81 protein-coding genes and 5 pseudogenes (1 of these 86 running past the window's edge) are annotated in these 115,343 nt (G+C 72.6%); 52 read left to right on the plus strand and 34 right to left on the minus strand.

The window, feature by feature from the left end; genetic code table 11:
• The 3 genes from CHR28_RS09815 to CHR28_RS09825 all read left to right on the plus strand — a co-directional run.
• A partial coding sequence (locus CHR28_RS09815) for an amino acid adenylation domain-containing protein (protein WP_107473118.1) occupies positions 1-3,495 on the plus strand: 3,495 nt, incomplete at its 5' end.
• The gene (locus CHR28_RS09820) at positions 3,492-4,229 is read left to right on the plus strand and encodes a thioesterase II family protein (protein ID WP_218829468.1); all 738 of its coding nucleotides are present in this window, start codon (positions 3,492-3,494) and stop codon (positions 4,227-4,229) included. The genes CHR28_RS09815 and CHR28_RS09820, both read left to right, overlap by 4 nt.
• A gap of 115 nt (positions 4,230-4,344) precedes the next feature.
• A complete protein-coding gene (locus CHR28_RS09825; RefSeq protein ID WP_094053142.1) occupies positions 4,345-5,577 on the plus strand; it encodes a cytochrome P450 family protein in 1,233 nt (410 codons plus the stop codon).
• Between the two features lie 77 nt (positions 5,578-5,654).
• On the opposite strand, the gene CHR28_RS09830 is transcribed toward CHR28_RS09825, so the two are convergent.
• Positions 5,655-6,983, minus strand: coding sequence for an aminotransferase-like domain-containing protein (locus tag CHR28_RS09830; protein WP_094053143.1), 1,329 nt, complete (start codon positions 6,981-6,983; stop codon positions 5,655-5,657).
• A 790-nt stretch (positions 6,984-7,773) separates the two neighbouring features.
• On the opposite strand from CHR28_RS09830, the gene CHR28_RS09835 reads away from it, so the two are divergent.
• A complete protein-coding gene (locus CHR28_RS09835; RefSeq protein ID WP_094053144.1) occupies positions 7,774-8,700 on the plus strand; it encodes a phytanoyl-CoA dioxygenase family protein in 927 nt (308 codons plus the stop codon).
• Between the two features lie 81 nt (positions 8,701-8,781).
• On the opposite strand, the gene CHR28_RS09840 is transcribed toward CHR28_RS09835, so the two are convergent.
• Entirely contained in the window at positions 8,782-9,618 is an 837-nt protein-coding gene (locus CHR28_RS09840) for a putative nonproteinogenic amino acid hydroxylase (protein ID WP_179272374.1), read from the minus strand.
• A 435-nt stretch (positions 9,619-10,053) separates the two neighbouring features.
• Between CHR28_RS09840 and CHR28_RS09845 the strand changes: the two genes are divergently transcribed.
• From CHR28_RS09845 to CHR28_RS09895, 11 genes and pseudogenes are all read left to right on the plus strand, one after another.
• Positions 10,054-10,365 (plus strand): acyl carrier protein, encoded by a 312-nt coding sequence (locus CHR28_RS09845; protein ID WP_094053146.1) that lies wholly within the window; start codon positions 10,054-10,056, stop codon positions 10,363-10,365.
• Positions 10,362-11,612 (plus strand): cytochrome P450, encoded by a 1,251-nt coding sequence (locus CHR28_RS09850; protein ID WP_094053147.1) that lies wholly within the window; start codon positions 10,362-10,364, stop codon positions 11,610-11,612. Before CHR28_RS09845 ends, CHR28_RS09850 begins: the two co-directional genes overlap by 4 nt.
• 20 nt (positions 11,613-11,632) lie before the next feature.
• Entirely contained in the window at positions 11,633-12,352 is a 720-nt protein-coding gene (locus CHR28_RS09855; RefSeq protein WP_256984200.1) for a thioesterase II family protein, read from the plus strand.
• Positions 12,353-12,403: 51 nt separating this feature from the next.
• A complete protein-coding gene (locus CHR28_RS09860; protein WP_094053149.1) occupies positions 12,404-15,478 on the plus strand; it encodes a type I polyketide synthase in 3,075 nt (1,024 codons plus the stop codon).
• An 80-nt stretch (positions 15,479-15,558) separates the two neighbouring features.
• Positions 15,559-21,084 (plus strand): annotated as a pseudogene (locus CHR28_RS09865) (SDR family NAD(P)-dependent oxidoreductase); the annotation flags it as partial.
• A 120-nt stretch (positions 21,085-21,204) separates the two neighbouring features.
• Entirely contained in the window at positions 21,205-27,786 is a 6,582-nt protein-coding gene (locus CHR28_RS09870) for a type I polyketide synthase (protein ID WP_441351035.1), read from the plus strand.
• Positions 27,787-27,919: 133 nt separating this feature from the next.
• Positions 27,920-30,913 (plus strand): annotated as a pseudogene (locus CHR28_RS09875) (type I polyketide synthase); the annotation flags it as partial.
• 108 nt (positions 30,914-31,021) lie between these two features.
• Entirely contained in the window at positions 31,022-34,228 is a 3,207-nt protein-coding gene (locus CHR28_RS09880; RefSeq protein ID WP_256984201.1) for an AMP-binding protein, read from the plus strand.
• Between the two features lie 257 nt (positions 34,229-34,485).
• The gene (locus CHR28_RS09885; protein WP_094053154.1) at positions 34,486-35,835 is read left to right on the plus strand and encodes a lysine N(6)-hydroxylase/L-ornithine N(5)-oxygenase family protein; all 1,350 of its coding nucleotides are present in this window, start codon (positions 34,486-34,488) and stop codon (positions 35,833-35,835) included.
• A 26-nt stretch (positions 35,836-35,861) separates the two neighbouring features.
• Positions 35,862-36,629 (plus strand): thioesterase II family protein, encoded by a 768-nt coding sequence (locus CHR28_RS09890; protein ID WP_094053155.1) that lies wholly within the window; start codon positions 35,862-35,864, stop codon positions 36,627-36,629.
• A gap of 286 nt (positions 36,630-36,915) precedes the next feature.
• On the plus strand, positions 36,916-39,192 hold the full coding sequence (locus tag CHR28_RS09895; protein ID WP_094053156.1) for an MMPL family transporter: 2,277 nt from the start codon (positions 36,916-36,918) through the stop codon (positions 39,190-39,192).
• 38 nt (positions 39,193-39,230) lie between these two features.
• Here the strand turns inward: CHR28_RS09895 and CHR28_RS09900 are convergent, their stop codons facing one another.
• Positions 39,231-40,424 carry an IS701 family transposase gene (locus CHR28_RS09900; protein ID WP_094053157.1) on the minus strand — a complete coding sequence of 398 codons (1,194 nt, stop codon included), beginning with the start codon at positions 40,422-40,424 and terminating at the stop codon, positions 39,231-39,233.
• Positions 40,425-41,177: 753 nt separating this feature from the next.
• On the opposite strand from CHR28_RS09900, the gene CHR28_RS09905 reads away from it, so the two are divergent.
• Positions 41,178-41,732, plus strand: a complete 555-nt coding sequence (locus CHR28_RS09905) for an LmbU family transcriptional regulator (RefSeq protein WP_256984202.1) — start codon at positions 41,178-41,180, stop codon at positions 41,730-41,732.
• Positions 41,733-42,011: 279 nt separating this feature from the next.
• On the plus strand, positions 42,012-42,857 hold the full coding sequence (gene ddaH, locus CHR28_RS09910) for a dimethylargininase (protein WP_179272375.1): 846 nt from the start codon (positions 42,012-42,014) through the stop codon (positions 42,855-42,857).
• Between the two features lie 90 nt (positions 42,858-42,947).
• On the opposite strand, the gene CHR28_RS09915 is transcribed toward ddaH, so the two are convergent.
• Complete coding sequence (locus CHR28_RS09915) at positions 42,948-43,604, minus strand: FMN-binding negative transcriptional regulator (RefSeq protein ID WP_094053160.1); 657 nt, start codon at positions 43,602-43,604, stop codon at positions 42,948-42,950.
• Positions 43,605-43,805: 201 nt separating this feature from the next.
• Complete coding sequence (locus CHR28_RS09920) at positions 43,806-44,969, minus strand: serine hydrolase domain-containing protein (RefSeq protein ID WP_094053161.1); 1,164 nt, start codon at positions 44,967-44,969, stop codon at positions 43,806-43,808.
• A 642-nt stretch (positions 44,970-45,611) separates the two neighbouring features.
• Here CHR28_RS09920 and CHR28_RS09925 point away from each other — a divergent pair.
• Together CHR28_RS09925 and CHR28_RS09930 are read left to right on the plus strand one after the other, a co-directional pair.
• Complete coding sequence (locus tag CHR28_RS09925; protein WP_256984203.1) at positions 45,612-47,168, plus strand: FAD-dependent monooxygenase; 1,557 nt, start codon at positions 45,612-45,614, stop codon at positions 47,166-47,168.
• Positions 47,169-47,372: 204 nt separating this feature from the next.
• Positions 47,373-48,986 (plus strand): serine/threonine-protein kinase, encoded by a 1,614-nt coding sequence (locus tag CHR28_RS09930; RefSeq protein WP_094053163.1) that lies wholly within the window; start codon positions 47,373-47,375, stop codon positions 48,984-48,986.
• 17 nt (positions 48,987-49,003) lie between these two features.
• Here CHR28_RS09930 and CHR28_RS09935 read toward each other — a convergent pair whose 3' ends face one another.
• A complete protein-coding gene (locus tag CHR28_RS09935) occupies positions 49,004-49,600 on the minus strand; it encodes a hypothetical protein (RefSeq protein ID WP_094053164.1) in 597 nt (198 codons plus the stop codon).
• Positions 49,601-49,823: 223 nt separating this feature from the next.
• Between CHR28_RS09935 and uvrA the strand changes: the two genes are divergently transcribed.
• Positions 49,824-52,292: an excinuclease ABC subunit UvrA gene (uvrA, locus tag CHR28_RS09940; RefSeq protein ID WP_094053165.1), complete on the plus strand. Its 2,469-nt coding sequence runs from the start codon at positions 49,824-49,826 to the stop codon at positions 52,290-52,292.
• 182 nt (positions 52,293-52,474) lie between these two features.
• The gene (locus CHR28_RS09945; protein ID WP_094053166.1) at positions 52,475-53,320 is read left to right on the plus strand and encodes an aldo/keto reductase; all 846 of its coding nucleotides are present in this window, start codon (positions 52,475-52,477) and stop codon (positions 53,318-53,320) included.
• Positions 53,321-53,450: 130 nt separating this feature from the next.
• Here the strand turns inward: CHR28_RS09945 and CHR28_RS09950 are convergent, their stop codons facing one another.
• Positions 53,451-53,828: a DUF2267 domain-containing protein gene (locus tag CHR28_RS09950; protein ID WP_094053167.1), complete on the minus strand. Its 378-nt coding sequence runs from the start codon at positions 53,826-53,828 to the stop codon at positions 53,451-53,453.
• Between the two features lie 369 nt (positions 53,829-54,197).
• On the opposite strand from CHR28_RS09950, the gene CHR28_RS09960 reads away from it, so the two are divergent.
• From CHR28_RS09960 to CHR28_RS09970, 3 genes are all read left to right on the plus strand, one after another.
• A complete protein-coding gene (locus tag CHR28_RS09960; RefSeq protein ID WP_094053169.1) occupies positions 54,198-54,764 on the plus strand; it encodes a type 1 glutamine amidotransferase domain-containing protein in 567 nt (188 codons plus the stop codon).
• A 158-nt stretch (positions 54,765-54,922) separates the two neighbouring features.
• Positions 54,923-55,342, plus strand: a complete 420-nt coding sequence (panD, locus tag CHR28_RS09965; protein WP_031121041.1) for an aspartate 1-decarboxylase — start codon at positions 54,923-54,925, stop codon at positions 55,340-55,342.
• 28 nt (positions 55,343-55,370) lie between these two features.
• The gene (locus tag CHR28_RS09970) at positions 55,371-55,715 is read left to right on the plus strand and encodes a GNAT family N-acetyltransferase (protein WP_094053170.1); all 345 of its coding nucleotides are present in this window, start codon (positions 55,371-55,373) and stop codon (positions 55,713-55,715) included.
• Positions 55,716-56,692: 977 nt separating this feature from the next.
• On the opposite strand, the gene gndA is transcribed toward CHR28_RS09970, so the two are convergent.
• Positions 56,693-58,132: an NADP-dependent phosphogluconate dehydrogenase gene (gene gndA, locus CHR28_RS09975; protein ID WP_094053171.1), complete on the minus strand. Its 1,440-nt coding sequence runs from the start codon at positions 58,130-58,132 to the stop codon at positions 56,693-56,695.
• A gap of 467 nt (positions 58,133-58,599) precedes the next feature.
• Here gndA and CHR28_RS38945 point away from each other — a divergent pair.
• Both CHR28_RS38945 and CHR28_RS38950 read left to right on the plus strand, forming a co-directional pair.
• Positions 58,600-58,791, plus strand: a pseudogene (locus CHR28_RS38945) (transglycosylase family protein); the annotation flags it as partial.
• A 165-nt stretch (positions 58,792-58,956) separates the two neighbouring features.
• A pseudogene (locus CHR28_RS38950) lies at positions 58,957-59,766 on the plus strand (M23 family metallopeptidase); the annotation flags it as partial.
• Here the strand turns inward: CHR28_RS38950 and CHR28_RS09985 are convergent.
• Positions 59,756-60,889, minus strand: a complete 1,134-nt coding sequence (locus CHR28_RS09985; RefSeq protein WP_179272376.1) for a DMT family transporter — start codon at positions 60,887-60,889, stop codon at positions 59,756-59,758. The pseudogene CHR28_RS38950 and the gene CHR28_RS09985 overlap by 11 nt on opposite strands.
• Positions 60,890-61,116: 227 nt before the next feature.
• On the opposite strand from CHR28_RS09985, the gene CHR28_RS09990 reads away from it, so the two are divergent.
• From CHR28_RS09990 to CHR28_RS10015, 6 genes are all read left to right on the plus strand, one after another.
• Positions 61,117-61,854 carry a (2Fe-2S)-binding protein gene (locus CHR28_RS09990; protein WP_094053374.1) on the plus strand — a complete coding sequence of 246 codons (738 nt, stop codon included), beginning with the start codon at positions 61,117-61,119 and terminating at the stop codon, positions 61,852-61,854.
• A 39-nt stretch (positions 61,855-61,893) separates the two neighbouring features.
• Positions 61,894-63,045: a glycogen synthase gene (gene glgA / locus CHR28_RS09995; protein ID WP_094053174.1), complete on the plus strand. Its 1,152-nt coding sequence runs from the start codon at positions 61,894-61,896 to the stop codon at positions 63,043-63,045.
• Between the two features lie 51 nt (positions 63,046-63,096).
• Complete coding sequence (gene glgC / locus CHR28_RS10000) at positions 63,097-64,317, plus strand: glucose-1-phosphate adenylyltransferase (RefSeq protein ID WP_094053175.1); 1,221 nt, start codon at positions 63,097-63,099, stop codon at positions 64,315-64,317.
• 124 nt (positions 64,318-64,441) lie between these two features.
• Positions 64,442-67,060, plus strand: coding sequence for a PA14 domain-containing protein (locus tag CHR28_RS10005; RefSeq protein WP_094053176.1), 2,619 nt, complete (start codon positions 64,442-64,444; stop codon positions 67,058-67,060).
• A 144-nt stretch (positions 67,061-67,204) separates the two neighbouring features.
• A complete protein-coding gene (locus CHR28_RS10010; RefSeq protein ID WP_094053177.1) occupies positions 67,205-68,548 on the plus strand; it encodes a wax ester/triacylglycerol synthase family O-acyltransferase in 1,344 nt (447 codons plus the stop codon).
• 103 nt (positions 68,549-68,651) lie between these two features.
• Positions 68,652-70,154: an SDR family NAD(P)-dependent oxidoreductase gene (locus tag CHR28_RS10015; RefSeq protein ID WP_094053178.1), complete on the plus strand. Its 1,503-nt coding sequence runs from the start codon at positions 68,652-68,654 to the stop codon at positions 70,152-70,154.
• Positions 70,155-70,163: 9 nt separating this feature from the next.
• Here the strand turns inward: CHR28_RS10015 and CHR28_RS10020 are convergent, their stop codons facing one another.
• Positions 70,164-70,613 carry a hypothetical protein gene (locus CHR28_RS10020; protein WP_094053179.1) on the minus strand — a complete coding sequence of 150 codons (450 nt, stop codon included), beginning with the start codon at positions 70,611-70,613 and terminating at the stop codon, positions 70,164-70,166.
• A gap of 457 nt (positions 70,614-71,070) precedes the next feature.
• Between CHR28_RS10020 and CHR28_RS37140 the strand changes: the two genes are divergently transcribed.
• A complete protein-coding gene (locus CHR28_RS37140; RefSeq protein WP_102913158.1) occupies positions 71,071-71,244 on the plus strand; it encodes a hypothetical protein in 174 nt (57 codons plus the stop codon).
• A 55-nt stretch (positions 71,245-71,299) separates the two neighbouring features.
• Positions 71,300-71,782: a GNAT family N-acetyltransferase gene (locus tag CHR28_RS10025; RefSeq protein WP_094053180.1), complete on the plus strand. Its 483-nt coding sequence runs from the start codon at positions 71,300-71,302 to the stop codon at positions 71,780-71,782.
• 71 nt (positions 71,783-71,853) lie between these two features.
• Here CHR28_RS10025 and CHR28_RS10030 read toward each other — a convergent pair whose 3' ends face one another.
• From CHR28_RS10030 to CHR28_RS10045, 4 genes are all read right to left on the minus strand, one after another.
• A complete protein-coding gene (locus CHR28_RS10030; RefSeq protein WP_094053181.1) occupies positions 71,854-72,273 on the minus strand; it encodes a VOC family protein in 420 nt (139 codons plus the stop codon).
• A 204-nt stretch (positions 72,274-72,477) separates the two neighbouring features.
• On the minus strand, positions 72,478-73,821 hold the full coding sequence (locus CHR28_RS10035; protein ID WP_094053182.1) for an amidase: 1,344 nt from the start codon (positions 73,819-73,821) through the stop codon (positions 72,478-72,480).
• A gap of 258 nt (positions 73,822-74,079) precedes the next feature.
• Positions 74,080-75,111, minus strand: a complete 1,032-nt coding sequence (locus CHR28_RS10040; RefSeq protein ID WP_094053183.1) for an alpha/beta hydrolase family protein — start codon at positions 75,109-75,111, stop codon at positions 74,080-74,082.
• 122 nt (positions 75,112-75,233) lie between these two features.
• Complete coding sequence (locus CHR28_RS10045; protein ID WP_094053184.1) at positions 75,234-76,283, minus strand: LacI family DNA-binding transcriptional regulator; 1,050 nt, start codon at positions 76,281-76,283, stop codon at positions 75,234-75,236.
• Between the two features lie 240 nt (positions 76,284-76,523).
• Between CHR28_RS10045 and CHR28_RS10050 the strand changes: the two genes are divergently transcribed.
• The 7 genes from CHR28_RS10050 to CHR28_RS10080 all read left to right on the plus strand — a co-directional run bounded on the left by CHR28_RS10050 (position 76,524) and on the right by CHR28_RS10080 (position 86,515).
• Positions 76,524-77,813 carry an ABC transporter substrate-binding protein gene (locus CHR28_RS10050; RefSeq protein WP_094053185.1) on the plus strand — a complete coding sequence of 430 codons (1,290 nt, stop codon included), beginning with the start codon at positions 76,524-76,526 and terminating at the stop codon, positions 77,811-77,813.
• Positions 77,814-77,819: 6 nt separating this feature from the next.
• Positions 77,820-78,713 (plus strand): carbohydrate ABC transporter permease, encoded by an 894-nt coding sequence (locus tag CHR28_RS10055; protein WP_094053186.1) that lies wholly within the window; start codon positions 77,820-77,822, stop codon positions 78,711-78,713.
• Complete coding sequence (locus CHR28_RS10060; RefSeq protein WP_094053187.1) at positions 78,710-79,618, plus strand: carbohydrate ABC transporter permease; 909 nt, start codon at positions 78,710-78,712, stop codon at positions 79,616-79,618. The genes CHR28_RS10055 and CHR28_RS10060 overlap by 4 nt, the downstream gene beginning before the upstream one ends.
• 36 nt (positions 79,619-79,654) lie before the next feature.
• Positions 79,655-80,902, plus strand: coding sequence for a glycoside hydrolase 5 family protein (locus tag CHR28_RS10065; RefSeq protein WP_094053188.1), 1,248 nt, complete (start codon positions 79,655-79,657; stop codon positions 80,900-80,902).
• Positions 80,899-82,902: an endo-beta-N-acetylglucosaminidase gene (locus tag CHR28_RS10070; protein ID WP_094053189.1), complete on the plus strand. Its 2,004-nt coding sequence runs from the start codon at positions 80,899-80,901 to the stop codon at positions 82,900-82,902. The genes CHR28_RS10065 and CHR28_RS10070 overlap by 4 nt, the downstream gene beginning before the upstream one ends.
• A 25-nt stretch (positions 82,903-82,927) precedes the next feature.
• Positions 82,928-85,942: an alpha-mannosidase gene (locus CHR28_RS10075; RefSeq protein ID WP_094053190.1), complete on the plus strand. Its 3,015-nt coding sequence runs from the start codon at positions 82,928-82,930 to the stop codon at positions 85,940-85,942.
• 99 nt (positions 85,943-86,041) lie between these two features.
• On the plus strand, positions 86,042-86,515 hold the full coding sequence (locus tag CHR28_RS10080; protein ID WP_094053191.1) for a carboxymuconolactone decarboxylase family protein: 474 nt from the start codon (positions 86,042-86,044) through the stop codon (positions 86,513-86,515).
• Here the strand turns inward: CHR28_RS10080 and CHR28_RS10085 are convergent.
• On the minus strand, positions 86,508-87,248 hold the full coding sequence (locus CHR28_RS10085) for a FadR/GntR family transcriptional regulator (RefSeq protein WP_094053192.1): 741 nt from the start codon (positions 87,246-87,248) through the stop codon (positions 86,508-86,510). The genes CHR28_RS10080 and CHR28_RS10085 overlap by 8 nt on opposite strands.
• 240 nt (positions 87,249-87,488) lie before the next feature.
• Between CHR28_RS10085 and CHR28_RS10090 the strand changes: the two genes are divergently transcribed.
• The 5 genes from CHR28_RS10090 to CHR28_RS10110 are packed head-to-tail and all read left to right on the plus strand — an operon-like array spanning position 87,489 to position 91,724.
• Positions 87,489-88,832 (plus strand): L-fuconate dehydratase, encoded by a 1,344-nt coding sequence (locus tag CHR28_RS10090; RefSeq protein WP_094053193.1) that lies wholly within the window; start codon positions 87,489-87,491, stop codon positions 88,830-88,832.
• A complete protein-coding gene (locus tag CHR28_RS10095) occupies positions 88,829-89,584 on the plus strand; it encodes an SDR family NAD(P)-dependent oxidoreductase (protein ID WP_094053194.1) in 756 nt (251 codons plus the stop codon). The genes CHR28_RS10090 and CHR28_RS10095 overlap by 4 nt, the downstream gene beginning before the upstream one ends.
• Complete coding sequence (locus CHR28_RS10100) at positions 89,581-90,567, plus strand: aldo/keto reductase (protein ID WP_094053195.1); 987 nt, start codon at positions 89,581-89,583, stop codon at positions 90,565-90,567. The genes CHR28_RS10095 and CHR28_RS10100 overlap by 4 nt, the downstream gene beginning before the upstream one ends.
• 9 nt (positions 90,568-90,576) lie before the next feature.
• Positions 90,577-90,894: an L-rhamnose mutarotase gene (locus CHR28_RS10105; RefSeq protein ID WP_094053196.1), complete on the plus strand. Its 318-nt coding sequence runs from the start codon at positions 90,577-90,579 to the stop codon at positions 90,892-90,894.
• Entirely contained in the window at positions 90,891-91,724 is an 834-nt protein-coding gene (locus CHR28_RS10110) for an amidohydrolase family protein (protein WP_094053197.1), read from the plus strand. Before CHR28_RS10105 ends, CHR28_RS10110 begins: the two co-directional genes overlap by 4 nt.
• Here CHR28_RS10110 and CHR28_RS10115 read toward each other — a convergent pair.
• Entirely contained in the window at positions 91,712-93,133 is a 1,422-nt protein-coding gene (locus CHR28_RS10115) for a lipase maturation factor family protein (RefSeq protein ID WP_094053198.1), read from the minus strand. The two genes, CHR28_RS10110 and CHR28_RS10115, sit on opposite strands and share 13 nt — an antisense overlap.
• Before the next feature lie 140 nt (positions 93,134-93,273).
• On the opposite strand from CHR28_RS10115, the gene CHR28_RS10120 reads away from it, so the two are divergent.
• From CHR28_RS10120 to CHR28_RS10130, 3 genes are all read left to right on the plus strand, one after another.
• The gene (locus CHR28_RS10120; RefSeq protein WP_094053199.1) at positions 93,274-94,368 is read left to right on the plus strand and encodes a DUF6777 domain-containing protein; all 1,095 of its coding nucleotides are present in this window, start codon (positions 93,274-93,276) and stop codon (positions 94,366-94,368) included.
• A gap of 77 nt (positions 94,369-94,445) precedes the next feature.
• Complete coding sequence (locus CHR28_RS10125; protein ID WP_094053200.1) at positions 94,446-96,536, plus strand: SpoIIE family protein phosphatase; 2,091 nt, start codon at positions 94,446-94,448, stop codon at positions 96,534-96,536.
• Positions 96,537-96,558: 22 nt separating this feature from the next.
• Positions 96,559-97,422 (plus strand): Fpg/Nei family DNA glycosylase, encoded by an 864-nt coding sequence (locus CHR28_RS10130; protein ID WP_094053201.1) that lies wholly within the window; start codon positions 96,559-96,561, stop codon positions 97,420-97,422.
• Between the two features lie 12 nt (positions 97,423-97,434).
• Here CHR28_RS10130 and CHR28_RS10135 read toward each other — a convergent pair whose 3' ends face one another.
• From CHR28_RS10135 to CHR28_RS10150, 4 genes are all read right to left on the minus strand, one after another.
• A complete protein-coding gene (locus tag CHR28_RS10135; protein ID WP_094053202.1) occupies positions 97,435-98,616 on the minus strand; it encodes a PP2C family protein-serine/threonine phosphatase in 1,182 nt (393 codons plus the stop codon).
• A 111-nt stretch (positions 98,617-98,727) separates the two neighbouring features.
• A complete protein-coding gene (locus CHR28_RS10140; RefSeq protein WP_094053203.1) occupies positions 98,728-99,381 on the minus strand; it encodes a zf-HC2 domain-containing protein in 654 nt (217 codons plus the stop codon).
• 151 nt (positions 99,382-99,532) lie between these two features.
• A complete protein-coding gene (locus tag CHR28_RS10145; RefSeq protein ID WP_094053204.1) occupies positions 99,533-100,045 on the minus strand; it encodes a hypothetical protein in 513 nt (170 codons plus the stop codon).
• Between the two features lie 151 nt (positions 100,046-100,196).
• A complete protein-coding gene (locus tag CHR28_RS10150; RefSeq protein ID WP_094053205.1) occupies positions 100,197-100,742 on the minus strand; it encodes a sigma-70 family RNA polymerase sigma factor in 546 nt (181 codons plus the stop codon).
• Between the two features lie 222 nt (positions 100,743-100,964).
• Between CHR28_RS10150 and CHR28_RS10155 the strand changes: the two genes are divergently transcribed.
• Complete coding sequence (locus tag CHR28_RS10155) at positions 100,965-102,119, plus strand: CapA family protein (protein WP_094053206.1); 1,155 nt, start codon at positions 100,965-100,967, stop codon at positions 102,117-102,119.
• Positions 102,120-102,123: 4 nt separating this feature from the next.
• Here CHR28_RS10155 and CHR28_RS10160 read toward each other — a convergent pair.
• Positions 102,124-102,585 (minus strand): annotated as a pseudogene (locus tag CHR28_RS10160) (APC family permease); the annotation flags it as partial.
• Between the two features lie 566 nt (positions 102,586-103,151).
• Here CHR28_RS10160 and CHR28_RS10165 point away from each other — a divergent pair.
• The gene (locus tag CHR28_RS10165; protein WP_094053207.1) at positions 103,152-103,382 is read left to right on the plus strand and encodes a helix-turn-helix transcriptional regulator; all 231 of its coding nucleotides are present in this window, start codon (positions 103,152-103,154) and stop codon (positions 103,380-103,382) included.
• Between the two features lie 294 nt (positions 103,383-103,676).
• On the opposite strand, the gene CHR28_RS10175 is transcribed toward CHR28_RS10165, so the two are convergent.
• Both CHR28_RS10175 and CHR28_RS10180 read right to left on the minus strand, forming a co-directional pair.
• Positions 103,677-104,033 (minus strand): hypothetical protein, encoded by a 357-nt coding sequence (locus CHR28_RS10175; protein ID WP_143655805.1) that lies wholly within the window; start codon positions 104,031-104,033, stop codon positions 103,677-103,679.
• Between the two features lie 57 nt (positions 104,034-104,090).
• Positions 104,091-105,341, minus strand: coding sequence for a helix-turn-helix domain-containing protein (locus tag CHR28_RS10180; protein WP_094053210.1), 1,251 nt, complete (start codon positions 105,339-105,341; stop codon positions 104,091-104,093).
• A gap of 103 nt (positions 105,342-105,444) precedes the next feature.
• Between CHR28_RS10180 and CHR28_RS10185 the strand changes: the two genes are divergently transcribed.
• Entirely contained in the window at positions 105,445-105,636 is a 192-nt protein-coding gene (locus CHR28_RS10185) for a hypothetical protein (RefSeq protein WP_094053211.1), read from the plus strand.
• Position 105,637: 1 nt separating this feature from the next.
• On the opposite strand, the gene CHR28_RS10190 is transcribed toward CHR28_RS10185, so the two are convergent.
• The 11 genes from CHR28_RS10190 to CHR28_RS10240 form a co-directional block, all read right to left on the minus strand.
• Positions 105,638-105,838, minus strand: coding sequence for a hypothetical protein (locus CHR28_RS10190; protein WP_094053212.1), 201 nt, complete (start codon positions 105,836-105,838; stop codon positions 105,638-105,640).
• An 82-nt stretch (positions 105,839-105,920) separates the two neighbouring features.
• Positions 105,921-106,127: a hypothetical protein gene (locus CHR28_RS10195; RefSeq protein ID WP_094053213.1), complete on the minus strand. Its 207-nt coding sequence runs from the start codon at positions 106,125-106,127 to the stop codon at positions 105,921-105,923.
• On the minus strand, positions 106,124-106,444 hold the full coding sequence (locus CHR28_RS10200) for a hypothetical protein (protein WP_094053214.1): 321 nt from the start codon (positions 106,442-106,444) through the stop codon (positions 106,124-106,126). Before CHR28_RS10200 ends, CHR28_RS10195 begins: the two co-directional genes overlap by 4 nt.
• Positions 106,441-106,674: a hypothetical protein gene (locus CHR28_RS10205; protein WP_094053215.1), complete on the minus strand. Its 234-nt coding sequence runs from the start codon at positions 106,672-106,674 to the stop codon at positions 106,441-106,443. The genes CHR28_RS10200 and CHR28_RS10205 overlap by 4 nt, the downstream gene beginning before the upstream one ends.
• A 2-nt stretch (positions 106,675-106,676) precedes the next feature.
• A complete protein-coding gene (locus CHR28_RS10210; RefSeq protein WP_094053216.1) occupies positions 106,677-106,964 on the minus strand; it encodes a WDGH domain-containing protein in 288 nt (95 codons plus the stop codon).
• Positions 106,961-107,800, minus strand: coding sequence for a peptidoglycan recognition protein family protein (locus CHR28_RS10215; RefSeq protein ID WP_094053217.1), 840 nt, complete (start codon positions 107,798-107,800; stop codon positions 106,961-106,963). The genes CHR28_RS10210 and CHR28_RS10215 overlap by 4 nt, the downstream gene beginning before the upstream one ends.
• A gap of 1 nt (position 107,801) precedes the next feature.
• Positions 107,802-108,056, minus strand: a complete 255-nt coding sequence (locus tag CHR28_RS10220; RefSeq protein WP_143655807.1) for a hypothetical protein — start codon at positions 108,054-108,056, stop codon at positions 107,802-107,804.
• An 8-nt stretch (positions 108,057-108,064) separates the two neighbouring features.
• Positions 108,065-108,583: a hypothetical protein gene (locus CHR28_RS10225; RefSeq protein WP_094053219.1), complete on the minus strand. Its 519-nt coding sequence runs from the start codon at positions 108,581-108,583 to the stop codon at positions 108,065-108,067.
• Between the two features lie 10 nt (positions 108,584-108,593).
• A complete protein-coding gene (locus CHR28_RS10230) occupies positions 108,594-111,440 on the minus strand; it encodes a hypothetical protein (protein WP_094053220.1) in 2,847 nt (948 codons plus the stop codon).
• A gap of 3 nt (positions 111,441-111,443) precedes the next feature.
• Positions 111,444-111,953 (minus strand): hypothetical protein, encoded by a 510-nt coding sequence (locus CHR28_RS10235; RefSeq protein ID WP_256984204.1) that lies wholly within the window; start codon positions 111,951-111,953, stop codon positions 111,444-111,446.
• Positions 111,954-111,971: 18 nt separating this feature from the next.
• Positions 111,972-115,343: the 3' portion of a hypothetical protein gene (locus CHR28_RS10240; RefSeq protein ID WP_094053222.1), read on the minus strand. Its footprint extends 387 nt past the window's final position; 3,372 of the gene's 3,759 nt are visible here — the last part of the coding sequence; the start codon falls outside the window, past its right edge; it ends in the stop codon at positions 111,972-111,974.

The raw sequence follows: 115,343 nt of genomic DNA on the forward strand, positions 1-115,343 counted from the left end.
CGGGCGAACCGGTTGGCGCACTGGCTGGTGGAGCGGGGTGCGGGGCCGGAGCGGCTGGTGGCGGTGCGGGTGCCGCGGTCGGTGGATCTGCTGGTTGCGGTGTACGCGGTGGTGAAGTCCGGTGCGGCGTACGTGCCGCTGGACGTCGACCTGCCCGAGGACCGGGTGCGGCATGTGCTGGACAGTGCGCGGCCGTTGCTGGTGCTGGAGGAGGGGCTGCCGGATGTGTCGGGGTATCCGGAGGGCGATCCGGTGCGGGAGCTGGTGCCGGACCACGCGGCGTATGTGATCTACACGTCGGGTTCGACCGGTGGTCCCAAGGGCGTGCCGGTGGCACACCGGTCGATCATGAACCGGATCCGGTGGGGCCTGGACCACTTCGACGTCGGCGTCGAGGACCGCATGATGGTCAGCACCTCGGCCTCCTTCGACGCCTCGGTGCCCGAGATGTTCGCCAACCTGCAGATGGGCGCCTCCGTCGTCGTCGCACGCGCCGACGGGCACCGCGACCCCGCCTACCTGGCCGAGCTGATCCAGCGCGAGCGGGTGACCGGCGCGTTCTTCGTGCCGTCCCTGCTGTCCGCCTTCGTCGCCGAGCCACTGGCCAAGCAGTGCACCACCCTGCGCTGGATCGAGGTCGCCGCCGAGGCGTTCCCGGCCGCCCTCGCCAACCGCTTCACCGAACTGCTCCCCGGGTGCTCCGCCAACAACCTCTACGGACCCACCGAGGCGACCGTCGAGGTCACCGGATGGGAGCACGTCCCCGGCTCCGACCGGGTGCCGATCGGCGCGCCCATCTGGAACACCCAGGTCTACGTTCTGGATGCCGCGCTGCGCCCCGTCCCGCCCGGCGTGGCCGGCGAGCTGTACCTCGCCGGGGTGTGCCTGGCCCGGGGCTACCTCGGGCAGACGCCGCTCACCTCGGAACGGTTCGTGGCCTGCCCGTACGGAGCCCCCGGCACGCGCATGTACCGCACCGGGGACCTGGTGCGGTGGACCAAGGACGGCCAGGTCGACTACATCGGCCGCACCGACTCCCAGGTCAAGGTCCGCGGCTTCCGCATCGAACTGGGCGAGATCGAGCACGTGCTGACCGGGCACCCCGCAGTGGCTCAGGCCGCGGTCGTCGTCCGCGACGACCAGAAGGGCGAACAGCGCCTGGTCGCCTACGTGGCACCCGACCCGGACGCCGCGGTGGCCGACGCCGACGCCCAGGTGGACGAGTGGCGCCAGGTCTACGAGGAGAGCTACGCCGACTCCGCCGAACAGGCCTGGGGCGAGGACTTCCAGGGCTGGAAGTCGGTGTACGACGGCGAGCCGATCCCCGTGGAGCAGATGCGCGAGTGGCGTGACGCGGCGGTGGCGCAGGTCCTGCGCTTCGCCCCGCGCCGGGTGCTGGAGGTCGGGGTCGGCTCCGGCCTGCTCCTGGCCCGGATCGTCGGTGAGGTCGAGGAGTACTGGGGCACCGACATCTCGGCCACGGTCGTGGACCGGCTCCGGGCACAGACCGAGCAGGCCGGTCACGCGGACCGGGTCCGGCTCGCCGCGCAAGCCGCCCACGACGTCTCGGGGCTGCCCCGCGACGCCTTCGACACCATCGTCGTCAATTCGGTGGTGCAGTACTTCCCGAGCGCCGCCTACCTGGACCTCGTGCTGGGCGAGCTGATGGAACTCCTCGCTCCGGGTGGCCGGCTGATCGTCGGTGACGTCCGCAACGCCGCCACGCTGCGGCTGCTGACGACTGCGGAGAAGCGGGCCGCCCAGCCACACGCCTCGCACGAGGAGATACGGGCGCTCGTCGAGCAGGCGCTGCTCGCCGAGCGGGAGCTGGTGGTGGCCCCCCAGTGGTTCACCGAGTGGGCCGCGGACCACGCCGCCGGCGTCGACATCCGGCTGAAGGAAGGGCGCGCCCACAACGAGCTGACCCGGCACCGCTACGAGGTCGTCCTGCACAATCGGCCGGCCGCCGTCCTCGACCTGGCCGAGGTGCCCGCCCTGGTGTGGGGCCGCGACGTGACCGACCCGGCGCAGCTGGCCGGCCGGACGGGCGACGGCCCGGTCCGGGTGACCGGGATACCCAACGCGCGGCTGGTCGAGGAGGCCGCCGCCGCGTCCGCCTCCGGCGTCATGGTCTCGAACGCCCTCCAGGGCACGGCGGTGGATCCGCAGGAGATCGCCGACAGCGCGCGCCGGCAGGGCGGTGAGGCCGTTCTCACCTGGTCCGCCGAGGCCGCGCACTGCTTCGACGTGGTGCTGCTGCCCGAGCCGAAGACCGTCAGCGGAGGGTTCGTCCCCGGCCCTGCCACCGGGCGGATGCGGATCAACGCCCCCGCCCTGGCCAAGTCGATCGGCCCCCTCCTGGCCGAACTGCCCGAGTACCTGCGCGACCGCCTGCCCGACTACATGGTCCCGGCCACCGTGGTGCCACTCGCGGAGATCCCGCTGAACCCGGCCGGCAAGCTCGACCGGCGCGCGCTGCCCGCGGAACACACCACCACCGTGAGCAGCGGCGAGCCGCGCAACTCCCACGAGGAGAAGCTGTGCGCCCTGTTCAGCGAGTTGCTGGGCCTGGAAAGGGTGGGGATCGACGACGACTTCTTCGTGCTCGGCGGGCACTCGCTGCTCGCCACCCGGCTCAGTGCCCGCATCCGCAAGCAGTTCGGCCTCGACGTGCCGCTGCGGACGATCATCCAGTACCCGACCGTGGCCGAGCTGGCGGCGCTGGTGCTGATCGGCGGCATCCCCGACGACCACAACGGCTCCTTCGAGGTCGTGCTGCCGCTCAACAGGGACCCCGGGACGGGCAAGCCGCCGGTGTGGTTCCTGCACGGCGGAGGCGGCCTCGGCTGGGCGTACTTCACCTTCGTCCCCTACGTCCAGGACCGCACGGCCTACGCCCTGCAGTCCCGCGGCTCCAACGGCACGGATCCGCTGGCCGGTTCCGTCCAGGAGATGGTCGACGACTACCTCGCCGAGATCCTCCGCATCCAGCCGGAAGGCCCCTTCCACCTCGTCGGCTGGTCCTACGGCGGCCCGATCGCGCACGCCCTCGCGGTGGAACTGGACCGGCTCGGGCACCGGGTCGACCTCGTCGCCGTACTGGACGCCCAGCCGGCGACCAGCCACCCGGAGAGCGGGTTCAAACAGGTCTCCGGCAGGACGCCGGACCTGTACCGGGCGGACGTCGAGGAGGTCTTCGGCCAGTTCATGAACACCAGCAGCATGGACGACTTCCTGGACACCATGTCGAAGGTGGGCGCCAACAACCTGAACAAGATGGGTGACTTCGAATCGCCGGTCTACCGTGGCGACCTGCTGTACTTCAACGCCAGACTCGACAAGACCGAGGAGGTCTCCTCCTGGGGGCCCGACTGGCGGCCGCACGTCCTCGGCTCCATCGAGGAGCACGCCGTGGACGCCACGCACCACGACCTGCACATGCCCAGGCCCGCGGGACAGATCATGAGCGTCATCGCAGAGCGGCTGGCGCGGTGAGCGGCACCGCAGGGCCCGCACGGGAGCGGGACCGGCCCGTGCTGGTGTGCGCGCCGTTCGCCGGAGCGGGGCCGTCGTTCTTCCACCCGTGGCGGGCGCTGTCCGCCGGCCGGTGGCGCGTGGTCCCGGTCGAACTGCCCGGCCGCGAGCGGCTGATCCTGCAGACGCCGTACCGCAACGTGGTGGAGGCGGCCCGCGACACGGTCGACGGCCTCGTCGCCGAGGCGGGGGAGGGCGCGCGGGTCTCACTGTTCGGACACAGCCTGGGCGCCGTGCTCGCCTATGAGCTGACGCACCTGCTGACCGCGCGCGGCGTGGCCGTCGAGCGGCTGGTCGTGAGCGGCTCGCCCGGTCCCTGGACCCAGCGGGAGAGACGCGCGACCGGCCTGCCCGACGAGGAGTTCCTCACCCGGGTCGAGGAGTTCGCCGGCTTCCGGCACGAGGCCCTCGACCATCCGGAGATGCGCGAACTGATCCTGCCCGTCCTCCAGGCCGACTGCGAGATGCACGAGAACTACGTGCCGAGCACCGGCGAACCGGTCGCGGTGCCCATCTGCTCCCTCCGGGGCGCCCGCGACGGTCTGGTCAGCGCGGACCAGGCACACGAATGGCAGAAGGCGACCACCGGCGCCTTCAGCTACGCGGAGTTCCCCGGCGACCACATGTACCTGGTCGACCACGGCCGCGAGGTACTGGACCTGATCGAGAGCGAGTCCGCCCCGGACACCCCCTGAGGGGTGTCCGCCGGCCGCGGTGCGCGTGGAGTGCACCGCGGCCGGCGGCACACCCGGCGCGACGGTCCGCGCCGGCCTGCCCACCGTTCGACAAGGATGCCGAGGAGAGCACCACATGGACGAGCCCATCGTCAGCCTGACCGACCCCGAGTTCGTGGAGGACCCGGTCTGCGCCTACGCGCGCCTGCGGGAGCGGTCCCCGCTCGTCCGCGTCGGATTCCCCGGCGGGCCGCGCGTCTGGCTGATCACGCGCAACGAGGACATCAAGACGGCGCTGAGCGACCCGCGGCTCGTCGTGGACCACACCAACGTGCCGGGACACCGCGGGCCGAGCCTGGTGGACCAGATGGTCGCCTCCCTGGACCTGCCGGACGAGTTCCGGGACTACGTCGCGGCCAACATGATGCTCAAGGACGGCCGGGACCACGCGCGCCAGCGCCGCCTCGTCACCCCGGCGTTCACCGTCCGCCGCATCAAGGAACTGCGCCCGCGCATCGAGGAGATCTCCGCCCGCCTCCTGGACGACCTGGCGAGCAAGGGGAGCGGCGACCTCATCGAGGACTACTCCTCCCCCCTGACCGGCACCGTCATCTGCGAGCTCATCGGCATCGACGAGGCCGACCAGCCCCAGGTGCGCAAGTGGATGAACGACTACGCCGACGCCGACGCCGACCTCGCCGAGAGCGCCCAGGGCATGGTCGACTACGTGCGCAAGCTCATCGTGCGCCGCAGGGCGGAACCGGCGGACGACATGATCTCCACTCTGGTGCAGACCAGCGACGAGGACGGCGACCGGCTCAGCGAGGCCGAGATCATCTCGATGGTGCTGCTCGTGGTGAACAACGGGCACCACTCCACGTCCCACTTCATCCCGAACGCGGTCCTCGCGCTCCTCGACAACCCCGGCCAGCTGGCTCTGCTGAGGGCCAGGCCGCAGGCCCTGCCGCACGCCGTCCACGAACTGATGCGGGTGGCGAACCCCGTACCGGCCGCCGGCCCCCGCTACGCCACGGAGGACCTGGAGTTCGCCGGGACGCCGATCCGCCGGGGCGACGCCCTCATCGGCTCCCTGGTCTCCGCCAATCACGACCCGGACGTCTTCCCCGAGCCCGGACGGTGCGACGTGGAGCGCGTCCTGCCGCGCGGGCAGAGCCACCTGGCCTTCGGCGCCGGCCCGCACTACTGCACCGGTGCGGCCCTGGCCAACCTGGAGGGCGAGATAGCCATCGACCACCTGATGCTCCGGCGCGACACCCTGGAGGTCACCGTGGACCGCGCCGATCTGACCTACACCGAGGCCACTCCCGGCGGCGCCCGGCTGCTCGACGCGCTGCCGGTCCGGCTGTGAGGAGCTGACCGGCCCCTTGTGCGCCGGGCCCCCGGACGCGGCGGCGTCCGGGGGCCCGGCGCATGAGCAGCGGCGCGTCAGCGCCCCCGCTGGTCCTCCACGAGGTCGCCCAGCCGGTCCACGCCTAGGACGATCTCCTCCGGAGTGAGCACACTGAAGGAGAGCCGTGCCTGGTGGAATCCGGAGGTGCCGGCGTAGAAGTGGTGCATGGGCGTCCACAGCACGCCGAACTTGGAGGCCGAGTACTCGAGCATCTCCTCGTCCGCCACGAACGGCAGGGTGACGACGACGAACATCCCGCCCTGCGGCGCGTTCCACGAGACCTCCCGCGGCCGTCCCGGTACCGGCGGGAAGACCGACGCGAGCCGGTCGAGCACCGCGGCCAGGTTCCGCCGGTAGACCCCGGCCTCCCGCGCGGTGGCGCGCTGGAGGCTGAACCCGTTCTCGATGAGGTATCCGCCGATCACCGCCTGGGCGACGGTCGAGGTGTTGAGCGTCACCATGCTCTTCAGCTTGGCGAGATGGTCGGCCAGGAGCACGGGGCCGGCGGCGCGGTCCCCCGCCGAGGAGACGGGCTGGTCGGCGATGATGTAACCCACCCGGGCACCGGCGAAGGCGGACTTGGCGAAGGACCCGAGGTGGATCACCTGGCGGTGCTCGTCCAGCGACTTGAGCATGGGCAGCCGCGAACCGTCGGCGGAGAAGAACGAGTAGGGATTGTCCTCGAGCACGAGGATCCGCTCCCGCCGTGCCAGCGCCAGCAGGGCGACCCGGTCCGCCGTCGACATGCTGGCGCCGCTCGGATTGGCGAAGTCCGGGACGACGTAACAGGCGCGCGGACGCAGTCCTTCGCGGCGCGCTGCGGCTATCTGCCGTTCGAGGTCGTCCAGGTCGATACCGCCGGTGCCCTCGCGGACGGGACGCAGAGGCGCGCCGGCCACGCGGGCCGCGCCGATGAACCCCACGTAGTTGGGCTCCGCGGCCAGGATGACGTCGCGGCTGTCGCGGACCAGGGCGCGCAGCAGGATCACCATCGCCTCCTGGCAGCCGGTGGTCACCACGATGCTCTCCGGGTCGACGGTCAGACCCTCGTCGACCTCCAGTTGACGGGCTATCAGTTCGTGGATGAAGCCCTTGGTCCGGCCGTACTGGAAGAAGGTGCGCCGCACCTGCTCGGAGGGGAGGCCGACCTCGTCCTCCAAGTGGCGCCGGAACGCCGTCAGATGGCGGGACAGGTCCTCGACGTCGTAGAAACCCTCGAACGGGCGGCCGGCCGAGAAGGAGACCGCGCTCGGGTAGCGTCCGGCGAGTTCGTTGAGCAGGGTCATGGAGGTCAGCGCGGGGTCGTCCACCGACTCGTGCAGGTCCGTGATGCTCAGGAACGGGGGCGCCGGGTGTACGGCCATAGTCACGCCATCCTCATCCGTAGGACACGTTGGACACGCTGGGCACATCGGGTACCTCACGTGGGGCCGGAGCCGAGCTGTCGGGACGGCCCTGGACGGGAGGTGGTCACCGCGCTCGGCCATGCTCCGCACCGGGGAGACGGGAGCCGCCGCGTCGCCTGCGCCCCCGGGGCGCGGCACACGCAGCGCGGGGTGCGAAGCCGCCTCGTCGGGCCCTCATATTAGACGCGTGACATGACGCACCGCAGTGCTTGGAAGCGCACAGCGGGACAGGGGATGAATTTCGCGGTGTGCGCCGATCCGCCCACGCGACAGGCGGGTGCGCCCGTGCCTGTCCCGTCAGCGGGACACACCCGAGAAGCGACAAGGACCGCCCTTTCTCACCGGTGCCTCGCCGGAGCCCCAGGGACGGCGCGAGGAACATTGACACCCTTCCACGCGGCGGACAGAGTGTTGAACCGCCGGGGAACCGGCGAAAGGCGCGGGGGAGTTCCGCTGCGACCGGCCGGCGACAGCCGGCCGAAGGACCGCCGGCGGACCCGAATTCCGTCCCGCACGCCGTGCACGCGACACATGAACCGCGTCCGCCGGTACGACGTCACATGGCCGGGCGGTCGCCCCCGTCGACCCCGCCCGAGCTGCCGGCGACGCCGCGCCGGCACCCCGGCCCGCCACTTTTCCACGTCCGGAGCCGTAAACCGCCGAAGTCCGCCGAGCGGAATTCCGCCACGGCTCCGAGAACGTGTCCCGCACATCGGCATCACCTCACCAACCGAAAAGGAAGTGACGCATGAACACACTGGGCGAGGGCGTACTGGAGAAAGCCGCGGCGGAATACGCCGAACAGGGCTTCTCCATCATCCGCGGCGTCGTGCCGCGGGATCTGCTGGACGAGGTGCGTGCCCACGTCGACTGGCTCACCGGCAAGTACCCGGATCTGCGTCCCGAGCATCTGCACCACCCGCTGATCCGCAATGACGCCTTCTGGGCCCGGCTGGTCTCGGACTCCCGCCTGGTGGACATCGCGGAGTTCTTCCTCGGGCCGGATCTCGCGTGCTTCACCGCCCACTACATCTGCAAGCCCCCGTACGACGGGCAGCCCGTGCTGTGGCACCAGGACGGGGCGTACTGGACGCTGAGCCCGATGGAGGCCCTGACGGTGTGGCTGGCCGTCGACGAGAGCACCACCGAGAACGGCTGCCTGCGGATGATCCCCGGAAGCCACGAACTGCCGCTGCACAAGCCGCAGGCGCGCACCGACCAGCCCAACATGCTCTTCTCCAGCTCCGACGAGACGCTGGTGCAGGAGTGGGTGGACAAGCGCGGAGTCGTGGACATCGAGCTCCAGCCGGGTGACGTGTCGATCCACCACCCCCACCTGCTGCACTACTCGGAGCCGAACACCTCCGCCAAGCGCCGCTGCGGTCTGGACATCGGTTACATCTCGACGGCCACGCGGATCCACAGCGAGGGCATCTACCTCGACCCGCTGCTCGTGCGCGGGACCGACGCCGCCGGCCTCAACCAGTACCGTCCCTTCCCGGCCTACCAGGAGGGCGAGTCGATTCCCTTCGCCGGCCGGGAGGAGTGGAACGAGAAGGTGGCCGTGCGCAACGAAGCGCTGCCGTCGAGCTCCTGGGACCCGGCGCAGGAGAGCCCGATCGAGACGACCCGGCACATGATCGACCGCCTGCGCGAGGGCACCGTCAAGAGCTGACCACGCGTACCGGCCGATGGCCCGCCGCCTCATCCGCGGTGGGCCATCGGCCGGTCGGCTGCTGCGGCGGCGCCGCGTCGTTCACCAGTCGAACGTCTCCCCGTCGCCCCGCTTCTCGGCACAGTACGTACGGAAGGCCTGGGCCTTGGCCACCATGTCGTCGTCGCCGGTCAGGCGCGCGGCCTCCACATACCAGTCGAAGGCCGCCGTGGCGTGTGCGTGCCGCTCGAAGTGCAGTTCGGCGAAGCGGCGGAAGGCCGGCCGCATCGTCTCCGGGGTGAAGTCCCGCCCCGACTCGATGAGTTCGCGGAGCTCGGCGTCGGTCGGCTCGGGCCGCTCGACGATGCGGACCGGCTCGGTCGCGGGTACCTCGTTGCGGATCTCGATCGGCTCCTCGGAGTCCGCGAAATCCAGGCACAGGGAGAGCCGCGCGGTCCGGGATGTGCTGCGTGCGGAGTGCGGGTCGGTCGAATGGATCTTCCAGACCTCGCCGCGGCGGATGTGGTAGACGGACTCGTTCTCGGAGTGCAGGGACTCCTCGCTGGTGCGCAGCGGAACCTGGAGACGGGTGCCCGGCTCGGAGAACTCGAGGAAGTCCACGTGCGGCGAGATCAGCCCGTCCCGGAGACTGAAGACACGCACCCACTGCAACCGGTCCAACGGGAAGTTGTCGGTCACCAGAGCCATGATGTTCGGCAGCCTTTTGCCCAGATCCGTCAGGGTCAGCCGGCCGTCGTGCGGGCGGAACGCGGTGTCGGAGTCGGCGCCCGTGCCGTTCGCGAGCACATGCGACGACCATGAGCCGAACGTGAAGGCGTCATAGTCTCCCCCGTAGTCGTGGCCGTCCACGACGGACAACTCGGATTCCAGGTCGTACGCGTCGATGGGCAGCACCGCAAGCCGTTGCGACTTGAGCAAGAAAATCCCCTCCGGTGAATGGTTGTTTGATGAACACGGAGGTTCGTGGGCGCCCTCCGGGGCGTCACAGTAATTCTTCGAAAATGCGATGGCAATGACGTGGCCGCCGGGGCGGCGGGCAGCCTTCGAAGCCGGTCGCGAGCGTCGATCCGCTCGCCCGGAAGCACGCGGGATGGCACGATGTTAATCCTGAACTTCCCCTGGTGGATGCCGTCCACGAGGCACGTCGCCGCCTTGTCCCGGCGTGCCCACCGTGTCCCGTCGGCGGGACAACCGGGCGCCGCCGAAGGTCTGCGGCACCCGGTCCGTATCTTTCGAAATCCAATTCCGGGCTTTAGTCTCGTCCGGTGGCCGAAATTCAATGAACTTCCCGCGCGGCATGTGAATGCCCCCGAAACGGGCCTTTGTGTCCCTCGGAGAAAGGAAGAGGTGGCGATGGAATCGCGACCGCGGGCTCACCGGCAAGGTGGACACCCCGAGGCGACCGAGGCGCACGCAGCACCCGACGGTGCGCCCGAGGCGCTGGTGCACGAGGTCTGCGCGCTGTGGGCGGAGCACCTCGCCGCCGGCGAGGTCGGGGCGGACGACGACTTCTTCGCACTAGGCGGCAACTCCCTGACCGGGATCGCGATCATCGACCGGGTGAAGCGCGACCACGGTGTCGAGCTGTCGGTGCGCGACTTCTACCTGGCCCAGACCCCCGCCCGGGTCGCCGCACTCATCGAGCGGGGAAAGGCGCTGACATGAGGCTGACGCCCGGCGCCGCACGCGGCATCGACCTCGACCGCGTCGACCTGTTCGACCTGGACCTCTACACCGACGGCGACCCCCACCCCGTCTGGGACGCCATGCGCGCCAAGGCCCCGCTGCACCATCAGGTGCTGGCCGACGGGCGGGAGTTCTGGTCCGTGACGCGCTATGAGGACGTCTGCCGGGTGCTCGGCTCCCACCAGGAGTTCACCTCGGAACGCGGCACGGTCGTCACCCACCTCGGCGTCGACGACGTCGCGGCGGGCAAGCTGATGACCTCCACCGACCCGCCACGGCACACCCAGGTCCGCAGGGCGATCGGCTCCCGGCTCACGGCGCGCGCCGTGGCGCCCTGGGAGGACCGGATCCGGCAGGCGATCGTGCGGTTCCTCGAACCCGCGCTGGACGGCGCGGTCTTCGACCTGGCCGAGCAGGCGCTGCGCCTGCCGGCCATCGTCACCGGGCCGCTGCTCGGCATCCCGGAGCGCGACTGGGACGAGCTCGTGCAGCTGACCGCGATGGTGACGGCCCCCTCGGACCCGCACTTCCGGCAGGGCAGCGAAGCCGCGACGCTCGCCATCTCCCACCATGAACTCGTCGCCTACGTCACCGCGTGGGTCAAGCAGCGCCGCGCGGCCGGAGGCGAGGACACCAGCCTGCTCGACCACCTCATGAGCGTGCGCGTGGGTGAGGCGCCGCTGACCGACGAGGAGATCGCCCTCAACGGCTACAGCATCCTCCTCGGCGCCAACGTGACGACTCCGCACACCGTCTCGGGCACCGTGCTCGCCCTCGTCGAACGGCCCGAGCAGTTCGAGAAGGCCCAGGCCGACCCGTCCCTCGTGCCGAACCTGGTGGAGGAGGGGCTGCGCTGGACCTCGGCCGCCTGCAACTTCATGCGGTACGCCGTCGGCGACACGCTCATCGGTGGCGGCACCGTCCCGGCCGGCGGAGCGGTCGTCGCCTGGATCGGGTCGGCCAACCGGGACGCCGACCAGTTCACCGACCCTCACACGTTCGACATCACCCGGACCGGCGCCAAGCGCCAGGTCGCGTTCGGGTTCGGCTCGCACTTCTGCATCGGCGCGCCGCTGGCCCGGATGACCCTGCGCGTCTTCTTCGAAGAGCTTCTCCAGCGCTGCGGATCGATCGAAGTCGCCGGCGAACCCGAGCACCTGCGGTCGTACTTCATCGCCGGCATGACCCACCTCCCCATCGTCGTCCAGAGACGCGGGACGCCATGACCTCCGGATCCTCCGCCACCGTGACCTCACCATGGTTCGTCCGGCCGCCGTCCGGCACCGGCCACCCCGCAAGGCTCTTCTGCTTCCCCTTCTCCGGAGCCGGCGCCTCGGTGTTCGGCGCCTGGCCGGCCGTGATCGACGGGGCCGAGGTCTGCCCGGTGCAGTTCCCCGGCCGGGAGAGCAGGATGGCCGAGCCGCACTACGGCACCTACGAGGAACTCGCCGACGCGCTCGCCGAGGCGCTGGTGCCGCTGCTCGACCGCCCGTTCGCGTTCTTCGGGCACTGCGCGGGGGCCCTGCCCGCCTTCGAGACCGTGCTCCGCCTCGCCGACCGGGGCCTTCCGCTGCCCGAGCGCCTGTTCGTGTCGGGCCAGCCCGCGCCGCACCACGCCTCGCGCGACCGGATGCTCGCCATGGACGAGGCCCAACTCCGCGCCGAACTGGAGTCCTTCCTGCGCGACCGGGGCATCGAGCCGAGGCCGGACATGGTGGACATGGGCCTGGCGGTGCTGCTCCGCGACCACGCGGCCGCGGGCGCCTACCGGCGCACGGAGCCGGTGACGCTCCCGTGTCCGGTCGTCGTCCTGCACTGGCGGGACGACCCCGACGTGAACCCGGTCGACCTGGAGGCCTGGCGTTCCTACGCGGAGCGGGTCGACGTCCGGGTCGTCGACGGCGGTCACTACGACTTCATGCACGCGCCCGACGCACTTCTGACGTCACTGGGCTCCTGGCGCTGAACGCGGCACCGCCCGTGCGCGCCACGGGCCCGGAAACCGGAAAGGATTCGTATGAGTGGCCCAGCCACCGGTATCGCCGTCATCGGGATGTCGTGCCGCTTCCCCGCAGTGAGCGGCCCGGCGGAGTTCTGGCGCCTGCTGGTCGAGGGCCGGTCGACCGTCGGCACGTTCCCCGCGCAGCGGGCGGCCGGCGCCCCGGCCCCCGTCCATCCGGACGCCGGCACCCTGCGCGCCGGTTCGTTCTTCGACGCCATCGACGGGTTCGACGCCGAGTTCTTCGGCCTCGACGCGGCGGAGGCCGCCGCCATGGACCCCGTACAGCGGCTGGGGCTGGAACTGGCCTGGGAGGCCGTCGAGGACGCCCGTGTCCCGGCGGGCGCGCTCGCGGGCCGCGAGATCGATGTGGTGGTCGGCAGCGCGTCCTCCGGATACGACCTGCTGCGCAGGGAGTCCGGCAGCGACCGGGACGACCACCACGCCGCGCTCGGCTCCGCCGGTGCGCTGATCGCCAACCGGATCTCCAGCCTGTTCGACGTACGCGGCATGAGCTACTGCGCCGACTCCGGCCAGTCCTCCTCCCTGGTGGCGCTGGCGCTCGGCTGCGACCGGATCCGAAGCGGAGCGGTCGACACGGTACTGGCCGGCGGCGTCGGGCTGATCGCCGATCCGGAGTCGGGACTGGGCCTGGCGAACATGGGCGCCTTGTCGCCCGACGGCCGCTGCTTCTCCTTCGACGCCCGGGCCAGCGGTTTCGTCCGAGGCGAGGGCGGAGCGTTCGTGCTGCTCAAACGGCTCGACCACGCCGTCGCCGACGGCAACCACATCTACGCGGTGGTGCGGGGCTGGAGCGTCGGCAGCGGGGGTGCCACCGCCCGGATGCCGGATCCCAGCCCCGGCGCCCAGGCGGCGGCCGTGCTGTCCGCCCTGGCACGCGCGGACGTCCCCTTCGACAGCGTCGACTACGTGGAGGCCCACGGCACGGGCACGCGCCTGGGCGACCCGGCCGAGGCGTCCGGCCTGCGCGAGGTGTTCCGGGCGACCGGCCGCAGCCGGCCCCTGACGATCGGCTCGGTGAAGACGAACATCGGGCACCTGGAGCCCGCTGCGGGCATCGCCGGTTTCGTGAAGGCGGTCCTCTGCGTGGACCGCGGCCTGCTCGTGCCGAGTCTGAACTTCTCGTCGCCCAACCCCGGCATCGCCGACTTCCACCGCGACTTCGAGGTCCCGGTCACGGCCCGGCCCTGGCCGGGCCCGCCCGGACGGCCGCGGCGGGCCGGCGTGTCGTCGTTCGGCATGGGCGGGACCAACGCCCACGTCGTCCTCGAACAGGCCCCCCCGGCGCCGACGGCCCGCGCCGCGGACACCGAGCCGGGCCCGTGCGCCTCGGAGCTGCTGCCGTGGGTGCTGTCGGCCCGGTCCGAGGCGGCCCTGCGCGAACAAGCGGTCCGGCTCCGCGACCTCGTCGCGGCCGACGCCTCCCTGACCCTCGCCGACGTGGGCCACGCGCTGCTGACGACCCGGACCACGTTCGAGCACCGGGCGGTGCTGCTCGGCGGCGACCGCGAGGAGGCGCTGGCCGGTCTCGACCGGCTGGCGGCCGGCTCCGGCACGGAACGGACGGTGCGGGGCACGGCCCCGGGCCCGCCCGGACCGGTCGTGTTCGTCTTCCCCGGGCAGGGCTCCCAGTGGCTCGGCATGGGCCGCCGGCTGTACGCGGAGTCGGCGGAGTTCGCCCACGGGATCGACGCCTGTGCCCGGGCACTTCAGCCGTGGGTGGACTGGTCGCTGGTGGACGTGGTGACCGCCGCCGAACCGGCCGCGGCACTGGACCGGGTCGACGTCATCCAGCCCGCGCTGTTCGCGATGATGGTGTCGCTGGCCCGGGTCTGGCGGTCGTACGGTGTGGTGCCCGACGCGGTCGTGGGGCACTCGCAGGGCGAGATCGCCGCCGCCTGCGTCGCCGGCGCGCTCTCCCTCGACGACGCGGCGCGGCTCGTCGCCCTGCGCAGCCGCGAACTGACCGCACTGGCCGGCACCGGCGGGATGAGCGCGGTGTCCGCCTCCCCGGCGTGGGTGCGCGAACGGTTGCGGCAGTGGCCGGGGCGGCTGTCCACGGCCGCGGTCAACGGACCGGCCTCGGTGGTGGTCTCCGGGGACGACGAGGCGCTGGAGCTGTTCGCCGCGCGGGCCGCCGAGGAGGACGTGCGGGTGCGGCGCGTCAAGGTGGACTACGCCTCGCACTCCCACCACGTCGAACGCATCCGGGAGCGGCTCCTCACGGCCGCCTCGGACCTCGCACCGCGACCACCCGAGGTGGAGTTCTGGTCCACCGTCACCGGTGGGCCGCTCGGCACGCGGCCCCTCGACGGCGCGTACTGGTACGACAACCTGCGCTCGACCGTGCGGTTCGGCGAGGTCGTCGAACACCTGATGCGGGCGGGCGCCGGGGTGTTCGTGGAGGTCAGCCCCCATCCGGTCCTCGAAGTGGCGATGGCGGAGACGGCCGACGCGCTCGCCGTGGCCTCGACGACGGTGGGCAGCCTGCACAAGGAGGACGGGAGCCAGGCGGACCTGCTGGCCTCGCTCGCCGAAGCGCACGTACGGGGAGTGCCGGTGGACTTCACGGGGCTGTTCACCCCGCACCGGCCGCGCCGGGTCGCCCTGCCCGCCTACGCGTTCCAGCGGCGGCGGTACTGGCTCACCCCGCCCGACGAGCCGGGCCCTGACCCCCGCGCGGACGGCGCCACGGGCGCGGCGACGGACCTGCCGGACTCGGAACCGGCCGCCCTCGGCCTCGTGTGCGCCGAGGCGTCGGCCGCCTGGGGTGCCAAGGGCCCGCGCCCGACGGCGGGCGACCTCGCGGCCCGCCCCGACAGCACCTTCAAGGACCTGGGCCTCGAATCCTCGACGGCGGTGCGGCTGCGCAACCGGCTCACCGCGGCGACCGGCGTACGGCTTCCGGCCACCGTCGCGTTCAGCCACCCCACGCCGCGGCGGCTGGCCCGCCACCTCCTCTCCCTCCTCACCCCGCCGGCGGCCGCGGGGCCCGCCGAGCCGGAGGGGACGAGCCAGGAGGACCGCAGCGACGACGAGCTGTACGCGCTCATCGAGCGCGGCTACGTGTAGCACCGCCCCGTTCGCCCGTCCTCGGTGAAGGAGACCCAGTGGAGGAAGTCGACAAGCTCCGGTCCTACCTGCGGCGCGCCGTCGGTGACGCGCAACAACTGCGCGAGCGGGTGGCCGCGTTGGAGGAGTCGGCTCGCGAGCCCGTCGCCGTCGTGGGCGCGGGGTGCCGCTTCCCGGGCGGGGTCACGTCCCCCGAGCAGCTGTGGGACGTGGTGGCCGCCGGTGTGGACGCGACGGGGGAGTTCCCCCGGGACCGCGGCTGGGACGTGGAGGCGCTGTACGACCCGGACCCCGGGGCGTCCGGCAGGACGTACACCCGCCGGGGCGGGTTCCTCGCCTCGCTCGCGGAGTTCGACGCGCCGTTCTTCGGCATCAGCCCGCGCGAGGCGCTGGCGATGGACCCGCAGCAGCGCCTGATGCTGGAGACCTCCTGGGAGGCCCTGGAGCGCGCGGGGATCGACCCCGCGACCCTGCGGGGATCGGACACGGGCGTGTTCACCGGCATCTACGGGGTCGACTACGGTCCCCGGCTGGGCGGGGGGACGGCGGCCGAGGTGGAGGGCTTCGGGATCGCCGGGACGTACACCAGCGTGGCCTCGGGCCGGGTGGCGTACGTGCTGGGCCTTCAGGGCCCGGCGGTGTCCACCGACACGGCCTGCTCGTCCTCGCTGGTCGCCGTCCACCAGGCCGTGCGCTCCCTGCGGTCCGGCGAATGCGCGCTGGCGCTGGCCGGCGGGGTGTCGGCGCTGCCGAGCCCGGGCCTGTTCGTGGAGGTCTCCCGGCAGCGGGGCCTGTCCGCCGACGGGCGGTGCAAGTCGTTCGCGGAGGCGGCCGACGGGACCGCCTGGGGCGAGGGCGCGGGTGTGCTGGTCCTGGAGCGGCTGTCGGACGCGCTGCGCAACGGGCGGCGGATCTGGGCGCTGATCCGGGGCTCGGCCGTCAACCAGGACGGCGCGTCCAACGGTCTCACCGCGCCGAACGGGCTCGCGCAGCAGCGGGTCGTGCGAGCGGCCCTGGCCGACGCGGGCCTCGCCCCCCGGGAGGTGGACGCGGTGGAGGCCCACGGCACCGGCACCCGGCTGGGCGACCCCATCGAGGCGGAGGCGCTGCTGGCCACCTACGGGCAGGACCGGGAGCCCGGCGAACCGCTCCGGCTGGGTTCGCTCAAGTCGAACATCGGTCATACCCAGGCCGCGGCCGGGGTCGGCGGCATCATCAAAATGATCATGGCGATGCGGCACGGTGTGCTGCCGCGGACGCTGCACGTGGACCGTCCCACCCCGCACGTGGACTGGACGGCCGGAGCGGTGGAGCTGCTGACCGGGCCCGAGCCCTGGCCCGCCCGGCCGGGACGGCCCCGCCGTGCGGGCGTGTCGTCCTTCGGGGTCAGTGGCACCAATGCGCACCTCGTCCTCGAAGAGGCGCCCGGGGCTGAGGACGGCGCGGCCCGCCGGCCCGCGGCCGCCGCCTCCGGACGGGTGTCCACCGAGGCGGCGGCGGTGCCCTGGGTGCTCTCCGCGCGGTCCGCGGAGGCCTTGCGGGAACAGGCGGTGCGCCTGCGGGACCGCGTCGCCGCGGACGCCGGCCCCACCGCGGCGGCCGTGGGACACGCGCTGGTGGCGACCCGCTCGCTGTTCGAGCACCGCCAGGTGCTGATCGGCGCCGGCCGCGACGAGCTGCTCGCCGGGCTGACGGCGGTCGCCGCGGGGGACCGGCACCCCCGGGGCGTGGTCTCCGGCGTCGCCCGGCCCCTGGGCGGTACGGTCTTCGTCTTCCCCGGCCAGGGATGCCAGTGGCCGGGCATGGGACGCGAACTGTGGGAGACCAGCCCGGTCTTCGCCGAGCAGCTGCGCGCCTGCGCCCGGGCGCTCGAACCGTGGATCTCCTGGTCTCTCGTCGACACCGTGTGCGGTGGCCCCGAGGCCGCTGACCTGGACCGGATCGACGTCGTACAGCCCGTCCTGTTCGCGATGATGGTGTCGCTGGCGCGGGTCTGGCGGGCGCTGGGCGTCGAGCCGGACGCCGTGATCGGCCACTCCCAGGGCGAGATCGCCGCCGCCTGCGTGGCGGGCGCCCTGTCCCTGCCGGACGCGGCCAGGATCGTCGCCGTGCGGTCCCGGCTCCTGGCCACCGCCACCGAGGACGGCGGCATGGCCGGGATCGTGGCGACCGAGGACCGCGTCCTGCGGCTGATCGAGCCGTGGGGACCCCGCATCGCGATCGCGGCGATCAACGGGCCCTACTCGACGACCGTGTCGGGCGAGGCCGACGCGGTCGCGGAACTGGTCGCGGCCTGCGAGGCCCAAGGGGTGCGCGCCCGCCCGATCCCGGCCGGCGTCCCCGGCCACTCGCCGCTGATGGACCGCTTCGAGCCGGCGCTCCTCGACGAGCTGGCTCCGATCCGGCCCGTGTCCTCACCGGTGGCGTTCCACTCGACCGTCACCGGTGCTCCCCTCGACGGCGCGGAACTCGACGCGGCCTACTGGTTCCGCAACATGCGGGAGCCGGTCCGCTTCGACGCCGCCATGAGGAGCCTGCTCGCAGCGGACCACGGAGCCTTCATCGAGGCCAGCCCGCACCCGCTGCTCATGGTGAACATCCAGCAGATGCTCGACGACACGCCCGGGGCACCCCGGGTCGCGACCGGCTCGCTGCGCCGCGGCCAGGGCGGGTTCGCGCGGCTGTACCGGTCGGCGGCCGAGGCCTTCGTGGCGGGCGTCCCCGTGTCCTGGCCCACGGCCCTGCCCGAACCGGACGGCGCCTGGGCGGAGTTGCCCACCTACCCGTTCCAGCGGCAGCGCTACTGGCTGGACACACCGCGCGAGACCACCACCACTTCCCCGTCGGGCCACCCGTTCCTCGACACCGTGATCGACCTGCCGGACGACGCGGCAAGCGGCGGCGTGGTGGCCCGCGGGTTCCTGTCGCCCGAGCGCCACCCGTGGCTCGCCGGGCACCTCGGCCACGGCACCGCCACGGTGCTGCTGGAGATGGCGGTGTGGGCCGCGCACCGGGCGGGCCGCGACGTCGTGGACGAACTCGTCCTGGAGGAACCACTGCTGCTGTCCGGCCCGGCCGGACGCGAGGTCCGCGTGGTCGTCGACGGCAACGGCGTGATCGGCGTGCACTCGCGCGGCGACGGCGAAGCCGGGTGGACCCGGAACGCCTTGGGCTTCGCCGGCTCCGACACCGGCGGGAGCCCGCCGGCGGACGGCCTCGCAGCCTGGCCCCCCGCGGACGCGGTCGGCGTGTCCCACGAGGCGGCGTACGCCCGGCTGTCCGCCCTCGGCTTCGCGCCGGGGCCCCTGTACCGGGGGCTGCAGGAGGCGTGGCAGGCCGACGGCGCACTCTTCGCCCGGGTGGAGCTGCCGGCGGTCGGCGGCGCGGAACAGGCGAGCGGCTTCCGCATCCATCCGGCGCTGCTCGACTCCGCGCTGCTGGCCACCGGCCTGGTGCCGGCAGCCGACGGCTGCGCAGAGGGCCGGCTGCCCTACCGGTTCCGAGGCGTCCGCCTGACGTCCGCGCACTCCGGCGCGCTGCGCGTCCGTCTCACCTCCACCGGGCCGGACACGGTGTCCGTGACCCTCGCGGACCGGACCGGGGCACCGGCCGGCGGGATCGAGTCGCTGACCCTGAGGCCCGCGGACACCGCGAAGCCGGCGGAGTCCGGCCGGCACGACGCCCTGTACCGGGTGGACTGGGTCCCCGCCCCGTCCTCGCCGCACGGGGCCGGGCGCCACGCCGTGCTGGGCGAGCCGGACGAGCTCACCGCGTCCCTGGCACGGGGCGGGCCGGTCCTGGCCGGACCGGCCGAACTCGCCGCCTCCGGCGCCGGCATACCCCCGGTCGTGTTCGCCGTGCCGAACGGCGCGGGCACCGACGGCGACTCCCCGCCCGCGGCCGCCCGGCACCGACTCCACCAGGTGCTGCGGTGGACGCGCGAGTGGCTCCTGGACGACCGGTTCTCCGCGTCGCGCCTGGTGGTCGTCACCCGTGAGGCGATCCAGGACGGCCTGGGGTCCCCCACCGACCCGGCCGCGACAGCGGTCTGGGGTTTCCTGCGCAGCGCGCAGACGGAACACCCCGGCCGGTTCACACTCCTCGACACCGACGCCCGCGCGGACTCCTGGGCCCGTGTACCGGCCGCGGCCGGCACGGGTGAGGAACAGCTGCGGATCCGGTCGGGCACCGTGACCGTTCCCCGGCTCACCCGCCCGGCCGCCGCACCGCGTTCCCCCGGAGCAGACCGGGACGGTCCCGCCCTCGGGTCCGGGACGGTGCTGATCACCGGCGGCACCAGCGGCCTCGGAGCGATGCTGGCCCGCCACCTCGTGGAGCGGCACGGGGTGCGCCGTCTGCTGCTCACCAGCAGACGGGGGACGACGGCCCCGGCGGTGGACGGACTGCGTACCACGCTGACCGGGGCGGGCGCCCACGTCGAGGTGGCGGCCTGCGACGTCACGGACCGCGCGGCGGTGACCGCGTTGATCGACGCCGTCCCGGACGAGCACCCGCTGACCGCGGTGATCCACTGCGCCGCCGTCCTGGACGACGGCGTCGTCGAGTCGTTGACGGGTGACCGCGTCGACGCGGTGCTCGCTCCGAAGGCGCACGGCGCCTGGCACCTGCACGAGGCCACCCGGCACCTGGACCTGTCCGCGTTCGTGCTGTTCTCCTCGGTCGCGAGCCTGCTGGGGACGGCCGGACAGGCCGGCTACGCGGCGGCGAACGCCTTCCTCAACGGCCTCGCCGAGACCCGCCGGGCCCGGGGACTGCCCGCCACCGCCCTGTGCTGGGGCTACTGGGCCGAGCGCAGCGAACTGGGCGCCGGCCTGATGGAGGCGGACCTCGTGCGCCTGCAACGCCAGGGCGTGTCGCCCATGCCGTCGCACGAGGGCCTCGCGCTCTTCGACGCGGCGATCGCACGGGACGACGCGGTCCTGGTGCCCGCCCGGCTGCACCTGCCCGCACCCGGCGCTGTGCACACCGGCCGCACGGTCTCACCACTGCTGCGCGCCCTGCTCACGCCCTCGGCCGGCACGGACCGTCCGGACCGGGAGGAGACTCACGCCGTCGAACTCGCGCAGCTGGTGCTGTCGAAGCCGGCGGCCGAGGCGGAGGCGGTGGTGCGCGACCTCGTGCGGGCGCAGACCGCACTCGTCCTCGGTCACGAGGACGGTGAACAGGTCGGCCCCACCGTCGCGTTCCGGGACCTCGGCCTCGACTCGCTCACCGCGCTGGAACTGCGCAACAAGCTGTCGGCGGTGACCGGTCTGAAGCTGCCCGCCACGCTCGCGTTCGACCACCCGAACCCCGAGTCCCTCGCGCGGTTCCTGATCGACAGCGTCACGCCCGCCCCCGCCGGTCCGGAGCGGACGCCGGCCGACCGGCTGGCCGAGGAGATCGAGCGGCTGGGCGCCCGGCTGGAGGAGGAGTTCCCCGCCCTCGCGGACGAGGAGAGGGCCACCCTGTCCACCTTGGTGGGCCAGGTGCAGGGCCGAGTCCGCGCGCTGGCGGGCGAAGGACCGGTGATCGGCATCACCGACCGGATCAGTACGGCGTCAGCCGGCGAGCTTCTCTCGCTGCTGGACCAAGAGCTCGGCTAGGGGAGAGCGATGAGTGACGACAACAACGCCGAGGTTCTCGACTACCTCAAGCGGACCTCGATCGAGCTGATCGAGACCCGCCGACGGCTGGAGGAGCTGACGGAGGCCGCCGCCGAGCCCATCGCGGTCGTCGGCGCCGCCTGCCGCTTCCCGGGCGGGGCGGCGTCCCCGGAGGAGCTGTGGGAGCTGGTGCGTTCGGGCCGCGACGCGGTGGCCGGCCTCCCCGAGGACCGCGGCTGGGACCTGGGCGCCCTGTACGACCCCGATCCGGACCGGCCCGACACGAGTTACGCGCGCTCCGGCGGCTTCCTGCCCGACGCGGGCGACTTCGACGCGGAGTTCTTCGGCATCAACCCCCGCGAGGCGCTGGCCGCCGACCCGCAGCAGCGGCTGCTGCTGGAGACCTCCTGGGAGTCCCTGGAACGCTCCGGCATCGACCCGCGGACCCTGCGCGGCAGCGCCACCGGCGTGTTCGCGGGACTGGCCTACTTCGGCTACGGCGACCACCACAGCACCCCCGAGGTCATCTCCGGCTACGGCCAGACCGGCTCCCTGCTGAGCGTGGCGTCCGGACGCGTCGCCTACGTCCTCGGACTGGAGGGACCGGCGGTGTCGACCGACACCGCGTGCTCCTCGTCCCTGGTGGCGATCCACCAGGCGGTGCAGTCGCTGCGGCAGGGCGAATGCGGGCTCGCCCTCGCCGGGGGAGTCACCGTCATGGCGACGACGCAGGTCCTGCGCGAGATGTCCCGGCAGCGGGGCCTGGCGCCCGACGGCCGGTGCAAGGCGTTCTCCGACACGGCGGACGGCGCCGGGTTCTCCGAGGGCGCCGGAGTCCTGGTCCTGGAGCGGCTGTCGGACGCGCGGCGCAACGGACGCCGCGTCTGGGCCCTGATCCGGGGCTCGGCGATCAACCAGGACGGCGCGTCCAACGGCCTGACCGCGCCGAACGGCCCGGCGCAGCAGCGGGTGATCCGGGCCGCGCTGGCCAACGCCCGGGTCCGGGCGAGTGACGTCGACGTGGTGGAGGCGCACGGCACCGGTACGAAGCTGGGCGACCCGATCGAGGCCCAGGCACTGCTCGCCACCTACGGGCAGGACCGGGACCGTGACCGGCCGCTGTGGCTGGGGTCGCTGAAGTCCAACATCGGCCACGCCCAGGCGGCGGCCGGTGTCGGCGGGGTCATCAAGATGATCATGGCGATGCGGCACCGGACGATGCCCAAGACCCTGCACGTGGACCGCCCGAACACGCACGTGGACTGGTCGGCCGGGGCGGTGGAACTGCTGACCGGGGCCATGCAGTGGCCCAGTGCCCCGGGCCGGCCCCGGCGGGCGGGGGTGTCCGCCTTCGGCGCGAGCGGCACCAACGCGCACCTGATCCTGGAGGAGGCCCCCGCCGAGGTGACGCCCGCTGCGGACAGGCCTGCCGGCAGCGGGCCGGCCGGGGCAGCACCCCGCGGTGACGCGTCCGCCGCTGCCGGCCGCCCGGCCGGGCATCCCACGACGGTGGTGCCGTGGATCGTCTCCGCGCGCTCCGCCGAGGCGCTGCGGGCACAGGCGCACAGGCTGCACGGCTTCGCCGTCGCGGACCCGCGGGCCGACGTCGCCGCCGTCGGACGCTCGCTGGCGTCGACCCGGGCCCGGTTCGAGCACCGCGCGGTGGTGCTCGGTCACGAGCGGGACGACCTGCTGCGCGGGCTCGCGGCACTGAGCGAGGGCGCCGAGTCCGCCGACGTGGTGCGCGGGATCGCCGGGGAGCCCGGCGGCACCGTCTTCCTGTTCCCCGGGCAGGGCTCCCGCTGGGCCGGCGCGGCGGCAGGGTTGTACGACGCCTTCCCGGTCTTCGCCGAGAGCCTGGACGAGGTGTGTGCCCGCTTCGACGCGCACCTGCCCTTCGCCCTCAAGCCCCTGCTGCTCTCCGGCCGGCCCGCGGACGACCTCGCCGACCGCACCGACATCGCCCAGCCGGCGCTGTTCGCCCTCCAGGTCGCCTTGTACCGCCTGATCACGCGCCACTGCCCGCCCCCGAGCCGGCTGATCGGTCACTCGGTCGGCGAGATCGCCGCCGCCCACGTCTGCGGCGCCCTCGACCTGGACGGTGCCACCCGGCTCGTGGCCGCCCGCGGCAGGATCATGCAGACCGTCGAGGAGCCCGGCGCGATGCTGGCCGTACGCGCACCGCAGGACGAGGTGCGGGCCCTGCTCGCCGCGTACGACCGGGTGGGCGTCGCCGCCGTCAACGGTCCCGCGTCGGTCGTCGTATCCGGTGTCCGCGACCAGGTCCACGCCCTGCGTGACCGGCTGGTCGCCGACGGGACCTCCGCGAAGCTGCTCGCCGTCGGTCACGCGTTCCACTCCCCGCTCATGGACCCCGTCCTGGACGCCTTCGCGGCCTCCCTCGGCGAACTCCGCGGCGGCGCCGCGCAGATCCCCGTCGTCTCGTCCCTGCTGGGCCACGAGGCCACCGCCGCGGAGCTGACGTCGGTCACGCACTGGGTGCGCCACGTACGCGAACCCGTCCGCTTCCACGACGCGGTGCGGCGCGCCCGCGAGTCCGGCGCGGACGTCTTCCTCGACGTGGGCCCCGGCTCCGCCCTCGCGGGCATCACCAAGGAGGCCTTCGCCCACGAGGGCGCGGACGACGCGCTGGTCGTGCCGGTGTCGCGGCGGGACCGCGAGCCCGCGGAGGCGTTCGTCGCCGCGCTGGCCCGGCTGCACGTGCGGGGCGTGGACGTGGACCTGAGCGCACTGCTCCCGGCGGGCGCGCCGGTGGACCTGCCGACGTACGCCTTCCAGCGGCAGCGCTACTGGCTGGACTTCCGGGCCGCCTCGGGCCGGTCGGGCCTGTCCGGAGCCGGACTCACCGCCGCTGATCACCCGCTGCTCGGTGCCGAGGTCGACCTCCCCGGCACCGGCGAGGTCGTCCTCACCGGCCAGTGGTCCCTGCGGACCCACGCCTGGCTGGCCGACCACACGGTGTTCGGCGCGGTCGTGGTACCGGCGACGGCCCACCTGGACCTCGCCCTGTCGGCGGGCCGCCGCGTCGGCGCACCCGCCGTCGAGGAACTCTCCCTCGAAGTGCCCCTGGTCGTCCCGGCCACCGGTGAGGTGAGGGTGCGGATCGTCGCCGGTGCCGCCGACGACACGGGAGGCCGCTCCCTGGAGGTGTTCTCGCACTCCGGCGAGGACGGTCCGGCACCCGGTGGCTGGACCCGGCACGTGACGGGCCGTCTGGCGCCCGGCGCGGCGCCCGCGTCCGGGGCGCCCGAGGACACGGCCCCGCTCGGCGTGTGGCCCCCGGCCGGTGCGCAGCCGGTCGACATCACGGAGCTGTACGACTCCTTCGCGGACGCCGGCTTCGACTACGGCCCCGCGTTCCGCGGTCTGCGCGAGGTGTGGCGCCGGGGCGAGGACCTCTTCGCGACGGCCACGTTGCCGCCGGCGGACGGCACCTCGGCCGACGACGGCTTCGCCCTGCACCCCGCGCTGCTGGACTCCGTGCTGCACGCGGTGGTGGCCGGCGACATCATCGCGGTGGACGGTGCGCGGGGATTCATGCCCTTCTCGTGGAGCGGGGTCGACACGGCCGGGGAATGCGGCCCGGCCGTGCGGGTGCGGATCTCCCCGGCAGGCGACGGTGTCGTGTCCGTGGTGGTCGCCGACGAACAGGGCCGGGCGGTCGCCCGCATCGGTGCGCTGACCTTCCGGCCGGCCGGCCCCGAGCAGGTCCGCGCGGTGCGCGGCGCGCACGGGTCCGCGCTGTTCGAAGTGGAGTGGAAGCCGCTCCCGCTCGGTGAGGGCACGGCCCCCGGCGGGACGCGGATCGTCATCGGAGCGCGGGAGGGCCTGGCGGCCCGGGCCGCCGACGCGGCCGGCCCGTCCGTCGTGCGGTGCGCGTCCCTGGAGGACGCCGTGTCGGGAGGGGCCCTCACGGGCGCGGACCCCGCACAGATCGTCCTCTGCCTGGACGACGATGCCGTGCACGGCCTCCAAGCCGCCCCCGGCCGCACCGACGCAGCCGAGAGCGCCGGTCCGCTCGCCGCAGTCCGGCACACGGGTTCGCGCGTTCTCGACTCGGTCCAGCGGCTCCTCGCCGACGAACGCTGTGCCGGGGCCACCCTGGTCCTGCTCACGCGTCTGGCCCAGGACACCGGTGGCGGACAGGGCGGCGTGAGCCTCCAGGGCGCCTCCGCGTGGGGCCTGCTGCGCTCCGCCCAGACCGAACACCCCGGCCGGTTCCGGCTGGTGGACATCGACGACGAGGCGAGCTCGTGGGAGCGCCTGCCGGACGCGCTCGCCCTCGACGCGGACCAGCTGGCCCTGCGCGACGGGCGGTGCCTCGCTCCCCGCCTGGCACCGTCCTCTCCGGCACACCGGCAGATCGAGCCTCCCCCGGCCGGACCCCACCGGCTCGGCATCCCGGACAAGGGCACACTGGAGAACCTGGCCTGGGTCCCCTGCCCCGAGGTCGAAGCGCCCCTCACCAGCGGGCAGGTACGGGTCGCCGTGCACACCGCGGGGCTCAACTTCCGCGATGTCACGATCGCCCTCGGCCTGGTGGAACGGACCGCCATCGACGCGGGACTCGGCAGCGAGGGCTCCGGGACCGTCCTGGAGGTGGCGGACGACGTGCCGGGCCTGGCCCCGGGGGACCGGGTGACCGGCATCTTCACCGGCGCCTTCGGGCACGTGGCCGTGGCCGATCACCGCCTGCTCGTGCGCGTCCCCGACGGGTGGAGCCACGCGGAGGCGGCATCCGTGCCGGGCGCCTTCCTCACCGCCTATTACGCGCTCGTGCACCTCGCCGGGCTGGAGAAGGGGCAACGGATCCTCGTCCACGCCGCGGCCAGCGGTGTCGGGATGGCCGCCGTCCAGCTGGCGCGGCACCTCGGCGCCGAGACGTACGCCACCGCGAGCCCCGCCAAATGGCCCGCCCTGCGGGCCATGGGACTGGACGACGACCACCTCGCCTCCTCACGGGACCTGGAGTTCGCGGCCGTCTTCCGGCACGCCACCGGCGGCCGTGGCGTGGACGTCGTCCTGAACTCCCTCGCGCACGCCCACGTCGACGCCTCACTGACCCTGCTCCCCGCCGGCGGCAGCTTCATCGAGATGGGCAAGACCGACATCCGCGACCCCGCCCGGGTCGCCGCCGACCACCCGGGCGTCGCCTACCAGGCCTTCGACCTGTACGAGGCGGGCCCCGACCGGATCCACGAGATGTTCCGGGCGGTCATGGACCTGTTCGCCGAGGAGCGGCTGCACTTCAACCCGGTCTCCGTCCGGCACGTCCGCGACGCGCCCACCGCCTTCCGCGAGATGAGCCAGGGACGGCACATCGGCAAGCTCGTCCTCGACCTGGCCGACGACTTCGGCGGCGGGACCGTCCTGGTCACCGGCGGGACCGGTGGCGTGGGATCGCTGGTGGCGCGCCACCTCGTCACGGCGCGCGGGGTCCGCAGCCTGGTGCTGGCGAGCCGCCGCGGCATGGCCGCCGAGGGAGCCGCCGCGCTGGTGTCGGAGCTCGTGGAGGCGGGCGCGGCGGTGAAGGTCGTGGAGTGCGACGTCGCGGACCGGACCGCGGTGGCGGACCTGCTGGCCGGCCTGCCCGGACCCGCTCCGCTGACGGCGGTCGTGCACGCGGCGGGGGAGCTGGCCGACGGCACCGCCGCCGCCCTCACCACGGACGCGCTCGACCAGGCGCTGCGCGCCAAGGCCGGCGGCGCCGCCCACCTCGACGAACTGACCCGCGGGCGCCCCCTGAGCGCGTTCGTGCTGTTCTCCGCCCTCGCCGGAACGCTCGGCGCCGCGGGACAGGCCGCCTACGCAGCGGCCAACGGCTTCCTGGACGCCTTGGCGGTGCGCCGCAGGGCGTCCGGCCTGACCGGCACGTCGCTGTGCTGGGGCTGGTGGGAGCAGCGCAGCGGCATGACCGGGCATCTGGACCGCGCCGACCTGTCCCGGGTGCGGCGGATGGGCGTGGCCGCCATGCCGACCCCCGACGCGCTGGACCTGTTCGACGCGGCGTGCGCGCAGGGCAAGCCGGTGCTCGTCCCGGCCCGGCTGGACCTCGCCGCACTGCGCGCCGTGCCGCGCGACGAACGGCCCGGTCTGCTGCGCGACCTGGCCGACGGAGGCCGGGCCCGCCGTACCCGGACGGCCGCCCCCGAGCGGGCCTCCTCGCCCGGGTTGCCCGCCGCCGTGGCCGCGCTCCCGGATCAGGAGGCGCAGACCGCCGTCCTCGACTTCGTCCGGGAGCAGGTGGCCCTCGTGCTGGGACACCCCACCGGCACGGCCGTCGACGCGGACCAGGCGTTCACGCCCATGGGATTCGACTCGCTGACCTCGGTCGAACTGTGCAACCGTCTGGGCGCCGCGACCGGACTGCGCCTGCCGACCACGCTGGTCTTCAGCTACCCCACGCCGCGCGAACTGGGCCTGCACCTGACCGGCCTGATGCGCCCGGCGGCCCGGACCGAACCGGACGAGGACGCCGCGATCCGGGAAGTGCTGCGGACCGTCCCGATCGACAGGCTGCGCGACGCGGGGCTGCTCGAACCGGTGCTGGCCTGCGCCGGCCCCTCCCGGCCCGACCCCGTGGCCCGGCACGCCCCGCAGGACGGCCACGACGCGCCGGCACTGACGGGCCTCGGCATCGACGCACTGGTCGACCTGGCCCTGGACGAGAGGGGGAAGTGACATGACCGACTCCGCAGACCGCACCGCGGACGGCGCGAACGACGCGGAGCGGGTGCAGCGCGCACTGCGCACCCTGCTGCAGGAACGCGACCGCCTCCGGCAGGAGAACGAGGCACTGAAGGCCCGGCACGCCGAGCCGATCGCCGTGGTCGCGATGGCGTGCCGCTACCCGGGAGGCGTCTCCTCGCCCGAGGACCTCTGGACGCTGGTGCGCGACGGCGTCGACGCCGTGGACGAGTTCCCGCAGGACCGCGGCTGGCGCGACGTCTACGACCCGGACCCCGCCGCCGTGGGTCGTTCCACCACCCGCCAGGGAGGCTTCCTGGACGGCGTGGCGGACTTCGACGCGGGGTTCTTCGGCATCAGCCCGCGCGAGGCGCTGACGGTCGACCCGCACCACCGGCTGCTGCTGCAGACGTCCTGGGAGGCCTTCGAACGGGCCGGCATCGTCCCCGCCGACGTGCGCGGCACCGACGTCGGCGTCTTCACCGGCGTCAGTTCCTCCGAGTACGGCTGGCGCTTCCTGGAGGCGAACCACAGCGAGCTGGAGGGCCACCTGCTGTACGGCAGCGCCCTCAGCGTCGCGTCCGGCCGGGTGGCCTACCAACTGGGTCTGACCGGACCGGCGGTGTCCCTGGACACGGCGTGCTCGTCGTCGCTGGTCGCCCTGCACGTGGCGGCGCAGTCGCTGCGGTCGGGGGAGTGCTCGCTCGCGCTGGCGGGCGGGGTCTCGATGATGCCCACCCCCGCCGTCTTCGTGGAATTCTCCCGGCAGCGTGCGCTGTCCCCCACCGGGCGGTGCAGGGCCTTCGCGGACGGGGCCGACGGCACCGGCTGGGCGGAGGGCGTCGGTGTGCTCCTCCTCGAACGACTGTCCGACGCCCGGCGCAACGGCCGCACGGTACTGGCCGTGCTGCGCGGCAGCGCGGTGAACCAGGACGGGGCCAGCAACGGGCTGACCGCCCCCAACGGCCGGGCGCAGGAGCAGGTGATCCGCACGGCCCTGGCCAACGCGCGGGTCTCCGCCGCACAGGTCGACCTGGTCGAAGCACACGGCACCGGGACCGTCCTGGGCGACCCCATCGAGGCGGGCGCCCTGCTGGCGACCTACGGGCAGGACCGGGAAAGCGACAGACCGCTGTGGCTCGGATCGCTGAAGTCCAACATCGGCCACGCCCAGGCCGCCGCCGGGGTCGGCGGTGTCATCAAGGCCGTGCTGGCCATGCGTCACGGCTGGCTGCCGCAGACGCTGCACGTGGACACGCCATCCCGGCACGTCGACTGGTCGTCCGGGGCGGTCCGGCTGCTGCAGGAGGGGCGCGCGTGGCCCCGGCCGGACGGTCCCCGGCGGGCCGGTGTGTCGTCGTTCGGCGTCAGCGGCACCAACGCCCACGTGATCCTGGAGGAGCCCCCACCGGAGCCGACGGGGCCGGGCGGCCCCGGCCCGGCCGTGGCCGGTGGCCTCGTGCCGTGGGTCGTCTCGGGCAAGGACGCGGCGGCCCTGGCACGGCAGGCGGGCCGGCTGCACGACTTCGCCGCCGCCCGCACCGGCACGGACCTCGCCGACACCGGCTGGTCGCTGGCCTCCGGCCGCTCGCGCTTCGCGCACCGCGCGGTCGTCCTCGGCCGCGACCTGCCGGAACTGCTGAGCGGCCTGGCGTCGCTGCGCGACGGAACGGACTCCGGCGGGGTGGTGCGCGCTGTCGCCGCCGATCTCGGCGGGGTCGCCTTCATGTTCCCCGGCCAGGGCTCGCAGTGGGCCGGCATGGGACGGCAGCTGTACGCCACCTTCCCGGCGTTCGCGCGCTCCCTCGACGCGTGCGCGGACGCCCTCGCCGAGTGGACCGACTGGTCGCTGCTCGACGTGGTGCACGGCACCGCGGGGGCACCCACGCTGGACCGGGTCGACGTGGTGCAGCCGGCCCTGTTCTCGGTCATGGTCTCCCTGGCCGCCCTGTGGCGGTCCTGGGGCGTCGAACCGGCCGCGGTGGTCGGGCACAGCCAGGGCGAGATCGCCGCCGCCCACGTGTGCGGCGCGCTGTCCCTGCGCGACGCCGCGAGGATCGTGGCGCTGCGCAGCCGTGCCCTGACCGATCTCATCGGCCACGGGGGCATGGCATCCGTCACGGAGTCCGCGGACCGGGTCCAGGCGCGCCTGGCACCCTGGGGCGACCGGGTGAGCGTCGCCGTCGTCAACGGCCCCCGCTCGGTGGTGGTGTCCGGAGAACCGGAGGCCCTCGACGAGTTCGTCGAGAAGATGAACGCCGAGGGGATCCAGGCCCGGCGGATAGCGGTGGACTACGCCTCCCACTCGCCGCAGGTGAGCCGGGTGCGCGACCAGGTACTCAGCCGGCTCGCCGGCGTGAGCCCGAAGACGTCCGTCCTGCCCTTCTACTCCACCCTGCACGGCCGGAAGACGGACACCGCGGAGCTCGACGCCGGTTACTGGTACGCCAATCTGCGCGAACCCGTCCGCTTCGAGACCTCCGTGCGGCACCTGGTCGACGACGGGTTCCGGGTGTTCGTGGAGATGAGCCCCCATCCCGTACTGACGTACCCGGTGCAGGAGATGGTGGAGGACCTGGACGACGCCCTGGTCCTGTCCTCCACCCGACGGGACCGGGCGGAGGCCGACGCCGTGCTGGACTCGCTGGCCCGGCTGCACGTCCGCGGCGGGGCCGTGGGCTGGGAGTCCCTGTTCGGCGGGCGGCAGCGCGTGGAACTGCCGACCTATGCCTTCGACCGTCAGCGCTACTGGCTGAGCTCCTCGCACACGGCCGTGACGGTGGAGCTGCCCTCGACGGATCAGGGCCCCGGCGGCGAGGCCCCGGTCTCCCTGCCGGAGCTGCTCGCCGGCCGGTCCGGCGCCGAGGCGGAGGCGATCGTCCTCGGCCACGTCCTCGACCGGGCCGCAGCCGTCCTCGGACACGCCTCGGCCGACGCCCTGGACCCCGACGGGGAGTTCCGGCAGTTCGGGTTCGACTCCCTGCTCTCGGTCGAACTGAGCAAACGCCTCGCCGCCAGCACGGGACTCAGGCTCCGGGCGAACCTGGTGCTGCGCCACCCGTCACCGAGACTGATCGCCCGGCACATCCTGTCCACGATGGCCGAAGGCGGCCCCGCGTGAACGCCCCGGGCGGCGGGCGCGTCGCCCGCCCGCGGGACACCGCGAGCCCGGCCGCGTCCGCCTCCCTGTTCCATCCGTTCCATGGCCTTTGCCGAGGGGTTGATTCGAGTGCGTTCGTTCAGCGCGTCGTCCGCGCACAAGGGAATGTGGCTGGCGCAGAAGATGGCGCCCGACATGCTCAATCACGCGCTGGCCATGTGGGAGGTGGACGGTGAGCTGGACACCCCGGTCATGGACGCGGCCATGCTGCGGGTGCTGCAAGAGGCGGAGGTCCTGCGCGTCGGCTTCGTCGACGACGGCGGCGGCCTGCGCATGGTCCCCCGGGAACTCGGCGACTGGCGGCCGTTCCACCTGGACCTGAGCGGTGAGACCGACCCCGAGCAGGCCGCGCGCGAGGCGCTGGCCCGCATGGTGGCGCAGCCCTACGACCTGGAGCGGGACCTGCTCTTCCGGCTCGGCGTGGTCACCCTCACCCCGGCGCGCTCTCTCGTGGTGATCTCCTACCACCATCTCGTCTCGGACGGCTACGGCGCCGGCGGTCTGCTGTCGCGCCGCATCGCCGAGGTGTACACCGCGCTGGTGAGAGGCTCGCAGGTGCCCGAGCCCGGGCACCCGTGGGACGTCGCGTCCTACGCGGCCCTGGCCGAGGAGTACACCGCCTCGGGGAAGGCCGACGACGACGCCGCCTTCTGGCGCGAGCACCTGGCGGACGCGCCCCCGCCGGCGCAGGTGCCGGGCGTGCCCCTGTCCGACGCGCGGCGCGCCCGGCTCTCCGAGCCGCTGAGCGGCGCCGACCGCTGGTCGGAGGTGGCCGGGGCGATCGGCATGGTGAGCCGGACGCTGACCGTCCCACGCGCCGAGGCGGATGCCTGGACCGAGACCGCCAAGTCCCTCGGCGTGTGGATGTCCTCGCTGCTCACCGCGGCCGCGGCGGTCTTCCTGCGCCACCGCTGCGACCGCCCCGAGTTCCTCCTCTCGCTGGCCGTGGGGAACCGGGCGGGGGCGGCGGGCCGGACACCCGGTCTCGCGGTCAACGTGGTGCCGCTGCGGATGAGCGTCCCGCTCGGGGCGTCGTTCGCGCGGATCGCCGACGCGGTGGTCGACGAGACGTACGAGGTCTTCGGGCAGACCGGCTGCCACTACTCCGACATCCAGCGCGCGTGCGGCACCGTCCTCAGCGGCCGGGGCAGCTTCGGGGCGGTGCTGAACGTCGTGGACTTCGTGGAGCAGCTTCGCTTCGGCGGCCTTCCGGCGCGCTACTTCTCCGCGACCACCGGCACCTTCGACGAACTGTCGATCGGCTTCTGCACCGACGGCACCCCCGACAGCGACCTGTTCCTGCGGCTCGACGCCCCCGCGGACCTGTACTCCCGCGCCGAGCTGCGCGCCGTCGGGGAGGATCTGCTCGACCACGTCCGGGCCGTGCTCGCCGCCCCCGCGCAGACCCCGGTCGGTGCCCTGGCCATGCTGCGCGGCCCCGAGCGGCACCGGCCGCAGGCGGCGGCGAACGAGGCCGGCACGCCGCTTCCGGGCCTGACGGTTCCCGAACTGTTCGACCACCAGGCGGCGCGCGCCCCCGGCGCCGTCGCGATGGTGTCCGGGGACACGACGGTGACGTACGGCGAACTCGCCGAGCGCTCCGGCCACCTGGCCAGGGCGCTGCGCGGCCGGCACGTCGGACCCGAGACGGTCGTTGCGGTGGCGGTGCCCCGGTCGGTGGACCTGGCCGTCGCCCTGCTGGGGGTGGCACGGGCGGGCGGCGCCTACCTGCCGGTCGACCCGGCGGCCCCCGCACAGGGCGGCATCGCGGGCGCGCCCGGCGTCCTGCTCACCGACGCCGCGACCGCCGCGGCACTCCCGGCCGATCCGGACCTGACGGTCCTGCTCCTGGACGAACTGTGCGCCGAGGCCGGCGACGACGGGACCGGCACCGCCCTGCCGCCGCCGTACCCCGACCAGTTGCTGGCCGTGCTTCCCGGCCCGGGGCCGGACGGTTCGGCCACCGAAGCCGCCGTGACGCACCGCACCATGGAGCGGTTCGTCCTGGACCGCAACTGGCGTGAGGGTGCCGGCGGGACCGTGCTGTGGCACGCCCCGCCCACTGCCGGCGCGGCCGCCCTCGACATCTGGGCGCCGCTGCTCCACGGCGGCCGGATCGTGCTGGCCCCGCCGGGGGAGCTGGACGCCGACGCCCTGCCCGGGCTGTGCGAGACGCACGGGATCACCACCGTACGGCTGACGGCGGACGCGTTCTCGGCGCTCGCGGCCCACCGCCCCGAACGTCTCGCCGGACTGCGCGAGGTGTGGACCGGCGGGGACCGCGTCCCGCCGGCCGCGGTGCGGCGCGTGAGGGAGGCCTGCCCGGACCTGACCGTCGTCGACGTCCACGGTCCGGTGGAGGCGGCCTCGTTCGCCCTGCGGCATCCCCCGGCCGCCGAAGCGCCCGGCGACCCGGCACACGCGTACGGCAGCCCCCTGGACCACACGGCACTGCACGTCCTGGGCCCGGGGCTGGTGCCGGTCCCGCCCGGGGTGGCGGGGGAGCTGTACCTGGCCGGGCCCGGCGTGGCGCGCGGTCGTCCGGGACGGCCCGGGCAGACGGCCGCGCAGTTCGTGCCCTGCCCGTTCGGCCCGCCCGGCGCGCGGATGTACCGGACCGGGCACCGGGTGCGCCGGGACGAGGAGGGCCGCTTCGCGTACGTGGGACGGGCCGGTGCCCAGGCGGACGTGCGCGGTTTCCGCATCGAGCCGGCCGAGGTCGAGGAGGTCCTGTCCGAGCATCCCGGGCTCGCCCGGGTGCTCGCCGAGGTCACACCGGACGGGGCCGGGCAGCGGAGGCTGGTGGCCTACGTCGTTCCGGGCGGTGCGGCCGCCCCGACGGTCGAGGAACTCCGCGCGTTCGCCGCGGGGCGGCTGCCGGAGGCGATGGTCCCCTCGGTGTTCGTCGTGCTGGACCGTCTGCCGGTCACGGCGGACGGCCGGACGGACCGCGCGGCCCTGCCCGAGCCGCCGTCCGACGGCGACTCCTACCGGGCACCGCGCAACCACACCGAGCGGGTCCTGGCCGGGGCGTTCGCCGACGTGCTGGAAGTGGAACGGGTCGGTATCGACGACGACTTCTTCGACATCGGCGGCAACTCGCTGCGGGCGATCCGCCTCGTCGGCCTGATCCGCGCCGAACTGAACCAGGAGGTGTCCATCCGCAAACTGTTCGCGGCGCGCACCATCGCCGGTCTTTCGGACCTCTGGGGAGACGTGGCCCCGTCGAGCCGGCCCGCTCTGCGCAGGAGGACCAAGGACGGCCGGATGCTGTGAGGCCGCGGGCGGACCGCCGCCCATTCCCCCTCGTGCTCCGGCCCGGGACAATGGGAGGAGACGACTTCGCTGTCCCGCCGACGGGACACACGCCGGCCGAGTCCGGCGCACGTGAAGGCCCCTCGCGCCGCATCGGGCCGGCGGCGCGACCGAGGGACGTCACAGCCCGCCCCACGTCGGTTCTTCTGGGCGCGGAAGATCACCGGTCGACGATGCGGACGGCGCATCGCGCAGCCATGCCAGCGGGAGAATCCTCTATGACTCAGCGTGAACACCCCATCTACGACGTGGTCGGCATCGGGTTCGGTCCGTCCAACCTGTCGCTCGCCATCGCCCTGCGGGAACACTGGACGAGCGGCCAGGAGGGGGAGGTCAGCGCTCTGTTCCTGGAGCGGCAGTCCTCCTTCGGCTGGCACCGCAACATGCTGCTGCCGTCGGCGACCATGCAGATCTCCTTCCTCAAGGACCTGGTCACTTTCCGTAATCCGACGTCGAGTTACAGCTTCGTCGCGTTCCTGCACGCGTCGGGGCGGCTCCCGCAGTTCGTCAACAACCAGGACTTCTTCCCCACACGCGAGGAGTTCCACCAGTACCTGGAGTGGGCACAGGACCGTGTCGCCGACCGGGTCCGGTACGGCTCGGAGGTGACGTCGATCCGGCTCGTCCCGGGCGACACCCCGGAGGCGGACCGCCTGCGGCTGGAGATCGCGGACGGGGGGCACCGGGCCGGGCGCGTGATCGACACGCGGAACGTGGTGGTCTCCACGGGCCTGGTCCCGAGCATGCCCGAGGGGGCCGAACGGGACGAACGCGTATGGCACAGTTCCGAGTTCCTGGACAAGTACCGCCGGATGGATCCGTCGGCGCTGCGGCGGGTGGCGGTGGTCGGTGCGGGCCAGAGCGCAGCCGAGATCACACGGTTCCTCCACGACGAGCTTCCGCACGCCGAGGTGTACTCGGTCATCCCCTCCTACGGGTACTCCGTCGCGGACGACACCCCCTTCGCGAACCAGATCTTCGACCCCGGCGCCGTCGACGACTACTACTTCGGCACCGACCAGACCCGTGAGGCGTTCTGGCGCTACCACCGCAACACCAACTACTCGGTCGTCGACGACGAGGTGATCCGCGACCTGTACCGCAGGGCGTACGACGGCGAGGTACGCGGAAGCAAGCGGCTGCAGTTCCTGAACCTGACGCGGGTCACCGGCGTCAAGCGTGTGGGCGCCGAGACGCGCGTCTCCCTCCAGGTGGGACCCGACGCCGAGGTGCGTGAACTCGACTGCGACGCGCTCGTCTGCGCGACGGGGTACAAGGGGATGGAGCCCACCGGCCTGCTCGGCGAGCTCGACCGCTACTGCGTGCGCGACGGTGACGGCCGCTACCGGGTCGAGCGGGACTACCGTGTCGTCACCGACCCGGAGTTGCGGTGCGGCATCTATCTGCAGGGCGGCACCGAGCACAGTCACGGCCTGACGTCCTCGCTGCTGTCGAACATCGCCGTCCGCAGCGGCGAGATCGCTGATTCGATCGTCGCCCGGCGTGCCGGGCGGATCGCCGGAAGTCCGGTCACCGTTCCCGCCGAGGTCGGTGGCGACTTCCTCTGAACGCCCGACCGACGAGGGGAACGCCGATGAGCAGCCTGGCCGAAGAACGGTGGATACGCCGCTTCCACGACGACGACGGGTGTGCGACGAAGCTCGTCTGCTTCCCGCACGCCGGCGGGTGGGCGAGCGCTTACGGTGGCTGGGCCGCGCGGCTGCCGTCCGATGTCGGCGTGTTCGCCGTGCGGTATCCGGGCCGCGAGGACCGGCTCGGCGATCCGTTCCCTCCCGGGCTGGAAGCCCTGGCGGACGAGGTGGTGGAGGCACTCGACGAGCTGTCGCGGCATCGGCTGGTGCTGTTCGGCCACAGCATGGGTGCCTCGGTGGCCCACGAGGTGGCAGTGCGCCTCCACGAGCTGGGACGCCCCCCGGCCGCGCTGTGCGTGTCCGGCAGGCGCCCGCCGCAGCTGCTGGACGGCCGGCGCCGCCTGTTCGGCACGGACGAGGAGATCGTCGCGGGGCTCCTGCGCTTCGACGAGAGCAGGGCCGCCGTCTTCGCGGAGCCGGAACTGCGCGAGGTCCTGATGCCGGCGATCCGCGCCGACTACCGGATGGTGGACGAGTACGCCGGAGGCGACCGTCCTCCGCTGGACTGCCCGGTGTACGGCTACACGGGCGAGGACGACTCCGAGGTGAGCCCGGAGCAGATGCACGGCTGGGCCGGTGTGACCAAGGGCGCGTTCCGGCTCCTGGTCCTGCCCGGCGGGCACTTCTATCTCCGGGCCGAGGAGGCCGCCGTGCTGGCGGGTCTGAGGGACGCGCTCCGGCCTGTGAGGAATCTCGTGGAGAAGGCCTAGACGCGGGCCCCGGAGACCGGGGGATTTTTCTCTCCGGGGCCCGCGCGTTACGGCACCGGGCCATGGTGGCGCGGTGGTGTCAGCATGGCACCTGTTTGGCTCCATGGCAAGCCCCGTCGTCGGGGGGTCGGGTGCGGGGTGCCCCTTCCGAGGTCGAAGACTCTCGCTTGAGCGGACCGGTAGCCGCGCCGCGACCAGGTCATTGGGCTGGAGTCGACGTCCTGGCGTCGATGTTGCGCCAGGGTGGCGCAATCCGGCGCTAGACGTGGCGCCAGATGATGTCATCATGGCGCTGGTTCGGCGTGCCGCCGACCGTCCGCACTCACCGGAGTTGAATCCCTTGGCCACCTTGCTCTACCGCATCGGCCGCTTCGCCTTCCGGCGGCGAGGCCTCACCGTCCTGCTGTGGTTCCTCGTCCTCGGCGGTGTCGGCGCCGCCGCGTCGACCGCCCCGCCCCCGCCCGCCGACACCTTCTCCATGCCGGGCACGGAGTCGCAGAAGGCCGTCGACCTGCTGAACGAGAAGTTCCCGGCCGCCGGTGCCGACGGAGCGTCGGCCCGGGTCGCGATCCGCGCGCCGGGCGGTGGGAAGGTCACCGATCCCGGTGTCAGGAAGAGCGTTGCCGCGCTCGTCGCCGACCTGGCCAAGGCCCCACAGGTGGCCGCCGCCACCGACCCGTTCACGTCGGACGCCGTCAGCGAGGACGCCACCACCGCCTACACGGTCGTCACCTACGAGGTGAGCGCCCTGGAGGTGTCCGACAAGGCACACGACGCCCTGCTCGAAGCCGCCGACGACGGCCGCGCGCGCGGGCTCACGGTCGAGATGGGCGGCGACGCCGTCCCCGTGGAGCAGGCGGCAGGCGGCACCGCCGAGAGCATCGGCGTCGCCGTCGCCGCCCTCATCCTGCTGGTGACCTTCGGTTCACTGGTCGCGGCGGGCATGCCCCTGCTCACCGCCGTCATGGGGGTCGGCATCGGCGTCAGTGCCATCGGCGCCCTCGGCAGCACGCTCGGCCTCTCCTCGACCAGCACCACCCTGGCCCTGATGATCGGGCTGGCCGTCGGCATCGACTACGCCCTGTTCATCGTCTCCCGCTACCGCACCGAGCTGCTCGAGGGCCTGGACCGGGAGGAGGCCGCAGGGCGGGCGGTCGGTACGGCGGGCTCGGCCGTGGTCTTCGCCGGCCTCACCGTCATCGTCGCCCTGGCCGGCCTCGCCGTCGTCGACGTCCCGATGCTCACGAAGATGGGCCTCGCGGCGGCCGGCACCGTCCTGATCGCCGTGCTGGTCGCGGTGACCTTCGTCCCCGCGCTGCTCGGCTTCGCCCCGGTCCGGGTGCTGCGCCGCGCCGATCGTCACCTGATCACGGGCAAGCCGCTGTCCGAGCGCCGTCAGCGCAAGGCTGCCCGGGCAGCGGCCCGGCAGCGGCCGAACCTCGGTTCCCGCTGGGCGGGTTTCGTCCTGCGCCGCCCTCTCGTCGTCCTGCTGGTCGGCGTGGTCGGCCTCGGCGTCGTCGCCGTGCCCGCGACCCGCCTCGAACTCGGGCTGCCCGGTGAGGGCACGATGGCCCCCGACACCACCCAGCGCAAGGCCTACGACATGCTGTCGGAGTCCTTCGGCCCCGGTTTCAACGGCCCCCTGCTGGTCACCGTCGCGGCGGACGAGGCCCGCGGCGTCGGGAAGGACCTCGCCGCCGAGCTGTCCGGTGAACCCGGAGTGGCCGAGGTGGGCCCGGTCGTGCCGAACACTGCGGGCGACACCGCGATCATCAGCGTCGTGCCGGAGGGGGGTCCCACGGACGACCGCACCCGGCGTCTGGTCGAGAAGTTGCGTGACGACCTGTCGGGCTTCGCGCGCACCCACGACGCCGAGATCCTGGTCGGCGGACAGACGGCCATGTTCCTGGACTTCTCCCGGACCCTCGACGACGCGCTGCTTCCGTACCTCGCGCTCGTGGTGGGACTCGCCTTCCTGCTGCTGGTCCTCGTCTTCCGCTCGTTCACCGTGCCGCTGAAGGCCGCTCTCGGTTTCCTGCTGTCGGTGTCCGCGGCGCTGGGTGCCGTCGTGGCGATCTTCCAGTGGGGTTGGTTCGCCGACATCGTCGGCGTGGACCAACCGGGCCCGATCATGAGCACGATGCCGATCATCATGATCGGAGTGGTGTTCGGACTCGCCATGGACTACGAGGTCTTCCTGGTGACCCGGATGCGCGAGGCCTTCGTCCATGGGGAGCCGACCCCGCAGGCAGTCGTCACCGGCTTCCGGCACGGCGGCCGGGTGGTCGCCGCGGCAGCGCTCATCATGACCAGCGTCTTCTCCGGGTTCATCATGGAGGACAACGTCTTCGTGCGGATGATCGGCCTGGGGCTGGCGCTCGCGGTGCTCTTCGACGCCTTCGTCGTCCGCATGGCCATCGTCCCCGCCCTCTTCGCTCTCCTCGGCGACCGCGCCTGGTGGCTGCCGCGGTGGCTCGACCGCGCCCTGCCCGACATGGATGTGGAAGGGGAGAAGCTGTCGCATCGGCCCCCGGCCGCGCGGCGGGAGGTGCCGATCCCGTGACCGGCTCGCGCGGCGGCCGGACGCCGGCCGCCGCGCCGCTAGGGCAGCCGCAGCGCCGGCCTGCGATGCGGCGGCGTGGTGGCACCGTGCAGGCTGCGGAAGGTGTACGCGGCGGAGATCAGCGCCATGTGGTGGTACCAGCCCGGAAACGAACGCCCCGCGAAATCCAGCAGTCCGAAGTCCTGTCTCAGGGCATCCAGCACGGCCGTGGTCCCACCGGTCAGCGCGGCGGTCTCCGCGACCGTGCCGGGGGAGTGATGGACCAGACTCGTCAGCCACAGGCGGCCCGTCGTGCCGGTGTCACCTCCGCCGGCGAAGAGCCGGTAGGGAGGGCCGGGCGAGTGCCCCGAGGAACTGCCCGGCAGGTGAACCAGCACCGAGGGCGGGCCACTCGTCCGCTGGGGCCCGTCGGGTGGGGCGAGGGTGTCTCCCTCAGGTCCCTGCCCGCGGAACAGACTCCGCGCACTGACCCGTTTCGGGGAGGCCTCGCCGGTGGGGACCACGGCCAGTTGCGGCGGCACCGCGACGATGACGTCCCGGCGCCGCATGGCGAGCCCGCGCACCAGGTACCCCACGTCGGGCTCGTTGCTCATGTCGGCGAGGACCACGGCGGACGGCGAGTCCAGACGGGCCGACAGCCGGTCGACGAGCCGCAGCGCGTGTGCCCATACCGGCAGGTACTGCTCGGAGTCCGGAATGCGCGCGTCGTGGCGCCGCTCGGAGTTCTGTGTCCATGCCTGCGGCAGGTACAGGGACCAGTCGACGGGAATCTGCGCCGTGCCCACGTGGAGGAAGGAGCCCAGTCCCAGCTGGCAGTTGAGCGTACGGCCCGAGTGCAGATCGAACCGGCGGTGGACGCCCACCGACTTGTCACCCCTTTTGGGCAGGACGGTTCGGCCGATGGACCACACTGCCCCGGGACACCGGCGCGCCGCCCAGAGAGTGATCTCCTCCATCACGTCGTCGAAGTTCCACGGGCTGAGGCTGACGAACTGACGCAACGACTGGACGACGGACGGATCGCGGGATATTCCGGCGGCGATCCTGCGTACCGTCTTCTTGCCCGGTGTGGTGAGTAAGCCGCTCAGATAGGCGTGGGCGCACTTGCGTTGATCGATCCGGCGTAAGCTCTTGAAGATCGTCTTGCTGAAGTGTTCCAGCGTTGCATCTGAATCGTCGGTTTCCGCCGCATGACGTATTGGCGACGAAGGGTGCGATGGGGCCGTTTCCATTCGGCGACAACTCCCCCGAGTTTTCAGGCCATGTGAAGGTTGAGTGTAGGACGCGCTGCACAGTGGCGCCACTGTTGAGTCAGATGGCTTGATCTGGCACCTCGCATGGCGCGGAACCCGGGCATCGAGGGGTGCCGGACCGTTGGAGCCCTGCACCGCGTCACCGCCGTGGTGTCGGCGCACGCGCCCCCGACCCCTTGGCCATTGGGGTGGGGTCGCGGCCGTCGGCGGACCTCGACGCGACCTCGAAGTGCGTGTGACGGTGCATCAGATGCAGGTCGGAGGCGATGTGTTGGCCGAAGTGCGCCTCGTGCCTACCCCACATCACGCCATCCGTGGCCGCTGGGCGGAGTCAATAGAACGTTCGAACTCCGCAAAGTAGTACTCGATGGTGCCAAGATCCTTGAACTGGTGCCGCGGCTGGGATCTACTCAGGGCCGCAGCACGTCCCGCCTCCACCGAGAACCGGTCATCGTCGGCTTTTCTCGAGTCGACACCATTCAGTGGCGGAACGTGGCCGACGTTTGTTGTACGCGTGCCATGAACGACGCGAATGCTTCCACTGTCGAGGGACGCAATCGCGCGAAAACAGTCGGGGTAACAGCACGTCGATACGGGGGCATGATGGCGAATCAGGTCGAAGAATGCTCGGAACCCAAGACCGTCATATTCGGTAGAGCCGCGGGCGCTGCCTCGCACAGCCGCAGAGGCAGGGAGGCGGAGCAGCGGCGCGAGCAGGTGCTCACGACGAAGGTGGGGTTGCACATACCCGCCGGACTCGCCTTCGCGGAGTGGGAAAACGCCGGACGTCAGCTCTCCGGGCTGCTCAACTCCTCGTCCTGGTGGCTGGGAGACTGGCTCGTATACGGCAAGGCCCACTATGCCGACCGCTACGAGCGAGGCATCCGGGCCGCCGGCCTCCAGTACCAGACGCTGCGCAACTACGCCTGGGTCTCCCGGCGGTTCGACCTGGAGCGGCGGCGGTCCGCCCTCAGCTTCCAGCATCACGCGGAGCTGGCCTCGCTGCCCGTCGACGAGCAGGAGACCTGGCTGGACCGCGCCGAACGAATGCAGTGGAGCACCAAGCAGCTGCGCAACGCCATCCGCAGCGAACGCCAGGGCTCCTCGCCGCAGCCGGACGTCGCGGCGACGACCCGCCGGCTCGCCGTGCCCGACAACCGGCTCCAGTGGTGGCACAAGGCGGCGGTGCAGGCGGGCACCGAGCTGGAGGACTGGGTGATGGCCACGCTCGACGCGGCCGCCAGCCGGCTGCTTGAGGACCCCGGCCGGCGGCTGTCCCTGGAGTAGCGATGTGCCCCGAGCTGCGCCCCCCGCGGACCCGCTGTCTCGCGCTGTCCCGCCGACGGGACAGCGCGATCCGCTCACGACGTGCCGTCCCGTCCTCCCCGTGTGGACGGGGCGCAGGCGTTTTCCCAGATAATCCGAGACGCGCTGAGAAGGAAAGTGCGTCCCCCGTCGAAAACGGATGGCCCGAGTGTCGCCGTATTCGAGGGCAATCACGCTCCCCAGGTCCTTCCGGTGCTGCTTCAATATGTCAGCCATTGCTGCAGGAAAGACGGGAGCGAAATGACGCACACGTATTCGGGGAATGCCGCGGGCAGTGTCCGTGCCGCATCGCCGCGCCGTTATCTGATGTGCCGCCCCACGCACTTCGACGTCACGTACTCGATCAATCCCTGGATGGACCCCGGCAGACCCACGTCGGCCGGGACGGGCCTCGGCCAGTGGAAACGGCTGCACGACGTGTTCGTCGGCCTGGGGCACGAGGTGGAACTCATCGACCCGGTGCCCGGACTGCCGGACATGGTGTTCGCGGCGAACGGTGCCACGGTCATCGACGGCAAGGTCCTCGTCGCCCGGTTCCGGCACCCCCAGCGCACCGACGAGGCACAGGCGTACCTGGACTGGTTCGGCCGCGGCGACTGGTCCGAGGTCCGGCAGGCCGAGTACGTCAACGAGGGCGAGGGCGACTTCCTGTTCGCGGGCGGAGAGATCCTCGCGGGGACCGGCTTCCGGTCCGACCCCCGGGCACACGACGAGGCGCGCGAGTTCTTCGGCCGCCCCGTGGTGAGCCTGACGCTCGTCGACCCGCGCTGGTACCACCTGGACACCGCGCTCGCCGTGCTGGGCGACGGGCACGTCATGTACTACCCGGCGGCGTTCTCCGCGGAGAGCCGCGCGCTGCTGTCCGAGCGCTTCCCCGACGCCGTCCTGGCCGGCGAGGCCGACGCCGCCGTCTTCGGCCTCAACGCGCTGTCGGACGGCCGCAACGTCGTCCTGCCGCGCCAGGCCGTGGGGCTGGCGGGGCAGCTGCGCGAGCACGGCTACACGCCCGTGGGGGCCGACCTGAGCGAGATGCTGAAGGCGGGCGGCAGCGTCAAGTGCTGCACGCTCGAACTGCGTACCCGCTAGGCGGAAACGTCCGAGGGGCCCGGCTCCCAGCGGGAGGCGGGCCCCTCGGCAGGGCCGGACGGCCGGGTGCCGCGCCCCGGCCGGCCGGTCTCAGGGCCCCGAGCGGGGCAGCCGGCCCATCAGTTCCGCCGTTTCCCGGTGCCGGCCGCACTCCCGCCCGCTGAAGGACTTCTGCACGCGCTCGCGCACGTCGGCGGGCTGCTCCTGGCTGAGCTTGAACATGCCCTGGGCGCCCGTCACCGAGATCCGGAAGGCGCCGACGCCGGCCACGATGCTGCGGAAGTACTCGACCGACTCCGACTGGTCCCAGCCGTCGCCGAACCGGTCCTCGAAGGACAGTGCCGTGGCCCGCACGACATCGAGCGTCTCCTCCAGCGAGTCGATCTTCTCGACCACGCCGCGCACATGGGCCGAGGTGAAGTTCCACGTCGGCGCGGCCGGTGAGGTCTCGTACACCGTGGGGGAGACATAGGCGTGCGGACCGGTGAAGGCGAGCAGGACGACGTCGCCCGTGCTCAGCGCCCGCCAGTGGGGGTTGGCCCTGTTCATGTGCCCCAGCAGCGTGGCGCCCACCAGGTCGTCGGGCCAGTCGCGGGTCGTCCCCGGGTCGGGAATCACGGGAAGGTGCGTGGCGAAGGGACCCTCGTCGGCACTTCCGTTGATCACCGCCAGCGCCAGGGGATTCCGGCGGATCAGGTCGGCTATCCAGGAACCGTCCGGTTCGCGATAGTGACTGGGAACGAACACCCGGACATCACACTCCTCCGTGGTCGGTTTCCGAAAACAGTTCGGTCGCTTCCGGATCTGGGTGCACAGTACGTCGACGACGCATTTCCGAGGCCTTTTCGAGGACCTTTCGCGATGCCGTACGCGGACGGAAGACCGGAATTCCGGGGCCGTCCACCGGGCGTGGGAAAGGGGACGCACGGGCCGCGGCGGCTGTGCCCTCTAGCAGTACTCGGCCTCCAGGATGGGGAGCACGGTCTCCGCCCCCCAGCTGCTGTTGTAGTTGACGGTGATTTGGTGGCCGCCGTCCTCGGTGGTGGCGGCCAGGGTGATCCACCCCGGCATGCCCCCGTCGTGGTACCAGAACGGCACGCCGCAGCTCGTCGTGAACCGTTCGATGCCGAGCCCGTAGGCCGACCCGGGGAAGTCGGGGTTGTCGACTGTGGTCCGCATCGCCTTCAGCTGACGGGGCGGCAACAGCCTGCCGCTCATCAGGGCCCGGTAGAACCGGTTCAGGTCGCCGGCACTGGAGATGATGTCACCGTCGCCCCAGCCCTGGGATCCGTTCATCTCGGTGACGTCGTCGACCCGGTCGGGCGCCGAGGGGAAGAGCCGGGCGTAGCCGCGGCTGCTCGGCCGGGGCAGGCCGGAGTTCTCGCCCGGGTGGGACGTCGCCTTGAGCCCCAGCGGCCGGATGATCCGCTCGCGCACCTCGTCCTCGTAGGGCCTGCCCGCGACCTTCTCGACGATCAGCGCGGCCAGGATGTCGTTGGTGTGCGAGAACCAGTGCCGCGCGCCGGGCTGGAACGGCGGCTCGTGGGAGAGCGCCACCCGCACCCGTTGCCCGGGCGTCACGGTGTCGTAGCGGTGCCGCAGGAATCCCTCACCCGTCATGTACGTCGCGACGTACTCCTCGTCGGCGAGGTAGTCGAACAGGCCGCTGGTGTGGTTGAGGAGCTGCCGCACGGTGATGCGCCGGCCGTCGTTGCCGTTGCCCCGCACCAGCCCGGGCAGGTGGTGCTCGACGGTGTCGTCGAGCCGGAGCCGTTGCTCCGCCTCCATCTGCAGCAGGACGGTCGCCACGAACGTGTCGGTGATGGTGCCCACCCGGAACCGGTCGTTCTTGCCGCGCGGTGTGCCCGTTCTCAGGTCTCCGACTCCGGCTGTCGAGGACCACACGCCGTCGGCGTCCCGCGCCTGGGCGGTGATGCCGGGGACACCGGCTGCCACGGCCGCGTTCAGCGCCCGCTGCGTTGCCTCGTGACCGGCCGCCGCGGCACGGGCGTCCTGCGATGCCCGGGCGGGAGCCGTGAAGGCGGTGGCCACCAGCACGGTGGTCGCCGCCACAGCGACCGTGCCGGCCTTGAGGCGCTTGCGAATCGTCATGCGTGCTCCTGGAGTCGTTCGTCATCGGCTGTGCGGTCCGTAGCCGGACGGCGCCCGCGGGAGGGCGGGTGGGTGCCGCGGGTGCGGGTGGACCGGGCGGCGCGCTCGGACGCCGGGCGGCTTGGCAGGCACCGGATCCCGGTGTCTGCCCGGCACCGCCCGGCTCCGCGTCCGCCGTCCCGCCGGGTACGCGGCAGGACCTCAACGGTCCGTGCGTTCGGAAGACGGCGGGGCCCTGGGCGGCACGGACGGATGCCCGCCGACCGCCGGCGCCGGCCCTGCGGGTCCGGCCGTCGGCTCGGGCCCGGGTACGTCCGGTTGCCGGGACCGCCGGCAGCGGAGGGGAGACACCGGGTTCGGCCGGCCGTCGTGTCCGCCCCGGTGAGCGGCACCAAGAGACCACACCCCGCCCCGCCCCGGCAACGGAATCGGGCCTCTGCGTCCGCCGCGGACTCGTCCCGCCGACGGGACACCGGACGAGGCGGCACCGGGCCGGGGAGCGAGCGGCGACAGACGGCGCAAACGTCCGGCAGCGGCGCGTCCCGTGCGTCCTGGCGTCGTCTTGACCACCTGATCCGCCTCCGTGACCGTGGTGGTGCTCCGCGGACATCGCAGGGAGCGCGAGCGGCAGGGGGAGACGGCGTGGGACACGAGGGCTGGGACACCGACGTGGTGATCGCGGGCGCCGGGCCGACAGGCCTGATGCTCGCCTGCGAACTGCGCCTGGCCGGCGTCGACGTGACGGTGGTCGACCGGCTCGCACGGCGCACGGGGGAGTCCCGGGCCGGCGGGATGCACTGCCGCACGCTGGAAGTACTGGACCAGCGAGGGGTCCTGGACCGCTTCCTGGCAGCCGGTGAACTGACGCCGGTCGGCCACTTCTCGGGACTCATGCTGGACTTCGACGGGCTGGAATCCCGCCATCCGCTTCCGCTGATGATCCTTCAGTCGGCGGTCGAGCACCTGCTGGAGGAGTGGGCCGGCGAACTCGGCGCACGGGTGCGCTGGTCGGCCGAGGTGGTCGGGGCGCACCAGGACGAGGACGGAGTGACCGTCGCGCTGCGCTCCTCCGACGCGGACTCCACGCCGCTGCGCGCCCGCTACCTGGTGGGCTGCGACGGCGGCCGCAGCGCCGTGCGCAAACTCGCGGACATCGCCTTCCCCGGCACTCCGGCGACGATGACCGCGATGATCGGCGACGTCGAACTCCCCGACCTGCCCGAGGAGTACGTCTGGGCGAGGCGCTGCGCGAGCGGCGAGTACTCGGCGATCTCCTTCGAGTCCGGCTGGTACCGGGTGATCACGTCCGACTACGACCGGGTCGCCGACCGCGACGAACCCGCCACGTTCGAGCAGCTCCGGCAGTCCCTGATCAAACTGGCGGGCACCGACTACGGCATGCGCAACCCGCGGTGGATCTCCCGGTTCGGGGACGCCGCGCGGCAGGCCGCCCGCTACCGGGCGGGCCGGGTCCTGCTCGCGGGCGACGCGGCGCACATCCACTTCCCGGCCGGCGGGCAGGGCCTGAACACCGGAGTGCAGGACGCGGTCAACCTGGGCTGGAAACTCGCCTCGGTGGTCCACGGCCACGCACCGGAGAGCCTGCTCGACACCTACCACGCCGAGCGCCATCCCGTGGGGGAGCGGGTCCTGCAGAACACCCGGGCGCAGGCGGCCCTGACCCGCCCGGGCGCGCAGACCGACGCACTGCGCGAGGTGTTCGCCTCACTGCTGGTGTACGACGACGTCAACCGGCGGCTGCGGGACATGCTCACCGCGCTGGACATCCGGTACCCGGTCGGGGGCCGTCACCCGCTGGCGGGCCGCCGGGTGCCGGACGCCCCCCTGAAGACCCCCGACGGCACCACGCGCGTGTACGAGCTGCTGCACGCCGCCCGCCCGGTCCTGCTCGACCTGCGCGGCAACGCCGGCCTGGGCACGGCCGCCCGGGACTGGACCGACCGCGTCGACGTCGTCGAGGCCCGGAGCGAGGACGCGTACTGGGCCGTCCCGTCCCATGACGAGATCGTGGCTCCCGAAGCCCTGCTCATCCGCCCCGACGGTCACGTCGCCTGGGCGGCCGGGGCGGACGGCGTCCCCGGCACCGCAGAGCTCCGGACCGCTCTCACCACCTGGTTCGGCCCACCCCGGCCCGGACTCCGAGGGCCGGCGGCGATCCCCGGCCCGGGGGACGGCTGACGCGCCCACGCATCGTCGTCCGCCCCGGACACCGCCCCCGACCCGAACCGCCGAGTAACACCCGCGCCCGTAAGCGGTGATGCTGTAATGAGCGCGGGCCGCAGCGGCACGCTGAGCCCGGCACCGCGCGCAGCAGGCCGCGGCGTTCCGGGGCGGGGCGGGTACGGGCACGCGGGCGAAGCAACACAGGGGGACTGAGCGGTCATGGAGCACTTGCGGCCCGGCGATCCGACGCAGGTGGGGGACTACCGGCTGCTCCGGCGGCTCGGGGCCGGCGGCATGGGACAGGTGTACCTCGGCCGGTCCCCACGGGGGCGCACGGTCGCCGTGAAGCTGGTCCACGCGCAGCTGGCGTACGACGCGGAGTTCCGCCGCCGGTTCCGCGCCGAGGTCGCCGCGGCCCGGCGGGTGGGCGGGCAGTGGACGGCTCCGGTCCTGGACGCCGACACCGAGGCGGACACGCCCTGGGTGGCCACCGGATACGTCGCCGGACCCACGTTGCACGAGGCGGTGACCGGGATCTGCGGGCCGCTGCCGGAGCAGTCGGTGTGGCACCTGGCCGCCGGCCTGGCGCGTGCGCTGCAGAGCATCCACGCCTGCGGGCTGGTGCACCGGGACCTCAAGCCGTCGAACGTCATGCTGACGGTCAACGGCCCCCGGGTGATCGACTTCGGTGTCGCCCGCGCCGCCGACGCCAGCGTGCTGACCCGCACCGGTGCCATGGTCGGCTCCCCGGGGTTCATGTCGCCCGAGCAGATCCTGGGCGCTGAGATCACCGGGCTGAGCGACGTGTTCAGCCTCGGTCTGGTGCTGGTGTTCGCCGCCACGGGCCGGCAGGCGTTCGGAGGCCCGGACAGCGGCGCCCACGCGGTCATGCTGCGGGTGACCGAGAACGACCCGGACCTGACGGGCCTGCCCGAGCCGCTGGCCGCGTTCGTGACGCGGTGCCTCGCCAAGCGGCCCGAGGACCGCATCCCCCTGGCCGACATCGTGGCCATGGCGGAGGTGGCCACGGCGGACGCCGACTCGGCCGCGTGGCTTCCGGGCGCCCTGATGGCGGAGCTCGGCCGGCACGCCGCCGGCCTCCTCGACCTGGAGGAGCCGCCACCGCCGACCCGGGTCGACACCCCGCCCGCGGGCCGGGCCGGTGACCCCGTGCACGCCCTGCCCACCGCGCACGGCAGACCCGTCCCGCCCCCGCCGCCGGGCACTCCCACGCCGGTCCCGATGCCTCCGGTGCCCACACCGGCCCCGACACCCGTACCGACACCGCGGATGACGGTGGCCACGCCGCCGATGCCACCGGTACCGGGCGGCTACCCGCCGGGCGGCCGTCGCCCGCGCCGGATCAGCCCCGCCCTGCTGGTCACCGCGGCCGTGGCCGCCGTGCTCGCCGTCGTCCTGGCCGTGAAGCTCCCCGGCCTCGGAGCAAACGACGACCGGACCGGCTCCGGGGCGTCGGGGGCGGCTCCCTCCACGCGGTCACCGAAGGTCTCCGCCGCCGACTATGAGGGGAAGTGGACCGGCAACGTGCGCGAGGCGGACAACGACCTCTACTCGATCCAAGTCGACTACAAGGGCGGCGAGATCGGCGACCAGGTGGCCACCGTCGAGTACCCGTCACTGGCGTGCGGCGGGCGCTGGATCCTCACCATGGACACCGGGCATTCGGTCCAGGTCCGCGAGGAGATCACCGAGGAGAGCAGCCCGCTCAACTGCGTCGACGAGGTCGACATCGTCCTGACCCCGCTGGGCGGCGACAGCCTGCGCTACGAGGTGACGAGCGTGCAGGACACCGGAACGCTGCGGCGGGACTGACCCGTCGGGGCCGGACCTCAGTCCGGCAACGGCAGCGGAGGGAGCTGCTGGTACTCGGAACGGCCCCGGTTGAGCACCGAGATCGTCGCGGCCGTCAGCCAGGGCACGGTCGGCCCGGCCAGCCGCATCGGCTCCCACTGCTGGTAGTCGGTGAACAGGGCCCACTGGTCGATCACCGGCAGGAAACTGACGATCTCGTGGTGCCGCAGCGACACCCACCGGTTCTCGGCCGCGACGTGCAGCAGCATGCGGCGGTCGGTGAGGATCGCCCGGCAGGGGGAGAAGTCGCGCCACTGCGGCTGCGCCATCGCCTGGGCCCGGCTGCGGGCGCTGCTGTTGGCGACCGCGTCCCCGACCAGCCCGGCGGCGACGAACAGCGGCGACCCGAAGTAGAAGCCGGAACGCTGGTTGTAGGTCACGTTCATGCCGTAGAAGCGCGCGTACTGCGCCGCCACGTCGCCGTACGCGACCTCACCGACCTCGAGCAGCACGCCCGGCGTGGCGACCGGGGCCAACTCCCCTCCGCCGCGCAGATGCCGGTGCAGCGAACACGCGGCCTCCCAGCCCTGCTGGTGCAGCGCCCGCAGATGATCGTCCGCCGAGTCCCGACGCACCACCGCTCCTCGCCCCCCTCACGACACCGAACGGCCGGATCTCCGTTCGCCCTTATGGTGCCAGGCGGGAGACGCACCGGGACCCGCCCCCGCGTACCGGGATCCCCGCGACGGCGCGCTGCAGGGCGGTCGCCTCGCGGCGAGGGCTCCACATGGCTCAGCCGAACGATCGTCCTCAGGCGCCCGTCGCGCGGTTCGCGGCGCGATCAGGTAATCAGGAACGGTGAACAAGGACGCGACCGACCCCTTCGTCCATGTCCGGGGCGCCAGTGAGAACAACCTGCGGAACGTCGACGTCGACGTTCCGCGGGACGCGATGGTCGCCTTCACCGGCGTCTCGGGTTCGGGCAAGTCCTCCCTCGCGTTCGGCACGCTCTACGCGGAGGCCCAGCGGCGCTACTTCGAGTCCGTGGCACCGTACGCCCGAAGGCTGCTGCAGCAGGTGGGCGCACCGCACGTGCAGGACATCACCGGACTGCCACCCGCCGTGGCCCTGCAGCAGCGGCGCGGGGCGGCCGGCTCGCGCTCGACGGTCGGCACCATCACCACGCTGTCCAATCTGCTGCGCATGCTGTACTCCCGCGCCGGCACCTATCCGCCCGGGGCCGAACGGCTGGAGGCCGAGTCGTTCTCACCCAACACCGCGGCCGGCGCCTGCCCGCAGTGCCACGGACTGGGCGTCGTGCACGACGTCGCCGAGGACCTGCTCGTCCCGGACCCCTCGCTGAGCATCCGCGGGGGAGCGATCGCCGCCTGGCCCGGCGCCTGGCAGGGGGCCAACCTGCGCAGTGTCGTGCACAACCTGGGCATCGACATCGACCGCCCGTGGCGCAGGCTCAGGAAGAAGGACCGGGACTGGCTGCTGTACACCGACGAGCAGCCCTCCGTGTACATCGAGCCGGAGGAGGACCGCGTCGACTACGGCTACCAGGGCAAGTTCTGGAGCGCCCGCAAGCACGTCATGCACGTCCTCGCCGACTCCAAGAGCGAGAAGATGCGCGAACGGGCGCTCCGGTTCGTCAGAAGCGTGCCCTGCCCCGAGTGTCACGGCAGCGGACTGCGGCCCGAGGCGCTCGCCGTGACCTTCGCCGGACGTTCCATCGCCGAGATCAACGCGATGCCGCTCACCGAGGTCCTGGCGCTGCTGCGGCCCGTCGCCGGGCGGTCCGAGGCCGACGCCACCACCTCGACCGCCCGGTCCGGGGAGACGACCGAGGCCGCGGTCCGGATCTGCGGCGACCTGGTCGCACGGATCGAGGTACTGCTCGACCTGGGCCTCGGATATCTCAGCCTCGGCCGCCGCTCGACGACCCTGTCGCCCGGCGAGGCGCAGCGCCTGCGGATCGCCACCCAGCTGCGCTCGGGGCTGTTCGGCGTCGTCTACGTCCTCGACGAACCCTCCGCGGGCCTGCACCCGGCCGATGCGGAACCGCTGCTGGACGTGCTGGACCGCCTCAAGGCGGCGGGCAACTCGCTCTTCGTCGTGGAGCACGACATGGACGTCGTACGGCGGGCGGACTGGGTGGTCGACATCGGCCCCGGCGCGGGCGAGGGCGGCGGTCGCGTGCTGTACAGCGGCCCGGTCGCCGGTCTCGAACGGGTCGGGGAGTCGGCCACGGGCCAGTACCTGTTCGGGCGCGCCCGGCCGCTCGATCACCGCCCGCGCGCACCGCACGGCTGGCTGCACCTGAGCGGCGTCTCCCGCCACAATCTGCACGACGTGTCCGTCGACGTACCGCTCTGCGTGCTGACGGCGGTGACGGGCGTGTCCGGTTCCGGGAAGTCGACGCTGGTGACGCAGGTGCTCGCCGAGGTCGTCCGCGGCCACCTCGGACTCGTACCCGAGGAGCCCGACGACGCGCACCTGGAGGTCGACGTCCAGGACGCGTCGGGGGTCGAGTCGTTCGACCGGCTGGTCCTGGTCGACCAGCGGCCCATCGGCCGGACTCCCCGGTCCAACCTGGCCACGTACACCGGGATGTTCGACGCGGTGCGCAAGCTGTACGCGGCGACGGACGAGGCCACGGCGCGGGGCTACTCCGCCGGGCGGTTCTCCTTCAACGTGCCCGAAGGGCGGTGCGAGACCTGCCAGGGCGAAGGGTTCGTCGCGGTGGAACTGCTGTTCCTGCCCGGCACCTACGCGCCGTGCCCGACCTGCCGGGGCGCCCGGTACAACGCCGAGACGCTGGAAGTCACCTACCAGGGCAAGAACATCGCGGAAGTGCTGGCGCTGTCCGTCGACGCCGCCGCCGAGTTCCTGTCCTCCGTCCCGGCCGCCTCCCGCAGTCTGGAGACGTTGCGCGAGGTGGGCCTGGGATACCTGCGGCTGGGCCAGCCCGCGACGGAACTCAGCGGGGGTGAGGCACAACGCATCAAACTGGCCACCGAACTGCAGCGGGCCCGCCGCGGACACGCGCTCTACCTGCTCGACGAGCCGACGGCGGGGCTGCACCCCTCGGACATCGCGCTGCTGCTGCGACAGTTGCACCGGCTCGTCGACGCCGGCAACACGGTCGTCCTCGTCGAGCACGACCTGGACACGGTCGCCACCGCCGACTGGGTCATCGATCTCGGGCCGGGCGGCGGTGACGCGGGCGGGCGAGTGGTCGCGTCGGGCCGTCCGGCCAAGGTGGCGAAGGCCCGCCGCAGCGCGACCGCACCCTATCTCGCGGCCCGGCTCGCGCGATCCTGACGACAGGCACACGGTGATGCGGGCGGACACGCAAAGTCGCGCGCCGGCTCACCCGGCCGACCCGGCTGCTCACGGCACGCGGTCCCGAGGGCCTCGCGGAGGCGGTGCTGTCTGGGAGACGCGGACCTGGGCACCCGGTGCGGTACGCGTGACACGGATCCGCGGCAGGCGGGAGGCCCGAGATGTCTGCGGAATCGGCCGGAACGATTGCCCTCCCCGACGGTGAGGAGATCGCGGCGCTCGGGCAGGGCACCTGGTACCTGGGCGAGGACCCGGCCCGGCGTCAACAGGAGATCGCCGCGCTGCGGCTGGGCGTGGACCTGGGCATGACCGTCGTCGACACGGCGGAGATGTACGGCGACGGGGCGGCCGAGGAGCTCGTCGGGGAGGCCCTGCGGGGGCGGCGGGACGACGTCTTCCTCGTCAGCAAGGTGCTGCCCGGCCACGCCGACCGGAAGGGCACCGTCGCCGCCTGCGAGGGCAGCCTGCGGCGGCTCGGTACGGAACGGCTGGACCTGTACCTGCTGCACTGGCGGGGACGGTGGCCACTCGAGGAGACCCTTGCGGGATTCACCGACCTGATGGAGGCGGGGAAGATCCGTCACTGGGGTGTGAGCAACCTGGACGTCGCCGGCATGGTCGAGCTGGCCACCCTCCCCGGAGGCGACGCCGCGGCCGTCGACCAGGTGCTGTACAACCTCTCCCGGCGCGGCATCGAGTGGGACCTGCTCCCCTGGTGCCGCGAGGCCGAGGTGACGGTCATGGCCTATTCCCCGATCGAGCAGGGGCGGATCCTGAACGTCGGGGCACTGGATGCGGTGGCCCGGGCCCTCGGGGCGACACCGGCCCAGGTGGCGCTCGCCTGGGTGCTGCGACAGGGGGTGGCGGCGATCCCGCGTTCCGGATCACCCGGCCACGTCCGGGAGAACCGCGGCGCGGTGGACCTCCACCTTCCCACCGAGGCGCTCGACGCCCTGGACGAGGCGTTCCCGCCGCCCGGCGGGCCCACGCCCCTGGAGATGCTCTGAAGGAATGACTCCAGCGACTGACGGAACCTCTCGCTCGGCCCGGCCGGCCGGACTCTGACCGAAGGCCGGGAACTCCACGGGCCGGACCCAGGTGGCCACCTGCCCCAGGTGGACCCACGGGTCGGAGAGTCTAGCCCGGGGCGGCGACGAGAGCCTCGAAGTCCCGGGGCAACTGGGACATGACCTGGCGGAACTCGCCGTCACTGACCGCGTCCTTCAGGGTGCTCAGCTCGGCCCGTACGCCCTCCCGGGCCTCCTCCGGGCTCACCCCCGCTCGCTCGCTCACCCGGTGGACGAACTCGTCGAGTCCGAAGGCCTCGGCCTCCGGAGTGGGGGAGACCAGCCGTTCCTGCAGCGGCTTGGGCAGTTCGGACGCGAGGTCCTGCGCCTCGCCCCTGGTGAGGCGCTCGGCCAGTGTTTCCAGGGTGGCCCGGGTGAGGGGCTCCGCCTTCTCCGGGGAGACAGGGGCGCGCCGGGTGACGGTGTCGATGAACGTGTCGTAGTCCATGAGTGATCCCTTTTGTCATGCGCCTCGGCAGAGGCCGGGTGGCGTCGGACCTCTCCATGCTCCGGACGCGAGACGCACTGTGCCTGCTCCCGGCGGGCGGAAAGGCAGCGGCTCGATACACCTCCGAGCACCAGTGCAGTCGGCCGGACGACACTCGGACCGTCGTACTGCCGTTCGAGGGGCCTGCGCATTTCAAGCTGCTCTGCCAGGGCAGGAGGAAGCATTCCTTTTCGGTCCCGGGTGCGGAGGCGCTCAGCGGGGGGCTCTGCGAATCTCGACCGGGTGACAGCCGACGGCGGGCCCCTCGCCGAGACGTTCAAGATCATGGCCCGCCTCGTACCACCAGTGACTCGTGAAGGGAGCCTTACCGTGACACAGGAACTCCGAGGAGTGCGGGTGGGGATCCTGGCCACCGACGGCGTCGAACGCGTGGAACTCGACCAGCCGCGCGGTGCGTTGCAGGGCGCAGGGGCGAAGACCGAGATCCTCTCGCTCCATCACGGCGAGATCCAGGCCCGCCAGTTCGACCTCAACCCGGCGGGGACCTTCCCCGTGGACCGGCTGGTCGCCGACGCCTCCGTCGACGACTACCACGCTCTGCTCCTGCCCGGCGGCACCATGAACCCTGACCAGCTGCGCATGGACCGTGACGCGGTGCGGTTCGTCAAGGACTTCATGGCCAGTGGGAAACCGGTCGCGTCGATCTGCCACGGCCCGTGGACCCTGGTGGAAGCCGACGCCGTGCGCGGCCGCCGCCTGACGTCCTGGCCCAGCATCCGCACCGACCTGCGCAACGCCGGCGCGGAGGTCGTCGCCGACGAGGAGGTGGTCGTCGACGGGCAGCTGATCACCAGCCGCGGCCCGGCCGACCTGCCCGCCTTCTGCGCCGCCGTCGTGGAGCAGTTCGCCCGGGCGCACCACTCCGTGGCCGGCTGAACCAGGGGCCGCGGACGCCTGGGCCGGGCAGGGAGCTCCGCCCCCCGACGAGACGTGATGTTCCTCGCACCCATCGACTCGGACGTGTGCGCGTGTACAGTGAAGACCGCCCTTGACCTGCACAAAGCAGGCAGGGAGCCGTCTTCCGGGAGTTGAAAATGCTGCGCACCATGTTCAAGTCCAAGATCCATCGCGCCACCGTCACCCAGGCCGACCTGCACTACGTGGGATCCGTGACGATCGACGCCGATCTGCTCGACGCCGCCGACCTGCTGCCCGGTGAGCTCGTGCACATCGTGGACATCACCAACGGGGCCCGCCTGGAGACGTACGTCATCGAGGGCGAGCGCGGCTCCGGCGTGATCGGGATCAACGGGGCAGCGGCCCATCTCGTCCACCCCGGCGACCTCGTGATCATCATCAGCTACGCCCAGGTGACGGACGCCGAGGCGCGGGCACTCGCGCCGCGGGTCGTGCACGTCGACGGCGACAACCGGATCGTGGCCTTGGGCGCGGATCCGTCCGAGCCGGTGCCGGGCTCGGACCAGCAGCGCAGCCCGCAGGCCGTCGGGGCCTGACCGGGACGACGAGAGCAGGAGCGTGCCCATGAGCGAGCCGGAGATCCGTGACGACCGGGAGGCGGGGCGTCTGGAGGCCGTGGCCGACGGTGAAGTCCTCGGCCACATCGAGTACTTCGTGCTCGACAGCCCCGAACGCGCCCTCGTGCCCGTCCACACGATCGTCGAGCCGGCCCACGAGGGCAAGGGCATCGCGGGCTCGCTGGCGCGCGAGCTGTACGCCATCGCCGCCCGCGAGCGCAGCGCCGTCGCGCCGCTGTGCCCCTACGTCGCCAAGTGGTCCGAGCGCCACCCCGACGAGGCCCCTCCGGCGCCGGAGCCCCTGCTGACAGCAGCCAAGAACTGGCTGAAGTCCCACCCCGACCGCTTCTGACCACCTAGAGCCACCCTGTCCGGCCCGGGCCGCCCCGACCACCGCTGGCGGGAGTGCCCCGGGCCGACAAGAGGGCGTGCGCGCACGTCCCCGGCCGGTGGGGACACGTCCCCGGCCGGTGGGGACACGTCCCCGCGCGAGGCACTCCTGCCGCGCACCCGGCCCCGACCTCCACCGGCCCACGCTCGCCGGGGAAGGACCGCCCGCCTCGCGTACGCGGCTGCCTGCGGCTGCGCGGTGCTGAGCCGGGTGAGCGGGGGCTGCCCGTACAACCCGGCCGGGAAGCGGCGCCCCGCACCCCGCACCAGCACGAGCCCCGCACCCCGCACCAGCACGAGCCCCGCACCCCGCGCACACGACCGCCCGCGACCGGGCGATGGTGCGCCGTCAGGCGGGGCAGGCGGGGCAGGCGGGCCAAGCAGGCCAGGCAGGCCAGGCGGCGTATGCTCGCGCGTCCCCCAGCTGGCCCCCTCCCCGTCCCGCCCCGGAGTGACTGCCGAGGCGGGTGTCGGGTAGGCGGGGGAGTAGTCCAGAGCCGGAGTCGTCCCACTGGCTGGAGGACCTGATGACGAACCCGTATCCCGACCCCGTGCCGCCGGCACCGACACCGGGCCCGGATCCCCGGCCGCCGGAGCCGCCCGGCCCCGACCCGGTGCCGAACCCGACACCCCCGCCCGGCCCCGACCCCGTGCCGAACCCGACACCCCCGCCGGGGCCCGAGCCGACGCCACCGCCGCCCTCGCCCACGCCGCCACCGGGCCCGACCCCGCCCCCGCCGCCGGGGCCGGACCCCGTGCCGAACCCCCAACCCCCGCCGGGCCCGGACCCCTCCCCGATCCCCCCGGGGCCGGAACCCGTGCCCCATCCCGAGCCCGGGCCGCCGCTGTCCTGACATGCACGGCGGCATGAGAACGGGGCCGGTGACAGTCCCGCGAGACTGTCACCGGCCCCGGCCCGTGCCCGTTCGGCGCCGGGCGCTACGCCGTGACCTCCGACCGGTCCCCGCCCCACAGCGTGTGGAACGACCCGTCCCGGTCCACCCTCCGGTAGGTGTGCGCACCGAAGAAGTCCCTCTGACCCTGCGTCAGCGCCGCCGGCAGCCGCTCCGCCCGCAGGGCGTCGTAGTACGCGAGGGCCGCGGCGAAGCCGGGCGTCGGCACGCCCTGCCGGGTCGCGGCGACCAGCACCTCGCGCCAGTCGTCCTGCGCGTCCGCGATCTCCTGCGCGAACGTGTCGTCCGACAGCAGGCTCGGCAGGTCCGGCCGCGCGTCGTAGGCCGCGCGGATCCGGTCCAGGAACGCCGCCCGGATGATGCAGCCGCCGCGCCACAGCGCGGACACCGCGCCGAGGTCGATGTCCCAGCCGTACTCACCGCGCGCCGCGTCGATCTCGTGGAAGCCCTGCGTGTACGACACGATCTTCGACGCGTACAGCGCCTGCTCCACCCGGTCGGCGAAGGCCCGGGCCTCCGCCTCGCCGAGCGGCTTCGCCTTCGGGCCGGCCAGCCCGCGCGAGGCCTCCCGCAGCGCGGCGTGCCCGGAGAGGGAGCGGGCGAAGACGGCCTCCGCGATACCGGACACCGGCACACCCAGGTCCAGCGCGATCTGCACGGTCCAGCGGCCCGTGCCCTTCTGCTCGGCCTGGTCCACCACCACGTCCACGAACGGCTTGCCCGTCCCCGCGTCCACGTGGGACAGCACCTCGGCCGTGATCTCGATCAGGTAGGAGTCGAGACGCCCCTGGTTCCAGGTGCGGAAGATGTCGGCGATCTCGGCGGGGGAGTACCCGGCGACGTCCCGCAGCAGCTGGTACGCCTCGCCGATGAGCTGCATGTCCGCGTACTCGATGCCGTTGTGCACCATCTTCACGAAGTGCCCGGCACCGTCCGGACCGACGTGGGAGACGCACGGCGTGCCGTCGGCCGCCTTGGCCGAGATCTTCTCCAGCATCGGGCCGAGCGAGTCGTAGGACTCCTTCGGGCCGCCCGGCATGATGCTCGGGCCGTTGAGCGCGCCCTCCTCACCGCCGGAGACGCCCATGCCGACGAAGTGGATGCCCTGCTCGCGCAGCTCCCGCTCCCGGCGCCGGGTGTCCGCGAAGTGCGCGTTGCCACCGTCGATGATCATGTCGCCCGGCTCCAGCAGCGGCGCGAACTCCCGGATCACCGCGTCCGTCGGGTCACCGGCCTTCACCATCACGACCAGCCGCCGCGGCCGCTCCAGCGCCGCGACGAAGTCCTTGGCGCTCTCGCACGCGATGAACTCCCCCTCGCCGCCGAACTCCTCGACCAGCGCGTGCGTGCGCGAAGGCGTCCGGTTGTGCACCGCCACCGTGTAGCCGTTGCGGGCGAAGTTGCGGGCGAGGTTGCGGCCCATGACCGCAAGACCCGTGACGCCGATCTGCGCTGTACTGCTCATTCGGTTCGCTCCTAAAGACCTCGGTATCGGTGCCGCCGGCGGGTACCCGCCGGCGTGACCCCCGCCGACCATCCTGACGTGCCGCCACCTCGTCCGCACGCGCGGGTCGTACGACACGCGCGGGTCGTACGACGTCGCGCAGGACGATACGCACGAGAGCCCCCTCGCACTCAGCCGAGGTACGCGTCCCCGCGCACGCCGCACCCGCGCACCGCGTGGCGTACGCGATGCACCGCCGGGGCGCACGTCGCGCAACAGGGGCCTCATACCGGCCATCCGAACCTCCGGGCGGCCGATAGGCGTCTTGTTCTGGCCGGTTCGCAGCGCTTACTTTTGCCCCTCCTGACGCATGTCTAGGGGGGCAATCGATGGCCGTACGCGGCCGGCACCGCCGGTATCAGCCGAACAGGATCAACCGCGCCTCACTCACCGTCACCGCGGGCGGCGCGGGCATGGCGCTCCCGTTCATGGGCGCCGGCGCCGCCCAGGCGGCGGACGTGGACACGTGGAACAAGGTCGCCGCCTGCGAGTCGAGCAACGACTGGAACATCAACACCGGCAACGGCTTCTACGGCGGCCTGCAGTTCACCCAGTCCACCTGGGAGGCCTACGGCGGCCGGGCCTACGCGTCCCGCGCCGACCTGGCCACGAAAGACCAGCAGATCGCGGTCGCCGAGAAGGTGCTCGACGGGCAGGGCCCGGGCGCCTGGCCGGTCTGCTCGGTACGGGCCGGACTGACCCGGGGCGGCGGCGAGCCGGACATCCGCCCGGCGGCCGAGCGCACGCAGCAGCGGGAGACGAAGAAGAAGACCTCCATCGAGGAGGTGCGGCCGCAGTCCACGCCGCAGTCCCGCGCGGGCAGCGCCGAGATGTACACCGTGGTCCACGGCGACACCCTCTCCGGCATCGCGGCCGACCGCGAGGTCCGGGGCGGCTGGCGCGGCCTGTACGCCGCCAACCGCTCGACGATAGGGGGCGATCCCGACCTCATCGTGCCGGGCCAGCGGCTCGCCCTGCGCGGCGAAGGCGCCACGAAGACGCGCCCCGCGTACCGGCCGGCCCCGTCGGCGAAGCCGAAGAAGCCGGCGGCGGACCGTACCGAGAGCCGTACCAAGAACCGCAGCGAGGGCCGTACCAAGGAGCGGAGCGGGGACCGTACGAAGGAACGTGCCAAGGACCGGCCGCAGGAGGCCGGCAAGGAGCGGGCCGCCCGGTCCACGGCCACCCGGCAGGGTCTCGTCGCCCCGGTCGGCGCCTCCCTGGGCACGCCCTACCGCAAGGCGGGCTCCGCCTGGTCGAAGGGCTACCACACGGGCATCGACTTCCCCGTACCGACCGGCACGTCCGTGAAGTCGGTCGCCGCGGGCAGCGTCGTCAGCGCCGGGTGGGGCGGCTCGTTCGGCTACCAGGTCGTGATCCGGCACGGCGACGGCCGGTACAGCCAGTACGCCCACCTGTCGGCGATCTCCGTACGGGACGGGCAGACGGTGACCGCGGGCCAGCGCATCGGCCGCTCCGGCTCGACCGGCAACAGCTCGGGCCCGCATCTGCACTTCGAGGTGCGGACGGGGCCCGGTTTCGGTTCGGACGTCGACCCGGTGGCGTACCTGAGGGCCGGCGGCGTCAGGATTTGATCCGCACCCGATGCCGGTCCACGGTCGGCATCGGCACGTAGGGAACGCCGTAGAAGGGCTCGTAGGAGAGCGGGCGTTCGTCGCCGGCGGGCACCGGCGGCACCCCGCTCTCGTACGGCCCGTCCGCGACGCCGGGCGCCCCCGGCCCCGGCACGAGCACGTCCGGCACGAGCACGTCGTCGACAAGCACGTCCTCCACCAGGACGTCCTTCACGAGCACGTCCTCGACCAGCACGTCCTCGACCAGCACGTCGTCGACCGGCACGGGCACGGCCCGCTCGCCCTCGGAGTGGTCCTGCGCGAGCCGCTCGGTCGTCAGCAGGATCAGTCCGCCGGCCGCCACCACACCACAGCCCAGGGCGAGCACGGTGCCCGCGGTGCCGTAGCGGAACGTCTCTCCGAACATCGTGATGCCGACGGCGGCCGCCACGACCGGGTTCACCACCGTCAGCGTCGCCAGCGGGGCCGTCAGCCCGGCGCCCCGGTAGGAGGCCTGCGACAGCAGCATGCCGGCCGTGGCCAGGACGCCGATCACGGCGAGGGAGGGCAGGTCCGCCGCCGACACACCGCCGGTCCAGTCGACCGCGACCGTCTTGGTGAACACCGAGGACATGCCGAACGCGATACCGGACGCGGTGGCCAGCAGCATGCTGCGCACCGCCGGGTGCCGGTGCGCAGCCCGCGCGGCGATCATCAGCGCGACGACGACGCCCGCGGTGACCAGGGCGACGGCCACCCGCTCGGCCGCGTTCAGCGACTGCGCGTCGGACGCGGCGACCAGGGACAGCAGACCGGCCAGACCGACCGTCGCCATGATCGCGCCCCGCCAGGCCGTGGCACCGGCCCTGCGGCCGACGAACAGCGCGGCCATCGGCAGGGCCACCACGATGGTGAGCGCGCCCAGCGGCTGCACCAGGCTCAGCGGGCCGTAGGCGAGCGCCACCACGTGCAGCAGACCGCCCAGGCCGTTCAGCGCGACCGCCGCCCACCAGCCGGGCCGGCGCAGCGGAGCGTACTGCTCGCCCGGCGAGGACTCCGCCACCCGCTCCTGCACGATCGCCCCGCCCGCGTAGGCGACCGCGGAGACGAGGGAGAGCACGACGGACAACGCGAGGGCGCTCATCGGCTGCTCCTCTGCGTCAGGCGGGGGCGCTCGGCCCGGCGCGGCGAATGGTCGGCTTTCATGACCAACACCCTGCCGTGTCCGGGTGTTCCCGTCGTCGTCCCTGAGCACTCATTGGGTCCTACTGCCGATGGAGTACGAGGGGAGCCCCGTCATCCCCAGGGTGGGCGACGAAAGTCAGGGGCCCCGGGACGTGTCCCTTAGGGGCCTTGGTACTACTGCTCTTCGTGGACTTCGACCCCGGCCTCGCCGCGCTCCGCCCGCTCGGCGGTTTCTTCGTGCTGCGCACGGACGCGGGGGCGGCCGGGCCTCTTCCCACTCTCGCACAGGCCTACGCCGCCGGGGCAGCGGACGAGGCCGGAAATCCGCTGAGTTTCCGCGTCCGCAAGGTCGCGCACGCCCTGGGCGCCCCCGAGTTGCGTGTGGCCGCCTCCGTGGCCCACCAGGGACTCGCGGCCCGGCTCTGGTCGATCGCCCTGGGCTGCGCGGTCGTGTACGGCGGCGTGCCCGACCTGGACGCCCGGCACCTGCGCTGGGACCCCGACGGCAGCGCGCCGGACGACCTGTGGCTGACCGGCGTACGGCCGCTTCCCGCGGAGCCGGAGCGCCTCGCCGAGGTCGTCCTGGACGGCCACCTCGCCCCGCTGGCGACGGCCCTGCGCGTCCACCACCGCCTCGCCCCGGGGCTGCTGCGGGGCAACGCCGCCTCGGCGCTGGCGGGCGCCGCGCGGGAACTGGACCGCTGGGCCCGGCGCCACGGCCGTCCCGACAGCGCCGCCCTGGCCCGCTCCCTGGCCGCGCGCCTCCTGGCCCACCCGCAGCTCACCGGCGCCGGAACCCTCACCGGCACGGCGTTCCGGCGGCGCAGCTGCTGCCTGTACTACCGGGTGCCCGGCGGGGGCGTCTGCGGCGACTGTTGTTTCCCGCGGCCGCCCCGCTCTTCCCCACGCGCCCCATCTGGGTGACCATGAAAGGGAACGGCCGCTGAGAGCAGGGAGTTGCGGGTGCGCGTCGGACTGCTGACCCGGGAGTACCCGCCGGACGTGTACGGCGGTGCCGGCGTCCACGTGGAGTTCCTGGCCCGGGAGCTCAGACCCCTGGTCGACCTGGACGTGCACTGCTGGGGCGAGGGCCGCGCCGACGGTGTGCTGCGCCACCGCCCGTGGCCCGCGCTCGACGGCGCCAACGACGCGCTGCGCACGTTCTCCGTCGACCTGGCGATGGCCGCCGCCCTGGAGGGCCGCGAGCTGGTGCACTCCCACACCTGGTACGCCAACCTCGGCGGCCACCTCGCCAAGCTGCTGTACGGCATCCCGCACGTGATGACCGCGCACTCCCTGGAGCCCCTGCGCCCCTGGAAGGCCGAGCAGCTCGGCGGCGGCTACGAGCTGTCCAGCTGGGCCGAGCGCACCGCGATCGAGTCCGCCGACGCGGTGATCGCCGTCTCCGGGGCGATGCGCGAGGACATTCTCGGCTGCTACCCGGCGCTGGACCCGGACAAGGTCCACGTCGTGCACAACGGCATCGACACGAGCCTGTACCGGCCCGACCACGGCACGGACGCGCTGGACCGGATCGGCCTGGACCGCTCGCGCCCGTACGTGCTGTTCGTCGGCCGCATCACCCGGCAGAAGGGCGTGCCCCATCTGCTGCGCGCGGTGCGGGACATCGACCCGGCCGCCCAGGTCGTGCTGTGCGCCGGCGCACCCGACACGCCGGAGATCGACCGGGAGTTCCGGGAGCTGTTCGCGGAGCTGAGCGAGGTCCGCGACGGGGTGCACTGGATCCCGAGGATGCTGCCGCGCCCCGAGGTCATCCAGCTCCTGACGCATGCCGCGCTGTTCGTCTGCCCCTCGGTGTACGAGCCGCTGGGCATCGTGAACCTGGAGGCGATGGCCTGCGGCACGCCCGTGGTGGCCTCGGCGGTCGGCGGCATCCCCGAGGTCGTGGACGACGGCAGGACCGGCCTGCTCGTCCCGGCCGGCGACGGCTTCGAGGCGGGGCTGGCCCGGGCCATGGACACCGTCCTCGGCGATCCGCCGGCCGCGCGGCGGATGGGCGAGGCCGGGCGGGAGCGCGCGGTCGGCGAGTTCGGCTGGGACGCGGTGGCCCGCCGCACGGTCCGGCTCTACGAGGAGATCGTCAAACAGGCTTAGTGGGTACCCCCTAGGGGCAGGCATCGGGAAAGAGGCGTGAGGGGAGCGGCCATGCGTGGTGGTGGTCCTTCGGTCCTGGGGATCGTGCTGGCGGGCGGCGAGGGCAAGCGGCTGATGCCCCTGACCGCGGACCGTGCCAAACCGGCGGTGACCTTCGGCGGCACGTACCGCCTGGTCGACTTCGTCCTGTCCAACCTGGTCAACGCCGATGTGCTGCGCATCTGCGTCCTGACGCAGTACAAGTCGCACTCGCTGGACCGGCACATCACCACCACCTGGCGGATGTCCAACCTGCTCGGCAACTACGTCACGCCCGTCCCCGCCCAGCAGCGCCTCGGCCCCCGCTGGTACCTGGGCAGCGCCGACGCGATCCTGCAGTCCCTCAACCTGATCTACGACGAGCGCCCCGAGTACGTCGCCGTCTTCGGCGCCGACCACGTCTACCGCATGGACCCGCGCCAGATGCTCGCCCAGCACATCGAGAGCGGTGCGGGCGTGACGGTCGCCGGGATCCGGGTGCCGCGCACGGAGTCCTCGGCGTTCGGCGTGATCACGCCCGGCTCGGACGGGCAGACGGTGGAGCGCTTCCTGGAGAAGCCGTCCGCCCCGCCCGGTCTCCCGGACGACCCCAACTGCGTCTTCGCCTCGATGGGCAACTACATCTTCACCACCAAGGCCCTCATCGAGGCGCTCAAGCGGGACGCCGAGGACGAGTCCTCCGTGCACGACATGGGCGGTTCGATCCTGCCCCAGCTCACCGACCGGGGCGAGGCCGCGCTGTACGACTTCAGCGCCAACCACGTGCCCGGCGAGACCAGCCGCGACCAGGGCTACTGGCGGGACGTCGGGACGCTGGACGCCTACTACGAGGCGCACATGGACCTGATCGCCGAGCGCCCCGCGTTCAACCTGTACAACCGCAGCTGGCCGATCTACACGCACTCGTACCAGCTCTCGCCGGCCCGCTTCAACGCGGGCGGCATCGCCAGCGAGTCCATCATCAGCGCGGGCTGCCTGGTCCGCGGCCAGGTCACCCGGTCCGTGCTGTCGCCGGGCGTGGTGGTCGACCCGGGCGCCGTGGTGCAGGGTTCGGTGCTGCACGACAACGTGCACATCGGCCGGGGCGCGGTGGTGCGCGGCGCCGTCCTCGACAAGAACGTCGAGGTCCCGCCGGGCGCGACGGTCGGCGTCAACCCGGAGCGCGACGCCGAGCTGTACACGGTCTCCAAGGGCGGCGTCATCGCGCTCGGCAAGGGCCAGCTGGTCACCTGACGAGACCCCGCCGGGGGTTGCGGTGAGACGTCTCCGGCGGACTTTGTCCTGCCTCTGGACGAAGCCCGGGATCCGTGTTGTCATGCCAACGTCTTGTACATGACAACGTTGGCATGGAGGTTCCGTGCGTCCCCGACGTCTCAGAAACCGCCTCGCGTTACTGCTCGCCGCGCTGCTCGCCCTCACGGGCCTGAGCGCAGTCCCCGCACTCGCGGACGACCCCGCCGAGATCCACGGCCTCAAGGGCGAGTACTACACCCACTCCGCCCCGGGCGCCTTCGACTTCCACACCCTCAAGGCGACGACCTTCGACCAGGACCTCGACTTCGACAACCTGGAGCCGCGCCTGAACTTCACCACCGGCCGCTCCGACGACGTCAGCGTCCGCTGGACCGGGAAGATCGTCCCGGAGAAGACCGGGCCGCACACCTTCTCGGTCAGCGCCGACAACGGCTTCCGCCTCTGGATCGACGGCACCCTCGCCATCGACCACTGGGTCGACGACTGGGACCGCGAGCAGACCGCCGAGCCCGTCGACCTCACCGCCGGCCGCGCCTACGACATCAAGGTCGAGTACTTCGAGCACTACGGCGGCTCCAACTTCCACCTGCGCTGGACCCCGCCCGGCGCCGCCAAGGCCCCCGTCCCGCAGTCGGCCTTCCGCCTCCCCGAGGGCTTCGACTACGACGGCGCCCTCGCGGCCACCGTCCAGTCCACCGGCCGCACCCTCAGGCTCGACTTCGCCCAGGAGCTCACCGCACCCCCGGCGGGCTTCACCGACCACCTCGACGCCGTGATCGGCGGCGCCGCGTGGCCCCTGGGCGAGGCCCGCCCGGACCCGTCCGACCCCACCGCCCTCCTGGTCGCCCTGGACGAACCGGTGGTGGGCGACAAGACGGGCACGGCCCGCGGCACGGCCGACATCCGCTACGACGGGCAGGGCGGCCTCACCGACACCGACGGCAACGTTGTCAAGGAGTTCTGGACGTCCGGCCCGAACCACTCGACCCACCAGCTGCGCACCCGCTGGGCCGACGAGGTCGGACCGGACAACGCCCTCCCGGAGTACCCGCGCCCGCAGCTGACCCGGGACGCCTGGAAGAACCTCAACGGCCGCTGGCAGTTCGCCGCCGCCGAGCCCGGCGAGCAGCCGCCCGTCGGCCGGACGCTGAAGGAGCGCATCCTCGTCCCGTACCCGGTGGAGTCGCAGCTCTCCGGCATCGAGCGGCACGAGGACCGCATGTGGTACCGCCGCACCTTCACCGTCCCGCGCGACTGGAACATCGGCTCGGGTCAGCGGCTCCGGCTCAACTTCGGCGCCGTCGACTGGCGCTCCGAGGTCTACGTCAACGGCACGAAGGTCGCCACGCACGAGGGCGGCTACGACAAGTTCAGCGCCGACGTCACCGACGCGCTCGAGCCCGGCCGCACCCAGGAGCTGATCGTCGGCGTCTACGACCCGACCGACGCGGCCTCCGGCGAGAACCCGCCGCTCGGCAAGCAGCGCCTGGACCCCAGCGGCATCTGGTACACCCCGTCCTCCGGCATCTGGCAGACGGTGTGGATGGAGCCGGTCGCCCGCGACCACGCCGACTCCCTCAAGATCATTCCCGATGTGGCGGGCGAGAAGGTGACCGTCGAGGTCCGGGGCGTCCGGGACGGCGTACCGGTCACGGCGACGGCGTACGACGGCCGGCGGAAGGTGGCCACGGCGAGCGGCCGCACCGGCGGCCCGCTGACGCTGACCGTCCGCGACCCGCACCTGTGGTCGCCGGACGACCCGTTCCTCTACGGCCTGAAGGTCACGGTCGGCGCCGACCGGGTCGGCAGCTACTTCGGCATGCGCTCCATCGCCGTCGAGAAGGTGAACGGCGTCCCGCGCACGGTCCTCAACGGTGAGCCCGTCTTCCTGATGGCCACCCTCGACCAGGGCTTCTGGCCCGACGGCCTGCACACCGCGCCCACCGACGAGGCCCTGGCCTACGACCTGAAGGCGCACAAGCGGCTCGGCTTCAACTCGGTGCGCAAGCACATCAAGGTCGAGCCGGACCGCTGGTTCCACTGGGCCGACCGGCTCGGACTGCTGGTCTGGCAGGACATGCCCGCGATGACGGCCGGGGTGAACCCGAGCGCCACCTCCCGCGCCCGCTACGAGCGCGAACTGAAGGAGATGATCGACGAGCACATCAGCAGTCCCTCGGTCGTCATGTGGGTGACCTTCAACGAGGGCTGGGGCCAGTACGACGTGGGCCGGATCGCCGAGCAGGCCAAGGCCTGGGACCCGACCCGCCTGGTCAACGGCCAGTCCGGGCTGAACCTCGGCGCCGACGGCGGCACCGGCGACATCATGGACGAGCACGGCTACCCGAGCCCGGCCCTGCCGCCCCGCCCCGACGGGCAGCGTGCCCTGGTCAGCGGTGAGTACGGCGGCCTGGGACTCGCGGTGCCCGGCCATGCCTGGTCGGTGCAGCAGTCGTACGTCGACGTGGACCCGGCCACCTACACCGAGGACTACCTGGAGAAGCTGGACGAGGTCCGGGCGCTGGTCTGCAAGGGGAGCAACGGGGCCGTGTACACCCAGATCGCGGACGTCGAGGGCGAGCTGAACGGCTTCCTCACCTACGACCGCGCGGTGCTCAAGCCCGACACGGCCCGGCTGAAGGCCGCGCACGAGGCGCTGATCCGTGACGCCTCCCGGGTGACTCCCACGGGGTGCCCGGCGCCGCAACCTGTGCTGGACTGACGGCACATGCACCATAAGTCCCGCCCCGCTCAGCGGGGCGGGACTTAATCCGGTGTTAACTGTACGTAGCCTGATCGTGCTTGACCGTAATCGGCTGGGGGCGATTGACTGCTGACCCACCCGTCGTCCACGCGAGGCAAGCCCTTGACTGCTGATCTGCTCGCTCCTCTCGACCTGGCGTTCTGGAACATCGAGTCCGCCGACCACCCGATGCACCTCGGCGCGCTCGGGATCTTCTCCGCGCACTCGCCGGCCGCGGGCGCCCACGCGGCGGACCTCCTCGCGGCCCGCGCCGCCGGCGTCCCGGGACTGCGGATGCGGATCCGCGACGTGTGGCAGCCGCTGCCCTCCGCCCTGCGCCGCCCGCTCGCCTTCGGCGGGGCGGCGCGCGAGCCGGACCCCGACTTCGACCCCCAGCACCACGTGCGGCTGCACGCACCGGCCGCCGACTTCCACGCGGAGGCCGGACGGCTCATGGGACGCCCGCTGGAGCGCGGCCGGCCGCCCTGGGAGGCCCATGTGCTGCCCGGTGAGGACGGGGTCTGCTTCGCGGTGCTGTTCAAGTTCCACCACGCCCTGGCCGACGGCCTGCGGGCGCTGACCCTCGCCGCGGGCGTCATGGACCCGATGGACCTGCCCGCGCCCCGGCCCCGCCCGGCCGTCCCCCCGCGCGGCCCGCTGCCCGACGTGCGCGACCTGCCCGGCCTCATGCGCGGCGCCCTCTCCGACGCCGCCCGCGCCCTGGACATCGGCGCCTCGGTCGCCCGCTCCTCGCTCGACGTGCGCTCCACCCCCGCGCTCACCTGCGAGCCGAGCGGCACACGCCGCACCGCCGGCGTGGTCCTCGACCTCGACGACGTGCACCGCATCCGCAAGACCGTGGGCGGCACGGTCAACGACGTCCTCATCGCGGTCGTCGCCGGCGCCCTGCGCCGCTGGCTCGACGAGCGCGGCGACGGCAGCGAGGGCGTCGCGCCCCGGGCCCTCATCCCGGTCTCCAAGCGCCGCCCGCGCACCGCCTACCCGCAGGGCAACCGGCTCTCCGGGTACCTGATACGGCTCCCGGTGGACGATCCGGACCCGCTGGCCCGCCTGGCCTCGGTCCGCACCGCCATGGACCGCAACAAGGACGCCGGCCCCAACCGGGGCGCAGGCGCCGTCGCCCTGCTCGCCGACCACGTCCCCGCCCTCGTCCACCGGCTGGGCGGACCCATGGTCGGCCAGGCGGCCCGGCTCTGGTTCGACATCCTCGTGACCAGCGTGCCCCTGCCCAGCCTCGGCCTGAAGCTCGGCGGCCACCCCCTCACCGCCGTCTTCCCGCTCGCCCCGCTGGCCCCCGGCCACTCCCTCGCGGTCGCCGTCTCCACCTACCGGGGCGCCGTCCACTACGGCCTGGTCGCCGACGCCGAGGCGGTCCCCGACCTGGACACGTTCGCGACCGCCGTCTCCAAGGAGGTGGCGACGCTGATCAAGGCCTGCCGGCCGTGATCACGCGCGTTTGGCGGTGCGGCCCCGCGCTGAAGTAAAATCCGCCGTTCGAAAGCAGGCGCGACCGGCGCGCCGCGACGGCAGAGCAGGGAACGCAGCGGCGATGACGGTGACAGAGGACGGCCCGCGGGCCATGGACGAGGCGAGCGGGCTCTCGTACGGACCCGGCATCGACCCCGAGCGCCTGGCCGTCTGCCTCAGCGTGCTCGAGGAGCTCGACAAGCTGGAGGTGGACCACCCGGACGCCATCGCCGTGCGCCGGGCCACCGCGGGCGTCTACCGCACGGTCAAGCAGCGCCGCCGCCAGGAGCGCCGGGCCGCCAAGACCGCCCACGACAAGGCGGTCACGGAGGCCACGGCGACCGGCTCCGCACAGCGCATCGACGACGAGACCGAGGGCCTGCTGCCCTCCTCGCGCACCGAGGAGGGCCGGATCGCGGGGATACTCCAGCGCCCGCGCTCCTGCTACACCTGCAAGACCCGGTACGTGGAAGTCGACTACTTCTACCACCAGCTCTGTCCGGACTGCGCCCGCGTGAACCGCGAGAAGCGCGACGTCCGCGCCGACCTCGCCGGCAAGCGCGCGCTGCTCACCGGCGGCCGCGCCAAGATCGGCATGTACATCGCGCTCCGGCTGCTGCGCGACGGCGCCCACACCACCATCACCACGCGGTTCCCGAAGGACGCCATCCGCCGTTTCAAGGCCATGGACGACTCCGCGGACTGGCTGCACCGCCTGGAGGTCGTCGGCATCGACCTGCGCGACCCGGCGCAGGCCGTGGCCCTCGCCGACCAGGTCGCCGAGGCCGGGCCGCTCGACATCCTCGTCAACAACGCGACCCAGACCGTGCGCCGCCTGCCCTCCGCCTACGCCGCCCTGGTCGAGGGCGAGAGCGCGCCGCTGCCCGCCGGTGAACTGCCCGCCCACCACGTCATCGGCGCCTTCAACTCCGGCGCGGTCGACGGCCTCGCCGCGCTGCCGCTCGGCACCAGCGGCCTGGACGCGCAGCAGGTCGCCGACCTCGCCCTGGTCGCGGGCAACGCGAGCGTGGAGCGGCACCTGGACGGCACGGCGATCGACGCGGGCGGCCTGGTCCCCGACGTCGTCGACACCAACACCTGGGTGCAGACCATCGAGCAGATCTCCCCGGTGGAACTGCTGGAGACCCAGCTGTGCAACTACACGGCCCCCTTCATCCTCATCAGCAAGCTGCGGCCGGCGATGGCCGAGGCGGCGAGGAAGGCGCGGAGCAAGCGCGCGTACGTCGTCAACGTGTCGGCGATGGAAGGGGTCTTCGGCCGCGGGTACAAGGGCGCGGGGCACCCCAACACCAACGCCGCCAAGGCCGCGATGAACATGGTCACGCGCACCAGCGCGCAGGAGATGTTCCAGACCGACGGCATCCTGATGACCTCGGTCGACACGGGGTGGATCACGGACGAGCGGCCCCACTACGACAAGTTGCGGCTCGCCGAGGCGGGCTTCCACGCACCGCTCGACCTCGTCGACGGCGCGGCCCGGGTCTACGACCCGATCGTCCGCGGCGAGGCGGGGGAGGACCTGTACGGGGTCTTCCTGAAGGACTACGCGCCGGGGAAGTGGTAGGGCCCGGCGTCAGTCGACGGCCCCCAGGCGGGAGTTGCGCGCCGCCAGCAGTTCCAGCACGGTGCGCCAGTCCTCCAGCACCCCGGCGTCGAACCCGGCCGTGCGGCCCTCCTCGGTCGCCTGGCGCAGGGCGAGCACGTCGTCGTCGGCCGGGACTCCCCGGCCGGGACGGTCGCGCAGGAGCCGGGAGACCCGCTCGCCGAGCAGGGCGCGTACCGCGCCGGCGGTCTGACCGGCCCGCCCGGCCGGGTCACCTGGCCACAACAGCCCGCCGACCGGCTGCACCAGACCCGCCACTTGGAGCTCCTTGTCGGCCGGGCGGCCCCGGCGGAGCAGGGCGGCGGTCCGCAGCGCGTGGTCGTGCAGGTCGACCGGCGGCCTGCCGCGCTCCGGGAGGTCCCGGGTGCCCCGGCAGGCATACAGCAGGTCCATCAGCTCCTCGACGCTGCGCAGCTCCATGCGTCAGTCCTCCCGCGCGTCAGCCGTTGCCGTACGGCAGCAGACCATGACGAGCTTGCGACTCAGCCAACGGCACTTGAACTGCGCCACCGGCCGGAAAGGGCCGTCGCGTCCGTACGCCGAACGAGTGATACGCAGAGCGTCCCTTTTGTGAACGAATCGGTGCGTAAACCCCAGTTGAACGCCAGATGACGCGCGATCGTTACCGGCTGTTTTCAGCCCCATAGAGCGGGGCCCCGCTCATTTGGTTAATCTGATGCGGACGGACAGCACCACGGGGTCCTACCCACACCCACGGTCCGTCATGGGACCAGCCGGTACACCACGGCCTGCTCTCCCGTGAGTCGACCGGCGCCACCGCGTCCGAACTGCACATGACACATAGCCCGCGCGGGCGTCAGGCGCAGCAGGACCGGCGCGTACGTCCCGAGGGTGACCGACACATAAGGAGTGCGCGGTGACACCGGAGAAGACGAATCGCGATCAGCGCCCCAAGGAACGCGGCGAGCGCGCCGGCCGACGGGTCGACGAGCTCGGCAGCCTCGACGTGTGGGCCCGGTCGGCCCCGATCCGCCTCGCGGGCTACGAGGAAGACCTCGCGGAGCCCCACATCCTGCCCAGCGTCGACTGAACCGGACGCGGACCCCTCAGCGACCACCGAGCATGGGCGTGCCACACTCGCACCCATGCTGATCAGGCAAGCAACGGCCGACGACTGGCCTCGCATCTGGCCCTTCTGGCACCGCATCGTCGCCGCGGGCGAGACCTACGCCTGGGACCCGGGAACCTCCGAGGAGGAGGCCCGGGTCCTCTGGATGAACCCCGCGAAGCGCGTCTACGTCGTCGAGGACGACCGCGGCTCGGTCGTCGCCTCCGCCTACCTCACCCCCAACTACGGCGGCCCGGCGGCCGCCATCGCCAACGCCGGCTTCATGGTCGACCCCGCCCGGGGCGGCCGGGGCTACGGCAGGGCTCTCGCCGAGCACCTGCTGAGCGAGGCCCACGCCGCCGGTTACCGGGGCATGGTGTTCAACGCCGTCGTCGAGACCAACCCCGCCGTGCAGCTGTGGACCTCTCTCGGGTTCACGATCCTCGGCACCGTGCCCGAGGCGTTCGACCACCCCCGGCACGGCCGGGTGGGCCTGCACATCATGTACCGGGCCCTGTAGAGCGGAGCGGAACCGCTCAAGAGAGCCGAACTGCCTCGGCAGGCATCACCGGGTGAGGTCCCGGACGGTCGTCAGGGACGGGCGTAGGGCCGGGTCATGATCTCCATGTTGTGGCCGTCCGGGTCGTCGAAGTAGGCGCCGCGACCGCCGAAGAGGTCGTTGACCCGCCCGGGCTCGGTGTGGCGCGGATCGGCGTAGTACGTCACGCCGAGCGCCTCCAGGCGGGCGATCATCGCGTCGAACTGCTCGTCCGGCACGAGGAAGGCGTAGTGCTGGGGCTGGATAGGCTCGTCGCGCTTCTCGTAGTAGTCGAGGGTCACGCCGTTGCCCAGGTCGACCGGGAGGAACGGGCCGAAGGGGGCGGCGACCTTCAGGCCCAGCACCGTCGCCAGGAACTCGGCCGACAACTGACGGTCGGAGGCGTAGACGACGGTGTGGTCGAGGCGGGCGACGGCCGTCGGCAGGTCGGGGGTGTGTTCTGCGAGGGACATGAGGGATGTGTCTCCGGTTCACTGGTGGTCAGGACGCGCCAGAAGAGGCGCGGGACGGGGGAACGCGAAGACGGAAGGCGGGGCTCGCGCCCGCTCCGGCTCTCGGCCGGGGCCGGGCGGGGTCACCCCCGCCGCCCTCATACCGAGGCCGGGCGCCTCACTCGTGCATGGCCTACGGCCGACCCGGCAGTCACGCGGCCGACCCTAGCCGACGGGCGCCGTGCGCCGCCATGGATTTCCGGCCTCCAACTGCCCCGCCACGGCCAGGAGCAGGTCCTCCGTGCCGGGGCGTCCCACCAGCTGCACGGCGCAGGGGGCGCCGGAGGGCAGGGTGCCGCAGGGGACGGCCATGGCGGGCCAGCCGGTGAGGTTCCATGGGGGCGTCAGCGGCGAGTAGTTGGTGTTGACCAGCAGGTTGCTCAGCCAGCCCCGCTCGTGCCAGGGCCCGGCCTTCGGGGAGCGGCGGGCGAGGGCGGGGGTGAGCAGCACGTCGTACTCGGCGAAGAACGGCTCCAGCCGGTGGCGCAGCTGCTCCCGGGCCGTCCCCGCGCCGGCCGCGCTCACGAAGGGCCGGCCGAGGCGCGCGTGCACGCGGGTGCGTCGCGTGAGCAGTCGCGGGTCGAGGGGCCGGGCGTCGGCCGCGGTGCCCGCCGTCCAGTGCATGAGGGAGGTGGCCGCGAGGGAGAGCGGGTAGGGCGGATCGGCGCGCCGGACCTGGTGGCCCGCCCGCATGAGCAGCCCCGCCGCGTCCCGCGTGGCGGCCGCGTACGGGCGGCCGATGGTGACGCCGGCCAGCGGACTGCGCAGGGACAGCGCGACCTTGAGGGCGCCGGGGGCGGACGGGGGCGCGGGCTCGGTGCCGGCGAGGACCGCGAGCATCAGGCGGGCGTCCTCGACGGTCGTGGCGAGCGGCCCGTTCTCCGACATGCCGAACCAGTCGCTGTCCCCGGCCCCGGTCGGCACCACCCCGCGGCCCGGCTTGATCGTGACCAGGCCGCAGTTGGCCGCCGGTATGCGCAGGGAGCCCATACCGTCGTTGCCGAGGGCGATCGGCACCATGCCGGCCGCGACGGCGGTGGCGCTGCCGCCGGAGGAACCGCCCGCCGAACGGGCCGGGTCCCACGGGTTGCGGGCGGTGCCCAGCACGCCGTCGGTCGTGCCGAAGACGCACAGTTCGGGCACGTTCGTCAGGCCCACGACGACGGCGCCCGCGGCCCGCAGCCGGGCCACCGTCACATGGTCCCGCGCGGCCGGTGTGTCGGGTGTGGCGGCCGAGCCGACGCGGCGGGACTCGCCGCGCACGGCGAGGTTGTCCTTGACGGCCACGGGCACCCCGGCCAGGGGCAGTTCGGCCAGGTCGCCGCGCGCGGCCACCTCGTCGGCCTCGGCCAGGGCCCGCTCGGCCCGCACCAGCCGGAACGCGCCCAGCCGGCCGTCGAGCCGCCGGATCCGTTCGAGGTGCTCGGCGACCACCTCCCGGGGCGTGACCCGCTTCTCGCGGACGGCGGCGGATATCTCGGCGGCGGTGCGGCCGGCCCAGCTGGTCACAGAGGCTCCTCGGGAGAACGGGGGAGACGGGCTACCGGTCAGTACGTCAGGGAGAACTGTGCACCGGCCGGGGGCGCACGTCGAGATCGCCAGCCGTTCCGCACGCCGGCGCACGCGGTCAGGGATGCCTTGGGAGGGGGCCCGCGGTGCTCGGCGCGAGGCCTGTGATGACCGGGGGCGAGGCCTGTGATGACCGGCGGCGAGGCCTGCGGGGACCGGGGGCGGGGCCCGCAGGGCCCCGGCGCGGGGGCTGCGGGCTCAGCGCAGATGGCGCTCGAAGAAGGCCTCGGTGACGTCCATTTCGGCCGCCCACCGCGGCCCGAAGGTGTGGCCCTCACCGGCGACGGCCCGCAACTCGACGTCCTTGCCCGCCTTCTGGAACGTCCGGGCGGCCTCCCGTGACCAGGCCAGGGGACAGGTGTCGTCGGCGGTGCCGTGCTGGATCAGCAGGGGCTCGGTCAGGCGGTCGGCGTAGGTGAGGGGCGAGACGCCACGCCAGAACTCCGGGTCCTCCTCGGGCGTGCCGTGCTTCTCCTCGATCTCCGTCACGATCGGGTCGCCGTCGGGCCGCTGGAAGTGGTCGATGTTCTCCTGCGGGCGGGCACTCACCGGCGCGTAGGCGACGGCCGCGTCGAACAGACCGGGCGCCACGACCAGCGTGTTGTACACGACCCCGCCTCCCATGGACCGGCCGAACAGGCCGATCCGGTCGCCGTCGATCTCCGGCCGCCCGGAGTCGCGCAGGGCCAGGGCGGCGCCGATGACGTCCTCGGTGTAGCCGAGGCGCAGGTTCACGTCGTTGTCGGGATCGTCGTCGGAACGGGCGTGGTTGCGGTAGTCGGTGTGCAGGACGACGTAACCGCTGCGGGCCAGGCGGTCCTGCTCGCGCGGCATGCCCTGGCCGCTGAAGTAGACGTCCGGGTCGATGTAGCCGTGCGCCAGCACCAGGGCGGGGAACGGGCCCTTGCCCACGGGGATGTTCATGATCCCCGAGACGGTCAGGCCGTTCGCCTCGTACGTGACGGCGTAGCGGGTGTAGGCGGAGGTGCGGTCGAGCACGTCGCCCAGGCGCAGGCCGGAGCCCGTGTGCTCGCGCCGCATCAGGGCCGGGAGGGAGACGGGGTCGACCGGGGCGGGGGAGGGGGAACTGCTGCGCGGGCTCGGTGCCTCGGCCGCCCTCGTCGTCGCCGGGCCGGTCTCGGGCGTGCTGCCGCCGTCGCCGCCGGTGCAGGCGGTGGCGACCGCCAGCAGCAGTCCGGCGGCGGCACAGGCCGTGCCCCGTAGACGCATACCCCCCCATTGTGACTCCGCCGGGTCCCACCGGGCAGGGCTCGTCCGGGCACCCGCACAGGTCCGGCCGGCCCGGCGCCGAGCCAGACGGAAGACGGACACCCAGTGGGACCTGCCCCGCCCTAGGACCTGCCCCGCACCGGCCCCGTGCTGTCCCTCTCGATCAGCGCCGGCACCGGCACCCGCACCGTGCGCGCCGGGCCGCCGTCCAGCAGGGCGGTCAGTTCCCGGGCGGCCGTGCGGCCGAACTCGACGCTGTCCCGGGAGAGCGCGGACAGCCACGGCTTGACCAGGCGGCACAGGGCGGAATCCTCCCAGGCCACCACCGACACGTCGGCCGGCACCGAGAAGCCCAGCTCCGCCGCCGCGGCCACCCCGGCGACGGCCATCACGTCGTTGTCGTAGATCAGGGCCGTCGGGGCGCCGGGCCCGTCCAGCACCCGGCGGGTGACGGCCGCGCCCGCCGCGTCCGAGTAGTCGGTCGGCACCGACTGCACCTCGGACAGGCCCCGCCGCTCCGCCTCCGCGCGCAGGGTGCGGATCCGGCGCTCGGTGTGGGCCAGCCCGGGCAGCCCGGCGATGTGCGCGATCCGGCGGTGGCCGAGCGTGTACAGCCCGTCCACCAGGGCCGCCATCGCGCCCGCGTCGTCCGCCCACACCGTCGACAGCCGGGGGTGCCGTCCGTCCGGGGCGCCTCCGATCACCACGGCGGGCAGCCCCAGTTCGTCCAGGAGGCCGGGCCGGGGGTCGTCGGTGCGCGGGTCGACCACCAGCACGCCGTCCACCCGGTGTTCGGCCCACCACCGCCGGTACACCGCGCACTCGTCGTCGATGTCCTCGGCGATCTGGAACAGCAGGCCGAGGTGCCGCTCGGCCAGCACCTCCTGGATGCCGGAGACGAGTTGCAGGAAGAACGAGTCCACGCCCAGCGTCCCCGCCGGGCGGGCCAGCACGAAGCCGACCGTCGCCGCGCCCTCCCCGGACAGGGCGCGCGCGGCCGTACTGGGCCGCCAGCCCAGTTGCTCGGCGACCCGGCGCACCCGGTCCCGGGTGACCTCGGAGACCCCGGGCCGGCCGTTGAGCGCGAACGACACCGCGCTCTCGGAGACACCGGCCCGCCGGGCGATGTCCTTCATCGTCGGCCGCCGCGCCGGCGAACGCTTTTCCGGCACGCCTGCCCTCCCCGTCGTCAGTCGATGCACACTAATGCGCTTGAGTGACCCGACTCTAAAGCGCATTAGTGATCGGGTGCAAGAAGATGGAGCAAACCAATCTGACCTGCGGTGATGTGCAGCTAAAGACTTTAGCTGAGCGGAATCCATTGACTTTCACGAAGAGAACGATGCAAGGTCTGGCCCGGCGTCATTCCCGCCGCCCTCCCGCCCCCCCCGTTTCCCAAGGAGCCGGTCACCGTGCGCATCTCCCGCAGAGCCTTCGCCGCCGCTGCCGTCGCTGTCCTTCTGCCCCTCAGTGCCTGTGGTTCCGGGGGCGAGCAAGGTGGCTCCGGTGACGCCTCCGGCAAGGTCGAAGGCGACATCACGTTCCAGACCTGGAACCTGCGCGCCAACTTCAAGCCGTACTTCGAGGGCCTGATCGCCGAGTTCGAGAAGAAGTACCCGGGCACCGACGTGAAGTGGGTCGACCAGCCCGCCGAGGGCTACGCCGACAAGATCAGCGCCGACGCCGCCGGCGGCACCCTGCCCGACGTCGTCAACGTCTCCCCGGACCTGGTCGCCCCGCTCGCCAAGGCCGGTCTCGCCCTGGACCTGGACAAGGCCGCCCCGCAGTACCGCAAGGAGTACCTGCCCGGCGCCTGGGACGGCCACCGGATACCGGGCATGACCGGCACCTACGCCTTCCCCTGGTACCTCAACACCGGCCCTCTCTTCTACAACAAGACGCTGTTCCGGCAGGCCGGGCTCGACCCGGAGAAGCCCCCGAGGACGTACGGCGAACTCTTCTCGGCGGCCCTGCAGCTCGCGGAGAAGAGCGACGGCAAGGTCGCCACCCTCGCCAACGTGCCCACCATCGAGGACTTCGGGCGCTACGGCGTCCCGCTGATGAACAAGGAGGGCACCGCCTTCACCTTCGACGACGCCAAGGGCGTCGAACTCCTCACCGAGTACAAGAAGCTGTACGACGCGAAGGCCCTGGACCCGCAGGCGCTCACCGCCACCCCCGAGTCCTCCGGCAAGAAGTTCCTCACCGGGGCCGTCGCCATGAACCCCGGCAGCGCCCTCGACCTAGGCAACTTCAAGAAGCAGGCGCCGAGCCTGTACAAGAACATCGGCATCACCGACCAGATCACCAGCACCGGCCACGTCAACATGTACGTGATGGGCGTGATGGTGAACTCCCAGTCGAAGCGCAAGCCCGCCGCGGTCGCCTTCGCGCACTTCGTCACGGACGCGGCGCACCAGATGTCCTTCGCCAAGAAGGTCGCCATCTTCCCCAGCACCGCCGGCTCCCTCGACGACCCGTACTTCACCAAGGAGGACGGCACCGACGAGACCCGGGTCCGGGTCGCCGCCGCCAAGTCCCTGAAGACGGCCGTCAATTACACGCCGGTGCTGTTCAGCGAGCAGATGAAGATCGCGCTGCGCAACGAGGTCGCCAAGGCGCTGCAGGGCAAGCAGAGCCCGAAGGAAGCTCTCGACAACGCTGTCAAGGAGTGCGACCGGCTTCTGAAGCAGCAGGGCTGACGCACCATGGCTCTCTCCGGCACCTCCCGGGTGCGGCGCCAACTGCCGACCAGCCCCTGGCTGTTCGCCGCCCCCGGCCTGCTCGTCATCAGCGCGTTCGTGCTGTACCCGTTCGTCTCCACGGTGGTGAACTCCTTCACCGACCGCCGCACCCTGATCCCCGGGCGGTTCGTGGGGCTCGCCAACTTCCGCGAGCTGCTGCACGACGACATGTTCTGGACCGGCCTGCGCAACAGCACGCTCTACGTCCTCGGAGTCGTCCCGCTCCTCGTCGTCCTGCCGCTGCTGCTCGCCCTGCTGGTGCAGAAGAACATCCCCGGCATCGCCTTCTTCCGGTCCGCCTTCTACACCCCGGTCGTCGCCTCGATCGTCGTGGTCGGACTGATCTGGGTGTGGCTGCTCGACGAGCGCGGGCTGGTCAACTCCCTGCTGGAGACGGTCGGGGTGGGCCGCGTCGGCTTCCTCAGCGACCAATGGCTGCTCCTGCTCAGCGCCATGGCCGTGACGGTGTGGAAGGGCCTCGGCTACTACATGATCATCTATCTCGCGGCGCTCGGGAACGTGCCGCGCGAACTGCACGAGGCCGCCGCCGTCGACGGAGCGGGCGCGGTGCGCCGCTTCCTCACCGTCACCGTGCCCGCCGTCCGCTCCACCATGGTCCTGGTCGGCGCGCTCTCCTCGGTCGCCGCGTTCAAGGTGTTCTCCGAGGTGTACCTGCTGGCGGGCCCGAGCGGCGGACCGGCCGGCGAGGACACCACCCTGGTCATGCTCGTGCAGCGCACGGGCACCGGCCTGAGCGGCCGCGTCGGCTACGCCTCCGCCCTCTCCGTCGTCGTCTTCGTCGTCACCGTCGCCCTGATGCTGCTCGTGCTGCGCGCGGACCGGAAGGAGGACGCGTGAGCGTTCTGGAGAAGACCCGGGCTCCCGAGCAGCCGCCGCGCGCGGCGCGCGAGCCGCGGATCACCGACGAGCACGGCCGCCGCGTCCGGGTGTGGGAACTCGCCCTGCGCTACGTCCTGCTGCTCGCCGTCCTCGCCCTCACCATCGGCCCGTTCCTGTGGCAGCTGTCCACCTCCCTCAAGGGCCCCACCGAGGACATCTACAGCTCCCCGCCGACGTTCCTGCCGGGCGATCCGACCCTGCACAACTACGCGCGGGTCGCCGACACCATCCCCGTGTGGGACTACGCCCTCAACTCCCTGAAGGTCGCCACCGCCAACGTCGTCACCAACTGCGTCGGCGCGGCCCTCGCCGGCTACGCCCTGGCCCGGCTGCGCTACCGGGGCCGCCGCGCCGCCACCCTGGCCTTCATCCTCGCCATGCTCGTGCCGGTCGAGGGCATCATCATCGCCCAGTTCACCACCATGCGGGACCTCGGCCTGAACAACACCCTGATCGGCGTGGTCCTGCCCGGCTGCATCGGCGCCATGAACGTGCTGCTGATGCGCAACGCCTTCCTCAACCTGCCCTACGAGATCGAGGAAGCGGCCTTCGTCGACGGCGCCAACGTCTGGCAGCGGTTCCTGCGCATCGCCCTGCCGTCGGTGAAGGGCACCCTCGCGGTCGTGGCGATCTTCGCCTTCATGGGCGCCTGGGACGACTTCCTGTGGCCGCTGATCGTGCTGAGCGACCCCTCCAAGTTCACCCTCACCATCGGCCTCAACTACCTGCACGGCACCTTCGCCAACGACGAACGGCTCGTCGCCGCCGGCACGATCATCGCCGTCGCGCCGCTGATCGCCCTCTTCGCCTGCCTCCAGCGGTACTTCTTCCGCGGTGTCGGCGAGGGCGCCGTCAAGGGCTGACCCCGCCGACCCCGTACCTCCGTCACAAGGACCCGCATGCCTCCTGCCGTGCGCTTCGGCGTCAACTACACCCCCAGCGAAGGGTGGTTCCACCACTGGCTCGACTTCGACCTGGACTCCGTGCGCGCCGACCTCGACTCGATCGCCGCGCTCGGCCTGGACCACGTCCGGGTCTTCCCGCTGTGGCCCTACTTCCAGCCCAACCGCACCCTGATCCGGCCCCGGGCCGTCGAGCAGCTCGTCGCGCTGGCCGACGCCGCCGCCGAGCGGGGCCTCGACGTCAACGTGGACGGTCTGCAAGGGCACTTGAGCAGCTTCGACTTCCTGCCCGCCTGGACCCGCACCTGGCACCGGCGCAACCTGTTCACCGACTCTGACGTGCTCGACGGCCAGGCGAACCTGCTGCGCACCCTGGCCGCCGCCCTCGCCGACCGGCCCAACTTCATCGGCATGACCCTCGGCAACGAGGTCAACCAGTTCTCCGCCGGGCCCCACCCCGACCCCGACCGCGCCACACCCGACGAGATCGAGGCCTGGCTCTCCCGGATGCTCGCCGCCTGCGAGGAGGGCGCCCCAGGCCGGCTGCACCTGCACGCCGAGTACGACGCGACCTGGTACCAGGACGACCAGCCGTTCACCCCGGGCCAGGCCGCCCGGCACGGCGCCGTCACCGCCGTGCACTCCTGGGTCTTCAACGGCACCGCCCAGCGCTACGGCCGCGCCTCCGTGCCCAGCGAGCACCACGCGGCCTGGCTGGTGGAGCTGAGCAAGGCCTGGGCCGGTGACCCGCACCGGCCGGTCTGGCTCCAGGAGGTCGGCGCCCCGGCACCCCTGGTACCGCCCGAGCACGCCGCCGCCTTCACCGAGGCGACCGTCGCGAACGCCCTGGACTGCCCGGACCTGTGGGGCATCACCTGGTGGTGCTCCCACGACGTGTCGCGCAGCCTGGCCGACTTCCCCGAGCTGGAGTACGGGCTCGGCCTGCTGACCAACGACCGCAAGCCCAAGGACACCGCCCTGGTGCTGGAACGGGCGGCGCGCGGTCCCTCGTCCACCCCGGCGGCGCGCAGGACCGCGCTCGTCGTGCCCGCCGACCCGGCGGCCCGTTCGCGGTGCGCCCCGGGCGGGCCCGTCTTCGAGGCCTTCTTCCGGCTGGTCGCCGACGGGGCCCGGCCCACCGCCGTCCTCGACAGCCGGGCCGCCGACCGGGAGCACCTGGCCGCGCGCGGCATCACCGAGACCGTCACCGCCGACCAGGTCCTCGAAGGAGGCACCCGCTCGTGAAACCGACCCGACGCACCGTCCTGCTCGCCGGCGCCGCGGCCGCCCTCGTCCCCTCCCCGCCCGCGACGGCGGCCCCGAGGGCCGCGGCGGCGACCCGGCCGTACGCGTCCTACTGGTACCCGGACTCCCTTCCCTCGGGCAGCCCCGGCCCCGGCATCACCTGGCGCAGCCTGAAGTCCTGGCGTGCCGAGACCGACCCGGACCTCGCCTTCAACGCCTCGTCCGTGCCGCTGACCGCCCGCTTCACCCCGGCCCCCGCCAACGCCACCGCCCGCGCCGGGCAGGCCCGCATCCAGTCGCTGGTCTCCTTCGGCCCCACCGCGGGCAACCCCTCCCAGGGATCGGCCACCGCCGACTACTACGCGCTCACCCACTGGGCCTACATCGACGAACTGGTCTTCTGGGGCGGCTCGTCGGGCGAGGGGCTGATCCTCGCGCCGAACGCGCCGATCGTGGACGCCGCCCACCGGCACGGCGTGCCCGTCCTCGGCAATGTCTTCCTGCCGCCCGTCGCCTACGGGGGCCAACTGCGCTGGACCCGCGACCTGGTGCAGAGGGACGCCGCCGGCCGTCACCCGCTCGCCGAACGGCTGGTCGCGGTCGCCGAGGCCCACGGCTTCGACGGCTGGTTCGTCAACGCCGAGACCGGGGGAGGCGACACCGCCCTCGGCGCCGACATGCTGAGCTTCCTGCGGGAGCTGAAGTCCCGCGCGGCGGCCAAGGGACAGCGCGTCACCTGGTACGACGCCATGACCGTGAACGGCACGGTCAGCTGGCAGGGCGCGCTCAACGGCCAGAACGAGCCGTTCTTCCGGACCTCCGACGACATGTTCGTCGACTTCCGCTGGTCCGCGAACAGCCTGGTCTCCTCGGCGAGCCGGGCCGAACAACTGGGCCGCAGCCGCTATGAGTTGTGGGCCGGCGTCGACGTCGAGGCAGCCGGCTGGAACTCCACCGTGCGCTGGGACGCCATCGTGCCGGCGGACCGGGCGCACATCGCCTCGATCGGCCTCTACCGGCCCGAGTGGACCCGCAACCACCTGCCCGCCGACCAGCGGGGACCGGCCGCCTTCCACGCCGCCGACGACCGGTTCTGGACCGGCCGCTCCCTCGACCCGTCCCGGCCGGACGGCACGGACCCCTGGCGCGCGCCCGCCGTGTCGGTCGCCGACCGCTCGACGGTCACCTCGGTGCCGTTCGCCAGCACGTTCAACACCGGGCACGGGCTGCGCTGGTACGAGGACGGCAAGGTCACCTCCGACGCGCCCTGGAACCACCTCGGGCTGCAGGACCGGCTGCCGTCCCGGCGCTGGGCCGTGCACACCGAGGGCAGCCGCCCGGCCGTGACCTTCGACTTCGAGGACGCGTGGCGGGGCGGGAGCAGTGTCCTGGTCGACGGCGTGCTGTCCGCACCGGCCCTCGTCGAGCTGTACGCGACCCGGCTGCCGCTCACCGCGGACACGGTCGTCGAACTGACCCACCGGACCGACTCCGGCCCGGTCCGGGTCGAGCTGGCCGTCGCCACCGCCGAACCGGGCACGCCCGGCGGGACACCGCCGTACACGTACTACCCCGTGACCTCGGGCGGCACCTGGAGGACCACGGCCGTCCGGCTCACCGGCCTGACCGGGACCGTCCGGGCGATCGGCGTCCGGCTGACCGCGGCCGACGGCACGCCCGTGCGCTGGCGGCTCGGCGGCCTGGCCGTCCGCACGGCGACCCGGACCCCGGCCGCTCCGTCCGGCCTGCGGGTGAGCGCCGCGTCCGGCGGCGATCTGCGCCTCGTCTGGAACCCGGCCCCGGGCGAGGTGCGGCAGTACACCCTGCACCGGGTCCTGCCCGACGGCACCCGCCGCTTCCTCGGCGGCACCTGCCAGCGGGCGTACTTCGCCTCCGGCCTGAAGCCCGAACAGGGCGAGCGAGCCGCGCGGTTCGAACTACGCGCCGTGGGGGAGCTCTACACCTCGTCGGCACCCGTGACCCTGACCCACCCCTGGTAACCACCCCCTCTAGGGAGCACCCCGCATGCATGACGACCGCAGCCTGGTCGAAGCCCGCCTCAAGCGCGTCCTCGACGAGCGTGTCCGCCCCGCCGTGTACCCCGAGTCCGTGCCGCTGGAGGTGGCCGTCTGGCACGCTCCCGGCGAGCCCGTCCCGGTCGCCGAGGGCCTCGCGGCCGAGCCCGCGCCGATCGAGGTGGGCGCCCGGTGGGGTGCTCCCTGGGGCACCAGCTGGTTCCGCGTGTCCGGCACCGTTCCCGAGGCCTGGGCGGGCCGGACCGTCGAGGCGATCCTGGACCTCGGCTTCGACGAGAACATGCCCGGCTTCCAGTGCGAGGGCCTGGTCTACCGGCCCGACGGCACCCCGGTGAAGGGCCTCAACCCGCGCAACCAGTGGGTCCGCGTCGCCGCCCCCGCCGAGGGCGGCGAGCAGGTGCGGCTGCACATCGAGGCCGCCTCCAATCCCGTCATCCTCGACTACCACCCCTTCCTGCCCACACAGCTCGGCGACAAGGAGACCGCGGGCAGCGATCCGCAGTACACCCTGACCCGCATGGACCTCGCCGTCTTCGACCAGACGGTGTGGCAGCTCGTGATCGACCTGGAGGTGCTCGGCGAGCTGATGGCCGAGCTGCCGGTGGAGTCGGCGCGCCGCTGGGACATCCTGCGGGCGGTCGACAAGGCGCTCGACGCGCTGGACCTCCAGGACGTCAACGGAACGGCGGACCGGGCCCGTTCACGCCTCACCGAGGTCCTGGCCACGCCCGCCGCGCCCTCCGCCCACCGCATCAGCGCCGTCGGGCACGCGCACATCGACTCGGCGTGGCTGTGGCCGCTGCGCGAGACCGTGCGCAAGGTGGCGCGGACGACCTCCAACATGACCGCGCTGCTCGACGACGAGCCGGAGTTCGTCTTCGCCATGTCGCAGGCCCAGCAGTGGGCGTGGGTGCGCGACCACCGGCCCGAGGTGTGGGCCCGGGTGAAGAAGGCCGTGGCCGACGGGCGGTTCGTGCCGGCCGGCGGCATGTGGGTGGAGTCGGACACCAACATGCCCGGCTCGGAGGCGATGGCCCGGCAGTTCGTGCACGGCAAGCGGTTCTTCCTCGACGAGTTCGGCATCGAGAACGACGAGGCCTGGCTGCCCGACACCTTCGGTTTCGCCGCCGGCCTGCCGCAGATCATCAAGGCCGCCGGCTCCAAGTACCTGCTGACACAGAAGATCTCCTGGAGCCAGACGAACAAGTTCCCGCACCACACCTTCCAGTGGGAGGGCATCGACGGCACGCGGATCTTCACCCACTTCCCGCCCGTCGACACCTACAACTGCTCCATGAAGGGCAGCGAGATCGCCCACGCGGCCCGCAACTTCAAGGACAAGGGCGTCGCCCGGCACTCCCTGGCCCCCACCGGCTGGGGCGACGGAGGCGGCGGCACCACCCGCGAGATGGTCGCCAAGGCGGCCCGGCTGCGCGACCTGGAGGGGTCGGCGACGGTGACGTGGGAGACGCCGCGGGAGTTCTTCGAGAAGGCCGCGGCCGAGTATCCCGAACCGCCGGTGTGGGTCGGCGAGCTGTACCTCGAACTGCACCGCGCCACCCTCACCAGCCAGGCCAAGACCAAGCAGGGCAACCGCCGCAGCGAGCACCTGCTGCGGGAGGCCGAACTGTGGGCCGCCACGGCGGCGGTGCGCACCGGGTTCCCCTACCCGTACGAGGACCTGGACCGCATCTGGAAGACGGTGCTGCTGCACCAGTTCCACGACATCCTGCCCGGCTCGTCCATCGCCTGGGTGCACCGCGAGGCCCGCCGCACCTACGAGCGCGTCGCCGAGGAGCTGACCGGGATCGTCGAGGCCGCGCAGCGCGCCCTGGCCGGCGAGGGCGACACCCCGCTCGTCTTCAACGCCGCCCCGCACGCCCGCGCCGGGATCCCGGCCGGTGGCGCGCGCACCCCGGCCGAGCCGGACCGCCCCGCCCGGTCGGACCGGTCCGGCGGGGGGTACGTCCTGGACAACGGCCTGCTCCGGGTGGAGATCGACGCCCGCGGGCTGGTCGTGTCCGCGTACGACATCGAGGCCGACCGCGAGACCGTCGCCCCCGGCCGGGCCGCGAACCTGCTCCAGCTGCACCCCGACTTCCCGAACATGTGGGACGCCTGGGACGTCGACGCGTTCTACCGCAACACGGTCACCGACCTGACCGACGCCGACGAGGTCGTCCCGGACGGCGACGGGGTGCGGATCGTGCGGTCCTTCGGCTCCTCCCGCGTCACCCAGCTGCTCTCGCTCGCGCCGGGGGAGCGGCGGCTGACCCTCGATACGGAGGTCGACTGGCACGAGACGGAGAAGTTCCTCAAGCTCGCCTTCCCGCTCGACGTGCACGCCGAACGGTACGCGTCCGAAACCCAGTTCGGCCACTTCCACCGGCCCACCCACACCAACACCTCCTGGGAGGCGGCCAAGTTCGAGGCGTGCAACCACCGCTTCGTGCACCTGGCCGAACCCGGCTGGGGCGTCGCGGTCGTCAACGACTCGACCTACGGCCACGACGTGACGCGCACGGTCCGCACCGACGGCGACGGCGGCACGACCACCACCGTGCGCGTCTCCCTGCTGCGCGCCCCGCGCTTCCCCGACCCGGAGACCGACCAGGGCGTCCACCGCTTCCGGCACGCGCTGGTGCCCGGCGCCGGCATCGAGGACGCCGTGCGCGAGGGCTGGCGGATCAACCTGCCGGAACGGCGGCTGACCGGAGGCGGCGCGGTGGCGCCGCTGGTGACGTGCGACCAGGACGCGGTGGTGGTCACGGCCGTCAAGCTGGCCGACGACGGCAGCGGGGACGTGGTCGTCCGGTTCCACGAGGCGTTCGGCGGGCGGGCGCGTGCCACGCTCACCGCCGGCTTCGAGGTGGCGGACGTCGCGGTCACGGACCTGCTGGAACGCCCGCTGGCCGACGCGCCGGCACCGCGCGCGGAGGGCGGCCGGATCGCGCTGCGGCTCCGCCCGTTCGAGCTCATGACGCTCCGGCTGCGGCGCGCCTGAGCGAGGGTGGGAGACGCAGGTCACATCCGTGCATGTCACATCGGGACGGGCCGCCGGCTCATAAGGGCGTAAGCACCGACAACGACGAAGGAGCTCACCATGAGCGCGCGTCTGGACGTCTTCGCCACCCCGGGCGGCAGCAGGCTCGTCAAGCAGTTCACCTCCGTGGGGCGGCTGGTCGTGGAGTCACCGCTGCCGGCCGCCACGCGGGAACTGGTCTCGCTGCGCGTGAGCCAGATCAACGGCTGCGCGGTCTGCATCGACATGCACACCAAGGAGGCCGCGGCGGCGGGCGAGTCCGCCGTGCGCCTCCACCTGGTCGCGGGCTGGCGGGAGGCCACGGTCTTCACCGACGCCGAGCGTGCCGCGCTGGAACTGGCCGAGCAGGGCACCCGGATCGCGGACGGCGCCGGCGGCGTCCCGGACGAGGTGTGGGAGCGGGCCGTCAAGCACTACGACGAGGAGCAGCTCGTCGCGCTGGTCACGCTGATCGCCTTCATGAACACCGCGAACCGGCTGAACGTGATCCTGCAGCAGCCGGCCGGTGACTACAAGCCGGGTCAGTTCACGTAGCCACGGCACCACGGGCCCCGGGCATGTCCTGGGGCCCGAGCTGCGCCCACAGCCACTGTTCCACCTCGCCCACGTGCGCGGCCGCCGCCGCGCGGGCCGCCTCGGGATCGTGGGCGGCCAGGGCGCGGTGGATCGCCGCGTGCTCGCGGCGGGTGCGGGCGAAGGCGCCCTCCTCCTGGTAGCCCCGCCAGACCCGGGCGCGGAACGTGCGCGACGACAGGCCCTCCAGGATCGCGGCCATCGTCTCGTTGCCCGCCGCCACCGCGATCACCCGGTGGAACGCCAGGTCGTGGGCGATGATCTCCTCCGGATCCTCCGTGGCGTTCATCGCCGCCAGGTGCTTCTCCACCTCGGCCAGCTCGTCCCCGGAGATCCGCGCGGCGGCCAGCGCCGTCGCCGTCGACTCCAGGATCCGCCGGATCTCCAGCAGCTCCACCAGCCGCGGGCCGCGCGACAGATCCGCCACGACCCCGAAGGTCTCCAGCAGGTCGCCGGCCTCCAGCCGCGTGACGTAGATGCCCGAGCCGTGCCGGGCCTCCAGCACCCCCAGCACCGTCAGCGCGCGGATCGCCTCCCGCATCGAGCTGCGGCTGATGCCCAGTTGCGCGGCGAGGTCACGCTCGGTCGGCAGCCGTTGGCCGGGCTCCAGCCGGCCCTCGGCGATCATCGCCTTGATCCGCTCGATGGCGCGCTGCGTCACGGTGCCCTTCTGCGGGGCTGTCTCGTCGTCCACGCCACTCCTCCGATCACGCGCTTCGGCGCAGTCTAGCCACCTGAGTGGTCCGACCACTACGAGTAATAGGCGCTGAATGTGCGGCTGAAGGGTGTTCTCCCGCTCAATTGGTCTGATAAGTATGCGGGTAGCTGCTCGAACCCGGTCGATGGGAGCGCCACTCATGCCCGGAAGGCACAACGGCCCTGGCCCCGGCCGCGCCCAGGACTGAACCCGCCCCCGACCGACGAAAGGCCCTCCGTGTCTCCGACGCCCGCCCGCATCATCGCGGTCGACACCCACGACATCCGCTTCCCCACCTCGCGCGAGCTCGACGGCTCCGACGCGATGAACCCCGACCCGGACTACTCGGCGGCCTACGTCGTCCTGCGCACCGACGCGGCCGACGGGCACGAGGGCCACGGGTTCGCCTTCACCATCGGGCGGGGCAACGAGGTCCAGGTCGCCGCGATCGACGCGCTGCGCGGACACCTCCTCGGCCGCGACCTGGACGGGCTGTGCGCCGACCCCGCCACCCTCAACCGCGACCTGATCGGCGACAGCCAGCTGCGCTGGCTCGGACCCGAGAAGGGCGTGATGCACATGGCGATCGGCGCCGTCGTCAACGCCGTGTGGGACCTCGCCGCCAAGCGCGCCGGACTGCCGCTGTGGCGGCTGCTCGCCGAGGCGGAGCCGGAATGGCTGGTCGGCCAGATCGACTTCCGCTATCTCACCGACGCCCTCACGCCCGAGGAGGCCCTGGCGCTGCTCCGCCGGGGCCGGGAGGGCGCCGGGGAGCGCACCGCCCGGCTGCTGGAGCGCGGCTACCCGGCCTACACCACCTCGCCCGGCTGGCTCGGCTACGACGACGACAAGCTGTCCCGCCTCGCGGCCCGGGCCGTCGCCGACGGCTTCACCCAGATCAAGCTCAAGGTCGGCGCCGACCTCGACGACGACATCCGCCGCTGCCGCGTGGCCCGTTCGGTCATCGGCCCGCACGTGCGGATGGCCGTGGACGCCAACCAGCGCTGGGACGTCGGTGAGGCGATCCGCTGGACGAAGGCCCTCGCCGCCTTCGACCCGTACTGGATCGAGGAACCCACGAGCCCCGACGACATCCTCGGCCACGCGGCGATCCGCCGGGCCGTCGCCCCGGTGAAGGTCGCCACCGGCGAGCACGTGCACAACCGCGTCGTCTTCAAGCAGCTCCTCCAGGCGGGCGCGCTCGACGTCGTCCAGATCGACGCGGCCCGGGTCGGCGGCGTCCCGGAGAACCTCGCGATCCTGCTGCTGGCGGCCAAGTTCGGCGTGCCGGTGTGCCCGCACGCGGGCGGGGTCGGCCTGTGCGAACTCGTCCAGCACCTGTCGATGTTCGACTACGTCGCCGTCACCGGCACGACCGAGGACCGGGTCATCGAATACGTCGACCATCTGCACGACCACTTCCTCGACCCGGTGGTGATCCGGCAGGGTCACTACACGGCACCCACCGCGCCGGGCTTCTCGGCCGCCCTGCGGCCCGAGACGCTGGCGCGCTACACGTACCCCGGCGGCGCGTTCTGGGCCGCCGACCTCGACGCGACGAAGAAGGGGCACGCCGCATGAGCGACTTCGAGGGCCTGCGGGCCCTGGTGACGGGAGGCGCCTTTGGCATCGGCCGGGCCACCGCCGGGCTCCTGGCCGAGCGCGGCGCACAGGTCGCCGTCCTCGACCTGGACCCGTCCCCGGTCGGCAAGCCACTCCTCGCCCACCGCGCGGACGTCACCGACGACACCTCCGTGCGCGCGGCCGTCACGGCGGCGGTCGCGGAACTCGGCGGCCTGGACGTCCTGGTCAACAACGCGGGCATCGGCGCCCGGGGCACCGTCGAGGACAACCCCGACGACGAGTGGCACCGCGTCTACGACGTCAACGTCGTCGGCATGGTCCGCACCACCCGCGCCTGCCTGCCCCACCTGCGGGCCTCCGCGCACGCGGCGATCGTCAACACCTGCTCCGTCGCCGCCACCGCGGGCCTGCCGCAGCGCGCCCTGTACAGCGCCACCAAGGGCGCCGTGCACTCCCTCACCCTCGCCATGGCCGCCGACCACGTCCATGAGGGCATCCGCGTCAACTGCGTCAACCCCGGGACGGTGGACACCCCGTGGGTCGGCCGGCTCCTGGACGCCGCCCCGGACCCGGCCGCCGAACGCGCCGCCCTGGAAGCCCGCCAGCCCACCGGCCGTCTGGTCTCCGCGGCCGAGGTCGCGGGCGCCATCGCCTACCTGGCGAGCCCGCTGTCCGGCGCCACCACGGGCACCGCGCTCGCCGTCGACGGCGGCATGCAGGGCCTGCGGCCGCGGCCGGTGGCCCGGTGAACCGGCTCGGCGGCAGCGGCGTCGAGGTCAGCGCCCTGTCCTTCGGCGCCGCCGCCATCGCCAACCTGTACAGCGAGGTCGGTGAGGAGCAGGCCCACGAGGCCGTGGAGGCCGCCTGGCAGCGGGGCATCCGCTACTTCGACACCGCCCCGCACTACGGACTCGGCCTCTCCGAACGCCGGCTCGGCGCGGCCCTGCGCGGCCATCCGCGCGAGGAGTACACGCTGTCCACCAAGGTGGGCCGCCGCCTCGAACCCGCCGACGGCACCGGCGACGACCTCGCCCACGGCTTCGCGGTGTCCGCCACCCACCGGCGCGTGTGGGACTTCAGCGCCGACGGCATCCGCCGCACCCTGGAGTCCAGTCTGGAACGCCTCGGCCTCGACCGCGTCGACGTCGTCTACCTCCACGACCCCGACGAGCACGCCGAAGCCGCCTTCCGCGAGGGCTATCCGGCCCTGGAGAAGCTGCGCGCGGAAGGCATGGTGGGCGCGATCGGCGCCGGGATGAACCAGTCGGCGATGCTCACCCGCTTCGTCCACGACACCGACGTGGACGTGGTGCTCTGCGCCGGCCGCTACACCCTCCTCGACCAGAGCGCCCTCGCCGACCTGCTGCCGGCGGCCCTGGAACGCGGCACGTCCGTGGTCATCGGCGGCGCCTTCAACTCCGGCCTGCTGGCCAACCCCGAGCCGGGCGCCCGCTACAACTACACCGCCGCCCCGTCCGAACTGGTCGAGCGCGCCCTGCGCCTGAAGTCCGTCGCCGACCGGCACGGCACCACGCTGCGGGCCGTCGCGCTGGCCTTCTGCGCCGCCCACCCGGCCGTCGCGAGCGTCCTCGTCGGAGCCCGCTCGGCGCACGAAGTCCGCGACTGCGCCCACCAGTTCGCCGCCCGCGTACCGGCCGCGCTGTGGCAGGACCTGCGCGCCGAGGGCCTGCTGCCCGCCGACGCCCCCGTCCCCGGCGAGGCATCCCGGTAAGGAGCCGTCATGAGAGTCGCCCTGCACACCAAGGTCCGCGCCGGCCGGGCCGCCGCCTACGAGGCCGCCCACCGCGAGGTCCCCGAGGAGCTCACCGACGCCATCCGCGCCGCGGGCGCCACGTCCTGGACCATCTGGCGCAGCGGCACGGACCTGTTCCACGTCCTGGAGTGCGCGGACTACGCCCGTCTCCACGCCGAACTGGAGCAGCTGCCGGCCAACGTCGCCTGGCAGGCCCGCATGGCCGAGCTGCTCGACGTCGTCCACGACTACTCCGGCGAGGGCGCCGGTGCCGGCCTGCCCGTCGTCCGGGAACTGCCGGCATGACGGTGACCGACGCCCACCACCACGTCTGGGACCTGTCCGTCCGCGACCAGGACTGGATCACCGGACCCCGACTGACGCCGCTGCGGCGCGACTTCACCATGGAGGACCTCGAGCCCGGGGCGAGGGCCGCCGGAGTGGGCCGCACCGTCCTCGTCCAGACGGTCACCGTGCCCGAGGAGACCCCGGAGTTCCTGGCCCTGGCCGAGGAGCACGACCTGGTCGCGGGCGTCGTCGGCTGGACCGACCTCACCCGCCCCGACGTGGCCGCCGAACTCGCCCGGCTGCGCGAGCTCCCGGGCGGCCGGTACCTCAAGGGCATCCGCCACCAGGTCCAGGGCGAGCCCGACCCCGAGTGGCTGCTGCGCCCGGACGTCCTGCGCGGACTGGCCGCCGTCGCCGCCGCCGGACTGGTCTACGACCTCGTCGTCCTGCCCCACCAGCTCCCGGCCTGCGTACGCGCGGCCGCGGCCCTGCCCGGGCTCACGTTCGTCCTCGACCACCTCGGCAAACCACCCGTCGCCACCGGCGCCCTCGAACCCTGGGCGTCCGGCCTGCGGGCCCTGGCCGCCCTGCCCAACACCGTCGCCAAGCTCTCCGGCCTGGCCACCGAGGCCGACCCCGCCTCCTGGACCGTCCGGGACCTGCGCCCGTACGCCGACGTCGCGCTGGAGGCCTTCGGTCCCGGCCGGCTGATGTACGGCTCGGACTGGCCCGTCTGCACCCTGGCGGGGACCTACGGCGGCATGCTCGACGCCGCACGCCGGCTGACCGGCCCGCGCGACCACGCGCGGATCCTCGACACCACCGCCGCCCGGGTCTACGGCCTGTGAACCGGTCCCGCCAGCCGCGTCGGCGGCAGGTACTCCCGCACGTACGTCCGCTCCCAGCAGGCGCCGGTCTCGCGCAGCTCGCGCCGGGTCGTGTAGCGGTAGCGGAACAGCCGGGCGCGCACGAAGCGGGGCGGCCGGTCCGGCGGGAACGGTGAGCGGCGCAGCAGCTTCAGCGTGTCCCGGTCGTTCTCCAGCAGCCGCTCCACCAGCCGCCCGAACCAGGGGTCGGCGTAGGCGGGGGAGAGGGCGGCGAACCACATCATCCAGTCCAGGCGCAGATGGTAGGGCGCGAACTGGCGCGGCCACCGCCGGGGATCGCCGGGCTTGCCCTTGAACTCGTACTCCCGCCAGTCCGAGTCCTCCCGCGGCACCTCGTCCGCTGTCCCCTCGACGACGACCTCGTACCGCACCCGGCTCACGCTGCCGAACGCGCCGTAGGTGTTGACCAGGTGCAGCGGGTCGAAGGAGCGGTTCATCACCTGGCGGCGGGAGAGCATGTTGCGCACCGGCCGGTAGCTGAGGCCCACGAGCAGCGCGGACACCGCGAGCACCAGCACGACGTACCACAGCGGCGCGTCCGGCACGTCGGGGGCGTCGGCCGGGAAGCGCACCGCGGACAGCGCCAGCACGATCGTGATCCAGTTCAGCCAGGAGAAGTTGCCCGACAGCACCAGCCACAGCTGGGTGACGATCATCAGCGCGGCGGCCGCCGTCGCCACCGGCTGGGGGGTGAACAGCGCGAACGGCACCACCAGTTGCGTGACGTGGTTCGCGGCCACCTCGACCCGGTGCAGGGGCCGGGGCAGGTGGTGGAAGAACCAGCTCAGCGGGCCCGGCATCGGCTGGGTCTCGTGATGGTGGTCCAGGCAGGTGAGCCTGCGCCAGCACTCGTCGCCGCGCATCTTGATCAGCCCCGCGCCGAACTCCACCCGGAACAGGATCCACCGCAGCAGGAACAGCACCACGAGCGGCGGCGCCACCTCGTCGTTGCCGAGGAACACCGCGAGGAACCCGACCTCCAGCAGCAGCGACTCCCAGCCGAACGAGTACCAGGTCTGCCCGACGTTGACGATCGACAGGTACAGCACCCACGGCACCAGCCAGAGCAGCATCGCGCCCCACAGCGGCAGCAGCGCGTCCAGCCCGGCCAGCAGCGCCGCCGACAGCGCGCAGCCCGCCCAGGCGCACAGCGCGAAGTAGCGGTCCGAGTAGTGCAGCTGGAACAGGCTCGGCGCCCGCTTGAACGGCACCCGCTCGACGAACCGCGGCACCGGCAGCATCCCGCGCCGCCCGATCAGCGCCCGGAACTGCAGCGCCGCCGTCAGGAACGCCACCAGGTACACGGCGGCCAGCGCCCGCTGGAAGACCAGCCGGGTCAGCCAGTAGTCGGATGCGGTGAACCACTCCACGGACGTGCGCTCCTCCCGGTTTCGCGCCCGACTTCGCTGTCACGCTCCGCGTACCACCGCTCCGGTTGCGTAACCCGAGTGAGCCCCGCAAACAATAGTGACGAACTGCCCGAAACGGGCTCAGGTGAGCGGAGGACGAGGTGCGCACACCCACCGGGGCCTTCACCACGGCCTGCGCGCTCGTCGCCGCGCTCCTGCTCACCGCGTGCGGCGCCGGCCGCGCCGGAGACGGCGCGGACGAGGGCCCGGCGGCCGGAGCGCTCGTCCTCCAGGCGGCCGACGACCCGGGCCCGGACCCCTTCACGGACTCCACGGCCGTCCCTGCGCCCACCCCGTCCCCCGCCGGACCCGCGCCGCGGACGGCGGGCGGCACCGTCCGGGTCTCCACCGGCCCGCGCTCCCTCTCCGGCGCCACCCCCGGCCTGTACGGCGGCACCGAGCGGACCGGCAGCTGCGACATCGGGCGGCAGATCGGCCACCTCACCCGCGACCGCGCCGCGGGCCGTGCCTTCGCCCGGGTCGCGGGCGTCCCCCCGGAGGCGGTCCCGGACTACGTACGGGCCCTCACCCCGGTCGTGCTGCGGGCCGACACCCGTGTCACCGGCCACGGCCACCGCGCCGGCCGGGTCACCGGCTACCAGGCCGTCCTCCAGGCGGGCACCGCCGTCCTGGTCGACGACCGGGGCGTGCCCCGCCTGCGCTGCGCCTGCGGCAACCCCCTGCGCCCGCCGCTCGCCCCGCGCGGCACGCCCGGCACCCGGGGCACGCCCTGGCCCGGCTACCGGCCCGGCGCGGTCGTCTTCGTGACCCCCGCCCCGCGTCCCGTCACCGACTTCACGATCATCGACCTGGCCGACCGGACCTGGATCGAACGGCGGCCCGGGCACGACGTGCGCCACGACCGGGTCCTGCCGCCGCCGGTATGGGTGCCCCGGCCCCCGGCGCCGGCCACGCCCGTGCCCTCGCGCCCGTCCCGCCCGTCCCCCGAGGCGGACCCGGCCGGCGGCGTCGTCCCGCCCCCGCCCCAGGACGCCGCGCCGCCCCCCGGCGAACCGGCGCCCCGGGACGCCGTGGACGCCGCGGAACACGAGCCGGAAGACCCCGGCGCGCCGGACGAGGTCGGACCCGAAGCCGTGCCCGACGGACCCGACCTGCCCGACGGGGCCGGACTGATTCCCGACGAACCGGCCGACGACAGCATCTTCGGCAGCCCCACGGACGTCTTCAGCAACTGAGGGCCGGTCGCGCGGAGCGGCCCGTAGACTCGGCACATCCGGTCGAAGAACCGGACGAACCCTGGCAAGGTGGGCCCATGGCTGATCGGGGAGCGAGCGCCGCCCTGTCCCTCCCGGACGACTGGCCCGCCCACCCGGATCCGATCCTCGCGCTCAACCGGATGGGCAGCTTCGACTGGGACCTGGACACCGGCCTGATGCAGATGGACGCGCAGGCCCACGAGGTGTTCGACGTGCGCCCCGACGAGTACGACGACCACCCCGAAAGCCTGTCCAAGCGCGTCCCGCCGGGTGAGGCACGGCGCCTGGACACGGCGGTCTCCCAGGCCCTGAAGGACGGCAGCGAGAACTACGGCGCCTACTTCCGCATCCGCCGCCGCGACGGCAGCCTGCGCTGGACGCACACCCAGGGCTACATCCGGCGCGACGAGACCGGCCGGCCCCGCCGCATCATCGGCATCGTCCGGGACGCCACCCGCGAACTCGGCGAGAGCGACGCCCGCCGCGACCAGGCCGACCGGGACGAGGCCCGCCGGGAGCAGACCAGCGTCGTCGAACTCACCACGGCCGCCCTCGCCCACGCCCGCACCGTCCAGGACGTCATCGACGTCCTCAAGGACACCCACGGCCTCATCCACCTGGGCGCCACCAGCCTCGTCATGGGCCTGGTCGAGGCCGGCCGCATCCGCCTGGTCGCCGAGGGACCCGAGGACGCCTTCGTGCCGGGCACCCGCGTCACCCGCATCGACGAGCCGTACCCGATGAGCGAGGCCGTGCGGACCCTCGGCCCGTGCTTCATCGAGTCGCCCGAGGAGTTCGCCGAGCGCTACCCGATCCTGTGGCCCCACATCACCGGTCTGAACATCACCTCGGCCGCCTATCTGCCGCTCATCGTCCAGGCCCGCCCGATCGGCGCGATGGGCCTGCTCTACAGCGACCGGCGCGGCTTCACCACCGAGGAGCGCAACATCCTCGTCGCCCTCGGCAGCAGCATCGCCCAGAGCCTGCAGCGGGCCATGTTCTACGAACAGGAGATGGACCTCGCCCAGGGGCTGCAGCAGGCGATGCTGCCCCGGACCATCCCCGGCGTGCCCGGCGCCGACGTCGCCGTGCGCTACCGGGCCGCCGCCATCGGCGGCCCGGTCGGGCGGGACATCGGCGGCGACTGGTACGACCTGATCCCGCTGCCCGGCGGCCGGGTCGGTGCCGTCATCGGCGACGTCCAGGGCCACGACACGCACGCCGCCGCCGTCATGGGCCAGTTGCGCATCGTGCTGCGCGCCTACGCCGCGGAAGGCCACCCGCCGGCCACCGTGATGGCCCGCGCCTCGCTCTTCCTGCACGAACTCGACACGGACCGCTCCGCCACCTGCCTGTACGCGGAGGCCGACCTGTCCACCGGCGTGCTCCAGGTGGTCCGCGCCGGGCACATCGACCCGCTCGTCCGGCTGACCGACGGCTCCTGCCACCGGATCGGCGTCCCGGGCGGCCTGCCGCTCGGCCTGTCCGCCGAGTTCGGCCGCCTCGACTACCCGGTGGGCACGCTGGAACTCGACCCGGGCGACACCCTGCTGCTGTGCACCGACGGCCTGGTCGAGCAGCCCGGCGCCGACCTCGACGACGGCATGCGCACCCTCACCGCCCTGGTGACCACCGGCCCCGAGGACGTGCGGGACCTCGCCGACCGGCTCATCGACGTGGCCGCCGAACGCGGCGGCGACGACGACGTGGCCCTGCTCCTGCTGCGCCGGCGCGGCCCCGAGGGCCCGCACGCCGGCCGCCGCCTGCAGCGCCAGGTGGCCCCCGGCGACCCGGCCGCCCTCTCCGAGGCCCGGCACATGATCCGCACCGCGGTCGCCGCCTGGGGCGCCGGGGACCGCGCCGACGAGATCGAGCTGGTCGCCGACGAGCTGATCACCAACGCCCTCATGCACACCGAGGGCTCGGCGACCCTCTCCCTGCGGGTCCTCACCGGCTCCGACCGCCGGCTGCGCGTCGAGGTCGAGGACTCCTCCAGCGCCCTGCCCCGCCGCCGCGAGGCGGGCGACTCCGGCGTCTCCGGGCGGGGTCTGCTGCTGGTCGAGTTGTTCACCGACGTGTGGGGCGTGGAGGCCCGGGGCGGGGGCAAGGCCGTCTGGTGCGAGTTCGTGGTGCCGGACCAGGACTGACCCCACGTGGCACTCTGGAGCTATGCCGGAACTCCCCGAGGTCGAGGCGCTCAAGGACTTCCTGACCGAGCACCTGGTCGGCCACGAGATCGTGCGGGTGCTGCCCGTCGCGATCAGCGTCCTGAAGACGTACGACCCGCCGCTGTCCGCGCTGGAGGGCCACGAGGTCACCGCCGTGCGCCGGCACGGCAAGTTCCTCGACCTGGCCACCGCGGACGGCCCGCACCTGGTGACGCACCTGGCCCGCGCGGGCTGGCTGCACTGGAAGGACCGCCTCCCGGACGGTCCGCCCCGCCCCGGCAAGGGCCCCCTCGCCCTGCGCGTGGCCCTGGAGACCGGCGCGGGCTTCGACCTGACCGAGGCCGGCACGCAGAAGCGCCTCGCGGTGTACGTCGTGGAGGATCCGCAGCAGGTGCCGGGCGTGGCCCGGCTCGGCCCGGACCCGCTCGCCGACGACTTCGACGAGCGGCGCCTGGCGGAGCTCCTGGCCGGTGAACGGCGCCGGCTCAAGGGCGCCTTGCGCGACCAGGGCCTGATCGCGGGCGTCGGCAACGCCTACAGCGACGAGATCCTGCACGCGGCGAGGATGTCGCCCTTCAAGCTGGCCGCGTCGCTGAGCGAGGAGGAGACCGGGCGGCTGTACGCGGCCCTGCGCGAGACGCTCACCGAGGCGGTCGAGCGCTCCCGGGGCGTGGCCGCCGGGCGGCTGAAGGCCGAGAAGAAGAGCGGCCTGCGCGTGCACGGCCGTACCGGTGAGCCCTGCCCGGTGTGCGGGGACACCATCCGCGAGGTGTCCTTCAGCGACTCCTCGCTGCAGTACTGCCCGACGTGCCAGACGGGCGGCAAGCCGCTGGCCGACCGCAGGATGTCCCGCCTGCTGAAGTGACCGGCCCGGCCGTCACCGGGAGGGCGGGTTCCACTCGAACATCAGCAGGGTCGCGTCGTCCCGCAGCCGGCTCGTGGGCGAGTCCAGGATGGAGTGGATGAGGCGCCGCAGCGTCTCGGCCGCCAGCTCGCCCGCGGCCGTCGCCCGGATGATGTAGTCGGCGAACTGTTCGAGGCCGAACTCCCCGCCGTCACTGCCCCGGGCCTCGGTCACCCCGTCGGTGTACATCAGCACCCGGTCGCCGGGCTTCAGCGCCATCTCGTGCGTCTGCCGCTTCCGCCCGGCGAGCAGCGACGGCAGCCCCATCGGCGGATCCGCCTCGCGCCGCATGGCGTCCACGTGCAGCCGATCCTCGCGGATGAGCAGCGGGGTGGGATGCCCGCAGTTGCACCACCGCAGCATCCCAGAGGCCAGGTCGAGCTCGGCCAGGACCCCCGTGCAGAACTGGTCCGGCAGCCAGGTCGCCAACGCGTCGTCGACGCACTCCACCAGCTCCGGCAGGTCGGCCCCGGTGCGCCGGGCGTTGCGGCACGCGGCCAGCGACACGGCCGTGGTGAGCCCGGAGGCCAGGTCGTGTCCCATGGCGTCGAGGACGCAGGCGTGCAGGGTCGTCTCGGTCAGGGCGTGGTCGAAGGCGTCGCCGCCGATCTCGTAGGCCGGTTCCAGCACGGCCGTGGAGACCACGTGGGCGGTGCCGATCGTACGGGGCGGCAGGAAGGCCCGCAGCATCTCGGCCGGCAGCCGCATCGCTTCCGTACGGGTGCGCCGGACGAAGGTCTCCTTGTACGCGCGCTTCGACGTGATCGTCATGGCGAGCAGGGTGGACAGGGCCCGGGCGCGGCGCAGCACGGCGGGGGTCAGTGAGGGGGAGAACACGGCCAGCACCCCGAGCCGCTCCGCGCCGTCCACGAGGGGGAGCCACGCCGTCATGCCGCCCGACTCGGACTCCGCCACGCGCAGGGACTGGGTGCGGTAGGTCCAGCCGGCGAGCGAGTCGTCCACGGGCAGGGGCGGGGTGACGTCGGTGAGGGGCACCAGGCGGCGCTGCTGGATGTCGGCGAGGTACACCACGGAGTGCTGCAGCCCCAGGGCCCTGGTGCAGCGGGCGACGGTGGTGGTCAGATCCAGCGCGGCGTTCGCCGGGTCGGCGAGGAACTCCTCCAGACGGTCCTCGCCGCTCGCTGCCGTCGTCACCTCGACTCCCCTCGCCGGGACCTCGGGCGCCCCGGGCGGGCTCCGGAGCGCGTCGTCAGCAGTCTCACACCGGGACGCCCGGGCCGCCCGGTGGCCGGGGCGGACGGATGGTCAGCGCGCTTCGAGGCGCGCCAGGACCTCCCCGGTCGCGGAGCGGATCTCGAAGCGGGCGATGTCGTCGGGGTGCAGGGAGGAGCTGGCCATCATCGTGTGCGGTTCGGTGTCGTGGCCGGGTCCGTGCCAGCTGGTGGCGATCTCCTCATGGCCGTCCCGGCCGACGATGACCAGATGGCAGGCGCGCGAGTCGGAGGCGTCCTTCACGCGCAGCTCGACCTGGCTGCCGGAGGCCTCGTCCGCCGTGGTGACCTGCGCCCACACGCCCGTGTGCACATCGGTCGCGGTGACCGTCCGGGTGTTCTCGTCGCCGTCCCCGGCCATCACGGAGACGGCGGGCACCGACACCGCGATCACGACGGAGGCGGCCAGCGCGAACACCATGCGCCGGCGGCCGGCCCGGCGGCGGGTCGCCACCTCGGCCAGCAGCCGGTCCAGCATGCGCGGCCCGGGCTGCGCCATCGGGTTCACCAGCCGTGGCGTCGCCCTGCGGTACAGCATCAACTGCCGTGTCGTCGGGCCGAACTCCGTCACCTCTGCAGCGCACTTGGGGCACTCCATGAGGTGGTCCTCGAAGCGGAAGGCCTCCGCCTCGTCCAGCACGCCGAGCGCGTAGGCGCCGACGTCGCGATGCCTTTCCAGGGACCTCATGCCGAATCCTCGTGCCGTTGGGTGCGGGTGGGGTTACTCCTTGCTCCCACCGGTACGGACCAGGCAGCGGAATCACTCAAGCCGGTGACACAATCGCAACCAAAGGATTCGGAGCCCTCCGGCCCCCGGATTGGTCGGGGACCGCAGAAAGCTAAAAAAGATGGATCGCGAGGTGGCCCAGGGGCAGTCCCAGCTGCCAGGCGGGCGTCCAGACCTTCGGCCCCTCGTCCTCCCCGGCCACCGGAGCACCGCCCGGCACCGCGTTCAGATCAGGCGCCAGCAGCTCCGTCTCCTGCAGCCAGCGCCAGGCCTCCTCGGCGAGGTCCAGGTCCGGCGCGGCCCGGCCCGACGCCGCGGCGTCGGCGGCCAGCTCCGCCAGCCGCTCGCCCACCCACTCCTGCCACGGCTGGTCGTACGCGGTCAGCGACAGCCACGTCTCCAGCTGGGTGACCACCCGGATGCCCGACAGCTCCCCGTCGGTGTCGGAGAGGAAGATGGTCAGCGCCAGGGCATCGCGCCCCGCGCGGAACTCGAAGGACGTCGGCGGCATCAGATCGCCGGTCCGCAGCAGCTCGTCCGCGATGTACTCCGCGTACAACCACGCCATGGGGACGGTCAGTTCGCCGTCCGAACCGTCCGTGCCCTCGTGACCTCTGTGCAGCATCCCTTCCTGCCTTCCTCCGGTACGTGCGCGTCGGCCGACACCGGGTCCCGGGGCGTTGCCGGCCCCATCCGGAACACGGATAGGAACACCCGATTACTCAACCGGGGTCCTCAGCAAGGCGCTTTACGGAGGCTTGACTCGGCCGTGGGTTTCACCGCAGGTCGGCGGCGTAACCCGGAAGCACCCGGCGCAGGGCGCGCAGCGCGTAGTACGCGCGGGACTTCACGGTACCGGGCGGGATCCCGAGGGTCGCCGCGGCTTCCGCCACACTCGCCCCCTGGAAGTACACGAGCACCAGGACTTCACGGTGCTCCGGAGTGAGTGTCTTCACAGCCCGGCGCACGTCGAGCATCGCCGCTGCCCGCTCGGCGTGGTCGGAACTGACCCGCGCGTTCTCCAGCACCGCGTCGCCGACCTCGGCCGGACGGGCCTGCCGGGCGCGCCGGGCGTCGATCGCGAGCCGCCGCCCGACGGTCATCAGCCAGGGCCGTACGGAGTCGAAGTCGTCGGCCCGCAGGGCCTCGGGGTGCTGCCAGGCGCGCACCAGCGTCTCCTGGACCAGGTCCTCGGCGCGCTGCCGGTCTCCGTCGCACAGGCGCAGGAGGAGCGCGAAGAGGGGCCGGCCGTGCTCCCGCTGCAGTGCGGCGAGCTCGTGCTCGGCGGTCGTCCCGTTCGTGAGAGTGGATCCGGCCGTCATGGCCGTATGCCACCGCAGGGTGCCGCCGGGGCACAGGGCACGTACCCGGCTGTGCGACGGACGGTCGATCGCGTCGGCGAACGGTTCGACGAACGGTCGGGGCGCTCCACCGGGCGGGTGCCGGTCGGGCGTATGAGCGTGTCGGAGCCGCGTGGGGCGTCCGGAACCTCCTTTCCTCTTTGTGTGTAAATACGACCACAACGCCCACCGTGGGGTGAATGGATGATCGCACGCAGTCGACAGGTGGCCCTGGCCCTCACCGTCGTCCTCGCCGCAGGCGCCGCCTGCCAGGCCCGCAGCCACGCACCGTCCGGACCCGGCCGCCCGGCACCCTCCGCCGCCGGGCCCCGCGGCTTCACACTCGTCGCCTCCGGCGACGTCCTCCCGCACGACACGATCATCGACCGGGCCCGCTTCGACTCCGGCGGCACCGGGTACGACTTCCGGCCCATGCTCGACGGCGTCCGCTCCGTGGTCTCCGGCGCCGACCTCGCCCTGTGCCACATGGAGACCGTGTACGGCGCCGACGGCGACTACTCGGGCTACCCCACCTTCAAGTCCCCGCCCGAGGTCGCCCGGGCCCTCGCCGTCACCGGCTACGACGGCTGCTCCACCGCCTCCAACCACACCCTCGACGACGGCGCCGACGGCATCCGCCGCACCCTCGACGCCCTCGACCGGGCGGGCGTACGGCACGCCGGCTCGGCCCGCACCGAGGAGGAGGCCCGCACCGTGACGGTCCTCCAGGCCGGCCCGGCGAAGATCGCCCACCTCGCCTACACCTACCACACCAACGGCATCCCGTTCCCCGAGGGGCAGCCCTGGGCCGTCAATCTCATCGACGAGAGCCGGATCCTCGCCGACGCCCGGGCCGCGCGCGGTGCCGGCGCCGACGTGGTCGTCGTCTCGCTGCACTGGGGCACCGAATGGCAGGACGCCCCCGACGAGGTTCAGCTGTCCCTGGCCCGGAGCCTCACCGCCGCCCGCGGCGCGGGCCGCCCCGACATCGACCTGATCCTGGGCACCCACGCCCACGTCCCGCAGGCCTACGAGAAGGTCAACGGCACCTGGGTGATCTACGGCATGGGCGACCAGATCGCCGGCCTCATGACCAACCACGAGGGCGCCAAGGACCCGCGCGGCAACCAGTCCACCCTGGGCCGCTTCACCTTCGCCCCGCCCGCCCGGCCGGGCGGCCGATGGGAGGTGACCCGGGCCGAGTTCGTCCCGCAGCTGTTCGACGTCGACGCCGGCCGGGTCGTCAACCTCAACCGGGCGCTCGCCCAGGGCGCCGACGTCCGGGCCGTCCGCGACCGCATCCGCGACGTCGTCCTCAGCCGCGGCGCGGCGAAGGACGGGCTGGTGATGGGGGAGTAGGAGCTCAGTCCGCCTGCTCCGGCCGGCGCCCGGCGAGCTTCGAGTGCCGGTAGGAGTAGGCGCAGTAGACGACGAGCCCCAGCGCGAACCAGACGGCGAACCGCACCCAGGTCTGCCACTGCAGGAACGTGATCAGCCAAATGGAGAACACGATCCCCACCGCGGGCACCACCGGCATCCACGGCGTGCGGAAGGTGCGCGGCAGATCCGGCCGCCGGTAGCGCAGCACGATCACCGCCGCGCACACCACGACGAACGCCAGCAGGATGCCGATGTTGGTCAGCTCGGCCGCCTCGCCGATCGGCAGGAAGCCGGCGATCACCGCCGAGGCCACCCCCACGATCCAGGTGACCCGCGTCGGCACGTGCCGCGTCGGATGCGTCTTCGCGAACCAGGTGGGCAGCAGCCCGTCCCGGGACATCGAGAACCACACCCGCGTCACACCGAGCATGAACGTGAACATCACTTGAGCAGGGCGTATCCCCCCTGGTGGGAGGCGCGCCCTGCGTGTTCGTTCGCAGTGGCTGACCCTGGTTGGTCATGGTTGGTTTGAGTTGACCCTGATGGGCAAGATCTTTCTCCCATCCGTCTCCCATGGGAGGCGAATGGCCCCCGGCGCAGGAAGCGTCGGGGGCCATGAGACCAGGGTGGGAGTTGGCCACCCGGGGAGGCGGGCAGAGCCCCCACCCTGGCTGTCCTGTTCTAACGCGTGCACCCTACAAACGTCACGGGGTAATCGTTCACTCGTTCGAGTGAGTTTACTTCCGCTTGACCGTAGAGCCTCAGAACCGCCCACCCGCCGCCGAGGGGGTGCTCACGACGGATGGACGGCTCAACCAGCACGGGCCGCGCCGGCGGACCCATGCCGGGTTCGTGAGGGGGGTGGCGGCAAGCGCCATCTGTCATCTCGATTTGCCCACTGTCGAGTTCTCAAACAGATGCATGCGCTGCCCTGCCAGTACCCGCCCCTGATCAAAGAATGCCTGATCTATCAGGCTGACATGTGATCACCTTCGACAGAGCGTGTCCAGAGTGCACGCACCCGATGACGACGCCTGGCTCACCGAACACTGCCGGGCCATCGGCGACCGCATCCGCGCCGAACGCCTCCGCCAAAACCGCACCCAAGAGCAGCTCCACCTCGCCGCCGGCATCAGCCGCTTCACCCTCCAGGAGATCGAAGCCGGCCGCGCCAACCCGACGCTCCGCCTGCTGCTCCGCATCGCTCGGGAACTGGACACGCCGCTCTCCTCTCTCGTGTAGTGGCCCGCCGCCAGAACGGGGCATTGTCCCGGCGGCAGGCCGCGGCCGCCCGTAACGGGGCGTCGGGGCGGCCGCTCATCTCGGCGCCGGCACCTCACGACCGGGACCGAGGGCTCTGAGAGACGCAGATGCGGCAGGCGTACACCTGCATGCTGAGATCGTGGGCGCCCGACGCGCCCTGCGCGATACCCGCGGGGACTGCGCCTCCCGTGAGACGCGCGTTGCACCAGCAGCAGTTCCAGCCTTGGTACTGGCCATACGTCAGGTCGCTGACAGGCGGCGGCGTAGGGAGGGTCATGGCGCGCCCTCCGAGGCGAGACGGCACAGGGCCTGCCGGTCGGTGCACGGCTGGTTGCGGAGGCAGGTGCTGCACGCTGCCACGTGGATGCGGTACACGTCGGATGCCGTCGCGCGGACGCACCCAGCGCAGCCGCGGGGGAAGATGGTCACCCCGTCGGGGCCGGGCCGGGCGCCGAGGTCGCGCGCTGTGTGCGGGACGAGGCTGGCGCCGCACCACACGCACACGGCGCCCTCGGTCTGTAACCCGGACAGGCGGCGCACGTTGGGCAGGGGCAGCAGCGCGAGAGGACCAGCGTCACTGCTGGTCGCGCGTACAGCTGGGGCCTCCACGGCCGCGGTGATCCGTCTCACACCACCGACCGTAGAGGCCCCACAGCAGGAGAAGGGGCAGGAATCCTGCCCCTCACCTCACGCGGCCAACAGGCCCAGCTTCACCGCCAACTCCGACGCGCGCTGCCGCCGCTCGGGCTGCTTCGCCTCGGTCTCCTCCAGCACGATCCTGCGGGCGTACCCGTTGTACTTGATCGTCTCCGACGCCGCCTCATGCGCCTTGTCCAACGTCGCGAGCGCCACATCCGGCTGCCCGTCGAGCTGGTAGGCGCGCGCCTCCTCAATCCGATGCCGGGCCCGCCGCGGCCGCGACTTGATGACCGCCTTGTCTGCCCGAGCCGCCTGCCGCACCGACTCCCCACCCTGGTGGAGCTCCACCGCGACCGTCACGGCGTGGGCACCCATGATGGCCCGGGAGAACGACGTCACCGGGTGGAAGTAGCCGGCCGGCAGCTTCTTGCTGGTCTTCTCCGCCTTGTCCCACCAGCCCCATGCCGTGCCGTTCTCGCCGCGGCGCGCCGCGGTGTACCCGGCCTCGAACTGCAACGCACCGGCGACGGCGAGGACGTTGTCGTCCGCGTCCGGGAGGTGGGGTTCGAGGTAGCGGAGCGCCTCCAGCGTGACGGCGTCCGCGGCGTCGAAGTGCGCGGGGCCGGAGTCGCGGTGGGCCTGGGCGGTGAGCCACGCGGCGACGCCGACGGCGTGCGGGTCCTCGGAGTCCTGGGCCGCGACCATGCCGCGCTCGGCGACGCGCCACAGGAGGGCGCTGTCGGGCTGGTAGGCGACGAAGAACTGGCTGAGGCTGTACACCTCGGAGAGGATCGCCTGCGCCGCGCGCCGCTCGGCCGCCGTGTTGGACTGCCGGACCGCCAGCTGGGCGTCACGGATCAGGTCGGGAAGCAGTTTGCCCACGACCTCCCGGTGGTTGGGGGCCTCGTGCCGGGCGGTCCACGCCGCGTCGAGTCGGTGCCGCAGGTGCTGGGTCGGCGGCGCCTCCCGGTCCGCAGTCAGCGGGAACGCGTCGACGGCGGCCTTCACCCCCGCGAGGCGGGGGTGGCCGGGCCCGATGAACAGGTCGACGTGCAGGGTCTGGTCGCCGGTCAGGTCCGCGAGGTCACGGACGCGCAGCAGCTCGGCGATGCGCAGGATCATGGGCAGCTTCGGGGGTTGGATCTGGCCAGTCTCCACCTGCTTGACCCACGACGGGGACTTGCCGAGGAAGCCGGCGAGGACGGGTCGGCTCATGCCGCGGCGTTGGCGGTAGATCTGCATGCGTTGGCCGAACGCCATGGGGTCGGCGTAAGGGTCCGGGGTAGCATCGGATGGCATGGTCTCGCCCCTTTCCTGGTTACGGGTCGCACTGTCCAGGGTAGGGGCGGGGCCGTTTTCGTGTGAGGGGTCTGTGGTGGAAGGGGCCGCGTAGGCTGGTGGTATGTCCCCCGATCTCGTGACCCGTGGTCCCGTGCGCTCTGCTGCGGAGTTGAATCAGGCGATCCGCGCGCTGTGGACTGGGCCGGGCGGGCATCCGGCGCTGCGGCTGACGGATGAGCAGCGGGAGGAGTACGGGCGGCTGCTGGCCGAGCTGCGGCAGGTCGAACGCGGGGAAGTCGTCGAGGCCGCGTAGCCTACTCGCCGAGTTCCTCCGCCGTGACGGTGTCACCGATCGACACCCACAGCACGTGTGCCTGCGCCGATTCGAAGTTGCCCCCACGGTCCCGGGCCTGTCGCTCCAGCTCGGTATACGTCAGCCCGAGCTCAGCAAGGGCGTGACGGCAGCCAGCGAGCCACTCCTCGCGGGTCACCTCGATCACCACGTCGTCATCCACACCCCCAGCATGGCAGAGGGCCCCGCCCGCCGTAGCGGACGAGGCCCGTGAGGGTTCTTGCCAGGTCCGGCAAAAAGCCCGGTCAGGCGATGACGTGGTGCACCCACCAGACGGAGAACCCGACCCAGCCGCCGACGAACAGGACCTTGCCCGCCTTCGTGTGGACCCGGCACCAACGGCGCGTAGCCGCCGACAGAGTGGCCTCCTGCCGGGCAGTCCGCAGCGCATACGTCTCCACCACAGCCCCGGCCAGGATCAGCCCACCCCACACCGCGTCGCCCGGATTCACCGGCCGACCGCCGTCCAGATGCCCAGGCCGATAGCCGTCGCCGACGCCAGCCCGGCGATCGACTGCAGCGGCCACTGGCGGCCCTTCACCGCGTCGAGGTCGGCCTTCAGCGGCTTCAGCTCGTCGTCACGCAACTTCCGTACTTCGTCCTCCAGCTCGCGCCGGAGGTCACGCACGTCCTGCTCTGTGCGGGCCGACCGTTCGACGAGGACAGCGCAGGACGTCTTGATCTCGCCGAGGTCTCGGCCGAAGCTGCCGATGTCGCTCCTCAGGTTGGCCAGTTCGACGGCGACGGAGGTCGTCTCCGGCGGCGTCACTCTCTCACCGCCTCAGCCCCGTCGGTCCGCAGCCACGACGGCAGCAGCCCCTGCACCGACGGCAGCGCCATCACCCGCGCGAATCCACCCGCCACCGCCAGCGCCCCCGCCACCCACGGCAGCGACTCCGGCACACCCGACGCCGCCACGATCCCCGGCAACGCCACCGCGGTACCCACCGCCGTCTGAAGCACCGTGCGCACGGTCCGCTTCGTCTCTTCCTTCGGCATGATCACTTCTCCTTCTGCGCGAGCGCGCGAGCGTGCGCGTCGATGCGCGCGTACTTCTCTTCCGTGGTATGGCCGTCCCACGTGTTGATCTCCGAACGCGTCACGTGCTCGAAGAGGTCCATGTCGTCAGGCGAGACGTGCCACGACGCTTGCCCGGTGGGCAGATCGACGATGACGACTGCCCACTCAGGCTCGGCCGGGTCGTGGTAGCCGATCGTCGACGGGTACGCCGCCGCCAGATGGGCAACGAGATGGCTCCGCTCGCGGTACACCGCGTCAGCGGCGCTCACGGGGTCGGCCCCGTCACGTCGACGCTCACCTTCACCACCGCGTCCGCGATGGCCTTCTCGACCGCAGCCACTACCGTGGCTGTGTCGACGTCCTCACCGACCATGCCCGCGAGCTTGGTGATCGCCGCCGACTGCGCGGCGAGCTGCGTGTTCGCCTTGTCCAGCCGCTTCAGGATCTCCGTCTGCACCGACGAGAGCGTCCACGTCGGGTTCGTCGCCGGCGCACCCGGAACGGAGATCACCCCGTCCAGCGTCAGCACCGCCTTCGCAACCTCAGCTGCAGTGGGCATGTCGTCCTCCTCGCTCTTGCCGGCCGCCCGGGCGACGATGCCCGGGAACACGACCTCACGGAACTGCTTGATCCGGGCCGCGCCCGGACAGGCCGTGCCGCTGGTGGACCACTCCGGGAACATGGAGTGGTAGCCCATCCCGGGGTCGTCGTGGCTGCGGCAGATCCGCAGCGGGATCCCGTGGTGCTGGTGCAGCCACACGCCCAGCTTGATGAGTTCCTCGACCTGGGCGGCCGTCCACGGGTCGGAGCCCTTGGTGTTGGACGCCGTCTCGATCGATACCGCGCCCGTGCCGTCGGGCCGCCGGTTGGCGCCCGCGTTCGCGTCAGCGCGGGTCTCCGTGCCGATGAACTGGCCGAGGTCCCCCTCGTAGCCCAGCCCGAAGTGGGACTCCAGGTTGGTGGAGTCGCGCCAGTACTCGTAGGTCCGCTTTGCCGTCCACGGCGCGATGATGCTGTGCACGATGAACTGCGTCGGCCGGATCGCCGCCTGCTGATCGGACTCCGGCTGCAGCTCCATCTTGGTGGCGCCCGGGTACCAGGCCATGTCAGCCGCCCCCGACAGCGGTCCACTGGACGGCGTACGCGGCGGCCGTGCCGTACCAGACCAGCTCGTGCGACGCGTCCCGCACCAGCCAGCCCCCGGCCGGGATGACCTTCCGCGAGCCCTCCGAGCTGAGCAGCATCAACTGCACGCCCGTGTCGCTGGAGATCGTGTACGCGCCGTCCAGCCACTCCGCGACCGCGGTGCCGTTCGTGCCGTCGTACTGCATCGACTCGTGCCGTCGAGTCACGATTGCCATGAGGTCTCCTATGCGGTGCGTCGCAGCTCAAGCCACGAGTCGGTGTACAGAACCGCGGCGATGGCCGACGAAGCGGCCTGCGCCCAGTCCAGGGAGAACGTTCCGGCCGTGCTGCCGACGCGGAGCGTGCCGTGAAGGATGGCGCCCATGTCCGCGTCGCTGGTGCCGTAGGCGTTGCGGGACTGCGTCACGTCGTTGGACTCCATACGCAGGCTGTAGCCCGTCGTTCCCGACGCCGCGGTGCCCGAGCCCGGGGCGGCCAGGTGCCACTCGCCGAGCGACCCCGTGGGGACGGAGAAGTCGATGAGCAAGTCGGCAGCCGGGTCGGCGAAGTACTTGATCCACCCGTGCCAGATGTAGACGGCGTTCGCCTCCACCTCGAACTGCAGGTGCGGGTCGGCCGTCGCCGTAGTGGTCGCCGCGCGGCTGGTATCCGCGGTCTTCCGCGCAGTCTGCGGCAACATGCTCCGCAGCAGAGCGGCGGTCGCACGCTGTCCGGCCGCCGGCTGGGGGTAGTACTCGGCCACGCTGCCCTCCTTACAGGGGAAGAATCCAGGGGTTCGCGAGGCGCACGTCCGCGCCCGCGCTGTGTGCTTTGACGACGCCGTTGACGCTGCGGGTCACCGTGAACGTCTGCGGGTCCGTCAGCTGGAAGTTGTCGTAGGTGAACGTCAGCGGCAGAACGTTGGTGTTGCCGCTGCCGAGGACAGACCGCACACCCACCGACCCGGCCGTGCTGAGCGATCCGTCGGTCACCGTCGACTGCCAGTCCGGCTCCGCCTCGCTCGTCGCCCACGCCTTCGCCCGCAGCCGCGCGCCCTTCACCTGGAAGCGGATCGTGAAGAACGTGCTGGCCGCGTGCGTGCCCGGGATCGTGGTCGTGGACAGGTCGGACTGGGCGCCGCCGACGCGCTTCTGCAGGACGAGACGGAGGGTCTGGTCGGTGCGGAAATCCAGCCTCGCGCCGTAGGTGTTGTTGGCGTCCATGTAGCGGCCCAGCACCATCGCGTACTGCGAGTCGCCCGTCGCCAGGGCCGCCGTCGACACGCTCACCCGCACGTCCACATCAGCCGACGGCGACGGCACCACGCTGAACCGCGAGCTGTTCACCGCCGTGGGGCTGTGCGTGGCCTGCGTCCCGTTCGTGGCGTACTCGGAGGCCGCGCCACCGGTATTCGTCCACGACTGGCCCGTATCCGCCGTGCCCCACCCGTTCGAGGTTGTGCGCGTGAACGTGTCCGACACGGCCCCGCTGACAGCGGTCACCCGCATCACCTCGCCACCCACCCGGATGTCGAACGGCCAGTCCGCGCTGCTCGTCGTCCACAGCGTCACCTCACCCGGCGACGGCGCCACCACCAGCGACGTATCCGACGAGCCCACCGCCGACACCAGCACCGAACCGTCCGTGTCGATGCGCGTCTCGTCGTCCAGGTAGCCCACCGTGTACGGCGACGCCGGCGCGCAGGCGAACGTCAGCCGTTGCTCGAAGTGGTTGATGGTCTCCGGGTCGATGCCCAGGATGAGCTGGTCGATGGTGTCCGGGGCGAGCCACGCGGGCGGGTTGGTGATCTGGATGCGGTCGCCGAGGCGGAGGGCGAGGATTGCGCGCCGCATGTCCGGGGTGATGCTGGGGTGGGCCAGGTTCACGCTGATGCGGGGGAAGCGCTCCTCGTCGGTGGTGCCGAGGTGGACGCGCCACGCGGCGTGGTCGCGGATCGTAGCCCGGTCCGTCGTGGCGAGGTTGAGGGTGAGCCCTGAGCTCTCGCCGTACTTGCCGATCGCCTGGGTCCCGAGCGGGCCGTCGGTCTCTTCGTAGGTCTCCGACACGCCGCCCGCGGTGACGGTCAGCACGTTCTGAGTGGTCCGGTCGTCCTCCACTGGCACTGGCACTGCGGCCAGGTTGTAGCCCGAGTACGACAGGATCAGCGCGGGGTCCTGGTTGTAGAGGCTGGCGCGGGTGCGGTAGCCGAGGCCGAGCGCCGAGCGGGTCTCGTACAGCAGGCCGCCGTCAGCGAGTACCGCTTCCTGTATCAGGGTGAGGGGGTTCGCCTTGCCCTGGGCGCCCATCCGCACTGTGTCGTCCAGGTCGCCGACCCACTCGAACGGGATCGCTTCCTCGCCGCACAGCCGCTGGATGCGGCGGCCGGCTGTCTCGCCGATGGGGTTGAGGCGGGCGCCGAGGGCGTCGATGTCGCTGATGGCGTTCTCGACGGTGATGTGGCCGAGGACGCCGCCTGTGAGCCCCGTCGTGCTGTTCGGGCCGACGGCGGAGATGGACGCGACGAAGGCGTGGACCGCCGTGCAGCGGGTGAGGCCCTCGGTGTTCCGGGTCAGCGCCGTGGACGACTCGACGCCGTTGAGGACGTCGAGGGTGCGGATGGTGTAGATGGTGCTGGAGCCGGACTCCTGGAACTCCAGGCTGACGTACAGGAGCTTGTTGCGGATGTCGAAGGTGTGGTCCAGGTCTACGCCGAAGTTGGTGCCGTCGTCGCCCATGAAGATCAGACTGAGACTGCGGGTGGTGGCGTTGTAGACCAGCTCGTAGTGGGCGAGCGGCGTGGTGCTGGTGTCCACGGCCTGGCTCACCCGCATGATCACCTTGCGGTCGGACAGCGACGTCGACGGCGTCGTGAAGAAGAAGCGGACCTGCGTCGCGGTCGGTGTGTCGTACCGGGAGACGCCGCCGCTCATCGCCGCCCCGGTGAAGACGGGCAGCGGGTCACTCGCTGCGAACCTGGTACTCGCCGCCAGGTCCGGGGTACCGGTGGAGAACGTCATCGGGCTGCCGCTGGTGACCGCCGAGGCAATCTGCGTCGAGCCGTCCGCGTCCTCGCACGGCCAGTACGCCACCACGCTACTCGCGAGCGGCTCCGTGATCGCCCGGTACACCACCGACCGCTCCGGCGCCGGGCCCTGCGCCAGACGCTGCAGGATGCCCGCCACCGTCACGTCGACCCACACATCGCTGCCCGACGGGTCCCAGTTCGGGGCCCACTCGGTGACCTCGCCCCACAGTCGGTACGCCTTGCCGCCGTTGCCGTCCGGCACGCTGATCCGGAGCGGGGTGTTGCGGCCGATGGACCCGTAGTACGGGCCGGAGGGGTTGCGCGGGGAGAAGCGGCCGTCCTGGTTCTTCAACTGCAGGGTCGCCGTCGCGCGCTCGGTCTGGGATCCCTCGCTGCCCTGGATGCCGTAGGTGATGCGGATCTGGCCGCTGTCGTCACGGACCATGCAGTAGGAGGTGATGTCGACCCACTCGCCCGCCACCCACAGTTCGACCTGTACCGGCTCGTCGTTCGACGCCTCTCCGCTGCCCCGTAGTGGGCCGGGCAGGTTGGTGAGGCGGCGCCGGACGGCGGCGACGAGCGGGGCGATCGGCATCGGTCAGCCCACCTCCTGGAAAATCACCCAGCAGCGCATGTCGGTGGCCGTGGTCGGCGTGGTCGCGCGGACCCGGAGGAACCGGCTCACGGCGATGATCGGGCGGGTGTCGGGCATCCACTGCCGCACGTACTGCAGCCCCGACTCGCCCGAGACGGAGGACAGGGAGACAGTGTCGAAGACGCGGCTGGCCGTCGTGGTGCCCTCCGCGGTCGCCGTGTATCCGGTCGCGCTGGTGCCCAGGGTGAGTAGCGTGTTCGCCCCGTTGGGGTCCAGGTTCTGCACGCCCGCGTTGACGTGCGCGGTCACCGTGGCGGCCACGTCCGTCTGCAGCAGTTCGACGACGCCGTCCGCACCGGGCGGGTCGTCCAGGCTGAACCCCCACTCCAGCAGCTGGATCTGCCTCGTCGACGGCGTGGCGAGCTGGAGCATCGTCTTGATGCTCGTGCCCGTCGTCACCGACTGCTGCGCGGCAGTCGTCGGCGCCGGGCCATTCCACACGATGTACGGCACTATCCCGTCCCTTCCTCGTTACCTGCCGCGCGGCGGCTGCAGGACCGCCTCGATCGAGCCGCGGGCCTTGACCACCCGCCGGCCGGTGTCCACCCACAGCTCTCCGAACTCGCGCCCGGCGATGCTCACCTGGAGCACGATCGGCTGCGCATCGCTGGTGGCGGCCGGCGTCGGTGCGTATCGGGTGCCGCCGGTGCGGGGGGTGTTGAGCATGGATGCCCAGGCCTGCTGCTGCATGCGGCGGGTGTCCGGCCCGGAGTACACGCGGGACCCGAACGGGAGCCGCACGAGCTCGGGCTCGTGCTCGCCGACCATCGTCCAGCCGGAGCGCAGACCACCCGACGCGGCACCGATGATCCCCCCCGACGCCTTCTTCTTGAACGCCGACTCGATCTGCTTCTCCATAGCCTTCGCCAGCTTGTCCATGGAGCGCGCCAGCTTCTCCTGCGAGTTGGTCAGCTTCTTGACCTGCAACTCCTGCGCCTTGATCGCCGCCCCGAACACAGAGTCCGCCGTCGTCTTCCCCGCCGAACCGGCCGCGCCAGTGATCTGCGACTGCAGCGAGTTCAGCGAGCCGATCTCCGACGACGACGCCTGCAACAGCGCCCCCGCCGTCTCCAGCCCACCGCCCTCGACGCCGGCTTCGGCGACCTGCTGCAGCAGCGACGACGACAGGCCCTTGCCCTTGAGGTCCTTCAGCGCCTGGGCGAACGCGGTGGCCTTGTCCCGGGAGGCGGTGAGGCCGCCCATGATGGACGCGACGGTGACCGGGCCGTCGCCGCTGGCGCCGCGGGTGATGTTCGAGGCGTTCAGCACCCCGGACTTCACGCTGTCGGACAGGGACGCCGCGGCCTGCTTGAGGCTGTCGAGCTTGTCCTTGGCCTTCTCCAGCGACGCGGACACCTTGCCGAGCTGCTTCTCCCAGCTCAGCAACTTCTTGCCGGTCGAGTCGAGGGCCTTCAGTAGGGAGCGCTCCTGCCCGCCGTGCGTGGCCTTCATGATGATGCCGCGCCACTGGTTCAGCGCGTTCACCAGACTGCTGACGCTGTCCGGGTTCGCGAACGCCGACCCGAACTCCGAGCGCCGGTAGCCGGCCATCTGCCCGAAGTGGCTGATGGTCAGGTCGCCCCAGGCGTCCTTCCGGGCCGCCTTCTCCGCCTTGGTGACACCGCCCTTGGCGTACCACTTCACCGCGCCGCCGAGGATGCCCACGGTCTCTTCGGCGATCTGCCGGGACCTGGGCCGCTTCGTGGGGCTGAGCGGGATGTACGCCTCTCCGCCCGTCTCGGGCTCCGCCCACACCCGCCACGCCCCGGCCGGGGCGATCTGCGCGCTGTGGTCCTCCACCCCGCCGTCGGCGAAGGAGCGGAAGATGTTGCCGTTGGCGCTGAATCGCGACGCCGCCCGGTTGTCGGCCGCCGAGCCCACGAACCGCTGCTGCACGTTGATGTACGACGTGCCGAGCACCCGTCCCGTCAGCGCCCGCACCGCGGCGTTGAACATCGCCGCGTTGGCGCCGACCGGCACATTCTTCTTCGAGAACTTCGTGCCCCTCACCCGCTGCGCCTCGCCGAAGAACGGGCGAGGGTTGGCGGCGATCGTGGCCTCGGAACGGCGCTTGTCGAAGGCGTTGAGCTCGCCGCGAGCGGCCCGCAAGGCGGCCTCCGCCTCCCGCTTGTCGGCCGACAACTTCGCCTTCCGCTCCCGCGTCAGGTCCTTGTCGTTCAGCTTCTCCTTGATGGAGGCGAGGTTGTCCTCGGCCGCCTTCACGTCGAGCTTGAGCTTCGCCCGGCTCAGCTTCTCGTTGGCCGTGGTCGCGAACTCGCCGATCTTCCCGTTGACCGCACCCAGCGTCTCGCTGGCGCCGGCCGCCCACTCGTCGAACTTACGGTTCGACTCCTTCAGCGCGTCACCGATGCCGGGGATGTTCCCGAAGGCCATGGCGAGCCCAGACACGACCAGGTCCGCGGACTCGATCGCCGTCTGCGCCATCAGCGTGAAGCCGTTGCTGAGGATCGGCAGCCACTGGATGCCGGTGTTGACCATGTCGATGATCGTCTGGCCGACCGCGACGAACGCCCCGCGGATGGCGGTCTCGTTCTCCTTCGCCCAGTTCGACAGGCCCCGGAAGCCCTCACCCATCGTCGAGACGTCGACGCCCGACACCGCCAGCAGGGACTCGACCAGCGCCCCACCGAGGACGCTCGCCAGATCCGAGGCGACCTCGAAGCCGATCCGGCCGACCTCGTTGAAGGTGCGGAAGACGTCGGCCGCCACGTGCGCCGCCGGCTCCAGGCCCTCCATCGCCCCTTCGAACACGGACGCGAAGCCCTCAACGGCCAGGCCCGCCCCACGAAACGCCTCGCCGAGCAGCGGCCCGAAGGTCTCGCCGAAGGACCCCGCGATCTTCCCGAGCGACGGCAGCAGCGAGTCGTTGATCAGCGACGCCAGACCGCCCAACATCTCCGACGAGCCGCCGATGCCCTGCTCCAGCCCGTCGAACATGCCCGGCAGACCCGTGTCCAGGAACCCGCCCAGCAGGCTGTCCCACGCATCCAGGGCCGGCTGGGACTTGGCACCGAACTCCAGGAACGCCTGAGTGAACGATCCGATCGACCCGGCGAAGTCCTTGAACCACGCCGAGCCCATCTTCACGTTGGTGAGCAGCGCCGACTGGAACGCTGGCGAGTCGGCGAACCGCGCGGCCCTTTCCGTGATCCGGCCGAAGGTGTCCGCACCGATCTTGATGACCGGTGTCAGGTCCTTCATCGCCCCGGACAGGCTTTTCACGGCCTTCTCGGTGTGCGGGGCGACGGTCTTCTCCGCTGTCTTCTTCCAGTCCTCGAAGGCGGGCTTGAGCTCCTTGGCCTTCTTCTTCAAGTCGTCGAGCGCCAGCGCGCCGCCGCCGACGACGGCCGTCATCCCGAACAGCATCGGCGACAACGCGCCGATCGTGGGGAGCAGGGCGCTGCCCAGGGCCACCGCAGTGCCGATCAGCTTGCCCCGCAAGCCCGTGCTGCCGCTCCCCCCGAAGGCGTTTGCCGCGTTGTTGGCCGAGACGGTGAGGGTGCCCAGGTTGCCGCGCAGATCCCGAAGGTCGTCGCCGGTGTCCCGGCTAGCACTCCCCAGATCGCCGATCTGAAGGGTGAGGTTGGCGGCCGTGCCCGTGAGGTGGGCGAGACGGTCCTCTGTGTCTTCCGCACGCTGCCCCAGCCGGCCAACAGCGGTGGCAGCGCGACTCCCGGCCGCGCGCAGTTGGTTCAGCTCACGGGTCGCGTCCTCCGCCGCCGCGGCGAGGCGCTGCAGCGACACCGACGCGGTCACGCCAGCCGCAGTGAGGGCTGCGAGGGAGGTTGAGGCGCGCTGCGCCGCGGTGTTCAAGCCGCGGAT

Origin of the sequence: Streptomyces sp. XY006, from assembly GCF_002237655.1 — a bacterium.
Lineage (GTDB): Bacteria > Actinomycetota > Actinomycetes > Streptomycetales > Streptomycetaceae > Streptomyces > Streptomyces levis.

Bases quoted from the DNA above. Each gene is read 5' to 3' on its own strand.
- CHR28_RS09825 (WP_094053142.1), top strand. From the start codon at position 4,345: ATGGACGAGCCCATCGTCAGCCTGACCGACCCCGAGTTCGTGGAGGAC.
- CHR28_RS09830 (WP_094053143.1), bottom strand. From the start codon at position 6,983: ATGGCCGTACACCCGGCGCCCCCGTTCCTGAGCATCACGGACCTGCAC.
- CHR28_RS09835 (WP_094053144.1), top strand. From the start codon at position 7,774: ATGAACACACTGGGCGAGGGCGTACTGGAGAAAGCCGCGGCGGAATAC.
- CHR28_RS09845 (WP_094053146.1), top strand. From the start codon at position 10,054: ATGGAATCGCGACCGCGGGCTCACCGGCAAGGTGGACACCCCGAGGCG.
- CHR28_RS09850 (WP_094053147.1), top strand. From the start codon at position 10,362: ATGAGGCTGACGCCCGGCGCCGCACGCGGCATCGACCTCGACCGCGTC.
- CHR28_RS09860 (WP_094053149.1), top strand. From the start codon at position 12,404: ATGAGTGGCCCAGCCACCGGTATCGCCGTCATCGGGATGTCGTGCCGC.
- CHR28_RS09885 (WP_094053154.1), top strand. From the start codon at position 34,486: ATGACTCAGCGTGAACACCCCATCTACGACGTGGTCGGCATCGGGTTC.
- CHR28_RS09890 (WP_094053155.1), top strand. From the start codon at position 35,862: ATGAGCAGCCTGGCCGAAGAACGGTGGATACGCCGCTTCCACGACGAC.
- CHR28_RS09895 (WP_094053156.1), top strand. From the start codon at position 36,916: ATGGCGCTGGTTCGGCGTGCCGCCGACCGTCCGCACTCACCGGAGTTG.
- CHR28_RS09900 (WP_094053157.1), bottom strand. From the start codon at position 40,424: ATGGAAACGGCCCCATCGCACCCTTCGTCGCCAATACGTCATGCGGCG.
- ddaH (WP_179272375.1), top strand. From the start codon at position 42,012: ATGACGCACACGTATTCGGGGAATGCCGCGGGCAGTGTCCGTGCCGCA.
- CHR28_RS09920 (WP_094053161.1), bottom strand. From the start codon at position 44,969: ATGACGATTCGCAAGCGCCTCAAGGCCGGCACGGTCGCTGTGGCGGCG.
- CHR28_RS09930 (WP_094053163.1), top strand. From the start codon at position 47,373: ATGGAGCACTTGCGGCCCGGCGATCCGACGCAGGTGGGGGACTACCGG.
- CHR28_RS09945 (WP_094053166.1), top strand. From the start codon at position 52,475: ATGTCTGCGGAATCGGCCGGAACGATTGCCCTCCCCGACGGTGAGGAG.
- CHR28_RS09950 (WP_094053167.1), bottom strand. From the start codon at position 53,828: ATGGACTACGACACGTTCATCGACACCGTCACCCGGCGCGCCCCTGTC.
- panD (WP_031121041.1), top strand. From the start codon at position 54,923: ATGCTGCGCACCATGTTCAAGTCCAAGATCCATCGCGCCACCGTCACC.
- CHR28_RS09970 (WP_094053170.1), top strand. From the start codon at position 55,371: ATGAGCGAGCCGGAGATCCGTGACGACCGGGAGGCGGGGCGTCTGGAG.
- gndA (WP_094053171.1), bottom strand. From the start codon at position 58,132: ATGAGCAGTACAGCGCAGATCGGCGTCACGGGTCTTGCGGTCATGGGC.
- CHR28_RS09985 (WP_179272376.1), bottom strand. From the start codon at position 60,889: ATGAGCGCCCTCGCGTTGTCCGTCGTGCTCTCCCTCGTCTCCGCGGTC.
- glgC (WP_094053175.1), top strand. From the start codon at position 63,097: ATGCGTGGTGGTGGTCCTTCGGTCCTGGGGATCGTGCTGGCGGGCGGC.
- CHR28_RS10015 (WP_094053178.1), top strand. From the start codon at position 68,652: ATGACGGTGACAGAGGACGGCCCGCGGGCCATGGACGAGGCGAGCGGG.
- CHR28_RS10020 (WP_094053179.1), bottom strand. From the start codon at position 70,613: ATGGAGCTGCGCAGCGTCGAGGAGCTGATGGACCTGCTGTATGCCTGC.
- CHR28_RS10025 (WP_094053180.1), top strand. From the start codon at position 71,300: ATGCTGATCAGGCAAGCAACGGCCGACGACTGGCCTCGCATCTGGCCC.
- CHR28_RS10030 (WP_094053181.1), bottom strand. From the start codon at position 72,273: ATGTCCCTCGCAGAACACACCCCCGACCTGCCGACGGCCGTCGCCCGC.
- CHR28_RS10040 (WP_094053183.1), bottom strand. From the start codon at position 75,111: ATGCGTCTACGGGGCACGGCCTGTGCCGCCGCCGGACTGCTGCTGGCG.
- CHR28_RS10055 (WP_094053186.1), top strand. From the start codon at position 77,820: ATGGCTCTCTCCGGCACCTCCCGGGTGCGGCGCCAACTGCCGACCAGC.
- CHR28_RS10065 (WP_094053188.1), top strand. From the start codon at position 79,655: ATGCCTCCTGCCGTGCGCTTCGGCGTCAACTACACCCCCAGCGAAGGG.
- CHR28_RS10075 (WP_094053190.1), top strand. From the start codon at position 82,928: ATGCATGACGACCGCAGCCTGGTCGAAGCCCGCCTCAAGCGCGTCCTC.
- CHR28_RS10080 (WP_094053191.1), top strand. From the start codon at position 86,042: ATGAGCGCGCGTCTGGACGTCTTCGCCACCCCGGGCGGCAGCAGGCTC.
- CHR28_RS10095 (WP_094053194.1), top strand. From the start codon at position 88,829: ATGAGCGACTTCGAGGGCCTGCGGGCCCTGGTGACGGGAGGCGCCTTT.
- CHR28_RS10105 (WP_094053196.1), top strand. From the start codon at position 90,577: ATGAGAGTCGCCCTGCACACCAAGGTCCGCGCCGGCCGGGCCGCCGCC.
- CHR28_RS10110 (WP_094053197.1), top strand. From the start codon at position 90,891: ATGACGGTGACCGACGCCCACCACCACGTCTGGGACCTGTCCGTCCGC.
- CHR28_RS10125 (WP_094053200.1), top strand. From the start codon at position 94,446: ATGGCTGATCGGGGAGCGAGCGCCGCCCTGTCCCTCCCGGACGACTGG.
- CHR28_RS10130 (WP_094053201.1), top strand. From the start codon at position 96,559: ATGCCGGAACTCCCCGAGGTCGAGGCGCTCAAGGACTTCCTGACCGAG.
- CHR28_RS10140 (WP_094053203.1), bottom strand. From the start codon at position 99,381: ATGAGGTCCCTGGAAAGGCATCGCGACGTCGGCGCCTACGCGCTCGGC.
- CHR28_RS10145 (WP_094053204.1), bottom strand. From the start codon at position 100,045: ATGCTGCACAGAGGTCACGAGGGCACGGACGGTTCGGACGGCGAACTG.
- CHR28_RS10150 (WP_094053205.1), bottom strand. From the start codon at position 100,742: ATGACGGCCGGATCCACTCTCACGAACGGGACGACCGCCGAGCACGAG.
- CHR28_RS10155 (WP_094053206.1), top strand. From the start codon at position 100,965: ATGATCGCACGCAGTCGACAGGTGGCCCTGGCCCTCACCGTCGTCCTC.
- CHR28_RS10180 (WP_094053210.1), bottom strand. From the start codon at position 105,341: ATGCCATCCGATGCTACCCCGGACCCTTACGCCGACCCCATGGCGTTC.
- CHR28_RS10185 (WP_094053211.1), top strand. From the start codon at position 105,445: ATGTCCCCCGATCTCGTGACCCGTGGTCCCGTGCGCTCTGCTGCGGAG.
- CHR28_RS10205 (WP_094053215.1), bottom strand. From the start codon at position 106,674: ATGCCGAAGGAAGAGACGAAGCGGACCGTGCGCACGGTGCTTCAGACG.
- CHR28_RS10215 (WP_094053217.1), bottom strand. From the start codon at position 107,800: ATGGCCTGGTACCCGGGCGCCACCAAGATGGAGCTGCAGCCGGAGTCC.
- CHR28_RS10220 (WP_143655807.1), bottom strand. From the start codon at position 108,056: ATGGCAATCGTGACTCGACGGCACGAGTCGATGCAGTACGACGGCACG.
- CHR28_RS10230 (WP_094053220.1), bottom strand. From the start codon at position 111,440: ATGCCGATCGCCCCGCTCGTCGCCGCCGTCCGGCGCCGCCTCACCAAC.